Genomic DNA, 114453 nt, shown 5'->3' with positions numbered 1-114453 from the left:
CAATGAAGGGCAGCAGCACGAGCAGGAATATCAATAGTGCCTTGCCGCCGCGTTTGAGTTGCCGCAAGTCTGCACACAGCCCGATCCCGCTGAAGAACATCAGCAGAAAAGTAGGCTTGATGGTTTGGTCGAACGAAATTCTGAAGTCGGCAGTTGCCAGCAGCAGCGATGCGATGATGGCAAAGATCAACCCGCCCGTGATCGGGTCGGGGATATTGTAACGAGATAGAAAACCGATTTTGCGATTGACGACCGTGCCAATCAGCAGCATGCCAATGGCGGCCAGAAGCGATCCAAGCGGGTCAAAACTCATGCTTGTGTGAATTGCTCAAGTTGAAGAATTCAGAAGTGTATGACAGAAGCTAAATCTACGGCAGCGTGGCCAGCGTTTCAAAACGTTCCAGGTGGCCGGTGCCTTCGCTGACGTCACGCCAGCTGTGTGCATCGAAATCTATGACAGCCAGCCCGGCGGTTGGGTACTCACGCTGAAGGCGCGCGGCGGCTTGCGCATCACCGGCGCCGGCGAGATAGCTGGCCAATCGCTCAAAGCCAGGGTTGTGGCCGACCATAAGCAATGTGTGGGTGCTGTCGTTCGTGTCAAAGATGACATCCAGCAGTTGGGAAACCGTAGCCTCATAGATGCGGCCTTCATTCTGGTGCGGAACAGGTGCGCCAAAAGCAGGGAGGGCGAGCGCCCAGGTTTGTTGCGCGCGCCGTGCAGTCGAGACCAGAGCCAGGTCGGGTTTCAGATCGTGGCTTGCCATGTACTTTCCGATGGCTTCGGCCTGTCGGTGTCCACGAGGCGTCAGCGCGCGGTCGTGGTCAGTGATTCCGGGGGGATAGTCGGCTTTGGCGTGGCGAAGCAGGATCAGGCGAAGCATGGGGTAGGGTCCTGGGTCGTGTGTGGGTTGAATGAGATGGACGTGGTCCGATGACCATATGATAGGGCATTACGCCGGCCCCGCCATCGTCACACAGAAGCCAGGGGCCGCCTGGATAACGGCAGCCCCCTGCCACTCAATGCCAGAACAACGCTAAAAGAATGATGATGGGAATAGGAATGCCAAGCAAGTAAAGCAGGATTGATCTCATTTTTGAAAGTCCTTCAGCAGTAGTCAGGTGTTGAGGGGATAAGCGTCATCGATGGCCGCCATATCGCGGCGGCGTCCGCCCCAGATGGCAGCCAGGCTTGCGAAGAATGCACCGCACAGCAACGATACGAACATCCACAACGCGGCGGTGGCGGCCGCCTTGCGCGCTGCGTCGGCCGCTTCTTTGGCCTTGTTTTCCAAAGCTGCAGCTTGCTCTTGCGCCTGTTTGTACAGCGTGTCGATACGCTGCTCTGCGTCTGTCTGGCTGATACCGGTTTGACGCGCGATCAAGCCAGCCAGATAGGTTTTGTCAGACGCGTCAAGTTCACCTTGGCTCAGGCTGCGCAGCAGTATCGTTGACGCTTCCCCGTGGCTGCGTTCTGGATTCACTGTGTCGGGTGCAGGCTGGTCCGAGCGAAACAGCGCATCAACAAAGTAATCCATGGGATTGCTGGTATCTTGTGCTGCGCTGGTTGTGACACCTTGGACGGCGGTTGCAACGGCGCCCGAGGTCGCTTTGCCGGCGATTTGCGCACTCGAGCCGATCAATCCGCTTAGGGCCGAGCCTAGAAATGCCGCGGTCACCAGTGTTGCAACGGCCCAGCTCATCATTCCGTGGGCAGTGTCACGAAAATACACTTCGTCATCGTGAATGGATCTCCATTTGACGCGCAGGCGGCCCGCCAGATAGCCGCCCAACGCCGACGCCAGAATCTGGGTAAACGCTAGCCAGATGGCAGTTGAAATGGTGAATGTCGTGGCGCCGACGCCTTCCTGGCTCCATGGGGAGATAGCCGAAAACCCAAGACCCATCCCGAGCATCAGCAAAATGAGCGATAACGCTGCGGCGGCGGCTGCGCCAGCGAAAATTGCGGCCCAGGATACGCCGCTTGTGAAGCTTGCGTCTGGCCGCAAGTTGCTGTCATAGGCCGGAGGCGTCGCGGCCAGGGTGTCATTTTGAATCATTTTCGCTCCCGATGGTTGGTTGCCGATCTTCCTGAGGCCGGCTGATGTCGGTGAAAGCAAATACCGTTCCCGAGCCGCTATATGGCGTGTTACTGGTCTGTCGCGTCACCTGCTTCCAGGCGCATTCCGATCTTGAGGCCAACTTGCCAATGGGCAACCTTGCCGTCCTTGATATGGCCACGCACCTGCGTGACTTCGAACCACTCCAGATTACGCAAGGTCGCGGACGCACGCAGGATGGCTTGCGAAATGGCATCATCGGTGGAAACAGCGGACGATCCCACCAGTTCAATTTGCTTGTAAACGTGATCGCTTGTCATAGGGATTCTCCTTGTGAATTGAAACAGTGCTGTGAGCAAGTTCCAGGCCTGGCAGCGCACATTGCAGCGAGCCGCGGGGGATATGAAAAAGGGCTGGGCCCGAAACTTGCTAGTTCGTCGGGCACAACAACATCGTCCTATGTCCCCTCTGGAGAGCACTATGTCCAAACAAAAAAATCCCATTTCTGGAAAGCTGGCTGTCGCGCTGGCCGTTGGTGTGGCCAGCCTCGCGTTTTCGGCCTGCACCACTACGTTTCCTCAAGGGCAGCAAACCGTGGCCGAAAGACGGGCTGATGTCGACAGCCGGGCCGATGACGCCCTGAACCGCCTGTATCAGGCCTCGCCCGATGCGCGTTCCGCGGTTTCCAAGGCCAAAGGCGTGCTGATCTTCCCCAGAGTGCTGAGTGGTGGATTTGTCGTCGGTGCTGAACATGGCGATGGTGTGCTCAGGGTGAATGGTCAGAAGCAAGGCTACTATTCCACGTCGAGCGGCTCCATTGGTTTCCAGGCGGGCGCGCAATCCAAGGCAATTGTCATTCTGTTCATGACGCAGGACGCGCTTGATGAGTTCCGGAACAGCAATGGATGGACAGTGGGCGCCAATGCGACGGTCGCTGTTGCGAATATCGGCGCCAACGGCACGATAGATGCAAATACCTTCCGCGAGCCTGTGGTGGCCTTTGTGATGACCAATGCAGGCCTGATGGCTGGCGTGTCGTTGGAAGGCACGAAGATCACCAGGCTCGAGGCAGACCAGTAGTCCTTACTTGTGCGAAAATCGGCTGACCCAGGCGCATAGGCCCTGGGCGCAGGCCTGTGTAGTGGATAGGCAGCGCATTCGCTGCCTATCTTTGCGTGGGTCTGATAGACACTAGCACAAGGAGACTCGGCCGTGAACGAAGGCGCACTGAACATAGACGGGAATAGCGTGGCTAACGGATGGCAGATACCCCCGATCGCTCGGCCAGGCGATCCGCTTTCCGATGTCGACACCCCTGCACTCGTGCTTGATCTCACTGCCTTCGAAGACAACCTAGAAGCGATGCAGGGCTTGGTGGATCGCCATGGCGTTGCGCTGCGGCCGCACGCGAAAGCGCATCGCTGCCCCGAAATTTCCCTGCGCCAGCTCGCTCGGGGAGCCATTGGCGTCTGTTGCCAGAAAGTCAGCGAGATCGTTCCTTTTCTCGCGGCGGGCATACGCGATATCCATCTGAGCAACGAAGTCGTCGGCAACGACAAGCTCGACCTGCTGGCGCGCTTGGCCAGACATGGCAGCATCACCGTATGCGTAGACCATGCGCAAGCGGCCCAGGCATTGTCATCCGCCTTGGTAAAGCATCAGACCAGCATGGGTGTGCTGGTCGAGGTTGATGTGGGCCAGAGCCGCTGCGGTGTGCAGGCCCCAGAAGAACTTATCGCATTGGCGCAACAACTGCAGGCCTTGCCGCAGGTGCACTTTGCGGGGATACAGGCCTATCACGGTGGATTGCAGCATACGCGCGGGCTGGATGAACGTCGCGGCGCATGGAAGGAAGCCGTCGCGCTGATACGCAGGCATCTGGACGCGCTGGCGCATGCCGGCATCGCTTGTCCGGTAGTGACTGGCGGCGGCACCGGTTCTGCAATGCTGGATGTGACCAGCGATGTGTTCACCGAGATTCAGGCGGGCACTTATGCTTTCATGGATGCTGATTACGGTGGCATCGATTGGGAGGCTGCGACCAAGTTTCAACATAGCTTGTTTCTGCTGACAACCGTCATGAGCCGGCCAACCCCCGACCGCGCAGTGCTCGACGTCGGCCTTAAATCCACGACAGCGGAAAGCGGAATGCCGCAGGTCGTGGGGTTTCCAGGCGTGCGCTGTGTTTCAGTAAACGACGAGCACAGTATTCTGGATATTGAAAATGGCGTAGCCGCCCCCGAGCTGGGCGCCAAGATCAGGCTGATTCCCGGCCATTGCGACCCAACATTCAATTTGCACGACTACGTGGTCGGCATACGGAACGGGTATGTCGAGGCGGTGTGGCCGATCAGCGCGCGGGGAATGAGCCGCTGAGCAGGCTTGTGGCGCCGGGCGGGCAGGCATAGCGAGCGACGCATGCCTGGTATAACCGCCCCGGTATTTGTTTGCCCCGTTGTCTATATTCCGGCCACGCTTCCCGAGGCATCTCGCCGCAGCTGAGTTCCTGGCCGCGCGCCAGTATGTTCAGCGTTTTCAACGACCAGAACCCCATTAACCAACACGGTTGTGCGATCCCCCGTGGGATAGCGGTGGGGATCGTCGTATGTCGCCTGATCATCAAAGTCATCTGGATCGAAAAGCGTGATGTCCGCCGCGTAGCCTAGCTTGAGCAGGCCCCGGTCCCTTAGCCGCAGCGCTTGAGCTGTGGCGCCGGTCATTTTGCGGACGGCGGTTTCCAGCGAGAGCGCCTTGCGTTCGCGTACATATCGGGACAGGATACGCGGAAAGGTGCCATAAAAGCGGGGATGCGGCATGCCTTGTCCGGTGACCCCACAGTGCGCAACGCAGTTACCATCTGATCCCACGAGCACTGACGACGTTGCCACAATCTGCTGTATATCGTCTTCAGAAATGGAGATAACCAAGACTCGGGTGGCGCCCTTGTCTTCGATGATGTAGTCGCATATCAGGTCAATCGGATCCAAGCCGCGCTCATCGGCCAGGCTTTGTATAGTGCGCCCCGCAAACTGCGGCAGATGGGGAGATATGGAAATCTGAACGCAATCCCACGACGCGATACGCCCCCAGTTGTTGAGCCCATCACGCGCGATATCCTCTCGGATTGTCTTTCGAGTGGACGGAAGCGCAAGGCGCTCAAGCATGGCATCCACGCCACCCGCTTGCACCCATTGGGGCATCAGGTTCTTGAGAGGATTGCTGCCTGCGGTGTAGGGATGCGAGTCGCAAGTTATCGTTAGACCGCGCGCATTGGCAGCGGCGATCATTTCGAGTGCTGTTCGGGCTTTGCCCCAGTTGTCCATGCCTGAGCATTTGAAGTGCACAATCTCCACCGGAACGTCACAAGCTTCCGCAAACTCAATCGCTTCCTTGACCGCATCCAGGACACCGTTCGATTCATCCCTGATATGCGTGAAGTAAGTTGCGTTATGCTGTTTCAAGACGTGGCCCAATGCGTGCATTTCGGTTGCATCAGCATACGATCCAGGAGAGGTGAACAAACCAGACGACAGCCCGAGCGCGCCGGCTTTCAGTCCTTCCTCGAGCATGGCCTTCATGTGTTGCAGTTCGGCATCGGTTGGTTCACGTTGATCCATGCCCATGGCCATGAGCCGCAAGGTGTTATGACCGACGAGCATGCCCGCATTCACCGACGCGGCGGGAAAGGTCTCAAGGTAGTCTGTGAAAGAGGTTTCTTTATAGGTGATCCAGGGGGCGCTCGGCGAGAGGTAGTCACGCAAAAGGTCTACCTTGCCTTTCAGTACCGGTGCGATGGAAAATCCGCAGTGGCCGATTATTTCCGTCGTTACGCCTTGCCGTACTTTGCTCGTTGCATCCGGATTGATAGGCAGCGTGAAATCCGAATGCGTCTTGATGTCGATAAAGCCAGGCGCAACGACAAGGCCTTTCGCGTCGATCACTTTCTTTGCCTGCGTAGCACTCAAGTTCATACCAATCTCGGCAATTTGCCCTTGGGACACGGCGATATCCGACTTGTAGGCGGCTTCTCCCGTGCCGTCCACGATCAATCCACCCTGTATCAGTACGTCATACGTCATTGCAATCTATCTCCATCCTATTGTGTTGAGCTGCCCCATCTGCGCAAGCGCAGCGTATTGCTGTGGTCAATTCGCGCTGATGCGGGCCTGTTCGACCACGCTCGCCCATTTGGCGATTTCCGCGTTGATATAGGTTTCCGCCTCTTCCGGACTCGTTTCCACAGTTTCCATGCCAAGCGTTGCCATCTTCTCCAGGAAGTCCGGTGATCGCTGGGCTGCCTGTACCGCGGCGTTGAGTGTTTGCACCACCTCACGGGGTACGCCGGCCGGTGCCATCAGGCTGTACCAGCCAAACATCTCATAGCCCGGTACGGTTTCGGAAATAGGACGTAGACCGCCCCACTCATCCATGGGCTTGTCGCCGGTTGTTCCCAGCGCTATCAGCTTGCCTTGCTTGATTTGCTGAAGTACGGTCAAAGGACTCGAAAACAATGCGCTGACGCGTCCTGCGAGCAGGTCCGGCATTAATTCGCCCGTGCCTTTATAAGGCACGTGCAGCAGATCAATATTGGCGGTTGACTTGAACAACTCCCCCGCCAAGTGCAGCGATGTACCGACACCGCCGCTCGCATACTCGAGCTTGCCAGGCTGCGCCTTGGCGGCTGCAATCAAGTCGTCGACTGTCCGGAATCCCAAGGACGGGTGCGCCACAAGTACCAAAGGCCCTCGTACGATCATTGAGATCGGCTGAAAATCTTCAAATTGATAATTCACGTCTTTGAAAATGGAGGGGTTGACTGCGTACGCCATTGCGGGAAGGAGCAGTGTGTATCCATCCGGCTTGGCACGTGACACTGACGCGGTCGCCACGTTGCCGCCTGCACCTGGCAAATTCCTCACGACGACTGACTGGCCAAGGGTTTTGGCCATCTGTTCGCCAAGCATGCGCCCGATCACATCGTTGGGGCCGCCTGGCGGGTAAGGAATGACCAGTTCTATGGGTTTTGAAGGAAATGCAGTGCGGGATTGCGCAACGGCAGTGGACATCACTGCAAACAACAACAAAAAAATCCCGTGTTTGAGATAGGCCATTTTTTAGTCTCCGACAGAAAGCCGGCACTTTTCATATTGAATAGTTGTGCCCGGCAGGAACGGATGGATCAGTATGGTGTGGAGCCGCAGAGCTATATTGGCCTCTGAACGGAAATATGTACAATATATTTTATGTGGTCTACATATATAAATAATATATAAGAAATCATGATCGAATATCGCAAGATGCAGCAATTCATCGCTGTTGCAGAAGAACTGAGCTTTCAGCGTGCTGCCGAGCGGCTGCACATGACACAGCCGCCTCTAAGCATGGCCATACAGGCGCTAGAGGAGCAGGTGGGTGTCACGCTTTTCGACAGAAATCGTCACCGCGTGCGGCTTACGGCTGCGGGTGTCGCATTTCTTCGAGAGAGCCGCCGTGCGTTGGCCCAGGCTGAGGTGGCCGTACGTAGCGCGCGCCAAGCCGCGGTGGGAGAATCGGGAGTGCTGCGGCTATCGTTCGTGCCCAGCGCTGCAACGGAGTTTCTTCCGCCGATTCTGCGTCAGTTTCGCGCGCAGTATCCAACGGTGCGGTTGATTCTGACAAACGATTCAAGCATTCATCAACTGGACGCGCTGCGCCGCCAGCACGTTGACCTGGCGATTGTTGTGCCGCCTCTTCACGATCTCACCGGTATACACACCTCGCGGCTCTGTCAGCAGAAGATGGTGCTTGCGGTGCCCGCTACGCATTCATTGGCTGCTTGCCAACGAGTCCAGTTGTCGGCGCTTGCCAATGAGTCATTTCTTACCTTCAGCACCATAGAGGGACCAGGCTTTGTCGCCGCATTGCTGGATGCATGTCAGAAAGCCGGATTTTTTCCCAGGATCATTCAGGATTCGGGTCAGTTGCACACAATCCTCACCATGGTTGCCTGTGGAATGGGTATCGCTTTGGTACCCCAGTCCACCAGACGTTTTCAAATCGACGGTATTAATTATGTAGAAGTAAGCTCGCCTCAGGCAGAGGCTTGCTACACCTTGTCTTTTGCCATGAGGGCTTCGGAAGACAATCCAGTGGTACGCGCCTTTGTGAAAATGGCAACGGCGCATGTAGACAAGATGGAGAGAGGCGCCCGCAGTGAGGCTCGTGGATAGGGCTTTACGTCTGCGCCGCAGGCCTTTGCTGACAAGTTTCATACCAGCGAGGATTAGGCTGCCCCTGCAAGGCAAACTGTTGCTTACGCCGCGGCGACCGCCAGATGCCGCCAGCGATGCCGGGCTGGGGCTCTACGGCATACCAAAACCACTTGCCGTCATCATCCTGGGCAAGCCAATCCCAGCCGTCGGGCGCATCCGCCCAGTTGGGCGCAGATGCGTTGCTCGAAGAAGTGTTGTCCATACGGACAGTTTACTCGTATCAGTTAACCGAGATGCCTGCTGTCAAGGCCATGTGGGATAGCGTTCGCCGCGCTGCAAGGGCTATTAGCCCGCCAGCGCCCGATCCAGAAACTCCAGGCGGTCCTGCCCCCAGAAGGGCTCTTGATTGTAGATATACCACGGCGCACCGAACACCTGGCGTTCGATTGCATCCTGGGTATAGTGATCGAATTGTTCACGCGCGGCTTCGCGGTCCGCGTATAGCGATGCCCCATCCAGGCCGCATTCCTTGCTCACCGCAATCAGCGTGTCTTTGTCGGCAATATTGCGATCCTGCGCCCAGACAGCCCTCAACATGCCGCCAGTCAGCCGCACACCCGCTTCGTGTCCTTCCCGCATGACGGCCAGGGTAATCATCAGGGACGCCAACGTCTCGTCTACAGGAAAATGCTTGGGATTCACGCGCAGCGGAATACGCAGGTGATTGGACCAGCGCTCCAGCTCGACCAGACGATACTTGACGCGCTGCAGCGCGCGCTGCTTCAGCGGAAGGCCGCCCGATGCCGGAAACACCGCCTGATTCAGGGCGCACGGACGCGGATCAATAACCGCGCCGTGTTTCTCGGCTATGGCCACCAGCCGGTCATGGCCGAAGTATGTCCAAGGTGATTGCGGGGAAAAGAAATAAGTGATTGTTTTCATTTGCGCGAGTTCAGAAACGAATGCAGTCGGGGGCCACGGAGCCTTGTCGGCCATTCAAGTGGCGCTGGCAAGCCATAAGAGTAGCGCAATTCGTATCTCGCAGCGCGCCTCGCCCTCCCGCTGGGTCGCCCCGCCCCGTTTACTTGCCTGCGGCATTGCCGAGTGTGTGCGCCCACAATGCGTATTCGTCCTTGACGACCTTGGCATACTGCTCGCCGCTTTGATAGACCACTGCTTGGCCGAATTTCTGTTCATACTCTTTTCGAACTGCGTCATCGGTGAGTATCGCTTCAAGCGCCTTGCTCAGCTGTGCTTGAACATTCTTATCCAGGCCGGCCGGCGCAGCAAGTGACAAGAATGAATTCTGCGAATAGCTCACAAGGCCTGTTTCGGCCAAGGTCGGCGCATCCGGCAGAGACGCCCAGCGCTTGGGGCCGGTAGAGGCCAGCATCCGTACTTTGCCTGCCGTGACTTGCGGAAGCATCGTGGTGGGGGAAGCGTTGGTGGCTATGATGCGCCCAGCCATCAACTCAACGACAGACTCCGTGTCGCCCTTATAGGGAATATAGTTCCAGCCGAGTTTCAGGTCGTTGCTCAAACGCTCCATCAGCAATTGATTGGTCGTGCCAGGCGCCAACGTGCCATATGAAAACTGGTCGGGATGCTGCCTGACATACTCCACAAGCTCGTTCAGTGTTTTCCATGGCGCGTCTGCCTTGACGAAGATGCCGTAATCGTACGGCCCGACCACCGCAAGATGGGTGAATGCAGTCAGCGGATCGTAGGGCGTGCCCTGGAGATGGGGAATGATCGCGAGCGTGGGGAAGTTAACCGTTCCGATCGTGTAGCCATCTGGTTTGGACGTGGCGATCGTGTTGACGCCGATAACCCCACCCGCGCCAGGCTTGTTCACAACGACCACGGATTGATTCAATTTGTCGGAAAGGCGCGAGGCAAGGTCGCGAGCGACGGCATCAGTGGTAGTGCCGGCAGGAAACTGAACCACCATCTGGATCGGCCGTTCCGGCCAGCTGGCCGCATAAAGCATCTGCGGCGCAATCATGATTGATGCGCATATCAAGATTTTCTTTAACATTCTAGGCTCCGATTGGGTGATGATGCTCGACTTCAACCTCTACAGCAGGGTGTAAGGGGTTCCAGGGGTTTGCTGCGGAGGAACGAACAGACAGTTCGAGCGGCCCTTCTTCCGATTCAAGAACAATCCGTGTTGCGTGCTCCAGGCGTTCAATTGCCTGGATTCTCAAACCTGCCCGACCCTGCAGATGCTGGTGAATGTCGCGTGCTGCACCGCCTGCCTGCCGAGGATTGTGTCGTCGGTCCACCAGTCCCTGTCGCGTGAAATACCCACGATCAACATCCATGAACGTATCCAGGCTGATCGCCATGTCGGGGTATAGTGCCGCGCCGATCGAGGCTTCTGCTACGCGAGCCGCCTGGCTGTGATCGTCGGCATTAAGCACATAGGACTCGTCCGGCGATAGCTTTACGTGGACCATCACTGGAATAGTGTTCGATCGAGAAAACCCGGCTATTTGTTCAAGAGATTCCAGCACCGGTTCCGAGTAGCCGATGCGAACGACAATGCCGGCATGCTGGCCTAACCGAGCCTGCATGCCTTCGTCGTCAAGCAGGCGGCACATATCCGCCATCGTGATTCCGCTTGCCATGGTGTGATCAAACGGGGCCGCAGCGTCGAGCTTGTCCGAAACGCTGAAAATAGGCGCATAAAATACGGGATAAGAAGCCTTGCACAGCATTTCAGGAAGGGGCGCGCCCATCTGTTCGCGCGTGCAGATCAGCTCCAGGCCCTGAACACTATTTCCGAGCGCCTGCAAAGCTTCGAGCAAGGCGTCGGAGGGCGCATTGACATTAAAGATCGTAAAGCGATGGCCTAGTGCGGCTAGAATGCGAACCCGATTTCGCGCAGTGGCTTCCAGTACATCATGCGCTGGAATGCGCACCGTGCGTATCGCGCAGTCCCACAAGTTCAGAATGAAATAATCATTGCGGGCTTCCTTGCGCATAAAGGTATCGAGAGGCGGATTGAAGGGCAGCCGTGTGGACGATGTCCAGTCGTGCGTAAAAGCAACGCCCACGGTAGGTCGGTAGTCGTTGCGTACGTCGGTGCCGACCTGGGCGACGATGCCGTTTACATCGTCAGCGCTTGTGGAACCGTGCGTCCTGACAAAGCGGGCCACATGGCCGCTTTCATGAACATCCACAATAAAAAAACCAAACTTGCCCAAGTCATTCCTGCCAAGCTCCTGGGCGGGTTCGACCTTGAACAGTTCCGCATAATCCTGCCTGAAGTTAGTCGAGGAAGGCAGTGCATAGGACCAGGTTGTTCCGAACCTATTGAGAAAGAACGTGTGCACGTGACCGGCGAACAGCGCTTCGACGTCATGATCCTCCAGCAGCTTGAGCAATCGTGCCCGTGGCGCCGAATCGATATTGTCGTAGTTGTCGGGCTCGGCTGGATCGGTAATGTAAGGAGGGTAGTGCGAGAACACGAACTTTCGCTTGGATTTGTTCTTAGCCAGCATGTCTTCAAGAAACAGCCATTGAACGCGCTCTTGGGGCAGCCCCGAGCCTAGCAGGCAGGCATTCAGGATAATGAAGCAGCAATCGTTATGTTCGAAGGCCTGCCACTGCAGGCCAAACCGCGTTTCGTATTCTTCGCAGGTTTGGTTGCTGATGGAGGCGGCCGGCGTACCCGCCTGCCATTTGTCTCCGATATCGTGATTTCCTGGCGCGATGAAGAACGGCTTGGTCAGGCGACTGTATAGCTGCAGCGCATAAGCGCTGGCGCCCTCGTAGTGAGGTGTGGTTGGCAGAGGATGCACGACGTCACCGACATGGATGGTGAAGGCGGGTTCGAGCTGGTTGATGGCGTCAACGACAACCTCGTTGCGTTGATTGGCCATGTGATTGGTTTGCCATGGAGAGGTATTGGCGGCATCAACAGGATTCAGATGCGAATCAGCAACCAGGGCGAATCGAAACAGAAACTTGCCCTTGTTTTGAGGGGTCATGTGTAGCTTGTCTCCTTGCAATTCCATTATATTGAATAGATGTTAATATAGTTGAATTGATTTATAGGCTAGTCTCTATAGGTTGTCAAGGCTATTAAAAGAAGGTCCCCTTACATGGTTGATCCCATCCGCTATGAATTTGAGTCGCGTTCGTTACTTAACGAGATGCCCCAGTTTGCAACGACCGTCGCCCATGGATTCGATGTCTTGCGCTGCTTCACCGCATCAACACCAGTACTGGGAAACAAGGAAATCGCGGATGCATTGGGGTTTTCCAGGCCGACCGTGTCGCGGCTGACCTTCACCTTGGTTTCACTGGGGTATCTCTCGCGTGATGAGAAGACGCAAAAGTATTGCCTGGGGCCTGCCTTGCTCTCGCTGAGCTATCCGTTCCTTGCCAATCTGTCGATTCGCTGGATGGCTGAGCATGATCTGGTTGAGTTGTCGCAGTTTGCCAGCGGGCCGGTGTCTATCGGGATGAGAGACAGGCTTCAGGTCGTTTACGTCGAAACAGTTCACGACAAAGGCTATAACGGGGCCAAGCCTGATATTGGCTCTACTCGCCCGTTATTGCGAACCGCCATGGGGCATGCTTTGTTGTTCGGCCACAGCGAGGCCGAAAGACACAGATTGTTGGGATTATTGGCAGACGAATCGCCAGAGGAAGTCGAGGCCAGCAAGCGCTCGTTGGATCAGTCGTTCGAGCAAATATCCCGTGCAGGATTCTGCGTCAGCTACGGAAGCTGGCGATCCGATCTGATAGGGATTGCCGCCCCCGTGAATTATCGCGTCGGAGCGAGCCCGCTGGGAATCAACATTACAGTGCCCGCAGCCGGCGCAGACCTTGCCTGGGTCAACGAAACACTCGGCCCGCGTTTGAGTTTTCTTGTCCGCAATCTAGAGCAAAGGCTGGGCGTAGGCGAACCTTAGCGTAGCGGCGAAAACCAAAAAGGCGACAATCGTCGCCTTTTTTACGTGTTCCGTGCGTATCAAGACGCAGGCTACTTCACCGCGCCCTCAATCTTGTTTCCCGCCGCCTGGATCTGATCTCCGGCGCTACTCATCGCCTTGTCGATTTCCTTGCCTGCCTTTTCGGCAGGGCCTTCTTTTTGGCAGCCGACCAGCATCAGCGCCAGCATTCCTGAAACCAATGCAGCAACAACCTTGTTTTTGCGGGCGATCATGTGTTACTCCAAAGTCAAAGCGGGTGTAAAGCATAGCCGTAAACAGCAACAATTTCATTGTTCAAACGTTGCAGTTGTTACGAGATCCAGATCCAGGCCGTCCCTATGCAGCGGCGACGACACGCCGGCAGAGCATCGATGAGCGCGTCAAAGTACACCCTGCATATCCCGCGCAGCCTTGTTCAGGTAGGGCAGCATTTCAATCGCGCGGTCGAGCGACATGCGAGCCGTGGGCGCGTGCATGGCAACAACCGCCCGTACGTCGCCTCGGCTGTCGCGCACCGGTACGGCAACGGCGACCATACCTGCGATGAACTCTTCACGATCGGTAGAGTAATCCTGCTCGCGGATTTGCCGGCATTCGCGCTCCAGTTCCATCACACAGGTAATGGTGCTTGGGGTGCGGGCGTCCAGGCGCAGATAGGGCAGAATACGGCTGGATTCGCTGGCCGGCATATGCGCCAGCAAAAGTTTCCCGCTGGCGGTGCAATGCAGGGGAACATGCGATCCCACATCAAAAATGAGACGTAACGGCCATTGGCCTTCAACGCGGTCAAGGTAAACCACCTGCGTTCCATCCAGTGCGTTGAAGTTGCAGGTTTCGCCCACCTGCTTGACCAGCTCCACCAGTATGTCGTGGCGCAGGCTTTGCACCGAGCGGTGTTTCATGGTGTTGAGCGCGAGGCGCCGCAAAGCCTTGCCAACCGCATAACTGCGGTCGTCCACATCGCGCGCCAGGTAGCCCATGGATACCAGCAGACTGCACAGCCGGTGCGCGGTGCCTTTGGGCAGGGCCAGCGCCTCGGTAATTTCGGCCAGCGTCATGGCGCCGCCATGCGCCGAAACCAGGGCGAGGATACGGAGCGCGCGGGCCGGTGCGCCCCCGTGGGTTTCGGTATTTGCGTGCTCGTCTTCGAAATTCGGAACGGAATTCACGGGAAAGTCCTAGGAAGAAACCAGCGGTTTACGGCTTGTTACCTTGCGTCCTGACCTATACCATATCAGAACAGATTGTTCCATTTTTTTGCACGCTTGTCACGTAGAGGAGAGGCGACCGCATGGCCAAGCGCTTCGATTACATCGTTATTGGTGCAGGGTCCGCTGGATGCGTACTGGCTTCGCGTCTTAGTGAAGATCCCTCCGTGCAGGTGCTGTTGCTCGAGGCGGGGCCGCCCGATACGTCGATCTGGCTGCACTTGCCTATTGGTTATGGCAAAACCATGTGGAGCAAAAAATACAACTGGTGTCTTTACACCGATCCTGATCCCAATATGAATGGGCGCCGCATCTATTGGCCGCGTGGCAAGACATTGGGCGGATCCAGCGCAATCAATGGGCTCATCTACATACGCGGACAGCGACAGGACTACGATCATTGGGCTGCCCTGGGCAATGAGGGCTGGCGCTACGAGGATGTCCTGCCATACTTCATCAAGTCGGAGTCCAACGAACGCGGGGCCTCGCAATATCATGGAGACAAGGGGCCGCTCAAGGTTTCTGACATCGCGCACAAAGATGAGCTTATTGAGGCCTTCCTGGATGGCGCGGAAGAAGTTGGCATCCGTCGCACGCCGGACTTCAATGGTCTGGATCAGGAGGGTGTGGGCTATTACCAGTTGACAACATTCAAAGGCTTGCGCTGCAGTACCGCGACCGGTTATCTGCGCCCCGCGCGGGGGCGCAGCAATCTCACCGTATGCAGCAATGCGCGCGCAACAGGACTGATCCTGGATGGCTGCCGCGCGGTGGGCGTTAACTATCTGCAGAGGGGCCGCAAGCAAAGCGCCTATATCAAGCAGGATGGCGAAGTGCTGGTATCGGCAGGGGCCATCTTCTCGCCTCAGTTGCTGCAGCTGTCGGGCATTGGCTCAGCCAGTCTTTTGCAGGCGCATGGCATACCCGTGGTCGTGGACCTGCCCGGTGTGGGTGAAAATCTTCAGGATCATCTTCAGATTCGTTTGGGGTTCGAATGCTCCAAACCCATTACCACCAATGATGCACTCAATTCAATGCGGGGCAAGGTGTGCATGGGCTTGGAGTGGCTAACACGCCGACAGGGCCCACTTGCCGTAGGCATCAATCAAGGTGGTTGTTTCATGCGGGCCTTGCCGGACGAATCCGACAGGCCCGACATCCAATTCCATGTCGCCACATTGTCGGCGGACATGGCGGGTGGCAAGGTACATCCCTATTCAGGATTCACCCTCTCGGTGTGTCAGCTGCGACCCGAATCGCGTGGCCATGTGCGGATCAAATCCACAAACCCGCTGGCCTTACCGGAAATTCAGTCCAATTACCTGGCTACCGATCTTGATCGCCGCACCACTGTTGCGGCGATCAGGGCGGCCAGACAAATCGCTCGCTCCCAGGCCATGCGACCTTACATCAAAAGAGAGGTCAAGCCTGGGCCCGAAGCAGACACCGATGAAGACTTGCTGGCGTTTTCACGCGACACCGGCGCCACGATTTTTCATCCCAGCGGAACATGCCGCATGGGTCCCGAGGGGGACGCCATGGCAGTACTCGATGCGCAGATGCGAGTACGCGGCGTGCAAGGTCTTCGCGTCATCGACGCTTCGTCGATGCCCACACTGGTTTCCGGCAATACCAACGCACCGGTCATCATGATGGCAGAGAAGGTAGCGGATCTCATACGCGAGGAAAGGCGGCAGTTGCTTACACAGGCTGAACACAGCCGATAATGGAGACAGGAAATGACAACGAAAACACCTTTGGATCGTCGTGGTTTCATACGTATCGCAGGCCGCTATGGCCTGAGCTCTACCATGCTGGCGGCGGTGGGTATGTTTGGCCCGCTTACGCTCGAAGGAGTGGGGCGCGCAGCGGCGCAAACGGCGCAAGACCGGGGCGGCAAGGCAAAATACAACTTCAAGATGGGCGCGGCAGGCTTTAACGAGGAAAACCTCAAGATTCAGGAATCAGGCCAGTTATGGTTCGCGCGCGAACTCGAGAAGCGCAGCGACGGCGCCATTCGCGTTGACTTCATCGGCAGCAACCAGATTTGCAATCAACTTGATTGCGTCAAGAAAACACAGCAAGGCATTGTCGACATGTTCACGGCCAGCACGCAAAACTCTGCGGGTGCGGCGCCATACTACAACGTGCTCGACTTTGCCTACATGTTCCCCAGCCGAGCCTCGCAGCATTATTTCTTCTATCACCCAAAGAGTGAACCCTTGCTGCGCGAACCGCTGCGCCGCTTGCACAATATTCAGTTCCTCTTTACACACTGCGAGCTGCGCGGACTCATGATGGGCTCCAAGTTTGCCAACAAACCGACTGTCTCGAAACTGTCGGAACTGGCCGGCACCAAGAACCGCGTGACGGGTACGCAGTTGGGTCGCATCGCCATGGAGCTCATGGATCTGGGTCCTGTCCCGCTGGCGTGGGAAGAGACCGTCGACGGACTCAAGTCTGGCTTGATCGACGGCGCTGAAACATGGATGGGCGCTGCTGGCTATGGCGGCCTGTCGCCGGTGCTGTCGCAGGCGGTGGATCTGCGGTTTTTCTGCGGCACAGAACACACGGCCATGAATAACAAAACGTTCGAGAAACTTCCGCCGGATCTTCAGGACGTAATCATGGAGACCGCTTACGCGGCGCAACAATACACTCAGCGCGAGAACGAGCGTGCGCTGGTCGAAGTTGTCGGGGGCGTGCCAGATCCAGGCCCGGATACGCTGTTTGGCAAGAACAAGGTGCGCGTGGCAGTGCTGCCTCCGGAAGAAATCAAGAAGGCCGAACAGGCATGCTCGCCAGAGTTTGTGCCCAAGCCTTGGGAACAATGGCGCGAAAGGCTCAACAAGATGCAGGGTGGGGCAGACACCTACAAGGAAATCTATAGCGTTGTGCGCGAGATTCCGGAGGATGCAACGGTAGAAAGTGTCGAGCCCCGCAAGTGGTGGGAGTCCGCCTGATAGCGGGCGACAGGGCACGGGGCAGTTGCCCCGGGGCCTTTAACCTGAGCGACGCGGCGAGCCCTCCGTGGCTCCTGCGCGTTTCTGCAAAGGAATGATCGATGGCGTCTCTGTTTTCTATTCTGCGGTGGCTGGACCGCAATGTCGAACGCACCTTTATCCTGGTGGCTTACTCGACCATGGCCGGGATCATTGTGTTTTCCGTGGCGCAGCGCTACCTGTTCAGCAAGCAAATTCCGTGGAGCGGCTCGGTTCCCATTTATCTTTTTCTATGGGTAACGTGGATTGGCTGCTCGTATAACGTCCGTCGACGCTCGCATCTTTGCTTCAATGAGTTTCGCGTCAGGATGTCATATCGCGCACAGTATGCCTGCATGTGGCTGGACGCCTTGTTGTGGCTGGTGTTTGGCGCGCTCGTCGTGTATTACACACTGGAGCAGACCATGCTTGCCTACAATAATTTTTCCATCGTACAGGGTACCGATAACTTGATGCAGTGGTGGTTTTACTGCGCGACCCCTACCGCTTGGGTACTGTTGATGTTTCGTGCGCTGCAGAATCTTGCCGCGGACATCGGACGATACCGCAGGAAGGAACCTTTTATCGTCGACATTCAAAGTGTCGGCTCGAACGTCGTATAGGGGAACGCCATGGATACCAGCACGATACTTCTTCTTGTCAGCCTGGGCGTGGTTGGTCTGTTCCTGCTCGGCGTGCCTATTTTTCTGGTCCTTGGGTTCTGGGTCGTTGGGGCTTCTCTGGCGATAGATTTCACGCTCGCCAATATCGGGGTAACCCTCTTCGAAGGGCTGAATTTTTTTGGCCTGCTAGCCTTGCCGCTGTTTATTCTCACGGGCGATCTGATTGCCGCTGCCGGCATCGCCAGACGCCTGGCCAATTTTGCCCATGCCTGCCTGAGCTGGATGCATGGCGGACTGGGCCTTGCCACCATAGGGTCTTGCGGGCTGTTTGCCGCCATATCGGGCTCCAATGCCGCAACAACCGCCACCATCGGCAGCATCATGCATCCCTTGCTCGTGAAGGATGGATATAAAACGAATTTTGCGGCGGCCACGGCGGCGGCGGGGGGCACGGTCGGTATCATCATCCCTCCCTCCATTATTTTCATCGTGTACGGTTTCATTATGAACCTGTCTATCTCCGACTTGTTCATTGCCGGCATACTGCCGGGCATACTCATGGTCATTGCCATGATGATTGTTTGCTGGTGGCGCTGCCGACGCGAAAACATGGGGCAAAGAACGCCTCTGGATATGCGCAATGTGATGAGGACCGCGCGCAGAGCTTATCTGGGGTTCTTTGCTGTGTTTATCGTGATATATGGCATCTACTCCGGCATATTTTCGCCTACTGAAGCGGCTGCCATTACCGTGGGGTTCTGCCTGTTTGCGGGGCTTTTCATCACACGCGAAATCAACTGGCGCGAACTCCCGGATATTTTGCTGCGTTCCGGCCAGCTTACCGGCATGTTGGCGCCCATGATCGCGGTGTCTATCGTGATGCAGCAGGTATTTGGCTTGTTGGGCGTCAGCGAGCTCGTGGCCAACTTTATTGGTTTTTTTGGCGACCGGCCGATTGTCGTATTGCTGGTGTGCATGAGCATTGTATTTGCCGCAGGCTGCATTCTGGAAAGCCTTCCCGTCACGGTGATCTTTGCGCCCATTTTGGCTCCGATTGCCGTATCCATGGGCGTGGATCCAGTACATTTCTCCGTCATCTTCCTGGTTGGCGCGGCCATAGGCTTTATTTCCCCGCCGTTCGGCCTTAATCTTTTTGTTGCCAGCGGCATCACCGGTATTCCATACATGCGCATCGTACCTTCGGCAATGCTGTATCTCATAGGGTTGGTCATTGCCTGGATGTTGATTGCATTCGTTCCCTGGTTCTCGCTCGGTCTGATTCCTGTGCGATAAGGCCTATGGTCCCGGACTTGGGGGCGCTCGTCCCATTTGCGCTGGTCGTTCTCGTTGCGGTGTATTTCCACACCGTAACGGGCTTCGGGGTGGCCATGGTCATCATGGGCCTTGCCAGCAGCGCAGGTATTGTGTCGGTCGCCACGCTTGCCAGCGTCGTCAGCATTGTCACACTGATGAACGGCGTCGCGCTGCGTGGCAATCTTCATCATGTTCCATGGAAGATCGTCGGTGTAATGGCTGTTGCGGTCTTGCCAGCCAGCGTGGTGGGAGTGCTGTTACTTGATTATCTGAGCAGCGAAGCAGCGGATGTCATTCAAGTGCTGCTGGGCTTGATTATTGTCCACGGAGGAGTCAGCCTGGCTTGGCGGCCCACCCCCTTGTCTACCGTATCAGGGCAAGGGAGTTTTGCTTACTACGGCTTTCTGGGTGGTTTGATAGGCGGCATGTTTGGCATACCCGGTCCACCGCTGATCTATCACCTCTATCGCCAACCAATGTCGCTGGCGCAGATACGCAGCGCGCTGATTTTTCTGAATGCTTTCATTGCCGGCGCACGTACGTTGTTTGTCATGGTGCAGGGGCAGCTGCACACGCCCGAGATTGTATTGAGTGCGCTTTGCCTGCCACTGGTCGTGGTGGCGACGCTGGCGGGGAAGCGTTTTCCCCCGCCTTGTTCAGCTGCTACCATGCGCCGGATAGCCTTTGTACTGCTTGTCGTGATGGGCCTGACCCTGATTGCGCCGGTGCTCATGAAGTGGCTGGGTTAAGCCATGACGCGTCAGGGGCAGGTATTCACTTGCTTAATGAGAGCCCGGTTTCTTTTACGAATTTGTCCCAGCGCTGGTATTGCTCGACGGCGTACTTATCAACCGCGGGACCGTCTGTCGCCATCACCTCAAATCCCAGCTTGGTCAGCCTGTTTTTCACGTCGCTGTCGTTCAATGCCTCCTGGAAGGCGCTGGTCAGACGGTCGGCGATATCTGTCGGCGTTGCGGCGGGGGCAAAGATGCCAATCCAGGAATAAGCCTCGAACTCGGGATAGCCGGATTCCTGCACCGTGGGAACATCGGGCAAGTCTGGAAGTCGATTTGTGCCGGTGACCGCGAGCGCTTTGATATTGCCCGATGCAATATGGGAGCTCAAGGCGGCATAGCTGAGGAAGGTGATATTGGACACATTGCCCAGCAAGGCTTGGATGACAGGACCGCCGCCGCCGAAGGGAACGTGAAGCACGTTAATACCGGCCTGGCGCTTCAGATCCTCGGCGGCAAGATGGTTGAGCGAGCCCGCTCCGGTGGATGCATAGGTGTACTTGTCCGGATCCTTCTTGGCCGCGGCGATGAATTCCTTCAGGTTGTTGGCGGGTGTTTCTTTCGAGGCGCCGATCACCAGCGGAAAACGCAGAGCAAACGTAATGCCTCTGAAATCCTTGAATGTATCGTAAGGTAGCGGCCGGATGATGGGGTTGATGGAATGGCTGTCAAAGCTGACCAGCAATGTGTTGCCGTCTGGCCTGCTGGTCGCGACATACTGGCTGGCAATTTGCGTGGCGGCGCCGGGCTTGTTCTCGACGATCACGTTGCGATCCAGTATTTCTGCCAGTTTGGGCTGGATTATTCGGGAAGCAATATCGGTGCTGCCTCCGGGCGGGAAGGGCACCACCAGCTTGATAGGTGCTTGATCCGCGGCACTGGCAGCCGATAGCACCGACAATGACAGCAAGCAGGTGCCTGCCATCTTGAGCAGCTTGGCGCGGGAAAACGGTAGTCTGGAATCGCGTTGCATTGTCTCTCTCCTGGTCGTTTTAATTTGCGGTACGGTGCGAAATCATCCCATCCACTGGCTGACCGGCACAGCCGTATCCTGCAGCGGCTGAGAAATGACGTCAATCAGCACTGGCCCATCGAACGCCAGTGCCGCCTTGACGGCTTGATCCAGCTCTGCCGGGTCTTCAACCCGAAATGCTTTGATACCGAAGGCTTCGGCGACCCGGGCATGGTTGGTTTGATCGAAGTCGACTGAAAAGTAGCGCTCACCATATCCCGTTTTCTGGCTGGCCTTGATCCAGCCGAATACGGCATTGGAGAAAACAATCATTTTCAAGGGAATATTACGCCTTCCAATCGTTTCGAGCTCGCCGCAGGTAAATCCGAAGCTGCCGTCGCCCATCACTGACACGACCATGGCATTGGGCCGTCCGACCGCGGCGCCAACGCCGGCGGCCATGGCAAAGCCTAGCGCGCCGTGAGCGCGGTTCGTAATGAAATGGCGACCCGCCTGGGGTGCGTTGAAGTAAGCCGAGAAGTAAGGGCATGGCGTGCCCGGGTCGGCAACCACAATGGCTTCGGCCGGAAGGTATCGGTTGAGCGCATCGACGACGCGTTCTGGTCGAATCGGTACAGCGCTGGAGTTTGCGAGCTCTGCAAACAGGCGATGTTTCTCCGCGCGTGCTTTTTCGACCACTGCATAGCCGTCCATGGCACCGACCGCACGTTGGCCCAGTCGCTGTGCAACGGCCTGATTCAGCGCAGTAAGCGTGAGCAGGGCGTCGCCCACCAGGCCGACATCGGTGCGGTAATTGGTGCCAATCACCATGGGGTCAGCGTCGATATGGATGACCGGCGTCTTGCTGTCGGGGAATTTCCAGTGTTCGGTTGTCGTCGAGCCAGCGCGGCACCCAATAAACAGCACAAGGTCTGCCTGGCTGACCACTTCGCGCGTGGCGAGCACGCCCCCGTTGGTGCCGACCACGCCTGCATTGAGCGGATGATTGTCAGCCAGGCTTCCTTTGCCGCTGACGGTTGTGCACACCGGCGCGCTCAGCGATACCGCCAGCGCTTCGAGTTGCTCGCACGCCGAAGACATGACCACACCGCCACCGCAAATGATGACGGGCGCGCGCGCAGCGACCAGCTTGTCGGCTGCCTGTTCAATATCCGCATTCGCGGCGCAGGAGCGCAAGCTGGGGAACGTGGCGTGCTGCGGCTGCGCCCAGACGTCCTGGGAATCGATCTCATGCTTCTGAATATCGTACGGCAGGCAGATATGTGCCGCACCGGGCTTGCCGGTTGTCATGGCACGGAAAGCGCCGCGGATCGCGCCAGGGATCTGGCTGGCAAGATCAATCGTAGTGTTCCATTTTGTGAGCGGACGATAGAGAGACTGCTGATCCAGCTCAGTGAGCGGATATTTGCCGCGAGACACGACGGAGACATCCGACGTGATTCCCAGCACAGCTACCGACGACTCGTTCGCCTCCACCAGCGCTGGCAAAAGATAGGTGGCGCCACCGCCGCTTGGCCCTTCGCACACGCCCACATTGCCGGTTACCCGTGCATAGCCGTCCGCCATATAGCCTGCGCTGCGCTCATCGCGCGTAAGGATATGGTCCATGCCGTGATCCAGCCGTGCCAGCGCATCATAGAAGGGCAGGCTCGTATCCCCGCAAAGGCCAAAAATATGCTTGACCCCATTCAACTGCAACATTCTTACGACAGCCTCGGCGCCGTTCATCTTGGACATGTGTATTCCTTTTCCCTGTTCAGTATGCAAAATAGTATACTGAATTGCATGCAGAGTAAAAGCGCCACGGAGAAAGTGAGATAATCCGGGTGCCCGTCATTCGGATCACGACTAAATTTATGCAAGCTCGAACCATTTCGTCAGTACGCGGAAAGCGGGGCGAAGACGTCCTTGATCGTCTGCGCTCCATGGCGATTTTCTATGAATTCAAGCCAGGGGAAAGGCTGAACGAAGCTGAGTTGGCCGACGCGCTGGGCGTCAGCAGGACACCTGTTCGCGAAGCCCTGATGGCCCTGGCGCACGAGGGATTTCTGGAGGCATCAAGCCGTGGCTATGTGCGGCGCAGGCTCGATGTCAAGGAAATGAAGGATTTATACGAGTTGCGCCTGGCCATCGAGAAGGAGTGCTGTCGTTACGCCGCGCAGCGCGCGACCGATGAACAGATCGTCGAACTCGGGCAATACCTGGCTCATAGCCGATCCGTGGCGCCATCCACCTCTGTGACGGAACTGGTGGAGCTGGATGAAGGCTTTCACGACAGGCTGGCCAAGATGACTGGCAACGCGGAGCTGGAAAAAATGCTGGTGCTGATCAGCCGCCGGATCAGATTCATGCGCTGGATATCCATGGACAACGCTGTGCGGGAATCGACTCAGGATCAGCACAGCGCACTGCTCAATGCCTTGCAGGAGCGCGATGCCGAAAAAATGCAGGCACTCATGACGGCGCATATCTCATTGCGACAGGATCAAATCGTGGAAGCCGTTACCAGAGGGCTTGCGAAAATATACCTCTAAGGGAATTTACTGTCCGCCGCCCCTACAAATGCGGATCGAATACGCATATCCGTCCATCTTCGTGAAGTATGGATGCCCGGGCAATGCTTGCCGCTGAAAGATTTGGGGTGGACTTCACGACAAGCTGCAGATTGGGCAGGTCGATTACATTGGCGCCATCTTCCCGGATGTGCGGTCTGCCATCTATCACTGCGGCCAGTTGCGTGGAAACAGTCTGGGCGGCTGGCGCCTCCACGATAATCTGGTCAAGCGACTTCGCTCCGTTTTTGTGGTGTATTGCCGCCTCGTTCCAGATAAATTCCGGCGTCAGGTGCTGGCAAAAGTATATACGCAGCCCGGCAACGGGCTGCACCGAGAACCGCACCGTATCAAACCGCGCCAGGCACTCCTTCCCCTGGAACAGCAAAGGGCGCTCCAGGCGCTGCACGGGATTCACCTTGTACCCTGCACGCTGCAATCGCTCGAAGGTTGCCTGTGCATCCTCGGTTCTGAACACCAGCGCATCAAGGCCCAGGGGCTGCTCGGCGATCTCCTTGCGCTGCGGCGGCTTGCCGGCGGGCCATCCCAGCAACTCAATATAGGTAGAGTCCAGCGGAATCAAACGATTGATGGACCCAAGATTATGGACAGCCAGGTCTGTCAGGCGATAGCCATCACGCTCGAACAGCGGTGCGCGATTCATCAGCTCGTCGCGCATCATGAGGACGAGATGATCGAAGTGAGTGGATAGAGGAGTCACGCCGGGGCCTTATCGCAGGAAAGTGTTAAGTGACGTCTTGAAATGCACGATGGTGATTCGCTTGGCTCACGCTGCTTGATGCCAGCGCGTGCGTTAACTGAATTTATCATTTTTCTTTTGCCAGGATGGCGCAGCGCCGGCAAAGGTCATTCGGGTGGCGGTGGCCCCGGATGCTACACTGTTTGCCTTTCCCCGCGCAGTTCCTCGCTTTTTTCCATGATCATCCTCAAGAACGTGACCTTGCGTCGCGGCAGCAAAGTATTGCTGGACCAGACATCCGTCACGCTTAACCCCGGTGAAAAAGTCGGCCTGGTCGGGCGCAACGGCGCTGGCAAGTCCTCCCTGTTTGCCGTGCTCAATGGCACTTTGCACGAAGACGGCGGCGAATTTTCCATGCCCGCGCAATGGCGCATGTCGCAAGTTGCCCAAGACATGCCGGAAACCGGGCAAAGCGCCACCGACTTCGTGGTCGACGGCGATGTCGTGCTCAAGGCCGCGCAAGCCGAAGTGACCGAGGCAGAAAACAGCGACGATGGCATGCGCATGGCGCACGCCTATATGGCGCTGCATGATGCCGGCGCACATGATGCTTCAGCGCGTGCGCAAGCGCTTATCCTGGGGCTGGGGTTCAGCGTGGCCGAGCTGGACCAGCCCGTGAACAGCTTTTCAGGGGGCTGGCGCATGCGCCTTCAGTTGGCGCGTGCCTTGATGTGCCCATCCGACTTGCTCCTGCTCGACGAGCCCACCAATCACCTGGATCTGGACGCCCTGGTCTGGCTCGAGGCCTGGCTCAAGCACTATGCAGGCACGATGGTGGTGATCAGCCATGATCGCGAATTTCTGGATGCGGTCACTAACGTCACTTTGCATATCGATCACGGCAAGCTGGTGCGCTACGGCGGCAATTACAGCAAGTTCGAAGACATGCGTGCCGAACAAATGCTGTTGCAGCAGGCGGCGCACGCCAAGCAACAGGAGAAAGTTGCGCATCTGCAAAAATTCATTGACCGGTTCAAAGCCAAGGCCAGCAAGGCCAAGCAGGCGCAAAGCCGAGTCAAGGCGCTGGAGCGGATGGAAAAGGTCGCGCCTGTGCTGGCCGACGCCGAGTTCCAGTTTCAGTTCAAGGAACCACTCAGCCTGCCCAATCCCATGCTGTCGATGTCGGATGCCAGCTTTGGCTATCCACCGGCTTCTGATGCGCCGGCAGACACATTGCCGACAGTCATTGTGCACAACATCAATCGTTCGGTACTGGCCGGGCAGCGTATCGGCATTCTGGGCGCGAACGGGCAAGGCAAGTCCACCCTGGTCAAAACTATCGCGGGCGCGCTGAAAACCACGGCAGGCGAGATTATCACCGGCAAAGGGCTGAATATCGGCTACTTCTCTCAGCAGGAGCTCGACGTCCTGCGGCCGGCCGACAATCCGCTGGAACACATGATCAGGCTGGCGCGCGATACCCCCGCCGGCGTGCGTCCCAGCGCCATGGACTGCCGTGAACAGGGTTTGCGCAACTTTTTGGGGACCTTTAATTTCAGCGGCGATATGGTCAAGCAGAGCGTGGGCAGTATGAGCGGAGGCGAAAAGGCTCGGCTGGTATTGTGCATGATCGTGTGGCAGCGCCCTAATCTGTTGCTGCTAGACGAGCCCACCAACCATCTGGATTTGGCGACTCGCGAGGCGCTCAGTGTGGCCTTGAACGAGTTCGAAGGCTCTGTCATGCTCGTGAGCCATGACCGCGCCTTGCTTAGGTCGGTATGCGACGAGTTCTGGCTGGTGTCGCGCGGCGGGATGAAAGACTTTGACGGCGACCTGGACGACTACCAGGCCTATTTGCTTGAAGAAGCCAAGCGTCAGCGGGAAGCTGCATCATCCCGCAAGGCTGCGTAACGCCGGCTGGCGATTTCGTTACTACAACACGTTTTCTCTGAAGAATGCAGTTGTCATAGCCATATAAAGTTATGTTATAACATTGCATTTTTGTGTGTAACCAATGAAGCACGCGTGTGCTTCAGGTAAATCGCGCACACCATCATTCAGAGAACAACCATGACCACGCGCATCATCACGCCGGTTTGCCTGGCGGCATTAATGGTCGGCACCAGCACCGTTGGCGCTCAACCCTTCACCCCAAAACAAGAGCGCGCCTCTGCGGTTCAGCAGGGGCGGGTAACCAGCCTCAATCCAGTGGTGGTCACGGCAACAGCCTCCGAGCGCAGTCTTGCAGATGCCCCCGCCAGTGTCACGGTGATCGATGGCGAAGGCTTGCGCCGACGTCCGGTGCTCGATCTTGCCGATGCTGTCCGAGGTACGGTCGGCGTAGGTCTCGAAAACACCGGGCTTGGCCGCCGTGGCATTTCCATTCGCGGCATGGGCGCCGAACACACGCTCATGCTCATCGACGGGCAGCGAATCAACGCGTCCGCATCGGCCATTGCGCATTCCGACTACGAACTCGGATGGGTTCCCACCGCCGCCATCGAGCGGCTCGAAGTGGTGCGCGGCCCCATGTCCTCGTTATACGGATCAGAAGCCCTGGGCGGGGTGGTCAATGTCGTAACGCGCACCGCGACCGACACTTGGCAAGGCTCATTCAGCAGCTATGCCTTGCTGAACGATCACAGCCTGGGCGGCAATCAGTTCAAGAATGGCTTTTATCTTGGTGGTCCGTTGGTTGCCGGGCGTCTTGGCCTGAACGCATGGGGCGAGCTCAGCCATCGCCATGCCTTGCGCGATGCCGGCAATACAACCCTGACAGCATTAGATCAACGCAGCGCCAAAACAGGTCACCTTGGGCTTGCATGGACACCCGATCCGCGCCAGCGCATCGACATGTCCATCGATGCGGGGCATGAAGCCCGCGAAGGTGTACGAGGTGGTTCGCGCGGCATCACTTACAACAGTGAAGACGATGTCCAGCGCCGGCGCTATGCTGTGTCACACACGGCAAACTGGAACTGGGGAGATAGCCAGTTCCGCTTCTATCGGTCCACCCTGGATCGCGTCAATACTCGAAGCGATGGCAACACGACGAGCGGGCCTAATCGCTTTGCAGATACCGTGCTTGATGGCCATCTTGGCTTTTTTCTCGGCTCAGCGCATAAGCTGACACTCGGTGCGGAAGCCCGGCGCGAAACCCTCAAAGATCCAACCCTTAACCAACAAGGCCGGAAATCCCAGGACCACTACGCATTCTTCGCACAGGATGAGATCCGGCTCGATCAACATTGGGAACTGGTGCTGGGTAGCCGCGTAGATCACCACGAGGTATTCGGCTCCGAGATCAGCCCTCGCGCCTATCTGCTGTTCCATCCGGGGGAAACACTCACGTTAAAGGCCGGCGCAGGCCGCGGTTTCAAAGCGCCCACGCTCAAGCAACTGTCGCCGGAATATGAGTCCAGGGCGGCAATGGGTGGGCGTGGCATCATCCGCGGCAATCCAAACCTGCAGCCTGAAACCAACCAATCGTTTGAGCTGGGTGTTGAATTCGACCAGCGTCCGTGGTCCGCCAGCGCCACGCTGTTCCAGAACGATGTCAAGAACCTGATCGAAACCGTCAGGCAGCCTACTTGTTACGAACGCGGCAGGGTCTGCCTGAACTACGAGAACGTGGCCAAGGTGCGGTTGCGCGGGCTGGAGCTGGGCGCGGGTGTCGATCTCCCCAGTCAGTGGCGCCTGGATGCCAATTACACCTATCTGGATGCGCGTGATCGCCTTACTGGCGAACCGCTTGCCGAACGTTCGCGCCACAGGGTTAACGCAACCTTGGGGTGGGCCCCGCTGGCCCAGGTTTCCACCCGTCTGCGTGTGGAATACATAGGCGACCAATATCGCTCGCCTACTCAATCAGATCGTCCGGGCTATGCCTTGCTGCATTGGTATCTGGACTACATCCTGAACAAACAGTTGAGCGTGCATGTCGGGATCGAAAACCTCACAGACAAGCGGTTGAGCAACGACGACGCCAGCATCTACAGCGATGCCGATGAAGGGCGACGTTATTTTGTTGGGCTAACGGCGAGATTCTGATGTCATTGAGCACCTGGACCCGTCGCTGCGCATATGCGCTGGCGTTCACCGTTTCATTCGCAACGGCAAGCGCCATTGCCACGGTGCAACCTTCGCCGTTGCCAAAAGTCTCGTCAGCAACCACCGGCATGGCTGCTCCGGCAACTGCATCCGCGACAACGCTGGCTGGGACACCGGCAGCGGTGGGAGCAACCCCAGAAGCCAGAACTCCGGTTGCGAATCCCCCAATGATGCTGGTTTTGCACAATAGCTTTGTGTCGGCCGAGAAGTTCGGCTTACTGCAGCAATTCGCTGTGCAACACGATGTTCGTCTATACGATCTCAATATAGAAAAGGTCGAGCCCGAAGTATTGCGGCAAGCGCTGGCTAACACCGACCTCGTGCTGCTCGATGCGCCCAGGCCCAATGATCGCGCTATGCTGATGCAGCGGCTGGAGCAGGTAGAACGGCATGAAGAGGCTTCGCAACTGGTCGTCGGCGGTGGCGCTCCCTCCTGGAAAGGGCTTGCGCCACACTATGCGTCTGCATTGGCGGCGCTCTATGCAGCAGGCGGCGAACACAACTTCCAGCGTTTTTTTCAACTCTTTCATGCCATGCAGAGGGGCGGCGCGCCACAGCCGCATCTGATGGCCCCTCCCAGGCTCTTGCCAGCTACCGGCTTTTACCACCCCAAGGCGGATCAGGTATTCGACAGCATCAGTGCGTATCTCGGCTGGTATGCGCAGCATGGCAGTCCCCAGGTATTGGGTCAGGCTGTGAGTACCGACCGCAACACAGGCATTGGCGGTAGAGGCAGCGCGAACGATCTCCCCGCTTCGGCCCGCAGAGGCCGGGTTGCCTTCCTGATTCATCAAGGGGTGATCACCGATATGCTCACCCGCGAGGTCGATCAACTGGTTGCCCGCAGCGAGGCTGCTGGCCTGTTGCCAATCGTGTTCTGGCAGGATGCGTCCGATCCTGCCGGGGTGGCGGGCGCTCTCGCCAAGGCCGGCGTAGATGTGCTGGTCAATCTCACTCATATGCGTAACGGATCCGCTCGTACCAAAGATTTTCTCGCCTTGGATATTCCTGTGATCCAGACCTTGCGCTTTGGTGAAGGAGAAGCGGCTGATTGGCCAACTGCAGTCAGCGGTGTCCCGGCACGCACGGCGGCTGTGTTTCTGGCCGCGCCGGAAGGGTGGGGCATGAGCGACCCGGTGGTGTTGTCTGCCAGGACCAAGGGTGTGGAGGATCTGCTGCCTGAGCAAGCAGATATGTTGATCGCCAAGCTCAAAAGCCTCGTTGCCCTGCGCCATACACCGCCGGCCAGAAAAAAGCTTGCACTTATGTTCTGGAACTATCCCGCGGGCGAAAAAAACATGGCAGCATCCAATCTGAATGTGCCTCGCAGCATTGTGTCCATCCAGGCGGCGCTCAAGCACGATGGCTACCACGTTGGCGATGCACTGACAGAGCAACAGATCATCGCGGCAGGCCAGCGCATGCTGGGTGCCCTGCATGGCAGCGTGTCGCTCGATGAACTTGAAACCGAAGGGTTGGCGGCGCGCTACCCTCTGGCTGATTACAAACGCTGGCTGGCGAGCCTGCCATCACAACGGCGAGCTGAGCTGCAGCACGGGGGCGACCCGGCCCGGCACTGGGCGGTGAGGGAACGAAATGGCGAGCAATATTTCATTATCCCCCGTTGGCAAAGCGGCAATCTGCTGATCATGCCGCAGATGCCGCGTGGGCCAAACCCGCAGGCGCACTATCATGACACTGCTGCAGCGCCCGATCACCTTTATATGGCGGCTTACCTGTATCTGCAGAACAACTACGGCTCGCATGCGCTGATCCATCTTGGCTCCCACGGTACCCAGGAATGGCTGCCGGGCAAGGATAGAGGCCTGGCTGCTATCGACTATCCGTTTCTGGCGGCCGGTAATATCCCGGTGTTTTATCCCTATATTCAGGATAACGTGGGCGAGGCTATACAGGCCAAACGCCGTGGCCGAGCCGTGACAGTCAGCCATCAGACTCCGCCTTTCGCGCCAGCTGGGCTGTACGATCAACTGCGCGATCTGCACCATTTGATTCATGAGTATCAACAAGTGGACGAGGGGATGGTCCGCGAACGCGTTCGGCAGCAGATCACTCACGCCGCCATACAAGCGCATCTGCACGACGATCTGGGCTGGACTGCGCAGCACATCCAACAGGATTTCGACGGCTTTCTGCAGCAATTGCATGATCATCTGCACGAGTTGGCTCGCGTCGCCACGCCATTGGGGCTACACACCTTTGGTGTTCCCGCCAGCCTCGAACACCGAGTCAGCACGATCATGCAGCAGTTGGGCCAGCCCTTTTACGACGCGCTCGGCACCAACAGTGCAGAACTGTTTGCCGACGATTATTCGGAACTTCAGCGTACACCTGCATATCAGGCGGTACAGACAATGCTGGCTACCAAAGCGGCCGTCCATCTGCGCCCGATTGGCACCCCGAGCGATCAGTCCGCGCTAAAGCCTTTTGTTGAACGGGCCAAAAGGCTAGACCACAACTTGCGCAACACACAGGAAAACGACACTCTGCTGGCTGCGCTGGCGGGCCGTTTTGTACCTCCCGGCGCCGGCGGAGATCCTATCCGCAATCCAGACATACAAAGCGGGCGCAACCTGTATGCCTTCGAAGCAGACAAAATCCCGGCGCGCGCGGCCTATGAATCTGGCGCGAAGGCCTATGAGCAACTGCTGCAAGCTTTCCGTAGCGAGCACCACGGCGCATTTCCAAAAAAGCTGGCGTTCAGCCTGTGGTCTTCCGAAGCCATTCGCCATCTGGGGGTAACCGAGGCACAAATTCTGCATGCTCTTGGCCTGCGTCCGGTATGGGATGCAGGCGGTCGAGTCACGGCGCTGGACATCATCCCCGCCACTGAGCTCGGGCGCCCCCGCGTGGACGTGGTCGTGCAGGTTACGGGTGTTTATCGCGATCAGTTCGATAGCTTCATGCGCCTGCTGGCCGATGCGCTGGATCGTCTCTTCAGGCTCAATGAGCCCAACAATCCCATTGCCGATCATAACCGTCGCATAGCCGCAACCTTGCAGGGCAGTGGGCTCTCTCACGAAACCGCGCAGGCCGCTGCAAGCTATCGCATTTTCAGCAATGCGCCGGGCGCCTATGGCACCGGCGTACCCGGCCTTGCCCTGCAGTCCACAAGCTGGGATGATAATGCCGCCCTGGCGCGCCAGTTTCTGTCGAGCAGTCGATACGCGTATGGCAGCAAAGGCTGGGGCGAAACCCTTGTACAAGCTAATCTTCTGGCGGAGCAGCTGCGCGGTGCTCAGGCCGTCATCATGTCGCGCTCGTCGAGCCTGCATGGCGTACTGTCCACCGATCATTCCTTTGAATTCATGGGTGGCTTGTCTACTGCCATTCGCCATCTGGATGGCACCGCGCCACAACTGTTGATCAGCGATCTGCGCAGCAACACCATCAAAACGACAGGCCTTGCCCGATTCCTGGCCGACGAACTGCGTGCCCGCTATTTGAATCCGCACTGGATTGCGGCCATGCAGCAGGAAGGCTATGCCGGCACGCTTCAGGTGCTCAATGTCGCCAACAACCTGTTCGGCTGGCAAGTGGCAGATCCGAATACGGTGCGCGACGATCAATGGCAGGCGCTATTCGATACCTATGTAATGGATACGCGCCAACTGGGAGTGCGTGAATGGTTCGAGCGTCATAATCCCACCGCCCAGGCACAGGTGCTGGAGCGTATGGCGGAAACCATTCGCAAGGGATACTGGAACGCATCCAATGAGACCCGGCGCGCTCTGGCCGAGCGATGGCTGGCGCTGGAAAATCAGTTCGGCGTTAATACGGGGGCAGCAACAACCCGGCAGTACATCGTCGACCTGGCGCAGGGTTTTGGGCTGAGCGCAGCGCCTGCGCCCGCCGCAGAGGTTGTGCCTCACGTCATCGCCGAACCCCAAACGCCACCAAAGCAGGGCAGTCGCAGTCAACAAGAGCGGCCTGCACCGCGTGGCGCTGTAAAGCCAGACGAACCAACCGAGCATGTCCAAGGCCAAGTGCTCGAACCCGTCGCAGCGCAGCAAATGCAGGACTACATCCCCCGATACGTTTTGCTGGTACTGATGTTGCTGCTGTGTGCGAGTGGCGGGGCGTGGCAGGTTTGGCACAACCGACACACAGGCTTGAACGATGCTCGATGACATACCTTGATACTGCGCCGCGGATTGTATTCACAGCGTGCAACGATCGCTGGCAGGCTCGTACCGTGACGCTTATGACTGCCTTTACTCAGAGAACTTGATGATTGCCTTTACCGAAATAGAAACCCTGCTGTACGCCGTCTCGCGTGTGTTCCTTGTCCCCGTAATGCTGCTGATTGCCGCCGCGCTTGCTTATGCGCTTGTGATGCTGGGCATGTTTATTGTCGAAGCCATGCAGCGGCGGCGATGGTCTTATCGACCAGCCCTTTTTGTGTATGCAGGCAGGCAGCCACTTGTCACCAGCGACGATCTTGAGCTATGGATCATGAAACGCCTGGAATGGCTGCGCATTCTCTCGCGCACTGCCCCTATGCTTGGGCTGATCGCCACCATGATACCCATGGGGCCTGCGCTGTTGGCACTGGGCAGCAGCAATGGCGCGGCGGTTGGCAAGAACATGGTGGCGGCCTTCTCTTCGGTCATTCTGGCGCTTACGGCCGCAAGCATCTGTTTCTTTATCCTTTCCATACGGCGTCGCTGGCTTTTACAAGACCTGCGCCAACTCGAGCAGCAGCGGCAACTGAGCCAACAAGGAAATGAATGATGCGTTTTCTGGATGACGACGAAGCCAACGACCCTATGCTTTCGGTCGTCAATCTGATCGATTTGTTCCTGGTCATTATCGGCATGCTGATGGTGGTTATCGCCCAGAATCCACTCAATCCTTTTTCGCAAGACAGGGTGGTGGTGGTCGAAAACCCCGGAGAATCACATATGCGCATCACCATCAAGGATGGGCAGGAACTGAAACGCTATGAATCCAGCGGAAAAGTCGGCGAGGGTGAGGGCTCCCGCGCAGGCGTAACCTACCGTCTGGACGATGGGCGCATGATTTACGTGCCGGAAAAGTGAACAGCCTTACAAAACATTCTGCAGGTAATAGTGTGACAGCATCGCATCGAAATACGTGGCATCGAATCTATCGTAGATAGTGAAGTTATGTCTGAATGCGAAGTGCTTGCCGTCCACGTAGGTAGTGATGGTTTTATTCTGCATAATTTGGTTGGCCACGGGGAGATAATCACTCGGCTTGACCGATTCAGGGATGGCCCGCCAGGAAAAAAGCGTTACCTGTACACACGAGGGCGTTTCCGGGCAGGCTTTCGTGCCAACGAAGAAATTCATGGCCTTGCCTTCAACAGCATGTATCTTCCATGTGTCATCCTGCTTGGTTCCCTTGAGTGTTCCGAACTCTGCCAGATACTTGGGTATCTCGTCTTCGATTGACTGAGATGTGGGCTTGAGAAAAGCAGGAACGGCAGGCAGGGCAACGCCATCAAGTGTTTCGCATCCGGCCACCAAGAGGGCCAGCGGTATCATGAGCAGGATTTTCATAAAAATGTCGGTTTCCGTATTACTGCAGCATGCCCTGGATTTCTGTCAGGAAGCTATCGAGATCGCGAAGAAAATTCTCGGGCGATGACTCGACATTGTTTCGCAGGGTAAAAAGCTCAGCGACGGCATACGGAGCAGGTGCAGCCTTGCCATCTGAAATTTTGTTCGCCAAGCGCAACCGGCCTGTGGCAATGGAACCGTTCTCATTATTGAAGCCTTCCATCAACTTCTGCACGGGCATGCTGAAGCCGAACGGGTAATGGGCTGAATACGAGCGGCAGTAGATGTCCTGGGCGGAATGCTTATTTTGCGACCCAACGGATTCCGCTTCGCAATCATTGCCAGCAATCAGATAGATCGACGGCGCATCGGCGCTGTGCCGCTCATCCTGGACGCGGTAGAGAAATTTGCGGGATTTTGGCTCGCTGTGCAATTCCTGTTTGACTTCGTCGCTGTCGACGCGCTCAACCTTGCCGTTGCGATTGAGCATTTCAGGAAGTTTTCTGGCAAAGGCAATGCTTTTAGTCTCTGCGGCGTTTCTGGCGCCCGCAGGCGCATTCAGTTTAATGCCTTGAACCTTTTCGATAGTGGCGTAAATCTCCGCCAGGATCGTGCGAATCTGGGCATCGGAGAAACTGCTGTCCAGTGGGTAGTGCTTTTCGAATTTGACAAGATTTCCCGAAAAAAGTGTCAAGCCATCGGCAGGGCGCTGCTTGCTTGAATAATTCTCCACCGGAAGCCTGTGCAAATTGAAGGTCGGATCGTAGTTACTGGAAGGAAAAAGAATGCCGGCGTGCAAGGCTTTGCAGGCGGAGTAATTCGTGCACCCTTCGAATTTAAATCTCAGTGCTAACGGTTTTGCTCCGGCATACATCACCACATCTGTGTAGTCATTGTCGATTCGATATCGGGTGGTGGTGCTTGCCATCGACTTTTCGAGGGTGCGTTCGAGCCTGGTTGCATAGGAATTCTGCTTGTGCCGGCTGATGTCTGTCATCGCCTGCCCCAAGGCTCGCCAATACTCGGCGTCCGCGCCAACGGCTGGCTGGCTGACCATACCGCTTGCGCCTAGCAGTGCCATCGCGGAAAGCAAAATTCGTTTGTGGAGGCGCATGGCAACCAGGTCCTGTGAGTGCTGAACGACTGGTCGTCGTCATATTCAGTTAAATGTAAGGACGAAATGTATCATTTTGAGATTCCTTGTAGTACCTAGTGTTTACACTTATTGCGCTCAAGTTTCCCTCAACCTTGCTTGGGCGACACACACAATTTATTTGAGAAAATCCATCTCCCTCATGCGTTTCTCCCCACGGGATTCGTGCTGGTTATTGCACAAGCACGGTCCGATCGAAACAGGTAAAACGCAATTGGGGGTTTGATGGAACCAAAGTACTGGATGGCCTTGACGCAGCCATCTGTAAAAGCAGCCTCTACTGGTGTCAACAATGGGCTTGCGCCAGCAATTTTCAAAAAACGTCATCTCGCCGCATTGATTAGCTCAGCGTTTATCTCAATGGCAGCACTCGCAGATGCGCACGGGCAGCCTTCACAGTCCATCTCCTCCGGGGCTGCAACGGGCCCACTCCCCGGATCCGTCAACCAAGCACCATCGAGCACCACCTCGTCAGGTGGAGCCGTCACAACCCTGGGCACGATTTCTGTAGCTGGGCAGCGCAGTATCGACCCCGCCGATGTGCCCTATACCTCCGCTGGATCTGCTGCATATATATCGGGCGAAGAGATCGAGCGTTTTCGCGGCACCTCGGTCGGCGATTTTCTTTCCGGCATTCCAGGCGTAATGAATGCGGACGCACGCAATTCCGGTGCTGTCGACATCAATATTCGCGGCATGCAGGGGCAGGGCAGAGTTCCAGTCATTGTGGATGGGGCGACGCAAGAAACCACTATCTGGCAGGGTTACGGAGGTGCTACACCCCGCAGCTATATCGACCCTGATTTCATCAGTTCCGTAGCTATCGAAAAAGGCATCAGTTCTGCCGCCGATGCTACAGGTGCGACTGGTGGTGTAGTGCGCGCTTCTACCATCGGGGTACACGACATCCTGCTGCCCGGGCGTAGCTACGGGGTGCGCCTAAAGGGTGGGTTCACCACTAATAGTTCACCAGTGCCTCCGGTGGGTACAACAGGTGGTTGGAAAGGGCCCGTGTGGATGTATGGTGAAAATCCCGAGCTGCCTCCTGAAGATACGCGGTTTTATTCAGAAGGTATGCGTCGACCCTCGCTCCTCAAGCCAACAGGAGGATCTGGTAGCGCTGTGTTTGCAGTCACTACAGATTACGTGGATTTCGTAGCGGGATATGTTCGTAGAAAAAGCGGAAACTTCCATGCAGGCGCGCGGGGAGACAATGGCGCACACTTGGTTCCCATGCGAGATCCTAGAACCGGTGGTCTTGAAGCCAGAAATGCCGGTTTCAGCGCTTACCGGGCGGGCGAAGAGATTCTGAACACATCCACAAACAACACGTCCTGGCTGCTCAAGAGCACTTTGAAACCCGCTTTTGGCCATACGCTAGAGCTGGGCTACCGGCAATATAAGAGCGCTTATGGAACGGCTTTTGGAACGCGTCTTGCGGCGACACCTTATCAGAATCCTTTAAGCGACATCACGCTCGACACCTATACCTCCCGCTATAAATGGCAGCCCGAAAACAATAATCTTATCGATCTGAAAATAGATGCCTTTCAAACAGTCACGGATAATCGCATTAATACAGTTGATCGTGGGGTTCAGGTAGATATCAACGAGCTCGGACAATTCATTTACACGCCAGTAATCAGCCCATGGGTAGAGTGGGTAGGCGCCACGCGGCGCGGCATTACCGCGTCTAACACCTCTCGTTTCACAAATCCGGTGGGGGTGTTCAAGCTTGAATATGGCGGTGCATTTGTGCACGAAAGTGTAGGGCTGCCCGATGGCGTAGACACGGAATGGTTCAGAGAGGTTTATAATACAGGCTACCCGAGAGAGGGCTCGCGCAAAGAGATTAGCGGGTTTACAGCGCTGGAATACAAACCCGTTGATCGTGTGACCCTCAGCGCTAGTACTCGCTATTCGCGCTACAAAACACACGATCATTTTGGCCAAGGCTCTGTTTCATTTACGCGCCGAGACAGCGGCTGGTCTGCCTCCGGTGGAGTGATGGTCGAACCTATAGACGGCCTGAAAATATACACAAAATACGGCAAGGCTACGCGAGCTCCCAGCATATTTGAATCTTTGACAGGCCCCTCTTTTTATTTGCCAGTCGACCAAAATCCCATCAAGCTCGAACGCGCACGGAATCTAGAAATTGGTGTCAATTATCTGAGCCACGAAGCTTTCCTGCCGAAAGACAAACTTCGTCTGCACGCCGCTTATTTTGATAACCGCATTGATGATTATATTACCCGTGTCGGGCTTCGCTTAGAAGGAGAGGGGCTCTTCGGTCAGCGCCTTGTTACTGAAATTCTAGGTCGAACCAACCTTGACTACGCGAGGATGCGAGGCTTCGAGGCATCCGCCAGGTATGATGTCGGGCGCTATTACGGCAGTCTGTCATGGAGCCATTACATGGCAGTCATGTTTTGCGCGCGTAAGGGGATTTTGCTGGATGGCGAGCCCACTTGCCAGGCGGGAGGGCTTCCACATAGTTATTCCTTGCATCAAGTTCCGCCGCGCAACACGGTTACATTGAACCTAGGCATGCGACTGCTCGAAAGAAAACTTGATATAGGCGCGCGGGCAAACTACATTGGCAGCCGCTATGCCCCGGGCTATGGCAGGGCAATCGGCATGAGCGGCGTTGAACCTTCTCGCTGGAGTCCATACACCCAGCTCGATCTTTACGCGGGCTATCAAGTCAGCCAGCGCGTTCTGTTTGACCTCGCCGTCGACAACGTCACAGACCACTACTACATGGATGCGCTTAATGCCGCCCAGATGCCGGCGCCTGGCCGAACGATACGTGGAAACGTGACCATCAAATTCTGATCCGATTCAAATTTTCAAGACCAACGCGGCGCAATGAGTGTAGTCATTAGCTTGAAAGGCAGGCGCAAATCGCATTTTTCTGAACTGGCCGTCAGAATGGGCGGTAGCCTGGCCACCTTGGCCGCGCATGGGGTGGTTGGGCTGTGGCTTATTTACGAATCACCGGCGCCTATGGCCGAGCCGCTGCCGCCCACGGCGATTATGATCGAGTTGGCGGAGTCTCCTGAAGCTATCAATATCGAGCAGAATGAGGTATCCCTGAATCAACAGTCTTCCCAAGAAAGCCTGCCTGCAGAAAAATCCGATACGCAGCTGGAATCTCAGGACGACATCATGCCTGATGAGGTTGCCGAGCCGCAGGAAGACACGCCAACCCCTGTCGTGGAGGAAACTCCTTCTCCCAAAAAGCGAGCACCCGCAAAACGTAAGCCTCCCAAAAAAGAGACGCCCACAGATGAACTCAAGTCGTCTGATTCACAGGCGGCATCGCAACAACTCATCGCCGCGCAGGCTCAAGTTACCGCATCTGATGTCAACGCCGCGCCGCAGTCGGTTTCCAGCAATGTTCCGCCCTCGCGCATGGTGGTTACGTGGCAAAGCCGCCTTATGGCGCATCTTGAACGGCGCAAGAGATATCCTTACGGCGCCCGTTCGCGCGGGGAAACGGGCATTGTGTACGTTCAGTTCAACATCGATGACAGCGGAAATGTGCTCTCCCAAAAGATTGCACGCTCCTCGGGATTCCTTGAGCTGGATAACGAGGTGCTGTCGCTGGTGCGTAGGGCGTCGCCTGTGCCCAAACCTCCTTTGGATGCGCCTCGAACCATCATTGCCCCCGTGGAGTTCACAGTACGAATAAGTTATTGATAATGAGAACCGTTATTAGTTATAATGTGTCGTATCAGAACTCAACTAAGTTTTAATCGCCAGGCGGTCGCGATAGTAGCGATGGCCGAGGTCCTGATGCGTCACTGCTGGGGTTGGCTCATGAAAGATGTGTCCTGTTTTCAAGGTCCTAATAAGGGATTTCATCATGAATCACACACTCAAATTAGCAGTTCTTGCATTTGCCATTGCGGGCATAGGCAGCGTGGCACAAGCTGAAGTCGTTGGCGGCGTGAGCCATTCCGACCCTGGTGGCGTGCGTGTCGGTGCTTCAACTTACCCGTTAAATGATCAGGGCAAGCCTGGCGCTGGCGTTGACGGGCAATTGCGGGGGGCATACGCGTCGACCTCTCACTTTGCAAATCCCGAATACCGAGATGGCAACGGGGTTTATAGCTATAGTGGCCGACTACTCGTCAGTCGTGGTGCACCTGGGCCCGGTCAACGGGGAGATCACAGCAAACTCGGCGTTTGGTCGTTCTCTCAGGTAGGCAGCCATGATATCTGGTTTGGCGAATGGAACGCAGAGTCCCCAACGGGCGCTGTCGGCACCAAGGCGCCGGGTACGCATACGGTTTGGTATGTCGGCGAGAACAGCGACGTTGCCAGCACGCTGCCTACGGGCTCGCCAGTTCGGTACACCATACGATCCATCAACAACTACACCGGCAATGATCTGCCTACCAGCACGCTTACGGCCAATTTTGCCACTGGCGCTGCAAGCTCGCGCGGCGATATCGGTTTCAGCGGGGGCGCTATCAAAACCGTCGATCGTGACGTACGTCTGACAGCTTCTCGGGTAACCGTCGCCAGCAGCGGTGGTACTGGCGGTGATCTGGAAGGCAAGTTCTTTGGAACAGGCGCAGCCGCGGTAGCCGGCGTGGTGAAGTTCGCTGACCGTAATCGCGACACAGCGTTTGGCGGCACAAAAAACCGCTGATTCCGCTACTAACAAAGGCTTTGCTTCTGGGCGCTTAGGGGATCATATCTCGATGTACTGATAGTCCGGCTGCAATTTCCTTGAACAAGGGCTTGTTTCGGCAGGCCCTTGTTTTATTCAGCTTCATCGTGCGTTTGGCTTGGCGGCATGCGTAGCTCCAGGCGACAGGATCTCGTTGTTCCTGGCATTCAACAGGCTCATTTTCCATGGATCGATACTACCTGCTCATTCTTTTGTTTTCTGGGGTCGTACTCACAAACCAGGCTGCCGCGATCGAGCGCGATGACACCCGCCGCTTACAGCAGCAGCGTATCGAACGACAAGCCTTTGAACAGGAGCGTGGGCTATTGCAAGAGGCTGAAGTCGAGGCTTCTGGAAAAACGCCTGGTCTGAGGGCCGATGAACAAACGTATGCCGTTGAGCGGAATGCCAGCGATCTCGGTCAAGCGCTTTATCTTTCGTTGCAGCATCATCAGTGGCCAACGGCACAGTCCTTTTTGGCAGAGTATGTGCAGTTGCCTGATCAAGACCCGCTGCTCGTACATTATGCGCAAGGGGCACTTGCTCGTGCGCACGGCCAATTGGAGCTGGCTGAGGCTGAGTTCAGGGCGCTTTTATACTTGCAGCCGGACTTTCTGCCTGCGCGTTTGGAACTGGCTCGTGTCATGTTTGAAAATGCCAAGGAACGGGAGGCCGAGCAGGCGTTTTCCGAAATATACAGGGCGATTGGCTCGGCCGATATCAACGCAGCAGGCGTTCGAAGAACCATTGCAACCTATCTGGCAGCACTCGAAAAACGTAGGGCATGGACCAGTACGCTATCGGTCGGCTCGCGCTGGTCAGATAACATCAACCGGAGTTCGGCTAGCCGCACTTGTCTTGTGCCGGGCGATTCGGGCGTGTGCTATATAGAACGCGAGCTTCCCAAACAGATCAAGGCGTTCGGTTCAGACGTCGAGGCTAGCCTGCAGCGGCGCTTTCCACTTAAACAGCATCATGGCCTTTATCTGCGCGCGCAGGCAGATGCCACACGGTATCGCCATCACACACAATACAACGAAGCCTCGATATCTGCACAGGCGGGTTATAGCTATCGCGATGCTGGTCAACAGATCTTGGTGGGTCCGGCCGTCACGCATTATCAATGGGGAAAGCGCGCACTCTACGATACCTGGGGCCTGCATGCGGAATGGAGATCAACGCCCAGCGATCGCTCGATGATCAAGATGGAAGGTGACTATCAAATCACGCGTTATCGCCAGAACGCCTACGCACAGTATTTCGATGGCGCCGCCCTCAGCCTCTACGCGACTTACTTCCGGAGCACGGCTTCTGGCGTCACGCTCTTTGCTGGGCTCGATGCTGAAGCTAGCCGCGCCAGGGCTGATGTGCAGCGCTATCAGCAAACAGGAATGCGCGTGGGTTCAGCGTTCCAGGCACAGGGGTATACCGCCACCGCTTTTGCCAGCTATCGATACCGTCGCTACGGTGCATATAACCCGTTGCTTGAGGCGCGCCGCCACGATAACGAACAAGGCTACACCATGGTGCTTACCGCAGAGCGCTGGAAAGTCGCCGGCTTTGTACCAAGCTTGACGCTGCGTCACCATAAAGTAAGAAGCAACGTGGGTTGGCTGTATTCCTATGACCGCAACGAAGTTTCGGTGAAGCTGGAATATGCAACGTAGATAATTAGACGTTGGTCTCGATACAGTGTACGAGTGTTTCTACACTACATTACTCATGATCAGTTCCGCGAGTTTCAGTAGCGGTCGATATAGCCTTTGCTCAACCTTTGCTTGCGATCCTCCACCAGCGACGCTGACATTCAGAACATGGATTGGATGGTTCGCGAATACAAGAGGTGTAGCCAGCGCCACGACTTCGGGCTGCCAAGAGGCGATACAGTAGCCGTGGATGGCCACGCTCTTCACGGCAGTTTCTATATCGACCTCCAATACGTCCCATCCGCTTGAACGACGAGCCCTGAGATGCGCCATAATGGCATGGCGCTCCGCCTCGGACACAACAGCGAGATAGGCGCGGCCAAGCGATGTCAGCTCAATGGGTACACGCAATCCCGCAACGACATTACGTAACGACACCTTGCGGTTGTAGCGTACAGATTCCAGATAAACCATTTCATCGCGGTCTCGGGTTGCCAGGCCGACATTGATCTTGAGCGTTTCGGCAGTTGCACGCATCAACGGTGCCGCAGTTTGCAACAGAGGGGAACCGGCCCGCATCGCCTGCCCGAGGCTAAGCAATGGTGCAGCTAACCGGTAAGCACGTTCGCGATGGTCATAGTCAAGCATGCCGGCGCGCACAAGTGTCTGGGTGAGCCGGCTGACTGTTGCGGGAGAAAGGTGCGTACGATCTGCAAGCTCACTGTTCCCCAATAAACCTGCACCGGGACGGAACGCCCGAAGAATCTCTATCCCGCGCTCCAAAGAGCGATTTTGTGCGGGTAGTGCTAGTCGTTGGAGTTCTTCTTTCCTGGCCATCAGACACTCTCTTGTCGGGGGTTTTAATTCCATACAGTGAAATTAGAGCTGCATCGAGCTGTAGTTTAGCCCCTACACTGAAAAACATCACTTAGCGGTCGGCGGCATGGATATTCAGCCGCGGTGCCATAACTATTCTGAGAGGAGATAAAAGTGAAAAAAAGCTTTTTTTCATCTGCAAGCCGGTTTCTCGCCATGGTCATGGCGACAGCGGCTTGCGTTGGATTTTCGGTACCCGCGTCAGCGGCATTTCCTGAGCGCGCTGTACGCATTATTGTGCCGTTTGCCCCTGGCGGTGGTACTGATCTTATATCTCGGCTTCTTGGCGATGGCATGTCTCGGGAACTTGGCCAACCCGTCATCGTTGAAAACAAGCCGGGGGCGGGTACCACAATAGGTTCGGAAGATGTCGCGCGCAGCAAACCAGATGGTTATACCCTGCTGATGGCAACATTCGCGCACGCCATCAACCCCAGTCTTCGTACGAACATGCCCTATGACACGGATAAGGCTTTCGCGCCGGTCATATTGGTGGGCCATTCTCCCAGCGTACTTGTTGTTCGGCCAGACAGTCCTTTCAAGTCCGTTCAGGATGTTATTGAGGCAGCAAAGAAAGACCCAGGCAAGGTGACGTATGCTTCACAAGGTGTGGGCACTTCAGCGCATCTGGCAGGCGAATTGCTGGAGAAGCTCGGCAAGGTCGATATGTCGCACATTCCGTATCGTGGGGCTGGTCCAGCGCTCAATGATTTGTTGGGTGGGCATGTCGACATGATGTTTGGTACTGCTGCTGCCGTAGGCTCATCGCTTCAGGCTGGCACTTTGCGTGCATTGGCCGTAACGACGGCGGAACGCTCTCCTGCTCTGCCTGATCTTCCTACTATTGCTGAAGAAGGTCTTGACGCTTATGTGCTGGATAGTTGGTATGGATTGTATGTACCTGCTGGCACACCCCCCGAGGTGATCGCCCGTCTGAATAAGGCAGCAACCGCCGCTGCGCAATCCGATGCGTTCACCAGTAAGGTTCAACATGAAGGCCTGATGGTTACGCCGGGCACTCCAGAAGACCTGGATAAGTATGTGACGCAGGAACAGAGTCGCTGGGCCGACGTGGTTGCGTCAAGCAACATTACCCTGAATTGACGCAGTCAATAGTCAGAATTTTAGGATTTTCCATGATCAATGAACTCATCAAACTGGATATACAGTCTGGCATTGCGACCATTTATTTGAACCGACCAGAAAAGCGCAACGCGTTCAGTGATGAGATGCGCAGCGAATATCTGGCCGTTTTGCAGGAGGTAGCGTCTAACCGGGATGTTCGCGCCGTAGTGCTCACGGGTACCGGAAAGGGTTTCTGCGCCGGAGGCGACGTAGAAGGCATGGAAGCACGCATGCAGGCGGAGCCTGGCCAAGTTGGCTTCAACGGATGGACACGGCAGCAGCGCGTTCATCAATGTGTATCGCTATTGCACTCCATGCCCAAGCCCACCATTGCGGCAGTCAATGGTGCAGCGTCCGGGCTGGGCGCGGATACGGCGATCAGTTGTGATTTTGTGCTTGCCAGTGAGGCGGCGACATTCGCTTGGTCTTATATCAATCGTGGCCTGATTCCTGATGGTGGGGGGCTCTACTTGTTGCCGCGCCGGGTTGGTTTGCCTACGGCGAAAGATCTGATCTTTAGTGGCCGTCGTCTGGACGCACGTGAAGCCCTGCAACTGGGTATCGCAGATCGCGTTGTTGAATCTGAAGCACTTCTGCCTGCCGCGTGGCGTTGGGCAGAGGAAGTGAGCGGGGGCTCCGCTACCGCCCTGGCATTGGGTAAGGCGATTTTGAACCAGACCTTTGAGCTGAGTGCCAGCCAGGTTTTGGCACAGGGCAGTCAGGCACAGGCTGTTTGCTATACCTCGCACGAGCATCGTGAGTCGGTGCGGGCGTTTTTGAAACAAAGAGATGAACGCCGTGCTGTTGCAACGACGGGAAAGGTTTGAACGATATGGATGCGATTTCCCGCTTGGTTAATCCTCGTAGCGTTGCCATCATCGGGGCTTCGGCCGATCCGACCAAGACTTCGGGAAGGCCTGTTGCCTATTTGCGCAAGCATGGTTTTGATGGCGCAGTCTATCCAGTCAATCCAAAAGTTGATGAAATAGACGGCCTCAAATGCTACCCGGATATTGCCTCACTGCCCGAAACACCGGATGTTGGTATTGTGCTGCTGGGCGCGCAACGTGCGCATCTCGCTGTCCACGAACTTTCTATGCGTGGCACCGCTGCCGCCATTGTGCTGGCAAGCGGCTACGCGGAAGCTGGTGCGACAGGGGCACAGCGTCAGGAGGAGTTGTTGAAGGCGGCAGGCCCGATGCGTATTCTTGGCCCGAACACAATAGGGCTAGTGAATCTCACAAGAAATATTCCTTTGTCTGCCAGTAGTGCATTGGAGATGGATTTTTTTCCCGTCGGTTCAATCGGAGTCGTGTCACAAAGTGGCGGGATCGTGGGTTCTTTGCTGTCGCGTGCTGCGGCACGCGGCATAGGACTGTCCACGCTGATCTCGACAAGCAATGAAGTCGACCTGGATCTGTCGGATTTCGTTAGCTATTTGGCTGAAGACGCTACTACAAAAGTTATCGCACTATATATTGAAACGATCCGCCATCCGGCTAGGTTCCAGGAAGCTGTCATAAAAGCCGCCCGCGCGGGAAAGCCGGTCGTTGCATTCAAGGTAGGGCGATCGGAGTCGGGCGCTCGCGCTGCGGTGTCTCATACTGGTGCCATGGCCGGAGCTGACAATGTATACGAAGCCTTGTTCAAACAGACGGGCATCATCCGCGCAGAAAGATTCAGTGATTTGCTGGATATTCCCGCGGCGCTCTCGGCGGGCCGAGTGCTTCAAAGTCGCCGCATCGCTATTCTGACTTCGACGGGCGGAGCTGGGACGTTGGTGTCGGATGCGCTCGGGCTCAATGGATTCGAGACACCACCGCCCGATCCAGACACGGCGGCCCGGCTACGGGCGCTGCAGACCGGCGACCATGCAGCACTGGACCGAAATCCCATTGATGTCACACTCGCGGGCTTGCGGCCGGATTTACTGCGCGGTGCGATTCGTGCGGTACTGGAGAGTGACGGTTACGGCGCCATTGGTATTATTGTGGGCTCGTCAAGCCTTGCCGTTCCTGATTTGATGGCCAGCGCGATTCGTGATTGCTTGCAGGACAGCACCAAGCCGGTGATTGCTTATGTGAGCCCATATGCACCGCACATCACAGCGTTGCTCAATCAGCGGGGAGTGCCCGCCTTTACCGAGCCAGAAAGCTGTGCTGCCGCGCTGGAAGCGATGTGGAAAGTGGCGCATCAGAATGATTCAATTCCGGTGCCCATAATGACCGATCATATAACCATGCCGAAGTTCGAAGATGGGCCGCTGGACGAAGCGCAAGCCAAGCAGCTGTTTTCTTGTTTCGGGATTTCGTCAGTTCGAGAGACTGTCGTCGACGATGTCGAAACGGCACAGACTGCAGCAGAGGCGCTAGGTCCTCACGTCGTACTCAAACTTCTGTCTCGCGACATTGCGCACAAGAGCGAAGTGGGTGGCGTTGTAGTAGGCGTGACTGCGCAGCAGATGCCTGAGCAACTGCAGGCCATGAGGGAAAAGGTTCTAGCACATACCGGCAAAGCGCCGGAGCGCTATTTGGTGCAGGAGATGGTGAGCGGCGGCGTAGAACTGATTCTTGGCTTTCATCGAGATCCGGTGGGGGATGCCATCCTGCTCGGCATGGGCGGCGTGACGGCTGAACTTTTTAAGGACACGACAATGCGCTTGCTCCCGGCGCAGGGAGGATTGGATCGTCAGGATGCTTTCAGTATGATGCGCGAACTGAAAACCTGGCCTCTGTTAGATGGCTATCGTGGTCGCCCTAAAGCTGACGTGCAAGCTCTTGCTGACGCCATCGTTGCCTTTTCCTGCATGGTTGTCCAGATGGGAGTGCATCTGGTTGAGGCGGAAATCAACCCGTTGTTTATCCTGCCACAAGGGCAGGGGGTGAAGGCGGCAGATGGAATCGCCGTCCTCCAGATGTCCCAACCGGTCAAATGCGAGAATTCGTATGTATGCGGTTGAGACACTGGCTCAGGAGGCGCTTGCGCTATTGCGCAAACCGATTCCCGACGCAGTCGTACATCATGCCAAGCGGGCGGTCATCGATTGGTACGCTTCCGCGCTTCCGGGGACGCAGACAAAAATTGTGCGATTGTTGGAACAGTCCGTTGCGGACGACTTGGATCGCGGCCATTCCTACCTCGTTCTGGGTCGACGCGCGACTACGCGAACAGCGGCGTTGTTAAATGGCGCGGCGGCGCATGCGGCAGAGTTGGATGATAGTTTTCGCGATGCTATGTATCACCCCGGCGCTGCCACCATTGCTGCCGCGCTTGCCACAGCACAAGAGACTGGCATATCTGGGGTGGACTTTCTGCATAGCGTGATCATTGGGTATGAAGTGTCCACGCGGATAGGGATAGTGATGGGACGCGCGCATTATCACTACTGGCATAACACCGGCACAATAGGAGCCTTTGGTGCGACAGCAGCGGCCGCCGCCACTTACCGATTAGATGCTGTTTCATTTGCCCATGCATTGGCGACTGTCGCAACTTTCTCTGCAGGACTTCAACAGGCGTTTCGCAGGGATTCGATGTCCAAGCCTCTGCACCCCGGGCGAGCCGCAGAGGCGGGGGTTTTGGCCGCGCAGCTTGCCCGCCAAGGCATCACGGGGTCGTTGGATATCCTGGAAGGCGAAGCGGGATTGGGGCAAGCGATGAGCGATGGGCCGTCTTGGTCAGGCGTTGCTGATACCTTTGGCAAGGATTTCCACATCACAAGGCTTACCGTGAAAAACCACGTGGGTTGCGGGCACGTGTTTCCAGCGATTGATGGCGTCTTGGCGTTGAAACGCCTGTACGGTGTCGATCCGGACGATATCCGTCATATACACATCGATACCTACCAGCCCGCGCTGGACATTGCTTGTCACGAGGATCCCACCACAGCAGGTGAAGCTCGATTCAGCGTGAAGTACATGGTGGCGACTGCGCTCATCTATGGCGATGTACGATTGAATGCTTATTCTGCCGAGCGTATCGCATGCACCGCGACGCGCGAGCTGATGAGTCGAATTACAACGGCGGTAGATACGGAGATAGACCGTAAATTTCCTCGAGACCGTGCGGCCAGGATAGCGTTTGAACTCAACAATGGGCAGTGTCTGGTCTATTTTCAGCCTGTACGTAAAGGTGACCCTGAGTCACCGCTGACTGATCGCGAATTGGATCAAAAATTCGCCGAGCTTGCGGGTTCAGTCATTGGCAGCGAGGGAGCGATGCAGCTTTTGGCTCGCCTTTGGAATGTGCAGGAAGGCAACACACACAAAGATCACAACCAGATATGCAACGGCTGGCCACCCCATTTTGGCGACCGCCCAGCCGGTTAAAGTGGGGCCGATCAGCAAACCGATGTTGTTGCCTTGCATGATAAAACCCATTGTGGCACCCACGAGTGCTGGGCGAGGGGCGGAGTGGGGCGCACTTGCGAGAAGCACAACTGGAATCACGCCTCCGGCAAGAGAAAAAAGCCCGCACAGCACGATGATCAGTATTGCGGGCGTCGCGGCATTGAATATGCCAATGGCGCATATGGCCATTATGCTGAATCCTGCGTATAGCAGCTGTGTCGGGCGATAACCGCGGGCACGCAGTAGTCCTCCGGCGATATTGCCTGCGGCGCTCACTGCGATTGCCACGGCGCTAAGCATGCTGGCGGTCGCGGCGCTGACCGTCAGACGTTCCGAGAGATAGGCGGGCAGAAAACCGAATACCGCGAAGTAGGCTGCCGCAAATGCGGCGAACAAACCGCCAAGCAGCCATGGCCCCGATGCGCGCATTGTTTCTCCGACATCGTTCAAAATGGGCCGCTGTTGCACGGTGCGTACAGCTTGGCTTTTGACAACATAGCCAAAAAGCACCGTATATGCGGCCAGCAAGAGCGCATTGAGCGCCCAGAAGCCTCGCCACGAGAGTAGGTTCAGTATCGGTGCGGCCAGCATGACGAGCGTCAGGCCTACTGGCATGAACGTGGCCCATATGGCCATAGCTCGTGCGGTGTGATGGGCAGGCGTAAACAGGGCAATCAGGGTTGGGGCGGCAACGACTACGCCAAGAAAACCGACACCTTCCACAATGCGGGCCACAACCAGGCTGGATGCACCGCCTGAAAAGGTGCCCATACCCGAACCCACTGCCAGAATTACAAGCCCCACCAATGCCATTCGCTTGGGGCCGATCCGATCCGCAGCAAATCCAGTAATGATGCCTGCTGCTGCACCAACCACTGCAAAAGCTGAAATCAACCATGAAACGGTGGGCAGGTCCAGGCCAAGGTCCTGCTGCACCTGTGATAGCGCCATGGGCACTTTGCCTACCTGACAGGCAGCGAGGATGCCAGCGCCCACAATCACGAGAATGGTTGGCCATGGTGAATGGTCGGACGTCTGGCGGGTATGGCTCATCTGGGAACTCCGGGTTCAAGGCAGGCAACCATGATGACAGCCAAAGTTGATTTATATAATTGATAAAATATTGCTCAACTTGATCTAAAGGATCGATCATGCTCGATGCGCTGACGCTTGATCAGATGCGTATGTTCATCGCTGTTGCAGAGACGGGCAGCTTCCGTGCGGCAGCGGCAAGATTGATGCGTGTGCAGTCGGCGGTCAGCCATGCAATAGCCGGACTGGAGGCGCAACTCGGTGTGCTCTTGTTTGATCGTTCGGGGCACCGGCCCGTACTGACGCCAGAGGGACGTCTATTGCTTTCCGACGTCCGGGGCATTGTTCTGAAAGTCGACAAGATGCGGGCCAGGGCGCGTGGTCTTGGGGAAGGTGTCGAGCTCGGGTTTACTGTGGCGCTCGATCCACAGTTTCCGCTTGAACTGGCCAGCCAAGCGTTGAAAGATGTTCATGACACTTACCCGTCTGTGATGATACGGGTACAAACAGCCTCGCTCGGCGAAGCCGTGCTCGCGTTGCGCGAGCGCCGGGCGGCATTGGCAATCAGCAGCATTGAACTTCCTGATCCCGCGATCGAGCGGCAGGCCCTTTTGTATGTGCGTCGCGTCGCAGTCGTAGCCGCCGGCCATCCTATGGCGATGCTCGCTTCAAATCAGGAGCAGATCACAACGGAGCAGCTTGCGGATCATATCCAGATCGTCGGCGAGGATCCTTCGTCCCTCACAGAAGGGCGTGATTTTGCGGTGCTGTCGCCTGGTACATGGCGTGTCAGCGACAACGCCACCAAGCACGCGCTGATTCGCATGGGCATAGGTTGGGGCAACCTGCCCCTGTGGATGGTCAACGAAGATTTAGCCAACGGGCGTCTTGTACGCTTATCAATCGCGGAGTTCGGCGCCGAGGGAGAAACCAAGGGCAGGGCCTATCTCATGCATCGAACCGACAGTCCTTTCGGGCCGGCAGTTCGAACCTTTGTCGATGCCTTGCTGCGGCGTACGCACGGGGATCCGGCGCAGCAAACCTGAAACCATAGGCCGGCAGCCCCGAGCGTCGCGCGTGAACGAAATGGACAATACCGCCGAGGCATTAGAACCTGTATCGCAGATTGGCCGATATCCTGCGCGGCTCGCCAAACGGGGAGTAGTACAGACTGTCCACTGTTGCGTAGTATCGTCGATCAAACAGATTGTCCACCACAAGAGTGACCTCTGCTTGCGAGCTGATCTGGTATTTGGCCGTTAGCCCAACCAGCGCCATTCCGCCCCGGTGAATACCGTAGTCGGAACCCATGTTATCCAGCTCGCTGAACACACGGAGGTTGCCACCGATAGTCCAGCGTGTGTCAGGCAGTTTGTAGCTGCTTGCCAGACGTAGGCTGTGCCGCGGAAGCGAGCGCATGTAATGCTCGCCTTTATTGGTGCCAGAGGCATACTTGCTGGACACGTAGGTGTAGCCCGCCGCAACGTTCCATCCGGAGAGAATTTCTCCATTCACGCTCACATCAGCGCCTTGGCTCACAATCTTATCGGCGGCAATATAGCAGGATCCACCGCAGGCATTGCCTGGATCCGGAGGCACGGAGTCATCCAGTCTGGCCAGATTGGTCTGCTCCAGGCGGAATAGCGCCACAGCGGCATTCAGCGCACCATCGAACAATTCTCCTTTCAACCCTATCTCGTAGTTGGCGCCAACCACGGGTTCGAGGGTATCGCCGTCCGCGCTTTTTTGACTCTGCGGCTTGAAGATATCGGAATAGCTGGCATAAGCAGAGAGCTGCTTGTTGATATCGTAGACCAGCCCTGCGTAAGGCGAGACAACGCCGTTCTCTTTCTGGTTTGTTTCGTCGGTAAGCAGGTTTCGCTGCTCATATGAGCTAACGCGAGCACCGGCGATCAGCTTGAGTGAATCAGATAAATTGAATCGGCCAACGGCAAAGGCACCATATTGTTGAGTCTTGCCTTCGGAGGGAGACGGTGTGCCCAGAACTGGCTCAGGTAACGCGTGGGGATCAAAGTGGTACACATTGATCGGTGTCGGGACGTTTCCGGTGTTCAGGCTGTCATCTTTCATCGTTGACCCGTTGAACCCAAACGCAAGCTCATGCTGACGCCCCAGCAGCGTAACAGGCCCGGATGCATAAACGTCGAATGAATCCGAGTTGAAGTTTCTGCGCAGAGACTTGTATTGGTTCAGCGATAGACCGTCGCCCATGGCGACGTCCAGATTGCCCCAGGCCCAGCTTCCTTTGGTATTGTTTACGTCGGTTTCATTGCGACTGTATGTGGCTTTCATTAACCAGTCTGCCGGGAGTCTTTGCTCCAGGCTCAAGGTGTAGAGCTTGTATTCCTTGATACTTTGGGCGTCGGGGTTGCCAAAATAAATCGAGCGGCGCCAGCCCAGGTCGCTGCCATCTGGCCCAAGCGGTACGCCCGAGTGCATGCGGCCTTTGTCCCGCTGATACTGGAAGCTGGTCGTCAACGTGGTGGTGGGGGTGAGATCGGCTTCGAGTATGCCGTAGACGCCGCGGCGGTTGTTATAAACATAATCGATGAATGAATCGTTATTGTCCACGACTGCGACCAGGCGGCCTCGGACATGGCCTGATTCTGTGAGCGGTCCGGATACGTCGCCAACAAGACGCTTTTGGTCCCATGAGCCGAGTTGCACTTCGGCTTGTGCCTGAAATGTATCGGTGGGGCGCTTGCGAATCAGGTTGACCGTACCGCCAGGATCACCCGCTCCGCTCAGTAAGCCAGAGGGGCCTTGCAGTACCTCCACGCGATCAAGAAAGGCGTTGTCGATGGGTGGAACGCGGTTGAATTCGCTGATGCCGATCGGGTTCGGTACGCCGTCATACTGGGATTGCAAGCTGAAACCCCGGCTGTAGTAGGCGCTTCCGTTGTTGCTCCGGTTATAGACAAACACGCCGCTGGTTGCTTCCAGTGCATCGTCCACCGAGGTCATCGCGAAGTCGTCCATTTGCTGCCGCGTCACCACCGTGACGGTTTGCGGCGTTTCGCGCGGCGACAATGCCAGCTTCGTAGCTGTGTTGGTGCGCGTTGCCGCATAGGACCCAGTGCCCTCGGTGGTGCCGCTTAAATCCACATGGCCCGCGACCCGTACCGCTGCCAGCGACGTAACCTCCGCGCTATTGCTGGCGACCGGTGTTTCCCTGAGTGAATAGCTGCCATCCCCGCGTGCGACGAGCTCCAGGCCGCTGCCGGCCAATAATCTTGTCGCTGCCTGCCGGGCGGTCAGATTACCCGATACGCCCGGGCTTTGCCGCCCATTAGTGAGCGCTGGTTCGAAAGAAAGCGCAATTTTCTCTTCCAGAGCAAAACGGGATAATGTCTGACCAAGTGGTCCAGCAGGGATATCGAAATGCTTTTGCTGCACAGCGTCCAGGACGGCGGATTGGGCTGAGAAAGCGTGGGTGCCATGGGCAAGGCCCGCCATCAGGAAGGCGGTCATAACGGAGGCCCGAACGGCCCGGTTGAGCGGATGCTCGCGATATGGTGGTGCAGACATGAGGTATCGGTCCTTCGCTGGTCAAATTGAGGGTTTCATTCTCTTTGCCAGCTGAGATCGAAAAAAGTATCACCCTTGCTCCAATGTCACCCAGTAACCGCGCAACCGCCTGCGGACAGTGACGGGATAGGTCGCAGCGAGCATGGCAAGCGCCATGTCGGTATCGTCCATTGGAAAGGTTCCGGATATTCGGATGTCGGCGACAGCGGGGTCGCATCGAACGAGGCCGCCTCGATATCGCGCAAGCTCGGCGATGAAGTCTCGCAGGCGCATGCGATCGACCATCAACATCCCGTGAATCCAGGCGCCCGATCCGATGGCTAGACTCGTTACGTTATTGGCTCGCTTGTTGGTGAAGCTGACAGTGTGTCCGGTATCCAGGGTAAGGTAGGCAGAAGTCGATCCTTGACTGGGTTCTATGCGCACCGCATGTTCGAATACGGCCACCTCAGTCAGCGCCTCATGCTGGCGTACGCTGAACCGGGTACCTAAAGCTTCGATCAGCCCTTGCGCCGTCCGAACACGAAAGGGTCGGTTCGCCGCGGCGGTATCTGGCGCGGTTTGGACCAGGATTTCACCGTGACGCAGTAAAACCGTTCGTTCAGTGGGGCTGAACTGCACATCGATAGAGGTCGCGGTATTGAGCTGAATGGACGAACCATCAGCCAACTGAACGCTGCGGCGGACACCTGTACCGGTGTGGTAATCAGCCATCCACCCTTTGTCGTCTGCGAACTGCAACCCCAGCCAACCTGTCGGCAGCAGCGCCAGCACGCTGGCTAGCTTGAGCATTGCGGCTCGGCGGTCCGCACAATGCGGCCTGTCCAGAGCAGGCATCGCCAGCCTGGGCGGCACGCTGTCCAGCTTGTTCATCAACAACTCAGCCCGAGCCCAGGCGAGCGCATGCTCTGGGGCCGCACGGCGCCAGCGCTCGCAGGCAAGATGATCCTGATCGGAGACTGTGCTGGAATTGAGTCTGACCAGCCATTCAGCCGCTTGTTCCAGAACGCCGGGTGAAATGGTGGGTGCCGAGCGCATGGCAATTGTCAATCCAGCAGCGCCAGGCATTGCAGGAAGGCCTGTTTCATATAGCGCTTGACAGAAATGAGCGAGCAGCCAAGCTTCGAAGCGATTTGCTCATAACGCAGCCCTTCAATCTGAGACATCAGGAACGCGCGCCGCACACGCGTCGGCAGCGTGTCCAGCATGGTGTCGATCTGGTGAAGCGTTTCGAGTATCAGTTGCCGATGCTCCGGCGACGGCGTTTCGGGCTCGGGAAGCAATGCCAAAGCCTCGAGGTAAGCCCGCTCAAGCGCCTTGCGTTCGTACCAGTTGACGAGAATGCCGCGTGCCACAGTGGTCAGGTAGGCGCGAGGCTCCTTGATATTGTCAATGCGACGGCCCGAGAGAATACGTACAAAGGTATCATGTGCAAGGTCTGCTGCATCGAAAGAGTCGCCGAGTCGACGACGCAGCCATCCCTGCAGCCACCTATGATGGTCGCAATATAGGGTTTCGATATCTGGCGAAGAGGGCTGGTTTGGCAGGGCGGCGATATCCATGTGCCCGGAAATTTGCGATTATAAATATTAATAAGAATTAATCGCAATTATGATACGGGGACGATAATTTCGCAACTTGTTGTGCGTGCGCAGTGATCAGGGCGCATATTTACCGTGCCAATAGATCCAGTTCAAGCTCAACGAATTTCGGTGGAAATTCGAGCCGGGCGTAATAAATAATGATCCCGTCGGCGCAGGCGGTGCGTCGCACCTCCGCAACGCTATCCCCGGGATTCAACTGCAGCGCATTGGCCGACTGGAAACCAGTCTGAATGATCGTCAGTTTTTGCCGGGATTCGGTGATCTCGAGTCCATCAATGCGGGCAATAACTGAGGCGGCGGCCCCGGCTTTGAATTTTTTCTTGTATTTTCGAAACAGCGTGTTCTCGATATAGACCTCGCTGTAGCAGAAGGGCTGGCCATCTGTGCTGTGTACCCGGCAAAGGTACTGATACTGGGCTGCTGGCTTGGCCTTGCTTTGCATCCCCGAATCGGGAAGGTGATGAATGATGCGCTCGGATTCCACGATGCTGCGCGTTCCCAGAATATCGCTCAGCGCGACGGCCTCTTGCCAGGATGTGGGAATTGCCAACGCGGCATGGCTGCTTCGGCGTGGCTCGACGAAGGTTCCTTTGCCCCGCGCTCTGCGAATAATTCCTTCGCTTTCCAGTACGCTCAGCGCCTGGCGTAAAGTCATGCGCGAAACTTTGTAGGATTCCATGAGCGTCTCGAGGGATGGGAGACGCTCCTCTGAAGGCCATGTGCCGGAATCGATACAGCTCCGGAACTCCGCAGCCAGTTGAAGATACAGAGGCATCCGGCTGCGGTTCATTACGGCGTTGTTCAGTTCGACTTTGGACATCTTCATGCTTCCTGAGGTGGCGGCGCTTAATCGTAGTGGCAAGCGTGGCGTGCCTCATCTGTTGACCTATTCATCCGGGCAGGCCTGCCCAAGGAGCGCAAGCGCCATTTTCTGGAGCTCACTCCGCTGGATTTTATTCGAGTTGGCGCTTTCAACAACGGGAAAGGCGGCTATGACTGCCGCGCGAACCGGAACTTTGAATTGGGCCAGGCTCGTCCTGCACTGACCGATGATAAGCTGTTCTGTCAGCGTTGCGTTTGTTTCGGCGATAACGAATGCTACGGGTACTGTTTTGCCTTCATGGACAACGCCGACGACCTGGCAGGCGGCCACACCCGTCAAAGTCTCGATAAACTGTTCCATTTCAACCGGGTTTACAAGAAAACCACTCAAGCGCAGAAAATCCCCCTTGCGGGCATGGAAGATGAAAGATTGCTCATCGACGGTATGCCCGAGGTCGCCCGTCCGGAAGTATCCTTCTGCATCGATCGCCTCGCGTGTCGCGTCCTCGTTGTGCAGATACCCTTTCATCAGGCTCGGCGCTTTGATTTCTATTTCGCCAACTTCACCGTGAGGAAGGATGATGCCAGAGTGTGTGTCGCGCGCGCGTACCCGTGCTTCTGGGGCGGCCAGCTTTCCCCCTGCAAGCTGTCGTTCGTTCAATGGCGCATCGTGCGGTTGTGCCGCCACCAGTGCTTGCAATTCACTGGACCCATATAGCCCCACCAGCGTGATTCCGGTTTTCTCCGCACGCGCTGGCAAGTCGCCCAGCGAAGGCGCGAAACTGGCAAACCCGGCTATCCGCAGCAATGGAAACGGATTGGGCTCATCGTTCACCGCATGGAGGATGCGATCCAGCAATTCGTTATTGGCAAAGGTGTGGGTGGCCCGGTAACGCTTGATCTGTCGTGCGCATTCCTTGGGATCCAGAACTGGCGCAGAGATGAGCGCGGCACCTGCTGCCAGGCCGGCGAGTGCGGACGAGAAGCCGAAGGCGCCGCAGAAGGGTGCGCCCATGAGAATGGCGTCACCGGGAACGACACCGTGAACCTGCGCCACATTCGCACCGTGTGCGACCAACGTTTCCTGATCATGGACGACCAGTTTGGGCTGCGATGTTGTGCCGGAGGTTGTATAGACCAAAGCGTGGCAGCCTCCCGCAGCTTCGGGCACGGTGTCGGGCAGTGGGGACGCGGGCACGCTGTCATAGTCGAACATGGCAGTGCCCACCACTGGTTCCGTGCAGGGCTTTTCCCCGACTACCAATACGCCCTGAAGTGCGCTCAGCAACGAAGCGTCCACATGCCGGAGAATCTGTGCGAACGGCAGCCCCTTGAAAGCCGGCCACATGGCAAGCCAACGGCACTCTCCTCGAGAGATCAGATCACCTACTTCTTGACTGCGGAATCGGGTGTTCATCGATACCACAGTGATGCCCAAGCGGGCGCAGGCGAGGAATATGGCCAGCCACGCGGTGCAGTTGGGCAGCCATAGCGCTAGCCTGTCTCCAGGCCGTGCACCTCTTTCGTGCAGCAGCGCGGCAATACGCAGGGTTTCACGTTGGAGTTCGGCATAGCTGACAGCTTGGTCAATGTCGTACAGGGCGATCGCGTCAGGCCGCTCGGATGCATGCCGTGTTAGCAGCGCGGAAAAATTCATGAATCCACCTTACACCGTTGCAATGGGCGTTACGGGAGAGCCGACGGCACCTGGAAGTCGAAGCGGCGGTGCTGTCAGCAGGAAGCGATTGCGCTGGTTGTCCTCCAGCCATTGCGCCAGATCGCGCAAGTACCAAAGCTCTGCCAGTGGCAACCCTAGCTTGAACAGGCAGTGGTGATGCAAGGGCAGCAGCGATTTTCTGTCCCCTTGGCTGAGCGCGGGGTAAGCTTCGACTGCATAGTTGTCGGCGCAGATAGCGACGATCCCGCTTTGCGTAATCCAGTCGAGCAGTTTCGCATCGGCACCATTCAGAACAGCCCCCGCCTGATGCAAAGCTTCTGCATCAGGCTTGCCGTCCATTTCCACCACAGTTTCCGCAAATCCGGTGCGCAGCACCAGCATATCGCCCGGCTCCACCTGCACGCCGTCAGCCGCCATTACGTCGGCGAGTTCCTTGTAGCCAATCAAGGTTCGGCCGTGACCAAAGTGGCGGACGAAATCCACCAGAACGCCACGGCCCTGCATTCCTTTCATGGCGAAGTTTTCTATGCCCAGTTTCTTTGCGCCGAAGCCGTGCCCGCCGCCGCAGTGACCATCCTGGTGAGGGTGTCCTGATCCGTCGAGCACATCTTCTCCGGCACGGTAGCCGTTGTAATAGACTTTGCGCTCCTGGCCGTTGCCGTCCACATCGAAATGGGCGCCTATGTGCGCCAGCGCGTCCCACTGTGTGGAGTATTGCAATGACAGCGTCACCTGGTCGTCGCTGAGCACATCGATGGAGGTCGCATCAAGGTTTGCCATGGGAAAGTTCATATACGGGATGCCATCGCGCTCGGTAGCAGACAACTGAGGCGGTTTGCGACGAGGGTTCAGCGCCATCCCGCCCGGCAGATCGAGTGGCAACGAAAGACAGAATACCTTTCCTTCCCGAACCTCGCGGATTCCCTTGAGCACCTGTTCATGCGTGAGCAGGTTGACACGGCCGAGTTGATCATCGGCACCGAAATCCCCCCAGTTTGCGCCCTCCGGGCGATGTGTCCAGCGTTTCACTATGTCTCCTGAGCAGTGTTCGTACATGTGTTCATGCACGTATATGGATGGGTCCGGATGCGAATCTGTGGCGAGCGGCGTGGGCTGGCGCTCAGGCCGCGCCGATCGTGATGCCGCCACAGACGTAATGCGTCTGTCCGGTTACAAAACCGCAGCGTGGATCGATGAAGTAGGCTGCGGCATGTGCAACATCCTGCGGCTGGCCGATCCGCCCCACGGGAATGCCTTGCAGCAGTTTTTGCGTGCTGGCGCTCTGTGCATCGTTGACTTCCTGGAAGAATTCCGTGGCAATAGGGCCGGGTGCGATTACATTGACGGTAATCCCATGCTCGGCCAGCTCAAGCGCCCATGTCCGAGTCATGCCGATAAGGCCCGCTTTGGCCATGCTATACAGCGTGCGGCCTTGTTTTCCCAGCGCTGCGCGAGAGCTGATGTTGATGATGCGCCCCATGCCGAGCGCCTTCATGCCCGGCAACAGGGCCTGGGCGCACAGAATGCTTACTTCAATGTTAAGTGCCACGGCGCGTTGCAGGTCGTGCATGTCAACCTGTTCCAGCGTGCCCGTCGGAACGAAGCCCACATTGTTGACCAAACCGTAGCAGGGTCCGGTGTCAGTAACGCGCGCCAACACCTTTTTGATGGCGTCGGGGTTGGATAGGTCGGCGCTATGGAAGGCGAGCTGTTCGGGCCAGTCATCTGGCCGGGTTCTGGCGATGCCGATCACTTCGTAGTGATCAGCAGCGAGCCGTTCGCATATGCCGCGACCAATGCCTCGGCTGGCGCCGGTGACGAGCACTTTCAGTTTTTCTTGCATGATGGGCACTCTTTATGGAAAGGAAAACAGAGGCGAACTAAGCAAAACGCTATCGATCTCGCGCGATATGCGTACGTCTTGATGACGGAGAACGAAATCTAACGCATAATAGTCTATAAAGCTAGACGTTTGACCATTAACTATAACCGCAATATCAGCGGAAAAGGAGACATAGCTATGAAAGCACGTTACGTCGGTCAGGTGGGTAAACTGCGGGTGACTGTGGCAGCGCTGGGTTTGGCGCTAACATGCGGCGGCGCCTATGCAGCTGAATATCCCGCGCAACCCATACAATTGGTGGTGGGCTACGGTGCAGGAGGGGGTACCGATATGTGTTTTCGGGCGCTTGCCGTCACAGCCAGCAAAAAGCTGGGTCAAAGCATTGTTGTCGAAAACAAGCCCGGCGCAGGCTCGTCGCTTTCGATTGGATACATCGTGCGCCAGAAGCCCGATGGCTATAGCATCGCAGCGTTGTCCACTGGCGCCGTGCTGAACCCCTATCTTGTGCCCAATATCGATTACGACGTTCAGAAGGACCTGACGCCTATCGCCATGGTTGCGCAGTATCAGGTTGGCCTGCTGGTGAGGCAGGACTCCACCCTCAAGTCACTGAGCGACATTATCGAAGTTGCGAAGAAGGAACCCGGGAAAATCGCTTTTAGTACCGCAGGCGTGGGAACGCCCCAGCATCTGACCATGGAAAAGCTCGGCGAGGAGGTCGGTGCAAAGTGGACGCACGTTCCTTACAAGAGCGGTATCGAGGCATCCACTGCCTTGATCAGAGGCGATGTGGAAGTCATGGCGCAGACGGCGGAGTGGGTGCCTTATGTGCGTGATGGCCGACTGCGACTCCTGAATGTATTCACCGAGGATCGTATGGCAGGATTTGAAGACGCGCCAACCCTGGTTGAAGAGGGGTATCAGTTGGTTGCGCCGAGTATTCTCGGGCTGGTCGGCCCAAAGGGCATGGATCCCGCAGTTGTCGCGAAAATAGATGACGCCTTCAAGGATGCTATTGATAGCGAGGCGTTCCAGCAGTGCACCGATCAGTTTGGTCTGAAGGTGGATTACAAGAACGCCAGCGAGTTCACCCAATACATACAAGGCACCATTGATACGTGGGCGCCTGTCATTAAGAGTCTCGATACGAACTGAGCTTGGGGACCGCCAAGCTCGACCGCTAGAACGTAACCTTCACCGATGGCGCGCTGCGCACGGCCTCGCCATGGTAGACCGCTTCGATATTGTTGCCGTCGGGATCCAGCACAAAGGCGCCGTAGTAGCCTGGGTGGTAGTCACGGAATCCGGGCGCGCCATTGTCCTGGCCGCCGTTGGCCAGAGCCGTCTTGTGGAAGGCATCGACCATGGCTGGGTCTTTGGCCTGGAAGGCCAGGTGATGGCGGCCTGTCAGTTCGCCAGCGGAGGCTGCGCTGTCCGGGCTTGATACAAAAAGCTCGTCCGCCCAAAAGTAGCCTTCGCCACTTCCCCCCATGGGTATATGCAGGGTATCGAAGATGGCTTCATAGAATGCCCGGCTGGCTTCTAGGTCTTGAACGACAAGTTGTATATGGTCGATTAAACGACCGCGATGCAGTTCCAGGGTTTCCATGCTGGCTCCGAATTCGTTGATGTTATTGATGCAATGCTGTATCTGAGTGGCGTCGCCTCAATTGCCGCTGCATCTGGAACCAAGGCCGGCTTAGTGTAAGGCCGTGCACGATGCCGTTCAATATGGGGCAAGCGGTCGATTCGTAAGCAGGGTTTACACGTCGTTGCGCGTATCGCAGTTGGCATGTCCAAATTCGGTTACACCACAACCTCCTCAGGATCGTCCATGAGTCTCACCAGGCGGCGAAGCGCGTCTTCCATATCGTAGCGATTCGGCGGCGCCATGATGCTCAGGCGCACTCCGCTAGACTTTGCACTGCCAATCGAACACGCATCTGGTGGAGTGATTCGAATACCTTGTTCGCCTGCCCGTCTGGCGAGTTTCTCAGCCGCCATAGCCTTCATGGGCAGCCATAGATGCGGCGAACCGGCAGGCATGGGCACGCTGGGAAGTCGCAGAATTTCCAGCGCCATCCTGGTCCTGATTTTCGCTTCTTTTGTCAGGTCGTCCGCAGCCTGGCGGTGAGCGCCCATCTCAATCAGCGCGCAAGCCAGTTCCGATGCGACAGGTGCCGCGCCAAATGCCTGCGCCCGCAACGCACTGCACAGGCTGCCGAGGCGATCAGCCGGCGGCGCAAGCAGGCCCGCGCGCAAGAGCGGTGTCAGGCATTTGGACAGGCTGGTCAGGTAGTAGACCCGCGAGGGAGCTAGCGCTTTATAGGTTGGACTTTTCTTGGCAGCATAAATACCGTAGATGTCGTCTTCGACAATATAGGCATCGTGCTTCTCCGCGACCTTGAGGATATCCTGGCGCCTTTCCAGGCCGACTTCGAGTCCGAGCGGATTCTGGCACACGGGTACAGCGTAGATTGTCTTGCATCCGGACTTTGCCAGCGCATGATCCAGGTTGTCGGGCAGCATGCCTTCTTCGTCGTGGTCGACGGGCAGCCATTCCATTCCCAGGTTCGCGGCGGCCGCGATAGCGCCGGAAAAAGTCGCGCCTTCGCAGGCGATGAGGTTGGAGCGCGCTTTCAAATCTCCAAAGCATAGGTAGATGGCTTGTTGTGCGCCTACGCACAAGGTTATCTCGTCAGGGTCCAGGCTCACGCGGTTTTCGGCCAACCACCGGGTGAATATCTCGCGCTGAACTCGCGTCCCCCTAAGATCATAAAGTCCTCCGCTAAGTATGCCGAGAACGCTTCTTGCCGCGCGTGCGCTCGCCGCGCTCATCGTGCTCTCGGTGACGACAGGGGGCGGGATGTTCAAAGACAGATCAACGATGTCCGCGCGAGCAGAGGAGGGCGATTTCATCACAAATGTGCCGCGTCCCACTTCCCCGCGGACGATTCCCCTCACGCTCAGCAGATCGATCGCCTTGGTGACGGTGCCGATGGATACCGACGCCAGGCGAGACAATTCGCGGTGCGTCGGCAATCGCTCATCCCTTCCAAGTTGCCCGTCTTCTATTGCTGTCGCGATAGTCTGGGCAAGCCGCTCATGCAACGGCCCTTCGACATCGGCGAGTTTGAGTGTATGCAAAGTGCTGGCCACAACGTCCCCCAGTTAAGCAAAGAAGCTTATCAATTATCTCATTCGCAAATTCAATTGGTGCAGATACGGTTGTGATAATTAAAAAATACAATCCTAATAATTGTATTCTTAGTTATATATTATTGTATCGAATATATTTTAATAAGATAATACAAATGTCTTCGCCACCTTGTCTTTCCGGGTGGCACCCAAACCTGCGCTGGAGCAGACATGGAATTACGACAGACTGCTGCGCTTCGCCGTTGGACCATCGTGATTGCGGCAGGCCTCATCATGGGTGCCACCCTCGGCGTTCGCCATACGCAGGGGCTTTTCATGCAACCTGTGCTGAACGATCAGCACTGGACGCGCGAAGCCTTTGGCTTCGCGATCGCCATACAGAATCTGATCTGGGGACTTTCCCAGCCATTCACAGGAATGCTTGCCGATCGCTACGGATCAGCAAAAGTGATCTTTGCCGGGTTGTTGCTCTACGCACTGGGACTATTCTTGATGTCCGATGCCGCCAGCGAAGCTGGCTTTGCGCTGACCAATGGCGTGTTGATTGGGCTTGCCTTGTCCGGGACAGCGTTTGGCACGGTCTATGGCGCGTTGAGCCGAATTTTCCGCCCTGCAGAGCGAGGCTGGGCGCTGGCCGTCGCCGGCGCGATTGGCGGATTGGGTCAGTTCTGCATGGTGCCGGCAGTGCAGGCCTTGCTGGATGACATGCAGTGGTTCACCGTCAGCGCCATATTGTGTATCGCCATGGTGGTGCTGTCTCCATTGGCCATCTTTCTGCGCGAGAAAGTGACGCACTGCGACGATTGTACCCAGGAACAGGCGAGCCTCTGGATGGCGCTACGCGCTGCGTTTGCACACAAAGGGTTCTGGCTGCTGAACACAGGTTTCTTTGCCTGCGGCTTTCAGCTCGCCTTTATCGGCACCCATATGCCTGCCTATCTGCTGGACCAGGGATTGTCTGTTCATGAAGCCGCCACCGCGCTGGCCTGCATCGCACTGGCCAATGTTTTTGGCATGTATTGCGCGGGCATATCTGTTGGCATGTATCGCATCAAATACGTGTTGGCCAATGCTTATTTGATACGTGCCGTTGCCATGTTGGTATTTATTTCATTTCCCGTGACGGCAGCAGGAACTTATGTGTTCGCGGGGCTGATGGGGTTTCTGTGGTTGGGAACGGCGCCACTTACGAATAGCCTGGTGGCACGTATTTTTGGCGTTCGTTATATCGCTACCCTCTTTGGTTTTGTGTTCTTTGGGCATCAGCTTGGCAGCTTTCTCGGTGTCTGGCTGGGCGGTTACGTCTATGACACTTATGGTTCTTACGACCTGTTGTGGCAATGCTCGATTGCTGTGGGGCTGGTCGCCGCGTTATTGCACATTGGCGTCAACGACGCACCCAGGCAAGAAAGCGCAACCGCATTGAGGCATGCAGCATGAAACCCAAGAATGTTTTTGTTCAAGTATGCCTGCTCGGCGCCATGGCGCTCGCTGCTGCGTATCTTCTGCATCGCTGGCAACAGCCTTCAATGGCCTTGCCACTGCTAAGCGGCAGCATGCTTTGCGGCTGAGTTCTCTTTATTCCGGATCAGCACAATCTATTCAGTAACGTCAATATTGGAGCCCGATGTGTCAATCGCTCAACTCGCTTTTATTACCATGGATGTATTCACAGACCGGCGGTTTGGCGGCAACCCGCTGGCGATCTTTCCCAATGCTGCTGCGCTCTCGACCGAAGCCATGCAGCAGATCGCCATGGAAATGAATCTGAGCGAGTCTGTCTTCATCATCAGTCGTGGCGACACGCCCATACCTTTGATACGCATTTTCACGCCCAAAGTCGAACTGCCATTTGCCGGCCACCCGACTGTAGGCACAGCGCTATTTCTGGCGGCGCAGCCTGACGCCAACGGATTATCCACGCTCATTCTTGAAACCAAGTCTGGACTTGTTCAGGCTGAGATCTTTACCTCCGCCGAAGGTCTTCAGCACGCGCGTATCACGGCCCCTCAACCCCCGCGCAAAGGCTCGGCACCCTCCGCTGATGTATGCAGTGCTTTCCTTTCCTTGCCCAGCAGCGCATTGGCGTTTGATCCTATTGCGTACAGCGCTGGCGTGCCTTACGTCTTGGTTCCGCTCAAGTCGCGCGCCCATCTTGCCCAAGCCGCTCCAGACCTATCCATCTGGACAGCGCAGTTAAAGCAGTGCTGGGCATCGGCTGTTTACGCGCTTTGGATGGATGATTGGGAGTCCGGTAGGGTGGTGCATGCTCGCATGTTTGGCCCGGGCGTGGGGATTCTCGAGGATCCCGCCACTGGCAGCGCTGCTGTCGCCTTGGCGGGGTGGTTGGCGGAGAAACAGGGTTTGATTGACGGCGAGAGAGAGTGGTTGATTCACCAGGGCGACGACATGGGGCGCCCCAGCCGGTTAACTATCCGCGCGGTGGTGGCATCAGGCGAATGCGTTTCCGTTCACGTGAGCGGCACAGCAGTCACGCTTACTACCGGAACGATGCAACTCAATTAGCTCAGACGGAGCCCGTATCATGGATACGACGACGACATGCTTTAACAATCTACGCACTGCCTCACTGGTCAGTGCTGGCATAAACGCGGATCGCATCGCGTTCCAAACCGCCGATGGCGTGACGCTGCACGGCCATTATTGGATTTCTCATCGCCGTCCTATTGCCGCCGTCATTATCAATGCAGCCACGGGGGTGCTGGCCCGCTACTATCATCGTTACGCGCAATTTCTGGCTCAGCAGGGCTTTAATGTGCTGACCTACGATTATCGGGGAATAGGCGAGTCCCGGCCCGAACACCTCAAACGCTGCACATATCGGTGGCGCGAGTGGGGAGAGTTCGATTTCAGCGCCGCATTGCGTGTTCTTCAGGATCGGAACGATTTACCCATCCATGTTGTGGGGCACAGTATAGGCGGCATCCTGCCTGGCTTGGCCTCCAATGCGGCGGGAATAGACCGCATGCTAACGATAGGCGCGCAATACGCATGGTGGCGGGATTATGCTTCGGCTCATCGTCGGCGCTTGTTCTGGAAATGGCATATCGTCATGCCATTGCTGACCTCGGTGATAGGGTACTTTCCTGGGAAGCGGCTAGGCTGGCTGGAAGACTTGCCCAAAGGTGTTGCCAACGAATGGAGCTTTCGCGGTCCACGGCTTGAACGCAGCTTTCCCGCTTGGCAGCGCGAAACGGTGCTGGAGCATTTCAGGGCTGTGCGTTCGAACATCCTGGCAATAGTGGTAGCGGATGACGAGTACGCACCGCGCCCCGCGGTCTACCGTGGTTTGTCATACTTCGAAAACAGCGCGCGAACCGTCGTCGAGCTTCGGCCTGAAGACGAGGGCGTGGATCGCATCGGGCACTTTGAACTGTTTCATTCCAGACATCGGGACTGCTTTTGGCGTGCTACCGCGGACTGGCTCGCAACAGGTGTCAACCCATGGCCGCGCAGGGCCGTTCTCAGGGCGGATGCCAGCGATGCTTACGCTCGGGGTCGTGCGCTGTCCTCTTTGCCGGTTGCCGCCACCGGCCTGGTGTCGGGGCGACGCGTAGAAAAAAAGCAATTGCGATATCTGGTGGAGCTGGATGACCACTTGCTCTCGGACGTGGGATTAACGCGAGATCAGGTCCGGTGTCATATGCGAGACCGGGGCATAGCGTCAGCTGCAGGAACTAGCGGCCTGTCATCAGCCTGGCCTCGCGATAGCTTTTGGTAGGATGCTTAATGAACATCTTCATTTATTGCCTCAGCGTTTGGAGCGTTGGAATGGTATTCTCAGCCTCAGTCTTTTGGTACGCTTTCAGGCAGAAGAATTCGCTGGCCGCTATGAAGGCTTCGCGAGCGAGTGTTTGCCGATCATCGCCTTGGCGTAATATATAAACGCCTGCACTTCGTCCGTGCGGCCCGCCAGATCGTCTCTGCCGCTGCCTAGATAAGCCTCCCGGGCTGTGTGCACGACGGGGGCATACACATCTGGCAGCCGCTCAAGCACCCACGCGGCGGCCGCATCCTTGGATGTGATTTCTCCTGAGGCAGCGCTAAACCAAATGCGGGCAAGCGCAAGCACGATATTTCGCTCATCGCCTTGCCAGTCAGACGTGCTGTTCCACTGCGCAACGGTGTCGAATAACGCTTTGGCCAAATCTTCCTTGGGTACTGGATCAAACAAATCCCGTGCCGGCATGCCCACCAGGTTGATACTGTGTTGTCTTGCCTTGGTCAATAAGATCGCGAGATCGTGGTCGACAGTTGCGCCTTCGACACAGCCATGCTGCAGGGGCTCGCGAAGCCATTCGCCAAACTGAAGTTCGCGCAACGGGGGGTACCGCCACGGCACGACCTCGTGCCGGACAATAACGGTTACTTCGAGCGCGCGATGGGTTTCGTTGGTTCCAGGCGCTGCCGATATCGACAGCAGGTCCATCATCAATGCGTATCGGACCGGATCAGGCAGCGGGGCATTGACGGTTACGAGCAAGTCAATGTCGCTGTATGGTTTGAGTCCGCCATCGATGGCGGAACCAAACAAATGAATGGCTTGCAGCGTGCCTGCAAGATTGCGCTCAAGTGCCGCACGCGCATGTGTCAGTTGGCGTACAATGCCAGATTGCCATGCTTTCATGGGTTCCCTAACCCCATCCATCAAAAAGGTACATCATGACATCCATATCTGTCGCGCAATCGCGCGGTTCATTTTACCTTGCTCTGCTGGTTGCCTTTCACGTCTTAATCATCATTGCCAGTAATTATCTGGTGCAGCTGCCTATCGACCTGTTTGGCTTTCACAGCACTTGGGGCGCATTCAGCTTCCCCTTTATTTTCCTGGCAACTGACCTGACCGTGCGCCTGATCGGCAAGTCTGAAGCACGTCGCGTGATTATGCGCGCCATGATTCCGGCGCTAATCGTCTCTTATATCGTATCCGTGCTCTTTCATGAAGGGCGCTTCAACGGCGTGAGCGCACTGGTAGAGTTCAATACATTTGTGTTCCGTATTGCGTTCGCCAGCTTTGCTGCCTATGTGTTGGGGCAATTGCTGGACGTACAAGTATTCGACCGCATGCGCCGAGGGTACGTGCAATGGTGGATCGCACCCGCGGCTTCGTCCGTGTTTGGGCAGGCGCTGGACACTGCCGCTTTCTTCAGCATAGCCTTTTGGCAAAGCAGCAACCCTTTCATGGCCGAACATTGGGGCGAAATTGCCGTGGTGGACTATGTCATCAAACTGGCCGTCAGCCTATTGCTGTTCGTGCCTATGTACGGTGTTGCCCTAAGTGCGTTTATCCGGGCAATGAAACGGCGTGATGCTCTGTCTGCAGTAGCCTGACTACTGCAGATAACGAACGATGAGTCGTGTAGCTTCGTCGGCCAACGCTTCCTATTGCACTTTTCCTATATCCTGCACCGCTTTTCGCAATACAGCGTCGTCCGCATCCCAATAAGCCTGGAACTCATCGGCATCCAGGTAATCGATGGGGCTGCCGGCGGCCAGGACCTTTGCCTGCACGTCCGGGTCGTTGGCCACAGCTTTGGCTGCGGTGCGCAAACGTTCGATTATTTCGGCGGGCACATCCTTTGGTACAAAAATACCAGACCACTGAACGAACTTCACGTCGTAGCCTGCCTGTGTCAGGCTGGGTACGTTCGGAAGCGTATCAAGTGGCTTGTCGCCCCAATGCGCCAGGGGCCGTACCGTGCCAGCTTTGATATGTTGAAGGATGCTGGACGGGCCGGTGGAAATTGCATCAACCTGGCCGCCCAACAATGCGGCGACCGCCGGACCCGCACCCGTGTATGGGACATGTGTCATCTGAATATTCGCATTTTTCTCGAGCATGGCCATGGGTACATGCATTGAGCCGTAGATACCCGAGCTACCGTAGTCCAGATCGCCTGGCGCCTGGCGAGCCGCCTCGACAAACTCATCGACTGTTTTCCAGGGTGATTTCGCAGGGACGACCAACACTGTGGGGTCTGCGGTAATTCGCGCAATAGGCTTGAAATCCGTTGTGTCGTACGCCGCCTTGCGCCCAAGTATTTTGTCTGCTTCAGGCAAAATGGAAATGGAAGAAAGCATCAACATAATGGTGTAGCCATCCGGTTTGGCGCGCGCAGCTTCGCCTGTACCGATGGCGCCGCCCGCTCCCGCTTTGTTCTCGACCACTACGGACTGCCCCAGCTCTTTGCCGAGCGCGTCTGCGATGGGCCGCGCTACCGTATCGGTCACGCCGCCCGGGGGAAATGGAACAATCATTGTGATGGGGCGTTCCGGGTATTGCGCCCACGCCATGCCGGAAGCCACCATAGTCAGGCCAGCCGCAAATATTTTCAGTATTGTTGCTTTCATTGATGTCTCCTTCACTGAGTGTTATGCCAGTAGTCGGCTTTTTTGTATGTTGCTACGTGAAGCGCCTATCGAAAGGCGTTTTCAAGGGTGCCAAGGCCGTCGATTTCGATGCGAACGCGATCACCGGATTTCAAATAGCGGGGCGGGTTGAAACCCATTCCGACGCCGGCGGGCGTTCCTGTCGCAATGATGTCCCCGGGGTAAAGGGAGATGCCGCGCGAGCAGGTTTCTATCAGCGTGGGCAGGTCAAAAATCAAGTCGCGTGTTTTACCGTCCTGCCTAAGCTCGTCGTTGACCCAGCACCGTACTCGCGTATCCGTGGCATTGAACGCATCGGCGGTGATTAGCCAAGGCCCCATTGGGCAGAATGTGTCGAAGGATTTGCCTAAATCCCATTGCTGGTGCCTGATCTGCACATCGCGTGCCGTTACGTCGTTAACAATGGTGTAACCCCACACGTGGTTCATGGCCTCAGCTTTGCTGATGTTCTTCCCGCCTTTGCCGATCACGACGGCGAGTTCTGCCTCGTAATCAATCTGCTCGCTGATGTCGATCGGTAGAACGACATCTTCGCCATGGGCGATGACGGTTTCGGGTACCTTGGTGAATACGATGGGCCAAGCGGCCGGATTCGCGTTGTTGGCTTTGAATACTGACTCGGACAGCTCCTGAGCATGTGCATGATAGTTGCGACCAACGCAAAAGATGTTGCGTCGAGGACGTGGAATAGGTGCGAGCAATTTCACGGTATCCAGCGGTGTGGGTGCGCCGCGGGCAAGTTCAGCCAGGCGTGCTTGGTCTTCGTGGGTGCGAATCAGGCCGAGCATGCCTTGTTTGGCGGTTTCTGGGGCAACGTCCAATGCCTGTACTGTCAGCCCGTCGTCGCTGACGACGCCTACATATTGCTGCTGCGCCTTCATGTAAGTTGCGATCCGCATACTCTTCCTTCAATGATGGGACGATAGTGAGTCTGCGTACGAGTAGTACCGCTTTTGTACCACTATCGTTAAATTGGTCTGAAGTCGAAAGTATATGGCGCAGGTATATGCAACGCAACCGCTATTATTTAAGGGTTTATGAATGGCTAAGTAAAAATCACCATTTTGACCAATTGGTACAGGAATGATATTCTGCCAGCACTGTTCTTATCGTGCAGATTCAGCAAATCATGACATCCGACGTAATTGAATTGGGCTTGCGCAGTCCTGGAGCGCAAGCCTTGGCAAATTATCTATATACAGAAATTAGCTCTGGCCGGATACCGGTTGGTGTAAAGCTACCCGCCGAACGGGAGTTGAGCCAACGCTTCAACACCTCCAGAGGTTCTGTGCGGCGCGTCCTGGCGGCCTTGCGCGATTCAGGCTGGATCACTCAGTCAGTTGGCAGCGGCACATTTGCCGCGCGTCCTGCACACGAGGTATCTGCAGATGCGGGCGGCCACGGCCTTTTTCTGGATCAAACCAGCCCGGCTGAACTCATGGAAGCTCGCCTGTTGATCGAGCCACTGATGCCGGCATTGATTGTGCGCCACGCAACCCGCAGCGATTTTGCCCGCATGCACGAATGCCTGGTAAACGGGGAGCAAGCGCAAACGGTCGAAGACTTCGAGTTTTGGGATGGCGAGCTTCATCAGGCGCTCGCGAAAGCGACGCACAACCACTTTTTCCTGCAAGTACTGGCGCTGAGCAATCGCGTCCGACAACAAGGTGACTGGGGCCGGCTCAAGCGCAACTCACTCACGCCAGAACGTCGCACCGAATATGAACATCAGCATCGCGCCATTGTGACCGCGCTGGAGGATAGGGATGCCGAATCGGCGCGAACGGCCCTGGTTGGACATTTAGCGCAAATTCAGCGGAATTTGTTTGAGCCGCCTGCGACTGAGTGAATTGAGGTCTTCATGACGAAGCAGGGGGCGGCGCAGCGCCTGTGCATAGCTGCGCAGCTTCACGCAAGCATTCCTTAAAGAGGGCGACCGCAGCAGCGGGCTCTCGCGCTGCATCGGTGAAGCATCCAATGTCGCCAAACACTGGCAGATCCGTTAAGGGCAGGATAGTCAGGATTCTGGCGTCCGCAAATTGCTGGGCTGCCGATCGGGGCATGAGGCCGATTGTCTTGTTATCCAGCATCAGGGCAACGTTCGTGAGCACGGAAAGAGATTCAACAATGTTTGTTGGAGCGGCCAGCCCTGCGTCAAAGAAAAGCCTGTCGGCCGTCTGGCGAAGCGATGAATCGCGCGTAGGGAGTATCCATGGGAAGGGCAGGGCCTGCGCCAGTGAAATCTTTGGAACCGATGAAAGAGGATGCCGGATCCCGCCGACAACACAGAGCTGATCAGTATAGAGCGCTTCGGCCTCAATTTGTGGAGATTTAACTTGCCAGCGAACATCGGTGGGAATGCGTGCGACAACAAGATCCAGGTCGCCGACGCTCAGTGCAGGAAGGAGCTGATCCATCTGGGCAACCCGCAGCGTGACCACGACTTCTGAGGCCCTTGCCTTGAGCAGTTGTATCGCGCGTGGCAGCAGGTCGGCAGCGGCCGATATCAACGTGCCTACCAGCACTTGCCCCGCCATGCCTTCGTTAAAAGCGTTGACCTCGTCTGTCATGTGGCGCATTTCCGCAAGCAGCGATTTGGCGCGGCGACCGACAATCTTGCCTAGATCGGTGGGATAGACGCCCCGATTGCTGCGCACCAGCAAGAGGCCTCCGAAATGTCCTTCGAGTTCATGGATGATCTTGGTGACGGCGGGTTGAGTCAGATTGAGTTTCTGGGATGCGTGCAGGATGGAACCGCTGCGCAGTACTTGCTCAAACACAAGGATTTGTCCGAATCGCAGCTTTCGGCTTAATGCGCTGCTATGCGTAGGAGACATTTCGCCCTCTGACAATCGGTGAAAACGCCGCACCCGCACGAGGCTACGCAGTGATCCTGAACGCAGCAGGTGAAAGGGTGAGAATCAGATATTCTACTTGGGAATACAAGGGGCGAGATATTTCATTATTCAGGAATAGTGAAAATCCCTACACTGCATTCAATATCATCGTTCCTGGAGATCGCAGTGTCTTCCCTCCACAAGCTATATCGAAATTACGTCGATGGCCAGTTTGAACAGACTGACAAGACTTTCCCCAATATCTCGCCGGTAAATGGCCAGGAGCTTGGCCAGATCTGCGAGGCGAACGCCGAGCTTGTGGACCGTGCAGTGCGCGCCGCTCGCGCCGCCTTGCATGGCCCCTGGGGGCAGACCAGCCAAGCAGAGCGTGCTCGCATCCTGCATGCCGTTGCCGATGGCATCGAAAAAAGGTTTGAAGCATTTGTCGATGCGGAGGTTGCCGATACGGGCAGATCTCGGCAACAGGCGCGCAAGCTGGATATTCGGCGAGGCGTTCAGAACTTTCGCACCTTTGCCGATCTGGGTGGCCTTGCGGGCGGTGAATGCTTCGAGATGCGGACAGACGAAGGCGATGTGTTCAGTTACACCGTTCGCAAGCCTCATGGCGTGGTGGCCATCATATCGCCATGGAATCTGCCGATGCTGCTGATGACATGGAAAGTGGCGCCTGCCCTGGCCTGTGGCAACACGGTGGTCGTCAAACCTTCCGAAGAAACACCTGGAACCGCAACCTTGCTGGCGGAGGTCATGCATGAGGCGGGCGTCCCGCCAGGCGTGTTCAATCTTGTGCATGGATTTGGCGGAGGCTCAGCAGGCGAAGCGCTGTCGCGTCATCCGGATATCGACGCGATTACGTTTACAGGCGAATCGCGCACTGGCAGCACCATCATGAAGGCGGTTGCGGACGGCGTCAAAGAAGTGTCGTTCGAACTGGGTGGCAAGAATGCCGCTGTAGTCTTTGCGGATTGCGATTTCGACAAGGCAGTGGCGGGCGTGGTGCGTTCAAGCTTCACCAACACTGGGCAAGTGTGCCTGTGTTCGGAGCGTGTTTATGTACAGCGCCCCATTTTTGACCGCTTTGTCGCGGCGATGAAGCAGCGTGCTGATGCCTTGGAAATAGGATCTCCTGATGTCGACGGGCTGGAGATTGGGTCGTTGATTTCTCACACGCACCGCGACAAGGTTCTGTCATATTTCGAGCTGGCACGGGAAGAAGGTGCAACAGTCGTTGCTGGCGGAGAGGTGCCTCATTTTGGTGACGAGCGGGATAACGGTGCGTATGTCCGGCCAACGATCTGGACAGGCTTGCCCGAAACGGCACGATGCGTAAAAGAAGAGATCTTCGGGCCGGTTTGTCATATCGCGCCATTTGATACAGAGGCCGAAGTCATTGCGATGGTCAATGATTCGCGTTATGGGCTCGCCGCTTCAGTATGGACACGCGACATCGCCCGCGCGCATCAGGTGACGCGGCAGTTCGACGTGGGCATCGTTTGGGTCAATACCTGGTTCCTGCGCGACTTGCGTACCCCCTTTGGCGGTACGGGGCTGTCTGGCATCGGGCGTGAAGGCGGTCGCCACTCGCTGGACTTTTACTCATCTGTTTCCACCATTTGTATCAATCCTTAAAGAGGCTGTACGAGGCTACGCATGATCTCCAGTGAACTTATTACCGCCGCAGATCAGCTTAGGCTGGCTGCAAAGCGTGGGCAACCATGCCCTCCGGTGCGCGACATCATAGAACGGGCATCGGCCCAGGACGGCAATCTCATTGAAATGGCTTACGCCGTACAGAAGCACAACACGGAGCAGGCAATCGAAAGCGGACGTCGGCTAGTGGGCCGCAAGATTGGACTGACGTCGTCTCAGGTACAGCGCCAGCTAGGCGTGGATCAACCCGATTTCGGCATGTTGTTTGCCGATATGGCGCGGCAAGATGGCGAGGACATTGCATATGGCGATGTCCTGCAACCCAAGGTCGAAGCAGAGATCGCGCTTGTGCTGGACAGAGATCTTTCTCATGCCGAGCATACGGTGGTGGATATCATACGCGCGACTGCGTTTGTGTTGCCAGCCATTGAGATTGTAGGCAGCCGTATTGCCAACTGGGATATTCGCCTGGCCGATACGATTGCCGACAATGCGTCGTCGGGGCTGTTTGTCCTGGGGACGCGGCCCGTATCGCTTTCTGGATTGGATCTGATCAACTGCGGAATGAGCATGGAGCGGCGAGGCGAGCCCGTTTCGGTTGGCGCAGGTGCGGCGTGCCTGGGAAATCCTTTGAATGCGGCAGTCTGGCTTGCCAATGTCATGGCATCGTTTGATGCGCCGCTCAAGGCCGGCGACATCATTCTTACCGGTGCGTTGGGGCCCATGGTGCCAGCTCACCAAGGTGATGTGTTTACCGCGCATATCGAAGGGTTGGGCTCGGTCACGGCGGCATTCGGTACCGATCAAGCTCAAGGAACACACTGATATGAAGCCTTGCAACGTTGCGATAATTGGATCAGGCAACATCGGAACAGACCTGATGATCAAAGTGCTGCGGTACGGAAAGCAAGTGGCGATGGGCGCTATGGTGGGCATTGATCCATCGTCAGAGGGGCTGGCGCGTGCTGCCCGGATGGGCGTTCCGATCACGGCAGAGGGCATAGACGGCTTGGTAGCCATGCCTGAGTTTGCTGATATCCGTATTGTGTTCGACGCCACCAGCGCTGGCGCGCATGCGCGCCACAATGCGGTGCTGGAGCGGCATGGCATCCGCGTTATCGATCTGACGCCGGCGGCGATAGGCCCGTATGTTGTGCCTAGTGTCAACCTGGACCAGTACGAGGGGCTTCAGAATCTGAACATGGTGACTTGCGGGGGCCAGGCCACCATTCCCATGGTCGCAGCGGTTGCCAGTGTGGCGCCTGTACATTATGCGGAAATTGTGGCCTCGATATCCAGCAAGTCTGCTGGCCCTGGGACACGCGCCAATATTGATGAATTCACCGAGACGACATCACGTGCCATCGAGACGGTAGGCGGCGCGGCCAGGGGCAAGGCCATTATTGTTCTGAACCCTGCTGAACCTCCGCTCATCATGCGCGATACCGTGTATTGCCTGAGCGACATGGCAGACACCGCAGAGATTGAGACGGCTGTCCATCAAATGGTGGAGCGTGTGCAGGCTTATGTACCAGGGTATCGGCTAAAGCAACGTGTGCAATTCGATCATATCGATACGGCGGTTCGCGTTCCCGGTGTCGGCCTGAAAGCCGGACTGAAAACGACGATATTCCTGGAGGTCGAAGGGGCGGCGCATTACCTGCCGTCCTATGCCGGTAATCTCGACATCATGACGAGTGCTGCATTGGTTTGCGCCGAGCATGTGGCCAGAACGCAACTGAACAGTGGTGCGATGGCGCCCACAGCTTGAGGAAGTAAAGGTGATGAGTAAGAAGCTCTATATATCCGACGTGACCCTGCGTGATGGAAATCACGCAGTTCGCCATCAATACTCCATAGACCAGGCTTGCATGATTGCTGCAGCATTGGATCAAGCCGGCGTGGACTCCATCGAAGTTGCCCACGGAGACGGGCTGGCCGGTTCAAGCTTTACCTATGGCTTTGGGGCACATGATGACATCGAGTGGATCGCGGCGGTAGCGCAAACTGTAAGCAAGGCCAAGGTTGCGACGCTGTTGCTTCCAGGCATTGGGACGGTGCATCATCTCAGGGAAGCCTATGCGGCTGGCGCTCGCATCGTGAGGGTGGCAACGCATTGTACCGAAGCCGATACGGCACGCCAGCATATCGAAACAGCGCGATCTATGGGCATGAATGTGGCGGGCTTCCTCATGATGAGTCATATGGTGGCGCCGGCTCAACTGGCCGAACAGGCATTGAAAATGGAAAGCTATGGTGCGCATTGCATCTACGTTGTGGATTCTGGCGGCGCGCTGACCATGGAAGGTGTGCGCGACCGTTTCAGAGCACTCAAGCAGGTGCTTTCACCCGATACCGAAACAGGCATCCACGCACACCATAACCTGAGTCTTGGCGTGGCAAACAGTATTGTGGCGGTCGAAGAAGGATGTGATCGCGTGGATGCAAGCCTGGCCGGCATGGGTGCGGGCGCGGGCAATGCACCGCTCGAGGTTTTTATCGCGGCGGCAGAAAGAATGGGCTGGCGACATGGCTGCGATCTGTATCGGCTGATGGACGCAGCCGACGATATCGTACGGCCTTTGCAGGACAGGCCAGTTCGCGTCGATCGGGAAACGTTGGCGCTGGGTTATGCGGGGGTGTACTCGAGTTTTCTGCGGCATGCGGAAGCGGCCGCCACAAAGTATGGGCTCAAGACCGTGGATATTCTGGTTGAACTAGGCCAGCGCAGAATGGTGGGAGGACAGGAAGACATGATAGTCGATGTCGCGCTCGATCTGCTGCAGCGGCAGAACGCTGAAACGGAGGTTACAGCATGAGTACCCTGCACGCATCCATCGCCGCGACGCTGGACCAAGCCGCTCGCACGGCCCTAGCAGTGCCACAGCTTAGTTTGGACACGCCGTTTTCTGTTGAGCAAGCCTATGACATCCAGGCAAGATCGATAGACTTGCGCCGCGAGCGTGGTGAAAAGCCTGTGGGCATCAAGCTGGGTTTTACAAGCCGCGCGAAAATGACGCAGATGGGCGTGGATAGTTTGATCTGGGGCTGGCTGACCGACACAATGCTACAGGAGGAGGGCGGCACCGTATTGCTTGATCAATTCATACATCCGCGTGCCGAGCCGGAAGTCTGTTTTCTGACGCGTCGTGATATTGATCGCCCTCTTAACTTGCTCGAGGCAGAATCTTATATCGAGGCAGTCGCACCCGCGATAGAAATTATCGATTCCCGATACCGCGCCTTTACATTCACGCTCGAGGATGTCATCGCGGATAACTGTTCATCCGCAGGTTTGGTGGTGGGGCCCTGGTCGCGCAATATAAACGCGCTTGCCAACCTCGGCGTTATCTTGCGTGTTAACGGGCGCGTCAAGCAATCGGGATCGACTGCCGCCATACTGGGGCACCCCTTGCGCAGCCTGGTGCAGGCCTCGCGGGTGCTGTCGGCAGCTTCACAGACATTGCCCGCGGGCAGCCTGATTATGGCGGGCGCGGCGACCGCAGCCGAGGCGTTGAACGCCGGGAGCCATGTATCTGCTACGGTCAGCGGCCTCGGTACTGCATCATTTCTCACACGATGAAGGCGGGCAGAGAAGCCGTCGATCGCCATTGAATCAACAAGAAGGAGACCTCATGATCAAGCATTGTTACCGTTTTGCCTTGGCAACATTGATTGGATTGGCTGGATTTGTTCATTCCGCCCAGGCAGCATCTTATCCGGACAGGCCGGTAGAACTGGTGGTTCCAGGGCCAGCGGGAGGCACCCCTGACGTCGTGGCGAGAATGATCGGCGAACAATTAAGCGATGCCCTGGGACAGCAAATCGTCGTGAGCAATCGTTCAGGTGCCAGCGGCTTTATCGGCGTGCAGGCGGTTCAACGTGCCAAGCCTGATGGGTACACCTTGTTGATGGGTTTTGCGCAGACGATGGCGGTGAACCCCGTTACCTTCAAGAGCATTCCCTATGATCCGATCCATGACTTCGAGCCCATCGCGCGCTTGGCCGATTTTGAGCTTGTACTTGCCGTGCCGGCCTCGCTGCCGGTTCAAACCTTGGCTGAGTTAGTGACCTGGCTGAAGGCGCACAAGGGCGAGGCAGCATTCGGGTCGTTCGGACCAGGCTCGCCGTCTCAGTTTGCAGGAGAAACATTCGGCCGACTCAGCGGCACGGACGCCTTGCACATTCCTTATAAAGGGTCGGCACCGCTGGTGACCGATCTGGTTGGCGGGCAGGTGCAGTATGGCTTCGTTGTCCTGCAGGTTGCCCAGCAATTGGCACGTTCCGGCAAACTCAAATTGCTTGCCGTCACTGGAAAGACTCGGCAACCATCCGAGCCCGATGTCCCCACCATGGCAGAGGCGGGTTATGGAGAAGTGGAAGCGACGGGCTGGTACGGCTTGTACGCGCCCAAAGGTACGCCAGAACCCGTGTTGGCTAAGCTTGAAAAAGACGTTGACCGGGTGATGAACGATCCTGACTTGCAGGCGCGCTTGCTTCGCCAGGGCGTTCGTCCTGCATTCGCAGGCAGGGCTGAGTTTGGTGCCTACACGGGCGACGAAATCGAACGGTGGCGTGCCATTGCAGCCAAAACAGGTTTCACCGCACAGGAGTAGTGGTCGATATGTCTTCGCTCAAGAAACCTGTCTCTCCAGGCAATACTTCTGTTGCCGCCAAACCCAATCTTGTCTTTATCATGGCAGATGACTTGGGTTTTGCCGACCTGGGCTGTTATGGCGGCCGTGCGCCGGTTTCCCCCAACCTTGACGCGCTGGCGGCCCAGGGCGTGCGGTTCACAGACGCCTATGCCAATTCCCCGGTGTGTTCGCCCAGCCGGTTCGCACTGATGACGGGGCGCTATCAATATCGTTTGCGCGGCGGGGCCGAGGAGCCCATGACGGGCAGAGCCCGTGGCCAATCTCATCTGGGGCTGCCACCGGAACATCCAACCTTGCCATCTCTGTTGCGTGATCAGGGATACCGGACCGCGCTGATTGGTAAATGGCACTTGGGGTTTCTACCGCATTTTGGCCCCCTGAAGAGTGGATACGAGGCGTTCTATGGCCCTTATGGCGGGGGCGTGGATTATTTTACGCATTGCGATCGACGTGGCACGCATGATCTCTATGACAACGAAAGTGAGATCCACGACAACGGTTACTTGACTGACTTGATCAGCGAGCGCGCCGTGCAATGGCTGGCCGACACGCAGCAAGATGTTCCCTTCATGCTGAGCGTGCATTACACGGCGCCTCACTGGCCCTGGGAAACGCGGGATGATCGGGAGGAATCGGAACGCATCCGGGATGCTATCCAGCATACTGACGGAGGTTCTGTCGAAATCTACCAGACCATGATTCGCCACATGGATGAGGGTATCGGGCGCATCATGAACACGCTTGCCGCCAGGGGATTGGACGAAAACACATTGATCGTATTCACCAGCGACAACGGCGGCGAACGCTTTTCTGATACTTGGCCATTGTCTGGGAAAAAAATGGATTTGCTGGAGGGCGGTCTGCGCGTTCCCTTGATCGTCCGCTGGCCAGCCAGAGTACCGGCCGGCACCACCACAGCGCAGGTCGCGATGACGATGGATTGGTGTCCCACGATGCTCCAGGCCGCAGGCGTGTCGCCAGACGCCGAGTATCCGCTGGATGGGATATCGCTTCTGCCCTGTCTGACGCATCCCGACCACGCCTTGTCCAGAACGGTATTCTGGCGCATGAAGCATCGCGCGCAGCGCGCCATACGCCATGGCAACTGGAAATACCTGTCAGTTGATGGACATGACTATTTGTTCGATCTGTCCAGAGACGCGCGCGAGCGTGCAAACATGCTTCGGCGCGAGCCCGGAATTCTGGAAGATCTGCGCCGACGCTATGCCGATTGGGCGCAGAGCATGCCGGACATTCCACCCGAAGCGGGCGTGGAACTGGTGTACACACAAGAAGATATGCCTTGAAAGAAGACAAGTCCCAGGAGATTCTATTAATGACTACAGCATCTACATCATCAGTCGTGACGGGTAAGGCTACGCCGCGCGGCACGTTTCCTCATGTTCGCCGCGCTGGTGATTTTCTCTTTGTTTCAGGCACCAGCTCTAGGCGGCCAGATAACTCCTTCGACGGCGTGGCGGTGGACGAGATGGGTACGACGTCGCTGGACATTCGTGCGCAGACCCGCGCGGTCATCAACAATATCGGCGATATTTTGCGCAGTGTAGGCGCAGATCTCAAGGACGTTGTGGAAGTCACTGCTTTCCTTGTGGATATGAACGATTTCGGCGGCTACAACGCCGTTTACGCAGAGTATTTTGATTACGAAGGGCCAACGCGAACCACAGTGGCTGTTCACCAACTGCCACATCCGCATTTGCGTGTCGAGATCAAAGCCGTCGCCTATCGGCCGACGCAGGAGTAAATTGCCATGGACAGCACTTCCCTCAAGTACGGACTGCCTTTCAATTTTCTGCAGTGGATCTCGGAGCATGAACATCTGCTCAAGCCGCCCGTCGGAAACCAGCAGGTCTGGAAGGATGCGGATTTCATCATTACCGTGGTCGGTGGACCGAACCGTCGAACCGATTATCACGATGATCCTCTCGAAGAGTTCTTTTACCAGATGCGCGGGGATGCGTACCTGTATCTGTGGATAGACGGCCGCAGAGAACGCGTGGATCTGAAAGAGGGGGATATCTTTCTGCTGCCTCCGCATGTGCGCCATTCCCCGCAACGGCCGCAGGCAGGCAGCGTTTGCCTGGTCATCGAGCGACAGCGCCCAGAAGGCATGCTGGATGGTTTCGAGTGGTATTGCGATGGCGAAGGTGGCTGCGGTCAGCTTGTGCATCGCGTCGAAGTGCAGTTGCGTAGCATCGTGCAGGACCTGCCTCCGCTGTTCGATGCCTTTTACCGCAGCGAAGACAGCAGGCGTTGCGCCAATTGCGGAAAAATCCATCCCGGCAAGAGTGCCTGAGTCTCAACGATACGGATTTGTGATGACAAAGAAAATTGATATGCACGCCCATTTCTTCCCGCGCATTACGCAGGACAGCGCAGCAGCGCTTGATGCTGAGGGTGCTCCCTGGCTAGCGATCGAAGCGGACGGGCTGCGCGGCCATATTATGGTGGGCGACAAAAAGTTTCGCCCCGTCTACAGTGCGTTGTGGAATCCGGCGCATCGGCTCGAAGAGATGGATCAACAAGGGCTGGATATGCAGATTGTTTGCGCCACGCCTATTATGTTCGGCTATCGCTACGCGGCGCAGAAGGCTTACGAATGGTCGCAGCGCATGAACGATTCGGCGATTGAGCACTGTGCCTTCAATACAAGCCGGTTGAAGGCGCTGGCGCAGGTTCCGCTTCAGGATCTTGAACTTGCCTGCCGTGAGGCATCTCGTGCGAAGGAAACGGGCCACGTTGGTGTGCAGATTGGCAATCACCTGGGCGAGCGTGATCTCGACGATGCTCATTTGGTGGATTTTCTGGTGCATTGCGCGAACAATGACATCCCGGTGCTCGTCCATCCCTGGGATATGATGACTGACGGGCGCATGAAGAAATGGATGTTGCCCTGGCTGGTATCCATGCCCGCAGAAACCCAGCTTGGCATTCTGTCCCTGATTCTGTCGGGTGCATTTGAACGTATTCCTGCAAGCCTGAAGCTTTGCTTTGCTCACGGCGGCGGCGGATTTGCCTTCTTGCTGGGCCGTGCCGAAAACGCCTGGCACTGCAGGGATATCGTCCGGCAGGATTGTCCGCATCCCCCGTCGCATTACTTGAAGCGTTTTTTTGTGGATAGTGCCGTATTCGATGATCGCGCGCTGCGGCTGCTTGTCGACGTTATGGGGGCAGAACGTGTGATGCTCGGGTCTGATTATCCATTTCCCCTGGGTGAGCAGGAAATCGGCAAGCTTGTCTCGGATGCTACCTGGCTGGCGCGGCGCGATTGCGACCGTATTCTTGCCGGGAACGCGGAGACGTTTTTTGCACTGACTTGAGGCAAAACATACAGTCTTCAGTCTTTTTGAATTCTTTTTGCAGTGTGATGGGGGCGCGGCGGACTAGCGAAAGGCGACAGCAGTGATCGGGTGAGCGCCGATATGGCAGAATCGAATCTGGCGCCCTTGACTGCGCGTCAGATGACGGCATCGTCTCGCGTCGCAACCACCAGCACCTCTGCGTCGTCCGGGCTGATTGTGCGCAGTTTGTGCGGAAGCTCTGAATCGAAGTAGATCGAGTCGCCTGTTTCCAAGTCAAAAGTCCGACCGCCCACGGTAATCGATACGCTGCCTTTCAGCACCAGCATGAACTCTTCGCCCGAGTGCGGAAAGGAGTCGGGCGCAGCCTGATTTTCGCGCGGAGGGTGGATGATGAAAGGGTTCATGGATTTGACCAGCCGCTTGCCGGCGACCGCTTCATAACGATAGCTAGCGTCTCGGTCGGGACGGTCAAGCGGGGTGCGTTCATGTCTGCGAACTACGCTGACACTGTCTCCGCCTTCTTCTCCGATTCCCATGAGTTCGGAAATGCCTATGCCATAGGCCTCGGCAAGCTTGAGCACTGTTGAAATAGAAGGCTCGCTGACGCCGCGCTCCAGCTTGGAAAGATAGCTCTTGGTCAGGCCGCTGCGCTGGGCCAGCTGATCCAGAGACAGGCGCTGTTGTCTACGCAATGCTTTAAGTCGATAGGGAAGGTTTTGCATGTATGGGTGGGATAAGCATGACTCCATGTACCAAAGTATGCCTGAAATTCATGCTTTCCCACAAAAGGCGACGTCTGAAGAGAAAAGCACAGCTGTAACCGGTGTTCCTGCATTCCGGACAGCAGGCTCGCATGAGCAACAGCCTATCTCAGAACGTCGGGATGCTGGGCCAGCGCTTTGCGCGCGTAGTATTCAAAACCGATTTGCGAGCGGCGCGGCTTGAGTATCCAGTCGTGCGCTTCGCGCCCGAGCTCCGGCTTGATCGGTTTGATGTCGCCGGCAGCCATCGCGAGTAGCTGCATCCGGGCTGTGCGTTCGAATTGCAGAGATAGCACACAAGCTTCTTCGATTGAGGTTGCCGCCACCAGCATGCCGTGATGGGCAAGCAAGATGGCCCGCTTGTCGCCCAAGGCGCGAGAAATGATGTCGCCTTCTTCATTGCCTACAGGCACGCCCGGCCATTCTTGCAGAAATGCACAATCGTCATAGAGCGTGCAGTTGTCCATATGAGAGACGACCAGAGGAGTTTCCAGCATGGAGAGTGAAGCAACATAGAGCGGATGGGTATGCACGATGCATTGAACATCTGACCTGGCACGGTATACCCAAGAATGGAAACGGTTGGCGGGATTAGGCATCCCGTGCCCCTCGAGCACTTCCAGATCTTCGTTGACCAACAGAATATTGGAAGCGCTGATTTCATCAAAACCCAGGCCGAGGCGTTGTGTGTAATACGTGCCCGGCTCAGGGCCGCGCGCGGTGATTTGACCAGCCAGACCTGAGTCGTGGCCGCCGTCATACAACACGCGACTTGTAATGGCCAGCTTTTCGCGTACGCTGCGCTCAGGGATCGAAAACTTGCTCTGCATCTGTGCCTGAGCGTTCGCCACAAGCTCCTGCTTGGGCGTGTCCATTGTGTTTGCCATGTTGTTACCTATTCAGGGTGTATGAGTAAAGCGTGTTCGTCGTTGGCGTCGGAAGGGTGGTTAGGCGCTCGCCGGGTCATTCTCCAGCAGCGGCACATGGCCGGGCAGCGCGCGCATTCGTGCCAGCCACTTTGAGATATGTGCAAAGCGGGTCAACTCGTAGCCACCCTGGTCCGCCATGCGTATATAAGGGTAGAGCGCTACATCAGCGATTGTCGGTTGAGCTTGCGCCACAAAAGCATGCTGGCTGAGTTGCGTCTCCAGCACATCCAGCGCTTGATAGCCGCGCTCGCGCCAGCGTTGCGCGCGAGGGTCGTTACGATCCATGGTTTGGCGCAAGGTGATCCGCAGCCGAGGCTGGGCAAGATTCCACATAAGCTTGGTCTGCTCGAACATCAGCCATTGCAAAACCCTGGCCCGCTCGGATGCCTCGTTTGGCAGGAAGGAGGTGCCTTCGCCCAGGTACCAGAGAATCGCCGAAGATTCGGCCAGCCATGCGCCTTCCCGTGTTTTGAGTACCGGAACCTGGCGCAGGGGACTGATGGCCGCAAACGATTCGGCCTCTAAATCGCCATCGAGAATGGACAGGGAGCGTCGCTGTAACGGTATGTCGCAATATCCTGCCAGCAGCCTGACTTTCCAGCCATTGCCAGACAGAATGGTATCGATGAGTTCCAGCGGCTGCCCAGAATTGTGCGGTGTGTTGTTCATGGAATTTTGATGTCCGCTTCTTTGACAATCGTATTCCATTTGTTCTTTTCTGCCGTGATGAATTCCTGGTATTCGGCCATGGTTCCCGTGTAGGGCTGGCTGCCTTGTGCTTCCAGCGTTTGCTTGAACTCGGCGCTGCTCAATGTCTTGCGCAAGGCGGCATTGAGCGTATCGACAACCTCTTGGGGTGTTCCCGCAGGTGCGAATAACGCGTTCCAGGAGCTTATCTTGAGCTCGGCGTTGCCCGCTTCAGCGCTGGTAGGTACGCCAGGTGCAGCCTGTGAAGGTTGATCCGAGGCCAGTGCCAATGCTTTCAGCTTGCCTGCCTTGACGTGGGGAATGATGACAGGTATGGCATCCATGACCAGGTCGACCTGATCACCGAGCACGGCGTTGACTGCTTCGCCGCCGCTTTTGAAGGGTACGTGAACCATGTCTATCTTGCTGGTGTATTTCAACAGCTCGACGCCGAGTTGCGGCGAGCTGCCAACGCCCGCTGAACCAAAGTTCAGCTTGCCAGGATTGGCTTTGGCGTAATCGACCAGTTCCTGCAGCGTGTTTACCTCCAGCCCCTTGCGGGTGGCCAGCACATATGGCGACCCCGATACCATTCCCAAAGGCACGAGTTTGTCCGGATCGTAATTGATGGATTTCATGATCAAGGGGTTTACCACTTGGGTGCCTACCGTCCCCATGAATATGGTGTATCCATCCGGAGCGGCATTGTAGACCGCCATGGCTCCTATGGTTCCCCCCGCGCCTGCCTTGTTCTCGATCACTACGCTCTGGCCGAGCGCTGACGCAAGCGACTTGCCCAGATGACGCGCAATGATATCGGTAATGCCGCCCGCGCCAAACGGCACGATCAGGCGTACTGCGGTATCGGGGTAGGCCGCCGAGACTGGCGCCGCCACTGCGGCGAGCATCGCCGCTGAGCATGCCGATGCAGCCCATTTTCTGATTGATGTCATGACTCCTCCTATTGTGGACAATATGTACTCTGTAGGACACAGTGTGTCCTCAAAATTGATTCAGGTCAAGAAGAGAATGAAATTTTGTCCCGGGCTGGGTTGCCAGGCCAGGCGGGCTTGTGACCGTATTCATGCGCGGGATTGCACGGATTCTTCGCACTAAAGTACGGTAAAACTATGCGGGATATTATTTGGCATAAGGCTGGTTGCGCCAAATATTCTGTTGCTAGGCGCTCGCTGATCGTGCATATATAGCGTTGAAAATGCCCATAATGATTTGCAAGTAGCACACGCCCCTACAAAAACAAATCATTTGGAGACATGCATGAAAGCGAAGTTCAAGTTAAGGGTTGTACGTGCCGCCTCTATGGCGGTTATGCTGACTGGAAGTATGCTCACCCTGGGCCTGGCACAGGCTCAAACACAGGGCGGTACGCTGGTGGCCGTGGTACAGCCTGAGCCTCCGCTGCTGATGTCAGGGATTAACCAGCAAGGCCCTACGCTTTACGTTGCCGGAAAAATCTACCAAGGCTTGCTGACCTATACCGCCGATCTGCAACCTCAGCCCAGTCTGGCCAAATCATGGACTATTTCCGACGACGGTCTGGTCTACACCTTCAAGCTGCAGGAAGGGGTCAAGTGGCATGATGGCAAGCCATTCTCGGCGGCTGACGTTGTTTTTACCGTAGATGAATTCCTGCGCGAGACGCAGCCGCGTATCCGAACACTGATAAGCAAGTATATCGACACGGTTACTGCGCTTGACGAATCCACGGTTGAGTTCAAGCTGAAATCGCCGTTTGCGCCGTTCATTTACGCTTTCGAGGCCGGTTCCATCCCCATCTTGCCCAAGCATCTGTATGCCGGGACCAACTTCAAGACCAACCCGGCCAATCAGACGCCTATTGGTACCGGGCCATTCAAGTTCAAGGAATGGAAACGTGGCTCGTACATCAAGCTGGAGCGAAATCCGGACTACTGGAAGCCTGATCTTCCATACCTGGACGAGGTGATTTTCCGAGTGGTCCCTGACGCGGCGTCGCGGGCGGTGGCGTTTGAGAAGGGCGATGTCCAGGTACTGCGCGGCGGGGATGTCGATAACGTGGACGTTGAGCGTTTGCGTGCGCTTCCTGACACGGAATACTCTCTGAAGGGATGGGAAATGTATTCCCCGCACGCGTATATGATCATGAACATGCGCAACCCGCCGTTTGATAACGTAAAGATCCGGCAGGCTGTCATGTACGCGCTTGATCGTCAGTTCATCGTCGACAACATTCTGTTCGGCTTGGGTAAAGTAGCGACGGGCCCTATTGCGTCCACGACCTTGCTCTATGACGCGGATGTGCCCAAGTACGAACACAATCTGAAAAAAGCCAAGGCGCTGATCAAGGAGTCAGGCGTGGACCTGTCCAAGACGCCCGTCAAGATGCTGCCATTGCCTTATGGCACAAGCTGGGATCGCATCGCCGAATACACCAAGCAAAGTCTTGAGCAGGTGGGTTTTCGCGTTACCACTGAACCGGTCTCCGATGCGGGCAGTTGGTTCACCCGGGTATCCAACTGGGATTTTGACCTGAGCTTCAACTATGCCTTCCAGTATGGCGATCCAGGGCTGGGTGTTTCCCGCCTATACCTATCGAGCAATATTGTGAAAGGCACGCATACCGCCAACGTGCAGAACTACGTCAACCCCAAGGCGGACGAGTTGATGACAGCAGGTGACGCAGCAGTGGCCCTGGAAGACCGTCAGAAGTATTACTCTGAAGCGCAAAAGCTGCTGGTCGAAGAAGTGGCTAACGGCTACTTGTTCGAGATTGAAAATCCGACGCTGTATCACTCCTCCGTCCATAACCTTATCGATAGTGCTGTCGGCGTCAGTGACTCGTTCGACAACGTATACATAGAGAAGTAAGCACGATTTCCATGAAATCACCGGAGCTCAGGCATAAGCCTGAGCCCTCGGCGTGGCCAAGTGCTGGTTCATTGCAATCGTTGCAAGGATGCGTGTAGTGAAATTGTTCTCCTTTTTGATTTCTCGCCTGGGCAAGGCCGTGCTGGTGGTGCTCGGCGTAGTCGTTATCAATTTTCTTCTGATCCATTTGGCGCCAGGCGATCCGGCCGCTGTCATGGCAGGAGAGGCGGGCGCTACAGACCCGAAATATATCGAAGAGTTGCGGCAGCAGTTCGGACTGGACAAGCCGGTGCTGCATCAGCTTTGGATATACATGGAAGGTATTCTGAGGCTGGATTTTGGCTATTCCTACCGAAACGGCCTGCCCGTGCTGGATCTGATCCTGGATCGCTTGCCCGCTACCTTGCTGCTGATGGTTTGCGCCTTCGTGTTCTCCCTCATTACTGGTGTGACGCTGGGTGTGCTGGCCGCCAAAAGCCGGTTCTCCAATCGTCGTAAGTGGATAGACAACGTGATCATGGTGGGCGCGCTGATCATATACGCCGCGCCGCTGTTCTGGTTGGCATTGCTGGCGATTGTTCTGTTTTCCGTCATGCTGGACTGGTTGCCCGCTTTCGGCATGGAGAGCATAGGCGCAAACCTGACCGGGATGGCGCGCGTGTGGGACATTGCCACGCATCTTGTGCTGCCAACCGTCACGTTGGGATGTTTCTTCATGGCGGTCTATGCGCGCCTGACACGTGCATCGATGCTGGAAGTGATTGGCATGGATTTCGTCAATACGGCGCGTGCCAAAGGGGTTCCCAGCAGCCAGATCATTCGCCGCCACGTGCTGCGAAATGCCCTGCTTCCGGTGGTGACGTTTGCAGGAATACAGCTGGGCCAGATGGCGGGGGGCGCGGTTTTGACAGAAACCGTGTTCAGTTGGCCAGGCATAGGGCGCTTGATGTTCGATGCCCTGATGCAGCGCGATTATCAGCTTCTGCTGGGTGTGTTCCTGATGACTTCCGTCATTGTGGTGCTGTTCAACCTGCTGACCGACTTGTTCTACCAAATCATCGACCCGCGCATTGAGTTGGGAGCGTGACATGAATCAATTCTTACAGCGGTTTTTTGCGAACAAAGGTGCCATTGTGGGCACAGTGATCTTCGCCGTCGTGATTGCCGTCGCCATCTTTGCATCGGTCTGGTACGAGAACTCTCCCTGGATGATGATGGGCAAGCCTCTGGTCAAGCCATTCCAGGATCCGAAATTCTGGTTCGGCACTGATATGTTGGGTCGAGATATAGGCGCCGGGTTGGCGCATGGAGCCAGGGTTTCCTTGATGATCAGCGTATCGTCAACGGTTGTGGCAGTGTTCTTTGGCATTCTGATAGGAGCCATGGCAGGCTATTACGGGGGCTGGATTGATGATGTGCTGATGCGCATTACCGAGTTCTTCCAGACTATTCCTCAACTGGCGATGGCCATTGTTGTGGTCGCGATTTTCACGCCGTCTATTTATTCGATTGTCTGCGCCATTGTGATTGTGTCCTGGCCCCCTGTGGCGCGCCTGGTGCGCAGCGAGTTCATGTCGCTGAAGCAGCGCGAGTTCGTACATGCGGCGATTGGGCTGGGTCAAAAGCCTCGTCAGATTATTTTCAGCCAGATTCTGCCCAATGCCCTGTCGCCCATTATTGTGATGGCCTCGCTGATGGTCGCGACGGCCCTGCTGACCGAAGCGGCCTTGTCGTTTCTCGGACTGGGCGACCGCAATCTGATGAGCTGGGGTTACATGATCGGTGCCGCACGCACCATGTTGCGCGAAGCGCCCTGGATGAGCGTCATGCCTGGGCTGGCAATTCTGCTCTGTGTCCTGGCGATCAACCTGATCGGTGAGGGCCTGAATGATGCACTCAACCCACAACTGCGCAAACGGGGTGCCGCATGAACGAAGCACTTTTGGAAGTACGCGACTTGTGCGTGGCGCTGCCCAGCGGAGCTGACCGACCCTTCGCCGTGAAAAACGTGTCATTCTCTTTGGCGCCTGGCGAGATTCTTTGCATCGTAGGTGAATCAGGCTCAGGAAAATCTGTCAGCGCCAACGCCATCATGGGGCTGCTGCCCGATGCCATGAAGCCCAAGGCAGGAAGCATCCTGTTCAAGGGGAGCGAGCTGTTAAAGCAGACCGAAGAGCAGCGTTTGTCGTGGCGCGGCAAAGATATTGGCATGATTTTTCAGGAGCCCATGTCGGCCCTGAACCCGATTATGCAGGTGGGTGAGCAAATTGCAGAGGTGATGGCTGTTCATGGAACCCACTCCGATAAGGCGCGCCATGCCCGAGTGCTGGAGTTGCTGGCCTTCGTCGGCTTGCCTGATCCGGAACGATTGCGCCACAGCTATCCTTTTCGCTTGTCAGGCGGGCAGCGACAGCGTGTGATGATTGCCATGGCGTTGGCGCTGGAGCCGGCAATTGTGATTGCCGACGAACCTACCACCGCGTTAGATGTCACCACACAGGCGCAGATATTGGCCTTGATCAAAAGCATCCAGCGCGCCATGGGAATGGGGGTTATTTTCATTACCCACGACTTCGGTGTCGTGGCCGAGATTGCCGACCGTGTGGCGGTCATGGAAAAAGGAATACTGGTCGAGCAGGGGCAAGCGCAGCAGGTGTTGAACCAGCCGCAGCATCCCTATACCCGGCGCTTGATCGCTGCAGTTCCTCATTTGCGTGCGGAAGAGCGAAGGTCTGATCAGGATGTTCCATTGCTTCAAGTAAAAAATCTGCAAAAGACCTATACCCTGGCCAGCGGATTGTTCGTCAAGAAGCGCACACTGCAAGCCGTCAACAATGTCAGCTTTGATGTGCATCGTGGAGAAACATTTGGCATTGTTGGTGAGTCAGGTTCCGGCAAGTCCACGCTGGGCAAGTGCCTGGTGCGTTTAACGGCAGTGGAGGGTGGCAGCCTGCTGTTCAACGGCGAAGATATCGCCCAGCTGCACGAAAATCAGTTCAGGCCCTACCGAAAGAAGATTCAGATGATCTTTCAGGATCCTTTTGCTTCGCTGAACCCAAGGCACAAAACTGGTCGCATCATCATGGATGGGCCACTTGCCAATGGCGTAAGCGCTGCCAAGGCGGAAAAAAAGGCTCGGGAGCTGCTGGAACTGGTGGGCCTGCAGTCGGCGGCGTTTGACCGCTATCCCAACGAGTTTTCGGGCGGGCAGCGTCAGCGGATTGGTATCGCTCGCGCACTGGCCATGGAGCCTGAACTTCTGGTGGCGGACGAGTCGGTTTCGGCGCTTGATGTATCAGTGCAGGCGCAGGTGTTGGCGCTTTTAGCGGATCTGCAGCGGCAGTTCAATCTGGCCATCGTGTTCATTACCCATGATTTGCGCGTGGCGGCGCAGATCTGTCATCGACTGGCGGTAATGCATCAGGGCGCCATTGTTGAACAAGGCGCGCCTGCGCAGATCTTCGATGCGCCGCAGCATCCCTATACCCAGCAATTAATTGATGCTGTTCCTGGAAAAGCCTGGGACAGTTCAGCCGTGGTGCTGTCGTAAGCCGGCGACTCAGTCACGAACAGAGATTAAGGTGTCTTTCATGTCAAAAGAAGTACGCACTCGCAATGGTGGGCAGATCGTTATTGACCATTTGCGTCTTTATGGGGTCAAGCGCGTGTTCATGGTGGCGGGTGAAAGCTATCTGCCCTGCATAGACGCCCTCTATGATCATCAGGACGCCATTCAGGCGATAGCGTGTCGCCAGGAGGCGGGCGCCGCCTACATGGCGGAGGCACACGGCAAGCTGACGGGCAAACCTGGCGTCTGCTTTGTCACCCGCGGTCCTGGTGCGACGAATGCCAGTATTGGCGTGCATACCGCATATCAGGATTCCACCCCGATGATACTGTTTGTGGGGCAGGTTGACGCGGAAACCGAAGACCGGGATGCGTTCCAGGAAATTGATTACCGTCGCATGTTTGGTGCCGTCGCAAAATGGGTGGCACAAGTGGACTGCACAGAACGTCTGCCTGAATACCTGGCTCGCGCCTTTGCTGTTGCGGTGCAAGGCCGGCCCGGACCGGTGGTGCTGGCGTTGCCCGAGCAGGTATTGTGGGGTAAAGCCGCTGTGGAGGATGTGTTGCCCATGCAGGCGGCGCATCCCAGCCCCATGGTTGCGGAACTGAATCAGATGCAAGCGCTGCTGGACGCGGCCAAGCGCCCATTCTTGCTGCTGGGAGGAAATGGCTGGAGGCCGGAAGCGCGTCAGACGGTGGAAGCTTTTGCCGAGCGTTTTCAGCTTCCGGTAGGGGTAGGCTGGCGGCGTCAGGAATGCTTTGACAATCGGCACCCCAACTACGCCGGACATGTAGGTTATGGTCTGACACCCGAGCTGGCGCAGCGAATCACGACCGCCGACCTGGTGATTGCGCTGGGTTCACGTTTGAATCAACCTACGACCGTGGACTACACCCTGCTGGAGTGCCCGCAACCTAAGCAAAAGCTGATTCATATTTATCCAGATGGCAATGAGTTGGGCCGTGTATATCGACCAACGCTGCCCATTCTGGCTGATGTACACGGTTTTGCCGCCGCCGTTTCCGAACTTCAACCCTTGAACCCTCCCGATCGTGTCCAACACGTACGCGACGCGCATGCCCATTATCTGAATAGCCTGGAGCCTTTGTCCATGCCTGGCCCCATGAATTTGAACGAGGCTGCATCAATTGTGGCCAAGCGTTTGCCGAAGGATGCCTGTGTGACTGCCGGCGCCGGAAATTTTGCTTTGTTTCCTCATCGCTATATCCAGTTTTCTTCGCCAGGCATCCAACTGTCACCTATCCTGGGTGCAATGGGATATGGCCTGCCAGCCGCTATCGCTGCCAAGCTTGAACACCCCGAAAAAGTGGTGGTCTGCTATGCCGGCGATGGCTGTTTCCAGATGAATATGCAGGAGTTGGGCACAGCCATGCAACAACGGTTGGGCATTGTGGTGCTGCTGTTCAACAACAGCACATGGGGCACCATACGCATGCACCAGGAAAGAGAGTTTCCAGGACGCACCATAGGCTTAGGTCTTTCCAATCCTGATTTTGCCGCAATTGTTCGTGCGTACGGTGGGCACGGTGAAACCGTTACGCACACCGAGGATTTTTCCGATGCGTTTGATCGTTGCATTGCCTTTGCCGAAAAAGAGCGCCTGCCTGCATTGATTGAAATTCAATACGACGTAGAAGGCATTACGCCGGAAACAACCCTGAGCGCCATACGCGATACGGCGATTGCCTTACAGAACGTTCAATAATCCGGAGCACCTAATGCATGCATTTTTTTCACCCGATCAGATGTTGCACGATCCCCGCCAGTTCATGCGGGTGGGGCGGATATGCGAAGGCAAGGATCTACCCCAGCGTACGCAAGTGCTCTTGGATGCGCTGAGCCAGTTGAACATACCTTTGTCCGAACCCAAGGATTACGGACTGGCGCCGTTAGAGGCGGTTCATGCTCCGCACTATCTGCGATTCCTGAAGGAGGTCTACACGCGTTGGCGTGCCATTGAAAATGCCGGCCCCGAGGTGTTGCCGAACGTGGGCTATTACCTGAATGGCCGGGTGGAAGATGATGCGCGTCCCCCATGTCGCTCTACGTCGGTCGTTGCGCAGGCTGCGTATTATCTGGGCGATCTTGCCTGCCCGGTCGGGCCGGAAACATATGTCTCGGCAGTGAGATCAGCGCATTCCGCTGTGGCCGCCTGCGAGGCAGTCATGCATGGCGAAAGCGCGGCCTACGCCCTGTGCCGGCCGTCGGGCCATCACGCCCACAGCGATCGCGCGGCAGGGTTCTGCTATGTGAACAACGCGGCGGTTGCTGCCCAGCATTTGCGTTCCAGATTCAACAAAGTCGCGACACTGGACGTTGATACGCACCATGGCGACGGCACTCAGCAGATCTTCTACAGGCGGCAGGATGTGCTCACCATCTCTGTGCACGCCGATCCCATTGAGTATTACCCCTATCAAACCGGATATGCCGATGAAACCGGCCATGGGCAAGGCGAGGGTTGCAACCTGAATCTGCCGTTGGCGCACGGCACCGGCAATGATGCATTGCTGGAAGCGGTAGATACCGCAGCGGCTGCCATTCGAAACTTCGGCGCAGACGTCTTGGTGCTTTCATTGGGGTTTGATGCGCATCGGCTTGATCCGTTAAGCGTGCTGGAAGTGAATACCGATAGCTTTTACGACTTGGGGCAACGCGTGCGTGCACTGAATTTGCCTACGGTTGTCGTCCAGGAGGGAGGATATGCCATCGCCGAGATCGGCGGCTGTCTGCACGCCTTTCTGCGTGGCTTTCTTGCTCGTTGATGCTCTGACTTTAAGGAATGACTATGACTCTGCACGATACTTCTTACTGGAAAAACAAGGCTACCCAACTGTCCTTGCAAGATAAAGCCTATATCGACGGCAAGTTTGTGCCCGCGCAAGACGGCGGTGTGTTGGCGGTGATTGATCCATCCACAGGGGCCACGCTGGCGCAAGTGGCTGATTGCCAGCAGGCAGATGTTGACCTGGCGGTTGCCGCAGCGCGCCGCGCTTATGAATCCGGGGTCTGGTCTGGACTGCATCCGCGTGAGCGGGGTCAGCGCCTGCTGGCATTGTCTGCCCTGATCCAGCGCGACATTGAAGAATTTGCGCTCTTGGAAACCTTGAACGTCGGCAAACCGATTACCGAAAGTCTGATGTTTGATTTGCCTGAAGCCATCAAAACCTATGCGTGGTATGGCGAAGCCATCGACAAGATCTATGACGAAATTGCACCCACTGGATCTAATGCGCTGGCGACCGTGACTCGCGAACCGCTGGGCGTGATCGCAGCGGTGGTGCCGTGGAATTACCCGTTGCTGATGGCATCCTGGAAGATAGCGCCCGCGCTGGTATCGGGCAATTGCGTCGTGGTCAAACCTTCCGAGTTGACACCACTGTCGCTGCTTAAGCTAAGTTCTTTGATGGACGAGGCGGGCATACCCGCAGGGGTGTTCAACGTGGTGCCTGGCACGGGGCCGGTTGCGGGCCAGGCATTGGGCCTGCATAACGATGTGGATTGCCTGACGTTTACCGGGTCTACGGCCACGGGAAAACGGTTCATGGAATATTCCGGTCAGTCAAATCTCAAGCGTGTCTGGCTGGAGTGTGGCGGAAAGTCTCCGCACATCGTGTTCGACGACTGTCCCGACCTTGACAAGGCTGCCATGGCAGCTGCGGTGGGAATTACCTCGAATCAGGGCGAAGTCTGCATTGCCGGCTCACGGCTGTACGTCCAGGAAGGCATTTACGATGATTTCATGAAACGTGTCAGTCGGTGCGTTCAGAACATTCGACCGGGCGACCCGCTGGATCCGAACACGGTGATGGGGGCCATTGTGGATGAGCGCCAGATGAACAAGGTGCTGAGCTACATAGAGAGCGGGAAAAATGAAGGGGCCACCTTGCGGCTGGGCGGCCAGCGAGTACGCGCCGAGACGGGTGGGTACTACATCGAACCTACCATCTTCGACTGCCCAAGCGACCAGTTGTCTATCGTCAACGAAGAGATCTTCGGCCCGGTATTGTCCGCCCGGCGATTCAATACCGAGGAAGAAGTCATTGCCTGCGCCAATGATTCCATCTATGGACTCGGCGCAGGGCTGTGGACGGCTAACCTGGGGCGCGCCCATCGCGTGTCTCGCAAGCTGCGCGCGGGCCTGGTTTGGGTCAACTGTTTCTTTGACAGCGATATCACCGTCCCCTTTGGCGGCGTTAAGCAGTCGGGCTCGGGTCGCGACAAATCGTTGCACGCCCTGGACAAATACACCGACCTGAAAACCAGCTGGTTCAATCTCGACGCCTCAAATTAATCCTATCTGTTAGAGAAGGGCTATGGAACAGAAAACCTTGGTGCTTACCGGCGCCAGCCGGGGTATAGGCCATGCCACGGTAAAGCGGTTCAGTGCTGCGGGTTGGCGTGTGATTACCTTGTCGCGCCAGGCGTTCACCGACGACTGCCCCTGGAGCGCAGGACCCGAGAACCATTTGCAGCTTGACCTGGGCAGCGTCGATGATATGGAGCGCGGCCTGGATGAGCTTCGCCGCCGGATACCGGACGGCAAAGTGCATGCGTTGGTCAATAACGCAGGCATTTCCCCGAAGAAGCCCGGAGGCGGTCGCATTGGCGTGCTCGGCAGCGATTATCAGACTTGGCTGAGCGTCTTTAATGTGAACCTGTTTGGCGCTGCCTTGATGGCTCGGGGCTTGTTCCCCCAGTTGAAGGAGGGGGCGGGAACGATTATCAACGTGACATCTATCGCAGGAGGACGCGTGCATCCGTTTGCAGGCTCTGCCTATGCGACATCGAAAGCGGCGCTGCTGGGCCTGACGCGCGAGATGGCGCATGAATTCGGGCCGCACGGCATTCGCGTTAACGCGATTTCTCCAGGGGAAATCGATACGGCGATTTTGTCGGAAGGCACGGTAGATATCATCAAGAACAGCGTGCCGTTGATGCGGTTGGGTACGCCGGAAGAGGTGGCCGCTGTGATTCTTTTTCTGTGCTCTCCCAATGCGCTTTACGTCAATGGGGCAGAGATACATATCAATGGCGGACAGCATGTGTAGCGGTGACCAGCCACATATTTCGGGGAGCAACTTGTGACTGATACGATGCTATCCGGCATTATCGAGCCGTTAAAGACCTCGCCGCCAGACTTCAGCGTCGGGCAGGCGGTGGCGTTGGTGCAGCGTCACTATGGTATGCAAGCGCAAGCGACGCAATTGACCAGTGAGCGCGACCAGAACTTTCGCATGCGAACGGCTGATGGACAATTATTTGTATTAAAGATTGCCAATACAGCCGAGTGCCATGAGGTCGCCACGTTTCAGACGGCGGCATTGAATCATGTGGCGCAGGTGGACCCCGGCTTGCCTGTGCCGCGCGTGATCAGAACGATGGACGGGCAGCACAATTTTCTCATTCCTGTCGGCAGTCAGCAGGCGGTGGTGAGAATGCTTTCCTATCTGGAAGGGGAGCCTTTGTACAAGGCGCCCAAGAGCCGGCAGCAGCGTTTCAACATTGGGCAACTGTCAGCCCGCCTGTCGCTGGCCCTGCGTGATTTTCAGCATCGGGCCGCGAGCCATGAGATTCTGTGGGATATCGAAAATGCAAGTCATTTGCGCCAACTGCTGGTGCATATTCCCGATGAAAACAATCGCGCTCTGGCCGAGCGGTTCTTGCGCCGCTTCGACGCCAATGTAATGCCGGTACTGCCGCTGCTTCGCACGCAAGTGGTACATAACGACCTTAACCCCCACAACTTATTGGTGGATCCTGAGAACAGGGATCGCGTGGCAGGCATTCTGGATTTCGGCGACATGGTGCGCACTGCGCTGATCAACGATGTGGCTATTACTGCTTCGTACTTGCTGTCCACCGAAGGCAATCCGTTGGCCCCAGTGGTGGATATGCTGCAGGGCTATCAGTCTGTCAGCCGACTTGAGTGGACTGAGATCAGCCTGCTGGTTGATCTGATTGCTACACGCTACGTGATGAACGTGGCCATTACCGGCTGGCGTGCAGCGCGCTATCCGGAAAACAAGGCCTATATCTTGCGCAACAACGAGGCGGCATGGGCTGGCCTGCGCTGCCTGGACGCGTGTTCGCTCAGTGATCTACAACATTATCTACGCACTGAATGCTACGCAGTGACTACCAGGAGCCCGCAATGGGAAGTGAAGAGACCTTGATGCAGCGCCGTGATCGCCTGCTGGGGCCGGCGTATCGTCTGTTCTATGATGAGCCGGTGCATCTGGTGCGCGGCGAAGGCGTGACGCTGTACGACGCGCAAGGAAACGCTTATCTGGATGCCTACAACAACGTGCCCGTCGTTGGCCATTGCCACCCGGCGGTGGTCCAGGCAATGGCCCGGCAGGCTGCGGTGCTAAACACGCATACCCGTTACCTGCACGAAACCGTGCTGGACTACGCAGAGGCGCTGCTGGATACTTTTCCCGCAGAACTGGGCCAGGTGATGTTCACCTGTACCGGTAGTGAGTCCAATGACCTCGCACTGCGTTTGGCCCGCAACGCGACCGGTGCGACCGGCGTAATCGTGACGCGTCACGCCTACCATGGCGTGACCATGGCCACGGCGGACTTGTCCCCGTCTCTCGGGGCTGCGTATCGCCAACCCGATGGCGTTGAACTGGTCATTGCACCCAACCCTTATCGTCATGGGGTCGACACGACAGCGTTGTTTGTTGCACAGGTTAAGCAAGCGATTGAACGCCTCGCCGCGCGCGGCCTCAAGCCTGCCGCCATCCTGGTCGATACCATTCTATCCAGCGATGGCGTGTTGTCGGATGTGAGTGAGGCATTGCGCCAGGGCGTCGACTGTGTGCGCGCTGCGGGCGGGCTGTTCATAGCGGACGAGGTGCAGGCCGGTTTCGGACGGACCGGAGGGCAGATGTGGGGCTTTCAGCGCCACGAATTGCTGCCGGATATCGTTACCTTGGGTAAGCCTATGGGTAATGGACATCCCATGGCAGGCGTCGTGGCCAAGCCGCATCTATTGGAAACCTTTGGGCGAACGTGTCGCTATTTCAACACCTTTGGTGGCAACCCGGTGTCATCGGCCGTAGGTCTAGCGGTGCTGCGTGTGATTCAGGAAGAGGGATTGGTTCAGCATGCCCGAGAAGTCGGAGAAGTGATGAACACTGCACTATGGGAGCTGGCGGACCGGCATGCTTTGATTGGCGATGTGCGCGGCGCGGGCTTGTTTGTCGGTGTGGAACTGGTCACGAACAGGCAGGATCGAGCGCCGGCCGCGGCGCAGACGGCGCATGTCGTGAATCGTATGCGTCAAAAGGGCGTACTGATCAGTGGCGCCGGCCCGCTGGGCAATGTCCTGAAAATACGGCCGCCGCTTCCATTTTCCGTGAACAACGCGCATCAATTCATTCAAGCCCTGGATGAAACGCTTGGTGAACTCGATTAATCTTGATTAGCCCTTAAAGAACAAAATGTCAGAAAATCTGCGAGTAAACGAAGCGCGCTTCTGGAGCACGCTGGAAGTATCAAATGGCATCGGCGCCAATCGAGGCACGGGAGTGAAGCGGCTGGCTTTTACGCCAGAAGACAAAGCCATGCGCGATGTTTTCGTGCAATGGTGTAGGGAGGCTGGTTGCGAGATCACCATTGATCGGGTCGGAAACATATTTGCCCGTCGAGCGGGCACTCATCCCGATCTGAATCCCGTCGCCATGGGAAGCCATCTGGACACCCAGGTGAACGGCGGTCGTTACGATGGCATTCTTGGCGTGCTGGGTGGGCTAGAAGTGATTCGCACGCTGAACGACAACGGGATGACTACTCTGCGGCCTGTTGAAGTGATTGTGTGGAGCAACGAAGAGGGCGCCCGTTTTGTACCTACCATGGGTGGTTCCGCCGCATTCTGCGGTAACTGGGATCTGGACTTTATTCTGCAGGCTCGCGATGACGAAGGCACCAGTTTTGAGCAGGCATTGCAATCCGTAGGCTATAACGGTGATGCGCCTTTGCCTAGCCGGGAGCTGGATACCTATTTGGAGTTGCATATTGAGCAGGGCCCTGTTCTGGATGCCGAGAAAAAGCAGGTAGGTGTTGTGACCGGAGGTTATGCGGTGCGCAGTCTTGTCCTGGAGATTGTTGGCGAAACGGCGCATGTAGGCCCCACGCCTATGGATAAGCGCCACAATGCCATAGTGGGCGCCGCCTATGTGATTACGGCACTCAATGAAATCGGCTGGAAATATCACGACGACGATGCCAAAACGACAACGTCGCGGATTGTGGCCAGCCCGAACAAGCAGGGCATCATCTCTGAGCATGCCGAGCTGATGGTAGACTTGCGCCACCCAAGCACCGAAGGCGCTGAGCAGATGCTGGCCGAACTGATGCAAGCCATACGGCATGCCGAGCAGCGGGCGCAAGTATGCATACGGGTTGTCAAGCAACTTCAGTATGGTCTGGATAGTTTTGATCCAGATGTTATCGAGGTGGTGCGCAGGAACACCGAGCAGCTCGGGTACAGCGCCATGGAAATAAAAAGTCAGGCGGGGCACGATGCTTATCAGGTCGCATTGGTCGCGCCCACGGCCATGATCTTTACGCCTTGCGATTTGGGCTATTCCCATAACGAGAAAGAAGATGCCACGGCGGAACAACTGAGGCCCGGCCTTAATGTGTTGTTGCACAGTGTGCTGGAAAGGGCCTGCCGACCACAGTAAATTAGCGTTCTGACAAAGCGGAATTGGACGAAGGAGACACCGTAGTGCTGAACATCAAGCTGGACCGCATTGACCTTAAGATTTTGCTGCTCATGCAGAAGGATGCCCGCATCACGAACGCCGCGCTGGCGGAGAAAGTGGGGCTTTCCTCCAGCCCTTGCCTGGAGCGGGTTCGTAAGCTGGAGAAGGCCAAGCTGATCAACCAGTACAGGGCGGTGCTCAATGCGGATCGGCTGATTCAGCATGTGCATGTGTTCATGGAAATCACACTGGAAAAGCATTTTGCCCAGGATTTCGTACTGTTTGAGAAGTATGTTTGCGCGATGCCAGAAGTACTGTCCTGTTCGTTGATCAGCGGCGATTTTGACTATCTTCTGCGAGTGATCGCTGTTGACGTCGTGCATCTGCATTCCATTTCGCAACGCATGTTTGCCGCGGAAATCGGGATCGCCAAGCACTTTACTTATATTTCGCTGAAGAACGTGAAAGACACCACAGAAATCCCGCTGGAGGAGTTGCTGGAGGCCAGGCAGCAAACCGTACTGACGGAGTTCATGACACCAGGGGACAGCACGGCTTGATATAGGTATCGAAACAATGCCGCATCAGCCCGCAGGTAATCAAGGCATCGGCGGTTGATAGCGCCTTGAACGCTTAGAAGACCATTGGCGCCTGAGCTGATCGGCGCTGTCTGAGATGATAGCGCCTGCCGAATAACCTTCCGGTAGTGTCACTGCCTGCTAGACAGGAAGAGAAGCGGCGCTATCATCAAGCAGCATTTGGTTGGCAGCATCTCGTCGCCACGTCATGCGATACTCAAAACGCTCTGGGGGATAGAGGATCTCCGCGTAGTTGACTGGGCGATCTTCGTCACTCACAAATATCCGGCGCAGCTTCAATACCGGGCTGCCTACCTTTGTTTCCAAAAGATCTGCGGAACGTTCATCAGCAAGCGTGCAGGTGATAGCTTGTTCCACTCTGTCAATCTTGACCCCCGTTCGATGCAAGAGATCAATCAATGGGTGCGCTTCAAGATCCTTCCGCGTGAACGTTTTACCGATTTCCTTTGGTACGTAGCTGATTGAATGTGAGTATGGCTTTGCTCGCAGCATCCGTACCCGTTCGGCATGCTGAATCACTGTGCCTGGCGTTATCTGTAATTGCTCAGCAATGTACGGTGCGGCCGGCTGATACTCCATGCTTATTACCCTGACGGTGGTGCCCTGGCCTACCGTCGACAAACTCATGAGCAGCCCGTTGATGCTGGCTGAGATCGGACTCTCGACGCGCGAGGCCGCGCTATTGTCGCTCACGGTTGTTCCGCGTCCGCGCGAGCGGGTCAGCAAACCCTCGGCGGCGAGCGTGTTAAGCGCGCGTTGAACCGTAACGCGGCTCACGCCGAACAAGGCCATGAGATCGGCTTCGGCGGGTAGGAGATGCCCCGGAGGGTACATTCCGGTCATGATCTGTTCTCGCAACAGAAGATACAGCTGATGATACAGAGGAAGCGGCGACGCTTCGTCCAGCAACTTTCTCTCGGCCCCGGTAGCGTGCGTGCGCTTGTTTTTTCTCATATAGGCACCTTAATACCAATCTCTTTACAAGTTGGCAATCGTTCTGTTTCATTTCAGGCCTAATGATATGACATTATCTTGCTAAAGAGGTGGCTGGCGGACTAAATACGGCCGTAATGCCATATCTGAAGATTGCTCGCTTGGCTCTAGGGTTTCTACCAGCTATCATTTATAGACCCAATGACCTAGCATTAGGTCATTAATAAACGGCGACTTCAAGAGGCAATGTTATGGAAACCAGCAGCAAGACTGCTCGCGAGCTCTACGAACACATCAAATCGAACCCTACACGCCCTCGTTTTGGTTTTGGACGCAAGCCCATGTTGATCAATATTGATCTTCAAAATGCGTACACAAGGGTAGGGGAGTATGCCACCGCGTATGAGTCCGACCCCCGGCAGATCGAATATGTAAATCAACTCGTAAGCTTATTCAGGGCGCGTCAATTGCCGATCGTCTGGACTTATGTTGCGTACATGGAGTCTGGCGAGGATTGCGGGTTATGGGGTACACGGACCAACACGCCCGACTCACTTCAAAATATCAAAGTCGGTTCTGCCCGCTCTGAACTGGATAGCCGGCTCGACGTCGACAGGCAGCTCGATATCATTATCAATAAACGCATGGCTTCGGCCTTCTTTGAGACTAACCTGCGCTCTTTGATGACCTGGCACGGCTGCGACACAATTATTCTCACTGGCGGCTCAACTTCTGGGTGTATCAGAGCGACGGTGGTGGATGGGCTCTCCAACGGCTATCGCGTCATCGTGCCTGAGCAGTGCGTTGCGGACAAACACGAAAGTCCGCACTTTGCCAATTTATACGATATCGCGATCAAGTACGGCGATGTGGTATCGGTCGAAGAGGTGGTCAAGCAACTTGAAGCGCACAGGGGCAATACATGAGCCACGAGCAAGTAAGCGATCTGCACCTTTACGACTACTTGCCCTATTTCAATCGCCCGGTGATCAAATGGCCAGGCGATGCGCAAATTGCCGTATGGGTTGCTCCCAATATCGAGTTCTATGAATTCGATCCGCCAATGAATCCGTTGCGGTCGCCTTGGCCTCGCCCCAGTCCGGACGTCCTGGGATACTCACACCGCGACTATGGTAACCGGGCGGGTTGGCGGCGGATGATGAGCGCGATGGACGACTACGGCTTCCGTGGATCCGTCTCATTGAACGTAGCGATGTGCGATCACCATCCAGAGATCATTACAGCATGCGCCGATCGGGGGTGGGAGTTCTTTTCCCACGGCATTTACAACACCCGATACGTATACGGGCTCGACAAAGAGCAGGAGCGCGAGATCGTGATTGACGCGCGCAAGACCATCCACAGGACAACCGGTCAGACGCTCGATGGATGGCTTTCTCCGGCGCTGTCGAACAACCCCTGGAGTCTGGATGTCCTGGCGGAGGAGGGGGTCCTATACACCTGTGATCTTTTCCACGATGACCAACCCACGCCCATCAATGTCGCGTCAGGGCGTCTCATCAGCATTCCCTATTCGCTGGAGATGAACGACACCATTTCCTACAACGTGAACAAGCACACGCCTGAACACTATGGAGAAATCATCAAGCGCCAGTTCGATCAGTTGTACAAGGAGGGCGAGACCTCTGGGACGGTAATGTGTATTCCCTTGCATCCCTACCTGGTCGGACGACCGCATCGGATAGATGCCTTTGCGGAAGCTTTGGCTTATATCTCTGGCCATAAGAAGGTATGGCTGGCAACGGGGCGCGAGATCGCGCAGCACTATCTTGATCATTATTATGGCCCGTTCGCAGAATCCATCGCTGCAACAAATCGCTGAGAGCACGACACATGACACTGACTGACGAATACCTGAGCTATCCCGCTCGCCGTTATGGCATGGATCACTCGCTCTATCCGTGGAGTGACCTGCTCGAGCGCTCGGTGGTGAAATGGCCCAATGACGCTCGTGTAGCCCTTTGGGTGACTCCAATACTCCAGTGGTTTCCGCTCAATGCGCCAGCAAAGCCTTTTCGCCCTACGGGTGGCCTGACTATGCCTTATCCGGACTTTCGCCATTATTCAGGACGGGACTATGGCAACCGGGTGGGCATTTTTCGCATTCTCGAAGTGCTTAAAGAACTGAACATCCCCGCATCGGTCGCATTGAATTCCGCCATCGCGCGGCGTTATCCCGCTCTGATGGAACATCTGCAATCGCATAACGTAGCGTACATCGCCCATGGTGTCGATATGGGGCATCTTCACTACACCGGCCTCTCTGCAGCGGACGAGTCCGCGCAGATCGTGGAATCGCTTCAGACGTTGCGCGAGGCTACAGGCCAGCCCGTCAAAGGGTGGCTTTCTCCGGGTCGCAGCCAATCTTTCAATACGCCCTCTCTGCTGGCAAGGCATGGTATTGAATACTGTTGCGACTGGGTAAATGATGATATGCCTTACGCCATGCAGACTGACGAAGGCGTTCTGTACTCAATGCCGCTTGAACACGAGTCAAGCGATCTTTCGCTCACTTTTGATTTTTTCCAGGACGAAGAGGAATGGCTGCGGCAGACAAAGGCCAGATTTGATGTCTTGTATCGTGAGTCTCTACAGTACGGCGGACGAGTCGTCAGTGTCCCATTGCATGCCTGGATCAGCGGCGTGCCTTACCGTATTGGCAAGGTTCGCGAAGCATTGTCATATATGTTGGCGCACGAGGGCGTTTGGGCGGCAACGGCTGGCGAGATTCTGACTGCGTTCAGACCTGCCGGGGAGCTTCCGGATGCCTGAAACAGCGCCCTTGATGCGGGCTCGCACCATGTTCGACAAGATATGGGACAGCCATGAAATCATTGCTGGCTGCGAATCCCCATCACTCTTGTATATCGATAGAGACATTATTCATGAGGGGTCATTTCACGCCTTCGCGGAATTGCGCCGGCGCGGACTGAGCGTCAGATATCCGCAGCATGTGTTTGGCATGGCGGATCATTATGTGCCAACGCATTCGCGCGATGCCAGCGCTGCCGCCTCGCCCGAAATCGCTCACATGATACACACCTTCGACGACAATCTGAGGTGGGCTGGCATTACGAACTTCTCATTGGCTCACCCTCGCCAGGGCATCGTGCATGTTGCAGGCCCTGAGATGGGTATTACGCTTCCGGGGCAAGTGGTTGTGTGCAGTGATAGCCACACCTCAACGCATGGCGCATTGGGCGCCATCGCGTTCGGTATCGGCCAATCCGAGAACGCGCATGTGCTCGCGACACAAGCGCTCTGGCAGCGTCGCCCCAAAACGATGCGTATCACCATTTCCGGAAAGCGTTCACCGGAGGTGAGTGCAAAGGATGTGATTTTGTCGATTATTTCAAGAATCGGCTCTTCCGGCGCAACAGGCTACGCCATTGAATACGCAGGCACTGTGATTGACGAGATGTCGATTGAAGAGCGCCTGACAATCTGCAATATGTCTATCGAAGCGGGTGCCCGTTGCGGCATGGTGGCGCCTGACGACAAGACTTTCTCTTATCTGAGGGCACTTCCTTACTCGCCAGTGGGCAAGGACTGGGACACAGCAGTCGCTTACTGGAAGACGCTGCCTACGGATGAGGGGGCAGGCTTCGATCATGAAATAGAGCTGGACGGTACACAGATGGAGCCTACGGTGACGTGGGGTACCAGCCCTGAGGATGCGCTACCTATCAGTGGCCGCGTCCCGGACCCCGGTTCGGTCAAAGACGCGGCGAGGCGCGCGGCCATGGAGGCTGCACAGGCTTATATGGGTCTGCGTCCTGGCCAGCGGCTCGATCAGATTCGGATCGATCAGGTTTTTATTGGGTCGTGCACCAATGGACGCATCGAAGATCTTCGTGCCGTCGCCCAGGTGATGAAGGGCCGAAAGGCGGCTGTGCCTGCCATCGTGGTGCCCGGGTCGACGGCCGTAAAACGCGCGGCGGAAGCAGAAGGGCTGGATAGAATTTTTAAGGACGCGGGGCTGCTATGGCTTGAGTCGGGTTGTTCAATGTGTGCCGCGATGAATGGCGATGTCGTCGCGCCAGGAAAGCGCTGTGCCTCGACATCCAATCGAAATTTCGTCGGGCGCCAGGGGCCTGGGTCTCGCACACATCTCATGAGCCCTGCCATGGCCGCAGCCGCTGCGGTGACCGGAAAGTTGACCGATGTGCGTACTTTACTCGAAGCCTGACAATGCAACCTTTTACTCAATTAACCGGTACAGCGGCGCCCCTTGCGGGCCGCAATATTGATACCGATCAGATCATCCCGGGTCGTTTTCTGAAGACCGACCGCTCGACAGGATACAAGCGCATTCTCTTTCACGATCTGCGGTTCGATGCCGATGGGCGCGAGCGACCGGATTTTGTTTTGAACCTTCCTGCTTTTCGTGAAGCAACACTACTGATCACAGACGTGAACTTTGGATGTGGGTCCTCTCGCGAGGCTGCCGTGTATGCGTTAGCCGACTATGGATTTCGGGCAATCATCGGACCTAGCTTCGGAGATATTTTCTATAACAACTGCCTGAAGAACGGCATTCTCCCCATCAGGCTGAGCGAAAGCACCGTTGCTGGGGTTCGCGCCCATATTCTCGCTGGCAAAGGAAATCAGGTGACGGTGGATCTGCAAGAGCAGACCGTTGTGCTGCCCGACGGCGATACCGCAACGTTCTCGATTGACGCATTCTGGCGCGACTGCCTTCTGAAGGGAGTGGATGAGATCGAGCTCACCTTGAGCTATCGAGATCGCATAGACAGCTTCGAAGAAGCCTACTTTAGGGCGAGGCCCTGGGCGCGCATTCAACATGATGCTCACCAGAAGATGAAAGATTGTGGATAGCGTTTCGCTTGAACAGCCACTTACGACCAAGGAATAAATGTATGTCTGTCAAAGCCCTGCTCAGCCTGGACAAGGCCATCGTCGCTCCAGGCGTATATGACGCGCTGACTGCGCGCATCGCAGCCAGATATGACTTTCCGGCGCTGTACCTGTCCGGCGCTGCCATCGCACATGCACGTTTGGGTTATCCGGATATCGGGTTGACCACCATGAGCGAAGTCTATGAAACGCTCGCATTGATCCACGACAGTGTCGATGTGCCTCTGATCGTGGACGCAGACACTGGGTACGGTAATGCCTTGAATGTGCAGCGCACGGTTCGCATGTTTGAAAAGGCGGGCGCAAGCGCCATCCAGCTTGAGGATCAAAGCTTTCCCAAGCGTTGTGGGCACTTGCGTGGCAAGTCGTTGGTTTCCTGCGATGAGATGGTAGGCAAGATACAGGCAGCGGTCGATGCGCGTCGCGATGAAGACACCGTCATCATCGCTCGCACGGATGCTATCGCGGCAGAAGGGTTTGGCGCGGCGATGGAGCGCGCGGAGCGGTATGTGGAAGCTGGCGCGGATGCCTTATTCATTGAAGCCCCTCGCACGCATCTGGAGATTCAGGAGGTATGTACTTCTTTTTCCAGGCGCATTCCATTGCTTGCCAACGTGGTGGAAGGCGGGGACACGCCTCCGCTGGGCGCAGATGACCTCGAACGCTTGGGCTTCCGGATCATTATTTTTCCAGGAGGCATTGCCCGCGCAGTGTCGCGCACAGCGGTCGACTATTACTCGTCACTGAAAACGCATAGGTCCAACCTGCCATTCAAAGACAGGATGTACGACTTTCAAGGGCTTAACGACCTGATCGGCACCAGAGCATTGCTCGAGCTGGGAGAGGCCTACGCTGCAGAGACCCATGCCAAATCACAGTTGTCTTCTGGAGACTGAATGCGTAATCCGTAAGCCAAACGTTCGAGCACTTCCCTTCAATGCCATGAGAAATGACACCATGTATATCGTAGACTTCCGCTGCCGTCCGCCCACGCCCGAGTTCAATGCGTATTTTCAGAAAGACTTCGTTTCGAGCCTTCAGGCGCGTAGCGGGGCACAAGCGTCTTCGGCCTTCATGAACGACTCCGTTGACGAGTTCATCTCAGAGATGGATGAGGCGGGTATTTCCGTGGGCGTTGCCATGGGCAGAAACAGCCCTGCCATCGACATGGGAACGCTCAAGTTCCCGGCAGGAATTCTCGCGAATGATCACATCGTGTCCTTGCAGAACAAATACAGGAATCGAATTGTGGGTTTCGCGGGCATCGATGTATCCAACATCTTGCATGATGCCATCGCGGAAATTGACGAGTATGTAGGCAGGGAAGGGTTGAAGGGCATATTCATCGAGCCCTGCCGAGCGATCAACGCGGCTGCGGATGACGAAAGACTGAACCACATTTATGAGCGCTGCATCTATCACGACTGCCCGGTCGCGATCATGTCAGGACCACTGGCCGGACCAGACATAGGCTTTGCGGATCCGATTGCCATTGATCGTGTCGCCACACGATTTCCAGACTTGAAGATAATCATTGTTCATGGCGCATGGCCGGAAGTGCTCAAGGCAGTTGCTGTATCGATGAAGCACAGAAATGTGTATGTGTCTCCCGACTCGTTCCAGTTTCGCCCGGGAACACAACCCTACGTGGAAGCCGCCAATTCGTTCATGGCCGATCAGTACCTTTTTGGCACCGCTTACCCCCTGCGCAACCTGAAAGCCACGGTTGATGAGTTCATCCAACTACCGTTCAGTCCCGAATCGCTGGAAAAAGCCATCGGGCTCAACGCCAAGCGTTTGCTCAACTTGTGAGGCAACAACATGACACGTGTAATTGATTTTCGGCTTCGTCCACCACTGCACAGTTATCTCAAGACTGCAATATGGGAGAAGGCCGGCTTTACCAGGTTCAATCGGTTGCAGGGGGTGGAACCTGCTCCTTCCGTAGTGGCCCAGTCCGTGGATCTGATGTTTCGGGAGATGGACGAGGCGAATATCGAGATCGGGGTGATGAACGGGCGTCAGTGCACCGATTTTCGAGGGGAGGTGACCAATGCCGATTTGGCTGAAATCTGCAATCTTTATCCTGGCCGCTTTTACGCTCAGGCGGGAGTAAATCCGTTTCGCGGCAAGCAAAGTGAAAAAGAGGCTGATTCGTTCATTCGGGACTACGGGTTCAAGGGCATTGCGATTGATCCGGGCGGCTACGAAGAACATATGCATGCAGACGACGAGCGGCTGTTCGGATTCTATGAAGTGTGCTTGAAGCATGATTATCCTGCCGTACTGACGCTGGGGCCCATGGGCGGGAACGGGATTCATTTTGGAGGGGCGTTGCAGGTGGATCGCCTGGCTGCCCGCTTTCCCGACCTCAAGATTGTCGTTTCACATGGCTGTTGGCCTTATGCACTGGAGCTATGCGGTGTCGTTGCCAGGCGGCCGAATGTTTATCTGATGCCGGATATGTATCACGTTGGGCTGCCTGGCGAGGAGCACTATACCCGCGCTATCAGCACCGTGGCCCAGGAGCGGTTCGTTTTTGCTTCTGCTTACCCCAGCCGTCCCCTGGGCGTGGCTGTGGACGGCTATAAATCGCTTGGATTGTCAGAGAATCATCTGGCCGATGTGTTATGGAATACGGCAGCCAGGCTGTTGAAGCTGAACAGTGATTGAGCTAATACAACGCACAAAGGAAATCACAATGAAACGATTGTTCATGTCGATTGTCGTGGCAGCGACCTTTGCAGGCTTTGTCTCGGGAGCCTGCGCCACTGAGGTGAACTCATTTCCGACTAAACCTGTGACGATAGTAGTTCCGTTCTCGCCGGGTGGTGTTACTGATATTGTCGCTCGCCTGGTGGCCGACCAGCTTTCCAGGCAATGGGATAAGCCTGTCGTCATCGAGAACAGAGCCGGAGCAGGTGGAAATATCGGCGCGGCCTATGTCGCCAGATCGGGGTCGGACGGATATACGCTGCTTTTTGCTGGTACGTCTATCGTCATTAACGCGGTAATGGATGATGCCGCCCCTTATACCTTGAAGAAAGACTTGGTACCGGTGGCGCTGGTTGCTGATCTTCCGCATGTCATCGTTACGACCAAGTCGCTGGGCGTAAGTTCATTTCCGGAACTTGTGGCATATTCAAAACAGCATCCCGACCAGCTGAACTTTGGTTCAGGCGGCATCGGAACCTCGTCTCATGTGGCAGGCGAGCTGCTAAAGCAAGTCACGGGAATGAGCATGACTCATGTTCCGTTCAAAGGGGCGGCGGGCGCAACCAGCGAGCTGATTGCCGGACGGATACAAGTCATGAGCGACTCTGCGCAAGGTCTGTTGCCGCACATTGAACAGGGTGCTATCACTGCGCTGGCAACGCCAAGCGCCAAACGCATCCCGTTCCTCCCCAACGTACCAACTGTCAGCGAATCCAGCGCCTATGAGATGCAGGTCAGTTCCTGGCTATCTGTCTGGGCGCCGGGAGGCACGCCGCCCGAGCTTATCGCGCATATCAACCAAGCCCTTGCGGAAGCTGTCCGTCAGCCCAATGTTCGCACGGCGCTTGAAAAACAGTTGGTTCTGCCTGTTGGCAGCCCTGTTTCAGCGTTCGGCGATTTTGTCGACGAAGAGATAAGTAAATGGCGAGAAGTGGTCCAGAAAGCAGGCGTAAAGCGCGAGTAGAACGTGCGATCAATTTACTTCTGTGCTCATGAATTCCAATCGAGGCGTTAATGATGAAAAAAATTCTCAGCGTAGTGATTACCGCGTGTGCGTTGGTCACACTGCCGTTTACCTCAGCGCTGGCCGCTTCCGGGGCCTATCCCTCGCGGCCTATCGTTCTGGTGGTGCCGTTTGCGCCCGGAGGAACGACTGACCTGCTTGGACGGCTCGTGGCCAAGGGTCTCTCAGAAAACCTTGGCGTTAGTGTCGTTGTAGAGAACCGTCCAGGCGCGGGTGGGAACATCGGTTCAAACTCGGTCGTCAAGGCGACGCCCGACGGATACACCCTGCTATTGGGCGGGGCAGGGCATTTGGTCATTTTGCCCAGCATCATGCCGGGCTTCCCTTTCGATCCCTATAAGTCGTTGGAGCCGGTGGCGCTGGTAGGAACGGCAATGAATGTACTGATTGCCAATCCCAAGTCGCCGTTTCAGCATGTTAAAGACGTGGCCGATTACGCCAGGGAGAATCCCAAGAGCCTGAACTATGCATCTGGAGGCAATGGGGGCGTTATTCATTTGGCGGCGGAACTCTTTGCCCACCAGGCGAACGTCGAACTGACGCATATCCCCTATAAAGGCAGTTCCGCCGCCTATGGCGATCTGGTTTCTGGCCGCGTCCAGATCATGTTCGATAACTTGCCTTCGGCGCTCCCTTATATCCGCTCTGGCCAGATGCGGGCGATAGCGGTCACCGGCGAGGAGCGCAGCCCCGAGCTTCCGGATGTGCCGACAATGCAACAGGAAGGAATGCCTGATTACGTCGCCACATCCTGGTGGGGAATCCTGGCACCGGCTGGAACGCCACCAGATATCGTCAACCAACTCAACAAGGCGTTAGCCCAGGTGGTGGAGCGCGAGAAGGAGGCCATGGTCAGGCTGGGTGCAACACCTGTGCATAGCACTGAAGCGACGTTTCGACGTGTGATGGTGGAAGACGGAAAAAAATGGGAGGCCATCATCAAGAGCGCGGGGATTGAAGGGCTTTGATCCCACCGGGCCACGTATTTCCTCTTTGTGAACGCTGTAATAGCAGAGAGGGAAATCACGTGGTCCGAGCTGGAGTGTCTGGGCCTATCAGAGCGCAGATGGCATTTTCAACCCTACCTCCTGGCGCCGCCTGAAGGATTGCGTTGACTTTTTTGATCCTGGCCAGCGCCGATTTGGGTGGTATGCCCATCTTTCTTGGTGCGATTTTGCTGATCGCCGTGGCTCTTTTGGTCTTCGCGCTTGGTGTCGTCGCTTTGCAGGTCTTCTTCTTTAGGTACAGGTTTGTCGTTGTCCATGAAATGAATTCCTTTGCGTAGTGTGCCGTCCGTGGTTGGATTCGCACTGTTTGAGAAAGCCGCCTTGCGATCGCTGTGCACTCGATAGTGGCAGCTTAGTGTTGCTCTATCCTTCTCATGTCGTTCACAGCAAGAAACGTTCCGGCCTACCTGTACCCGATGGGAAGCTGTCGAATGGCTTGGAGAGTAAAGTCATGTGTCATCTGAATGTGCTGCTCCGAAAGCCTGCCAGCCTCTTCCGCATTTCTGGACAGCGCTGCAGTAACGATCTTTTCATGTTCGTTTTCTCTATGCTTGATGATTCGATTTATGGCCAGGTTTCGGTATCTTTCCCATTGATAGAAAAGTCTTCTCTCCGCTTCTTGTAACCATGCAGAGTTGACGCCCGACGTAAGTGCGAGATGGAAATCGAGATGCAACGAATCGTAACAGGGGTTGGGTGTAAGCGGATCGAGCGTTAGATAACGCTGAGACTTTCCGAAATGGTGCCACGCCAGTATTACGCGCTCCTCCCAACTGGCCTCGCCGGTTTCGACAGATCGGCGCACTGCCGCGCCGACGAGGACTATCCGTGCTCGAGTCAGATCTTCCAGATCCGCTTCGCTGATCGGGATCACCGAGAATCCGCGCTGCTCAGAATGAACCACCAATGCTTCGCCTGTTAACCTCTTCAAAGCCTCACGCGTTGGGTTCATTCCACTTTTATAGCGGTTCATTAACTCGATCACCCGGAGCTTCGCTCCCGGAAGCAGCTTTCCTTCGATGATGTCGCGTCTCAACGCTTCATAGACGCCGATACTGCCATCAATGCCATCATTAGCAGCGCTCTTTGTCGAGTCGCGCTCTAATTTCAAGACTTTTTTCAAGCCACTCCTCCCATCGTGTTACCTATACTTTTAACACTTAAATGTATAAAGTTGACACTGACTAAATTTTATATATAATTTGCACTAAATAAGAAAAATATGTATAAAAATTATTTAAGATCGAAATTGCATATATTACGAGAAGGCTCTGCTATCTATTGGCTCATTTTTGCCTGACCAGCCTTTTCCCTAGCTGTTAAACCTTCACCTTACGAGAGTCATCAATGACCAAAATACAACTCACTTCTCCTCAGTTGCCAAAACCCACCGGCCAATTCTCACAGGCAACGGCCATTCAAGCGTCCGGAACATTTGTTTTTGTATCTGGAATGACGCCACGTGCCTTGGATGGCGGAATCGTAGCCGTCGGCGATGTGGAGGGCCAAACCCATCAAGTGTGCGAGAACATCCGAGCTGCTATGGAAGCGGCTGGTGGTTCTCTTGATGATGTTTGCCGTCTTGATGTCTATGTTCGAAATATGGAGCACTTTCCTGTGATCCACAAAGTTCGAGGCGAGTATTTCAAAGCTCCTCTGCCCTCATCAACAATGGTCGAGGTCTCGAAGTTCGTACATCCCGACATATTGATTGAGATCACGGCAGTCGGTGTTGTGCCTCCCAGGTAACTCGATTACCTATCAGGAAAGCTGTCGTGAAGTGCTCATAGCGTGGATTACTTTCATAAATTAATTAGAACAATCCGGAGCCAAACAATGAAACTGCTTCTTATAGCCGTGGTACTACTAACTTTCGGGCTGTATAAACCATCGCTGGCGCAAACATATCCTTCCAAGCCAGTAAAAATTCTTGTTGGTTTTTCGCCAGGTGGCACTGTCGATGCGGTGGGGAGGGCCATGGCCGCTTCCCTCAGTAAAAGTTTAGGGCAGAGCTTTGTTGTAGAGAATAAGGCAGGTGCCGGTGGGATGATAGCGCTGGTCGAGGCGGCTAACTCCGCGCCGGATGGGTATGTTCTTGCGGTAGGGTCATCGGGGCCGCTCACCGTTGCCCCTCATATTTATAGAGAAAAGAACTTCAATTCTTTAGAAAAATTCGACCCTATCATTTGGTTTGTCAGCACGCCAGGCGTAATCGTGACCAAGAATGAGCTTCCGGTGGCAAGTGTGGATGAGCTGGTGGCATTCTCTAAGTCACGGCCAGGAGAAATCACGATGGGTAGTGCAGGGGTTGGAAGTATGCCCCATATGATGGGGGAGTTCTTTCAGATTAGTGAAGGGTTAAAGTGGAATCATGTCCCTTATCGCGGCAGTCCGCCCGCGCTTACTGACCTTGCTGCTGGCCGGGTAGACGTGATGATCGACGTAATGCCCGCACCAGTCAGCTTTCTAACCGGCAACAAGATGAAAGCGCTTGCGGTGACCAGTAAACACCGTTCCAACCTTCTTCCAGATGTTCCTACGCTGGGAGAGCTCGGTCATACGGGTTATGACATGGGCTCATGGATGGGGTTAGTGGCTCCGAAGGGAACGCCGCGCGAGATCATCGATAAGCTCAACACAGCACTTAATAGTGCACTCAATACGGAAGAGGTCATGGAGTCGTTGCTGATGATCGGCGATCCGGCGGGCGGTACGCCTGAGGACTTCACGAAGCACATCGCGAGCGAAAGCAAAAGATGGTCTGAGATCATCACTGCACAAAACATAACTGCTAATTGATGTTTACGATGTCCCGACCACGGTGACGACAGTGTCGGGACAACCAGCGTTCAAACGAAGAACGTTCGCTTCTTAACTTGACAGCTTTCAGGATCCAGTATGAAACTTATCTCGTTTCTTAAACACGGTCGAAGTTGCATTGGTGCAGTGCATCCGGTGCACGCGACGCAGTTCTTAGAAGTTTTTTCATGCGCCCAGGATGACCAGTGCATCATCAAATTTGTCACTGAGATCCAGCTAGTTCAAGAGGCGCAGTCCAAATTTCAACAAGCCCTCGAAAATAGTACGTCAGCTTGGCAGAATATTGACGAGATAGTTATTCAGCCTGTTATTCCCCGGCCCGGCAAGATAATCTGCGTAGGCTTGAACTACGCAGATCACGCGAAAGAAGGCGGAAACGCCAAGCCTGAATACCCCAGCTTTTTTCTTCGCGGCCATTCTTCGCTGGTGGCGCATAGCGAGCCCATGATCTTGTCGCGCGTCTCCGATATGTTCGACTTTGAGGCGGAGTTGGCTGTTGTGATCGGAAAACGCATTCGCCACGCAACCAGTTCAACAGCACTCGATGCGGTCGCCGGTTATACCTGTTTCAATGACGGAACGTTTCGCGATTACCAGAAGCGTACTGCGCAGTGGACGATCGGCAAGAATTTTGACGGAACGGGCGCATTGGGGCCTTTTTTGGTAACCCCTGACGAGGTTCCGATGGGTGCGATTGGTCTCGACATCCTTTCGCGACTTAATGGCGAGGTTATGCAGCACAGCAATACGCGCGATATGATTTGGACCGTCTCTGATCTGATCCAAATATTGTCGGAATGCCTCACCCTGGAACCTGGCGATGTGATTGCTACTGGCACTCCTTCGGGTGTCGGCTATGCCAGAAAACCGCAGGTTTTTATGCGTGATGGCGACACAATTGAAGTTGTAATTGAGGGTATAGGCACGCTTAGTAATCCCGTTCGAAGCGAGGCTGTGGCAAGTATCTGTTGAGGATTATCTGGTGTTATTGCGGCAGCCGGTGCACCGTAAGGCTTAGCATCCCTCAGCGCTTGCTACCTGACACAAACGACGCCACGCCGTCGCGGAAAGCCTGGCTGCCGTATACGCTTTCGATGATATCGTCGTCGTCCAATCGTTGTTCGACGACGATCCGTCGCAGCGTTTCCTTGACGGCGCCCTGTGTGACGGGCGACAGCGCTGTAAGTTGCTGCGCAAGCGCGTGCGCCGCGTGCTGGATATCTTCCTGCACGCACACTTGATGGACGTAGCCGCAGGACAGCGCTTCATCCGCCGAGACATACTCGGCAAGCAGCAGCATTTTTTTAACACGCGGCACGCCAAACGCTGCCGTGAGGCGAGCAATATTGCGCGATGACAGTGTATTGGATAGTGTTTTTGCAATGGGGGCCCCGAACCGGGAAGAATGACTGCAAACCCGGAAATCACACGCCGTGGCCAATGCCAGGCCGCCGCCGACCGCCCAGCCGTCGATGATGGCGATGGTTGGCACTGGAATGCGTTCTACCGCGTCGATCACGCGCTCCACGAATGCCTCGTAGTCCAGACCCTGCTTTCCGTCGGTAAAGTCCTTGAAGTAGGCGATATCCGTACCCGAAACAAACGATTTTCCGCCAGCACCGCGAAACAGTACACATTGAACCGCTGCGTTGTTTGTGCATTGCTCAATCAGGCTCACCATGCCTTCGTACATGGCTAGCGTCATGGCGTTATGCCGATCGGCTCTGTCGATGAGAATCTCGGCGATTCCCCCTTCATGATGAATCAGTTTTACCAGTTGCGTCATGATTTGGCTTCCCTTGCTCGGTTTAATGTGTGGCGCTGGGCGCCGGCTGACTGGGTATGTTTGATTGATCACGGTTTAAGGCTGCAGTGATAAAGCCAGGTGCCCAATACCTTCGGCGGTAGCTTTGCCTGATATCTAAGCCTTCTTCAGGAAGGCGGCTTTGAGCTTGAAGCTCACGCCGTCAACCTTGCAGTCGATCTCATGATCACCGGATATCAGTCGTATCCCTTTTATTTTGGTGCCTTTCTTCAAGATCGTTGACGAACCTTTGACCTTCAGATCCTTAATAACGAATACGGCATCACCGTTAGTCAGCGGGCTGCCATGGGCATCCTGGACCACGCGCTCATCATTGTCATTGTCCGCAACCTCGTCCATTTCCCATTCATGGGTGCAGTCGGGACAGATGTAAAGGTTCTCATCCTGGTACGTGTGCTCCATTGCGCAAACAGGACAGGCGGGGATAGGCATGACAGTTTCCTCAATGTAAATGCCCGGCCCGTTAAGGGTCTAAGCATAGGCTTGGCAAGACGTAGCGGCCGGGGAGTCTTGCCTGATGATCCTAACATGGGTTCACGCTCCGAGTGCCAGGTTTGTGTTGGCAGGCTATAGTTCCATGGTCCTGCTATTTCTTTTTTGATGTGAATGACCGAAGAACAGAACCTCGCCATCATGATGCAGCACGTCTTGAACTCAGCGACGCC

107 protein-coding genes and 1 pseudogene (2 of these 108 running past the window's edge) are annotated in these 114453 nt (G+C 56.2%); 67 read left to right on the top strand and 41 right to left on the bottom strand.

From position 1 onward, the window contains the following. From gltS to ERE07_RS05700, 4 genes are all read right to left on the bottom strand, one after another. A protein-coding gene (gltS, locus tag ERE07_RS05715) for a sodium/glutamate symporter (protein ID WP_130007857.1) crosses the window boundary here: on the bottom strand, positions 1–313 show its start. It extends 878 nt beyond the left edge of the window; 313 of the gene's 1191 nt are visible here — the first part of the coding sequence; it begins with the start codon at positions 311–313; the stop codon falls past the left edge of the window. 55 nt (positions 314–368) lie between these two features. Further along, entirely contained in the window at positions 369–881 is a 513-nt protein-coding gene (locus tag ERE07_RS05710) for a SixA phosphatase family protein (RefSeq protein ID WP_130007856.1), read from the bottom strand. A gap of 234 nt (positions 882–1115) precedes the next feature. After that, positions 1116–2057 (bottom strand): hypothetical protein, encoded by a 942-nt coding sequence (locus ERE07_RS05705; protein ID WP_130007855.1) that lies wholly within the window; start codon positions 2055–2057, stop codon positions 1116–1118. 89 nt (positions 2058–2146) lie between these two features. Then, the gene (locus tag ERE07_RS05700) at positions 2147–2377 is read right to left on the bottom strand and encodes a dodecin (RefSeq protein WP_130007854.1); all 231 of its coding nucleotides are present in this window, start codon (positions 2375–2377) and stop codon (positions 2147–2149) included. Between the two features lie 160 nt (positions 2378–2537). On the opposite strand from ERE07_RS05700, the gene ERE07_RS05695 reads away from it, so the two are divergent. Both ERE07_RS05695 and ERE07_RS05690 read left to right on the top strand, forming a co-directional pair. Further along, positions 2538–3137, top strand: coding sequence for a BPSL1445 family SYLF domain-containing lipoprotein (locus ERE07_RS05695; protein ID WP_130007853.1), 600 nt, complete (start codon positions 2538–2540; stop codon positions 3135–3137). Between the two features lie 132 nt (positions 3138–3269). Beyond that, complete coding sequence (locus ERE07_RS05690; RefSeq protein WP_280634361.1) at positions 3270–4433, top strand: DSD1 family PLP-dependent enzyme; 1164 nt, start codon at positions 3270–3272, stop codon at positions 4431–4433. A gap of 83 nt (positions 4434–4516) precedes the next feature. Here ERE07_RS05690 and ERE07_RS05685 read toward each other — a convergent pair whose 3' ends face one another. Continuing rightward, the gene (locus ERE07_RS05685; RefSeq protein WP_130007852.1) at positions 4517–6136 is read right to left on the bottom strand and encodes an N-acyl-D-amino-acid deacylase family protein; all 1620 of its coding nucleotides are present in this window, start codon (positions 6134–6136) and stop codon (positions 4517–4519) included. Between the two features lie 66 nt (positions 6137–6202). After that, positions 6203–7168: a tripartite tricarboxylate transporter substrate binding protein gene (locus ERE07_RS05680; RefSeq protein ID WP_130007851.1), complete on the bottom strand. Its 966-nt coding sequence runs from the start codon at positions 7166–7168 to the stop codon at positions 6203–6205. Between the two features lie 168 nt (positions 7169–7336). On the opposite strand from ERE07_RS05680, the gene ERE07_RS05675 reads away from it, so the two are divergent. Next, on the top strand, positions 7337–8266 hold the full coding sequence (locus tag ERE07_RS05675) for a LysR family transcriptional regulator (protein WP_130007850.1): 930 nt from the start codon (positions 7337–7339) through the stop codon (positions 8264–8266). A gap of 4 nt (positions 8267–8270) precedes the next feature. Here ERE07_RS05675 and ERE07_RS05670 read toward each other — a convergent pair whose 3' ends face one another. From ERE07_RS05670 to ERE07_RS05655, 4 genes are all read right to left on the bottom strand, one after another. Further along, positions 8271–8510, bottom strand: a complete 240-nt coding sequence (locus tag ERE07_RS05670) for a hypothetical protein (protein ID WP_130007849.1) — start codon at positions 8508–8510, stop codon at positions 8271–8273. A gap of 83 nt (positions 8511–8593) precedes the next feature. Next, positions 8594–9190: a 2-hydroxychromene-2-carboxylate isomerase gene (locus ERE07_RS05665; RefSeq protein WP_130007848.1), complete on the bottom strand. Its 597-nt coding sequence runs from the start codon at positions 9188–9190 to the stop codon at positions 8594–8596. A 139-nt stretch (positions 9191–9329) separates the two neighbouring features. After that, on the bottom strand, positions 9330–10286 hold the full coding sequence (locus tag ERE07_RS05660; RefSeq protein WP_130007847.1) for a tripartite tricarboxylate transporter substrate binding protein: 957 nt from the start codon (positions 10284–10286) through the stop codon (positions 9330–9332). Position 10287: 1 nt separating this feature from the next. Next, positions 10288–12243 (bottom strand): metallophosphoesterase family protein, encoded by a 1956-nt coding sequence (locus ERE07_RS05655; protein WP_167670743.1) that lies wholly within the window; start codon positions 12241–12243, stop codon positions 10288–10290. A 114-nt stretch (positions 12244–12357) separates the two neighbouring features. Here ERE07_RS05655 and ERE07_RS05650 point away from each other — a divergent pair, with 114 nt between their 5' ends. Beyond that, the gene (locus ERE07_RS05650) at positions 12358–13173 is read left to right on the top strand and encodes an IclR family transcriptional regulator (RefSeq protein ID WP_130007845.1); all 816 of its coding nucleotides are present in this window, start codon (positions 12358–12360) and stop codon (positions 13171–13173) included. A 71-nt stretch (positions 13174–13244) separates the two neighbouring features. Here the strand turns inward: ERE07_RS05650 and ERE07_RS05645 are convergent, their stop codons facing one another. Together ERE07_RS05645 and ERE07_RS05640 are read right to left on the bottom strand one after the other, a co-directional pair. Next, a complete protein-coding gene (locus ERE07_RS05645) occupies positions 13245–13427 on the bottom strand; it encodes a hypothetical protein (RefSeq protein WP_130007844.1) in 183 nt (60 codons plus the stop codon). Between the two features lie 147 nt (positions 13428–13574). Next, the gene (locus tag ERE07_RS05640; protein ID WP_245153482.1) at positions 13575–14363 is read right to left on the bottom strand and encodes an IclR family transcriptional regulator; all 789 of its coding nucleotides are present in this window, start codon (positions 14361–14363) and stop codon (positions 13575–13577) included. A gap of 122 nt (positions 14364–14485) precedes the next feature. Here ERE07_RS05640 and ERE07_RS05635 point away from each other — a divergent pair, with 122 nt between their 5' ends. The 5 genes from ERE07_RS05635 to ERE07_RS05615 all read left to right on the top strand — a co-directional run bounded on the left by ERE07_RS05635 (position 14486) and on the right by ERE07_RS05615 (position 20069). Next, positions 14486–16129, top strand: coding sequence for a GMC family oxidoreductase (locus tag ERE07_RS05635; RefSeq protein ID WP_130007843.1), 1644 nt, complete (start codon positions 14486–14488; stop codon positions 16127–16129). A gap of 12 nt (positions 16130–16141) precedes the next feature. Next, complete coding sequence (locus tag ERE07_RS05630) at positions 16142–17365, top strand: TRAP transporter substrate-binding protein (protein ID WP_130007842.1); 1224 nt, start codon at positions 16142–16144, stop codon at positions 17363–17365. Between the two features lie 101 nt (positions 17366–17466). Next, a complete protein-coding gene (locus ERE07_RS05625; RefSeq protein ID WP_130007841.1) occupies positions 17467–18006 on the top strand; it encodes a TRAP transporter small permease in 540 nt (179 codons plus the stop codon). 9 nt (positions 18007–18015) lie between these two features. Continuing rightward, positions 18016–19299, top strand: a complete 1284-nt coding sequence (locus ERE07_RS05620; RefSeq protein WP_130007840.1) for a TRAP transporter large permease — start codon at positions 18016–18018, stop codon at positions 19297–19299. Between the two features lie 5 nt (positions 19300–19304). Further along, positions 19305–20069, top strand: a complete 765-nt coding sequence (locus tag ERE07_RS05615) for a sulfite exporter TauE/SafE family protein (protein ID WP_130007839.1) — start codon at positions 19305–19307, stop codon at positions 20067–20069. A 25-nt stretch (positions 20070–20094) separates the two neighbouring features. Here the strand turns inward: ERE07_RS05615 and ERE07_RS05610 are convergent, their stop codons facing one another. After that, entirely contained in the window at positions 20095–21087 is a 993-nt protein-coding gene (locus ERE07_RS05610) for a Bug family tripartite tricarboxylate transporter substrate binding protein (protein WP_130007838.1), read from the bottom strand. Positions 21088–21129: 42 nt separating this feature from the next. Next, entirely contained in the window at positions 21130–22824 is a 1695-nt protein-coding gene (locus ERE07_RS05605) for a thiamine pyrophosphate-binding protein (protein ID WP_130007837.1), read from the bottom strand. Between the two features lie 119 nt (positions 22825–22943). Between ERE07_RS05605 and ERE07_RS05600 the strand changes: the two genes are divergently transcribed. Further along, positions 22944–23621, top strand: a complete 678-nt coding sequence (locus ERE07_RS05600; protein ID WP_130007836.1) for a GntR family transcriptional regulator — start codon at positions 22944–22946, stop codon at positions 23619–23621. 22 nt (positions 23622–23643) lie between these two features. On the opposite strand, the gene ERE07_RS05595 is transcribed toward ERE07_RS05600, so the two are convergent. Next, positions 23644–24360 (bottom strand): VOC family protein, encoded by a 717-nt coding sequence (locus tag ERE07_RS05595; protein WP_245153480.1) that lies wholly within the window; start codon positions 24358–24360, stop codon positions 23644–23646. A gap of 216 nt (positions 24361–24576) precedes the next feature. On the opposite strand from ERE07_RS05595, the gene ERE07_RS05590 reads away from it, so the two are divergent. The 5 genes from ERE07_RS05590 to ERE07_RS05570 all read left to right on the top strand — a co-directional run bounded on the left by ERE07_RS05590 (position 24577) and on the right by ERE07_RS05570 (position 33512). Then, on the top strand, positions 24577–26250 hold the full coding sequence (locus tag ERE07_RS05590; RefSeq protein WP_130007835.1) for an ABC-F family ATP-binding cassette domain-containing protein: 1674 nt from the start codon (positions 24577–24579) through the stop codon (positions 26248–26250). 159 nt (positions 26251–26409) lie between these two features. Beyond that, complete coding sequence (locus ERE07_RS05585; protein WP_130007834.1) at positions 26410–28389, top strand: TonB-dependent receptor domain-containing protein; 1980 nt, start codon at positions 26410–26412, stop codon at positions 28387–28389. After that, positions 28389–32600 (top strand): cobaltochelatase subunit CobN, encoded by a 4212-nt coding sequence (cobN, locus tag ERE07_RS05580; protein WP_245153478.1) that lies wholly within the window; start codon positions 28389–28391, stop codon positions 32598–32600. The genes ERE07_RS05585 and cobN overlap by 1 nt, the downstream gene beginning before the upstream one ends. Positions 32601–32700: 100 nt before the next feature. Continuing rightward, positions 32701–33204: a MotA/TolQ/ExbB proton channel family protein gene (locus tag ERE07_RS05575; RefSeq protein WP_130007833.1), complete on the top strand. Its 504-nt coding sequence runs from the start codon at positions 32701–32703 to the stop codon at positions 33202–33204. Next, positions 33204–33512: a DUF2149 domain-containing protein gene (locus tag ERE07_RS05570; protein WP_130008289.1), complete on the top strand. Its 309-nt coding sequence runs from the start codon at positions 33204–33206 to the stop codon at positions 33510–33512. Before ERE07_RS05575 ends, ERE07_RS05570 begins: the two co-directional genes overlap by 1 nt. Positions 33513–33518: 6 nt before the next feature. Here ERE07_RS05570 and ERE07_RS05565 read toward each other — a convergent pair whose 3' ends face one another. After that, positions 33519–33995 carry a hypothetical protein gene (locus tag ERE07_RS05565; RefSeq protein ID WP_130007832.1) on the bottom strand — a complete coding sequence of 159 codons (477 nt, stop codon included), beginning with the start codon at positions 33993–33995 and terminating at the stop codon, positions 33519–33521. A gap of 19 nt (positions 33996–34014) precedes the next feature. Further along, complete coding sequence (locus ERE07_RS05560; RefSeq protein WP_130007831.1) at positions 34015–35052, bottom strand: hypothetical protein; 1038 nt, start codon at positions 35050–35052, stop codon at positions 34015–34017. A 321-nt stretch (positions 35053–35373) separates the two neighbouring features. Here ERE07_RS05560 and ERE07_RS05555 point away from each other — a divergent pair, with 321 nt between their 5' ends. The 4 genes from ERE07_RS05555 to ERE07_RS05540 all read left to right on the top strand — a co-directional run bounded on the left by ERE07_RS05555 (position 35374) and on the right by ERE07_RS05540 (position 41499). Next, a complete protein-coding gene (locus ERE07_RS05555) occupies positions 35374–37986 on the top strand; it encodes a TonB-dependent receptor domain-containing protein (protein WP_130007830.1) in 2613 nt (870 codons plus the stop codon). 33 nt (positions 37987–38019) lie between these two features. Beyond that, on the top strand, positions 38020–38853 hold the full coding sequence (tolA, locus tag ERE07_RS05550) for a cell envelope integrity protein TolA (RefSeq protein WP_130007829.1): 834 nt from the start codon (positions 38020–38022) through the stop codon (positions 38851–38853). Between the two features lie 166 nt (positions 38854–39019). Beyond that, positions 39020–39811, top strand: coding sequence for a Slam-dependent surface lipoprotein (locus ERE07_RS05545; RefSeq protein ID WP_130007828.1), 792 nt, complete (start codon positions 39020–39022; stop codon positions 39809–39811). A gap of 206 nt (positions 39812–40017) precedes the next feature. Then, the gene (locus ERE07_RS05540; RefSeq protein WP_130007827.1) at positions 40018–41499 is read left to right on the top strand and encodes a surface lipoprotein assembly modifier; all 1482 of its coding nucleotides are present in this window, start codon (positions 40018–40020) and stop codon (positions 41497–41499) included. A gap of 39 nt (positions 41500–41538) precedes the next feature. Here the strand turns inward: ERE07_RS05540 and ERE07_RS05535 are convergent, their stop codons facing one another. After that, positions 41539–42315, bottom strand: a complete 777-nt coding sequence (locus ERE07_RS05535; protein ID WP_130007826.1) for an IclR family transcriptional regulator — start codon at positions 42313–42315, stop codon at positions 41539–41541. Between the two features lie 195 nt (positions 42316–42510). Between ERE07_RS05535 and ERE07_RS05530 the strand changes: the two genes are divergently transcribed. From ERE07_RS05530 to ERE07_RS05515, 4 genes are read left to right on the top strand one after another with little or no spacing between them, the layout of a single operon-like run. Then, positions 42511–43458: a Bug family tripartite tricarboxylate transporter substrate binding protein gene (locus ERE07_RS05530; RefSeq protein WP_130008288.1), complete on the top strand. Its 948-nt coding sequence runs from the start codon at positions 42511–42513 to the stop codon at positions 43456–43458. Positions 43459–43490: 32 nt separating this feature from the next. Continuing rightward, the gene (locus ERE07_RS05525; protein WP_130007825.1) at positions 43491–44306 is read left to right on the top strand and encodes an enoyl-CoA hydratase/isomerase family protein; all 816 of its coding nucleotides are present in this window, start codon (positions 43491–43493) and stop codon (positions 44304–44306) included. Positions 44307–44311: 5 nt separating this feature from the next. Then, positions 44312–46438 carry an acetate--CoA ligase family protein gene (locus ERE07_RS05520; protein WP_209021098.1) on the top strand — a complete coding sequence of 709 codons (2127 nt, stop codon included), beginning with the start codon at positions 44312–44314 and terminating at the stop codon, positions 46436–46438. Further along, positions 46425–47807: an MmgE/PrpD family protein gene (locus tag ERE07_RS05515; RefSeq protein WP_245153476.1), complete on the top strand. Its 1383-nt coding sequence runs from the start codon at positions 46425–46427 to the stop codon at positions 47805–47807. Before ERE07_RS05520 ends, ERE07_RS05515 begins: the two co-directional genes overlap by 14 nt. Here ERE07_RS05515 and ERE07_RS05510 read toward each other — a convergent pair. Next, positions 47787–48881: pseudogene (locus ERE07_RS05510) on the bottom strand (MFS transporter); the annotation flags it as partial. The gene ERE07_RS05515 and the pseudogene ERE07_RS05510 sit on opposite strands and share 21 nt — an antisense overlap. A 98-nt stretch (positions 48882–48979) precedes the next feature. Between ERE07_RS05510 and ERE07_RS05505 the strand changes: the two are divergent. After that, positions 48980–49906 carry a LysR family transcriptional regulator gene (locus ERE07_RS05505; RefSeq protein ID WP_130007822.1) on the top strand — a complete coding sequence of 309 codons (927 nt, stop codon included), beginning with the start codon at positions 48980–48982 and terminating at the stop codon, positions 49904–49906. 61 nt (positions 49907–49967) lie between these two features. On the opposite strand, the gene ERE07_RS05500 is transcribed toward ERE07_RS05505, so the two are convergent. From ERE07_RS05500 to ERE07_RS05470, 7 genes are all read right to left on the bottom strand, one after another. After that, positions 49968–52409, bottom strand: a complete 2442-nt coding sequence (locus ERE07_RS05500; RefSeq protein ID WP_130007821.1) for a TonB-dependent siderophore receptor — start codon at positions 52407–52409, stop codon at positions 49968–49970. A gap of 69 nt (positions 52410–52478) precedes the next feature. After that, positions 52479–53447, bottom strand: coding sequence for a FecR domain-containing protein (locus ERE07_RS05495; RefSeq protein ID WP_209021097.1), 969 nt, complete (start codon positions 53445–53447; stop codon positions 52479–52481). 8 nt (positions 53448–53455) lie between these two features. Then, positions 53456–53971 (bottom strand): sigma-70 family RNA polymerase sigma factor, encoded by a 516-nt coding sequence (locus tag ERE07_RS05490; protein ID WP_130007819.1) that lies wholly within the window; start codon positions 53969–53971, stop codon positions 53456–53458. Positions 53972–54080: 109 nt separating this feature from the next. Continuing rightward, a complete protein-coding gene (locus ERE07_RS05485) occupies positions 54081–54833 on the bottom strand; it encodes a GntR family transcriptional regulator (RefSeq protein ID WP_130007818.1) in 753 nt (250 codons plus the stop codon). A gap of 66 nt (positions 54834–54899) precedes the next feature. Further along, a complete protein-coding gene (locus tag ERE07_RS05480; protein WP_130007817.1) occupies positions 54900–56492 on the bottom strand; it encodes an AMP-binding protein in 1593 nt (530 codons plus the stop codon). A gap of 9 nt (positions 56493–56501) precedes the next feature. Beyond that, positions 56502–57542: a cyclase family protein gene (locus ERE07_RS05475; RefSeq protein WP_130007816.1), complete on the bottom strand. Its 1041-nt coding sequence runs from the start codon at positions 57540–57542 to the stop codon at positions 56502–56504. A gap of 91 nt (positions 57543–57633) precedes the next feature. Beyond that, the gene (locus ERE07_RS05470; protein ID WP_130007815.1) at positions 57634–58356 is read right to left on the bottom strand and encodes an SDR family oxidoreductase; all 723 of its coding nucleotides are present in this window, start codon (positions 58354–58356) and stop codon (positions 57634–57636) included. Positions 58357–58533: 177 nt separating this feature from the next. Here ERE07_RS05470 and ERE07_RS05465 point away from each other — a divergent pair, with 177 nt between their 5' ends. Then, complete coding sequence (locus ERE07_RS05465) at positions 58534–59511, top strand: Bug family tripartite tricarboxylate transporter substrate binding protein (RefSeq protein WP_130007814.1); 978 nt, start codon at positions 58534–58536, stop codon at positions 59509–59511. A 25-nt stretch (positions 59512–59536) separates the two neighbouring features. Here the strand turns inward: ERE07_RS05465 and ERE07_RS05460 are convergent, their stop codons facing one another. After that, complete coding sequence (locus ERE07_RS05460; protein ID WP_130007813.1) at positions 59537–59965, bottom strand: VOC family protein; 429 nt, start codon at positions 59963–59965, stop codon at positions 59537–59539. Positions 59966–60162: 197 nt separating this feature from the next. Then, positions 60163–61515, bottom strand: coding sequence for an aminotransferase-like domain-containing protein (locus ERE07_RS05455; protein ID WP_130007812.1), 1353 nt, complete (start codon positions 61513–61515; stop codon positions 60163–60165). 210 nt (positions 61516–61725) lie between these two features. Here ERE07_RS05455 and ERE07_RS05450 point away from each other — a divergent pair, with 210 nt between their 5' ends. From ERE07_RS05450 to ERE07_RS05440, 4 genes are read left to right on the top strand one after another with little or no spacing between them, the layout of a single operon-like run. After that, entirely contained in the window at positions 61726–62955 is a 1230-nt protein-coding gene (locus tag ERE07_RS05450) for an MFS transporter (RefSeq protein ID WP_130007811.1), read from the top strand. Further along, on the top strand, positions 62952–63086 hold the full coding sequence (locus tag ERE07_RS22170; protein WP_280634360.1) for a hypothetical protein: 135 nt from the start codon (positions 62952–62954) through the stop codon (positions 63084–63086). Before ERE07_RS05450 ends, ERE07_RS22170 begins: the two co-directional genes overlap by 4 nt. 58 nt (positions 63087–63144) lie before the next feature. Continuing rightward, positions 63145–64041: a PhzF family phenazine biosynthesis protein gene (locus ERE07_RS05445; protein WP_130007810.1), complete on the top strand. Its 897-nt coding sequence runs from the start codon at positions 63145–63147 to the stop codon at positions 64039–64041. A gap of 19 nt (positions 64042–64060) precedes the next feature. Continuing rightward, positions 64061–65257 (top strand): alpha/beta hydrolase family protein, encoded by a 1197-nt coding sequence (locus tag ERE07_RS05440; protein ID WP_130007809.1) that lies wholly within the window; start codon positions 64061–64063, stop codon positions 65255–65257. Positions 65258–65365: 108 nt separating this feature from the next. Here ERE07_RS05440 and ERE07_RS05435 read toward each other — a convergent pair whose 3' ends face one another. After that, complete coding sequence (locus ERE07_RS05435) at positions 65366–66163, bottom strand: AadA family aminoglycoside 3''-O-nucleotidyltransferase (RefSeq protein ID WP_130007808.1); 798 nt, start codon at positions 66161–66163, stop codon at positions 65366–65368. A gap of 35 nt (positions 66164–66198) precedes the next feature. On the opposite strand from ERE07_RS05435, the gene ERE07_RS05430 reads away from it, so the two are divergent. Continuing rightward, on the top strand, positions 66199–66867 hold the full coding sequence (locus ERE07_RS05430; protein WP_130007807.1) for a 7-cyano-7-deazaguanine/7-aminomethyl-7-deazaguanine transporter: 669 nt from the start codon (positions 66199–66201) through the stop codon (positions 66865–66867). Between the two features lie 51 nt (positions 66868–66918). Here the strand turns inward: ERE07_RS05430 and ERE07_RS05425 are convergent, their stop codons facing one another. Both ERE07_RS05425 and ERE07_RS05420 read right to left on the bottom strand, forming a co-directional pair. Further along, positions 66919–67887, bottom strand: a complete 969-nt coding sequence (locus ERE07_RS05425; RefSeq protein WP_130007806.1) for a Bug family tripartite tricarboxylate transporter substrate binding protein — start codon at positions 67885–67887, stop codon at positions 66919–66921. Between the two features lie 65 nt (positions 67888–67952). Continuing rightward, positions 67953–68825: a fumarylacetoacetate hydrolase family protein gene (locus ERE07_RS05420; protein WP_130007805.1), complete on the bottom strand. Its 873-nt coding sequence runs from the start codon at positions 68823–68825 to the stop codon at positions 67953–67955. A 230-nt stretch (positions 68826–69055) separates the two neighbouring features. On the opposite strand from ERE07_RS05420, the gene ERE07_RS05415 reads away from it, so the two are divergent. Continuing rightward, positions 69056–69775, top strand: coding sequence for a FadR/GntR family transcriptional regulator (locus ERE07_RS05415; protein ID WP_130007804.1), 720 nt, complete (start codon positions 69056–69058; stop codon positions 69773–69775). A gap of 10 nt (positions 69776–69785) precedes the next feature. Here ERE07_RS05415 and ERE07_RS05410 read toward each other — a convergent pair whose 3' ends face one another. Next, entirely contained in the window at positions 69786–70763 is a 978-nt protein-coding gene (locus ERE07_RS05410) for a LysR substrate-binding domain-containing protein (protein ID WP_130007803.1), read from the bottom strand. Between the two features lie 186 nt (positions 70764–70949). Here ERE07_RS05410 and ERE07_RS05405 point away from each other — a divergent pair, with 186 nt between their 5' ends. The 10 genes from ERE07_RS05405 to ERE07_RS05360 are packed head-to-tail and all read left to right on the top strand — an operon-like array spanning position 70950 to position 80433. Next, positions 70950–72413, top strand: coding sequence for a 2-hydroxymuconic semialdehyde dehydrogenase (locus tag ERE07_RS05405; RefSeq protein ID WP_130007802.1), 1464 nt, complete (start codon positions 70950–70952; stop codon positions 72411–72413). A gap of 21 nt (positions 72414–72434) precedes the next feature. After that, positions 72435–73259, top strand: a complete 825-nt coding sequence (mhpD, locus tag ERE07_RS05400; RefSeq protein WP_130007801.1) for a 2-keto-4-pentenoate hydratase — start codon at positions 72435–72437, stop codon at positions 73257–73259. A gap of 1 nt (position 73260) precedes the next feature. Then, entirely contained in the window at positions 73261–74205 is a 945-nt protein-coding gene (locus ERE07_RS05395; RefSeq protein ID WP_130007800.1) for an acetaldehyde dehydrogenase (acetylating), read from the top strand. 13 nt (positions 74206–74218) lie between these two features. After that, the gene (gene dmpG, locus ERE07_RS05390) at positions 74219–75253 is read left to right on the top strand and encodes a 4-hydroxy-2-oxovalerate aldolase (RefSeq protein ID WP_130007799.1); all 1035 of its coding nucleotides are present in this window, start codon (positions 74219–74221) and stop codon (positions 75251–75253) included. Further along, positions 75250–76017, top strand: a complete 768-nt coding sequence (locus ERE07_RS05385; protein ID WP_130007798.1) for a 2-keto-4-pentenoate hydratase — start codon at positions 75250–75252, stop codon at positions 76015–76017. The genes dmpG and ERE07_RS05385 overlap by 4 nt, the downstream gene beginning before the upstream one ends. 52 nt (positions 76018–76069) lie before the next feature. Further along, positions 76070–77050: a Bug family tripartite tricarboxylate transporter substrate binding protein gene (locus tag ERE07_RS05380; protein WP_167670741.1), complete on the top strand. Its 981-nt coding sequence runs from the start codon at positions 76070–76072 to the stop codon at positions 77048–77050. Positions 77051–77058: 8 nt separating this feature from the next. Further along, the gene (locus tag ERE07_RS05375; protein WP_130007796.1) at positions 77059–78399 is read left to right on the top strand and encodes a sulfatase family protein; all 1341 of its coding nucleotides are present in this window, start codon (positions 77059–77061) and stop codon (positions 78397–78399) included. A 29-nt stretch (positions 78400–78428) separates the two neighbouring features. Further along, positions 78429–78857 (top strand): RidA family protein, encoded by a 429-nt coding sequence (locus tag ERE07_RS05370; RefSeq protein WP_130007795.1) that lies wholly within the window; start codon positions 78429–78431, stop codon positions 78855–78857. 6 nt (positions 78858–78863) lie between these two features. Beyond that, positions 78864–79409: a 3-hydroxyanthranilate 3,4-dioxygenase gene (locus ERE07_RS05365; protein WP_130007794.1), complete on the top strand. Its 546-nt coding sequence runs from the start codon at positions 78864–78866 to the stop codon at positions 79407–79409. A gap of 22 nt (positions 79410–79431) precedes the next feature. Continuing rightward, complete coding sequence (locus tag ERE07_RS05360; RefSeq protein ID WP_130007793.1) at positions 79432–80433, top strand: amidohydrolase family protein; 1002 nt, start codon at positions 79432–79434, stop codon at positions 80431–80433. A 137-nt stretch (positions 80434–80570) separates the two neighbouring features. On the opposite strand, the gene ERE07_RS05355 is transcribed toward ERE07_RS05360, so the two are convergent. The 4 genes from ERE07_RS05355 to ERE07_RS05340 all read right to left on the bottom strand — a co-directional run bounded on the left by ERE07_RS05355 (position 80571) and on the right by ERE07_RS05340 (position 83745). Continuing rightward, positions 80571–81137, bottom strand: coding sequence for a helix-turn-helix domain-containing protein (locus ERE07_RS05355; RefSeq protein WP_130007792.1), 567 nt, complete (start codon positions 81135–81137; stop codon positions 80571–80573). A 143-nt stretch (positions 81138–81280) separates the two neighbouring features. Continuing rightward, positions 81281–82063 carry an aldolase gene (locus ERE07_RS05350; RefSeq protein ID WP_130007791.1) on the bottom strand — a complete coding sequence of 261 codons (783 nt, stop codon included), beginning with the start codon at positions 82061–82063 and terminating at the stop codon, positions 81281–81283. 60 nt (positions 82064–82123) lie between these two features. Beyond that, positions 82124–82774 (bottom strand): glutathione S-transferase family protein, encoded by a 651-nt coding sequence (locus ERE07_RS05345; RefSeq protein WP_130007790.1) that lies wholly within the window; start codon positions 82772–82774, stop codon positions 82124–82126. Continuing rightward, complete coding sequence (locus tag ERE07_RS05340; protein ID WP_245153475.1) at positions 82771–83745, bottom strand: Bug family tripartite tricarboxylate transporter substrate binding protein; 975 nt, start codon at positions 83743–83745, stop codon at positions 82771–82773. The genes ERE07_RS05345 and ERE07_RS05340 overlap by 4 nt, the downstream gene beginning before the upstream one ends. A 325-nt stretch (positions 83746–84070) precedes the next feature. Here ERE07_RS05340 and ERE07_RS05335 point away from each other — a divergent pair, with 325 nt between their 5' ends. The 12 genes from ERE07_RS05335 to ERE07_RS05280 all read left to right on the top strand — a co-directional run bounded on the left by ERE07_RS05335 (position 84071) and on the right by ERE07_RS05280 (position 98526). After that, positions 84071–85660: an ABC transporter substrate-binding protein gene (locus ERE07_RS05335; RefSeq protein WP_130007789.1), complete on the top strand. Its 1590-nt coding sequence runs from the start codon at positions 84071–84073 to the stop codon at positions 85658–85660. A gap of 88 nt (positions 85661–85748) precedes the next feature. Further along, positions 85749–86747, top strand: a complete 999-nt coding sequence (locus ERE07_RS05330; RefSeq protein ID WP_130007788.1) for an ABC transporter permease — start codon at positions 85749–85751, stop codon at positions 86745–86747. A gap of 1 nt (position 86748) precedes the next feature. Beyond that, positions 86749–87591, top strand: coding sequence for an ABC transporter permease (locus ERE07_RS05325; RefSeq protein ID WP_130007787.1), 843 nt, complete (start codon positions 86749–86751; stop codon positions 87589–87591). Then, positions 87588–89210 (top strand): ABC transporter ATP-binding protein, encoded by a 1623-nt coding sequence (locus tag ERE07_RS05320; RefSeq protein WP_130007786.1) that lies wholly within the window; start codon positions 87588–87590, stop codon positions 89208–89210. The genes ERE07_RS05325 and ERE07_RS05320 overlap by 4 nt, the downstream gene beginning before the upstream one ends. Before the next feature lie 40 nt (positions 89211–89250). Continuing rightward, positions 89251–90954, top strand: a complete 1704-nt coding sequence (locus ERE07_RS05315) for a thiamine pyrophosphate-binding protein (RefSeq protein ID WP_130007785.1) — start codon at positions 89251–89253, stop codon at positions 90952–90954. Positions 90955–90967: 13 nt separating this feature from the next. Further along, the gene (locus ERE07_RS05310) at positions 90968–92014 is read left to right on the top strand and encodes a histone deacetylase family protein (RefSeq protein WP_130007784.1); all 1047 of its coding nucleotides are present in this window, start codon (positions 90968–90970) and stop codon (positions 92012–92014) included. Between the two features lie 23 nt (positions 92015–92037). After that, positions 92038–93543: an aldehyde dehydrogenase gene (locus ERE07_RS05305; RefSeq protein ID WP_130007783.1), complete on the top strand. Its 1506-nt coding sequence runs from the start codon at positions 92038–92040 to the stop codon at positions 93541–93543. Between the two features lie 22 nt (positions 93544–93565). Continuing rightward, positions 93566–94300, top strand: a complete 735-nt coding sequence (locus ERE07_RS05300) for an SDR family NAD(P)-dependent oxidoreductase (protein WP_130007782.1) — start codon at positions 93566–93568, stop codon at positions 94298–94300. Positions 94301–94333: 33 nt separating this feature from the next. Further along, positions 94334–95425 (top strand): phosphotransferase, encoded by a 1092-nt coding sequence (locus ERE07_RS05295; RefSeq protein WP_130007781.1) that lies wholly within the window; start codon positions 94334–94336, stop codon positions 95423–95425. Continuing rightward, entirely contained in the window at positions 95404–96675 is a 1272-nt protein-coding gene (locus ERE07_RS05290) for an aspartate aminotransferase family protein (protein WP_245153472.1), read from the top strand. Before ERE07_RS05295 ends, ERE07_RS05290 begins: the two co-directional genes overlap by 22 nt. A gap of 25 nt (positions 96676–96700) precedes the next feature. Further along, positions 96701–97945 carry a Zn-dependent hydrolase gene (locus ERE07_RS05285; protein ID WP_130007780.1) on the top strand — a complete coding sequence of 415 codons (1245 nt, stop codon included), beginning with the start codon at positions 96701–96703 and terminating at the stop codon, positions 97943–97945. Positions 97946–97989: 44 nt separating this feature from the next. Beyond that, positions 97990–98526, top strand: a complete 537-nt coding sequence (locus ERE07_RS05280; RefSeq protein WP_209021096.1) for an Lrp/AsnC family transcriptional regulator — start codon at positions 97990–97992, stop codon at positions 98524–98526. A 159-nt stretch (positions 98527–98685) separates the two neighbouring features. Here the strand turns inward: ERE07_RS05280 and ERE07_RS05275 are convergent, their stop codons facing one another. Beyond that, a complete protein-coding gene (locus ERE07_RS05275) occupies positions 98686–99474 on the bottom strand; it encodes a GntR family transcriptional regulator (protein WP_167670738.1) in 789 nt (262 codons plus the stop codon). 275 nt (positions 99475–99749) lie between these two features. Between ERE07_RS05275 and ERE07_RS05270 the strand changes: the two genes are divergently transcribed. The 10 genes from ERE07_RS05270 (at position 99750) to ERE07_RS05225 (ending at position 109104) form a co-directional block, all read left to right on the top strand. Continuing rightward, positions 99750–100424 carry an isochorismatase family protein gene (locus ERE07_RS05270; protein WP_130007778.1) on the top strand — a complete coding sequence of 225 codons (675 nt, stop codon included), beginning with the start codon at positions 99750–99752 and terminating at the stop codon, positions 100422–100424. Continuing rightward, positions 100421–101341, top strand: a complete 921-nt coding sequence (locus tag ERE07_RS05265) for a polysaccharide deacetylase family protein (RefSeq protein WP_130007777.1) — start codon at positions 100421–100423, stop codon at positions 101339–101341. The genes ERE07_RS05270 and ERE07_RS05265 overlap by 4 nt, the downstream gene beginning before the upstream one ends. 11 nt (positions 101342–101352) lie before the next feature. Beyond that, complete coding sequence (locus tag ERE07_RS05260) at positions 101353–102291, top strand: polysaccharide deacetylase family protein (protein ID WP_130007776.1); 939 nt, start codon at positions 101353–101355, stop codon at positions 102289–102291. Further along, positions 102284–103708 carry a 3-isopropylmalate dehydratase large subunit gene (gene leuC, locus ERE07_RS05255; protein WP_130007775.1) on the top strand — a complete coding sequence of 475 codons (1425 nt, stop codon included), beginning with the start codon at positions 102284–102286 and terminating at the stop codon, positions 103706–103708. Before ERE07_RS05260 ends, leuC begins: the two co-directional genes overlap by 8 nt. A 2-nt stretch (positions 103709–103710) precedes the next feature. After that, positions 103711–104358: a 3-isopropylmalate dehydratase small subunit gene (gene leuD / locus ERE07_RS05250; protein WP_130007774.1), complete on the top strand. Its 648-nt coding sequence runs from the start codon at positions 103711–103713 to the stop codon at positions 104356–104358. A 41-nt stretch (positions 104359–104399) separates the two neighbouring features. Beyond that, entirely contained in the window at positions 104400–105293 is an 894-nt protein-coding gene (locus ERE07_RS05245; RefSeq protein ID WP_130007773.1) for an isocitrate lyase/PEP mutase family protein, read from the top strand. A gap of 61 nt (positions 105294–105354) precedes the next feature. After that, a complete protein-coding gene (locus ERE07_RS05240; RefSeq protein WP_167670737.1) occupies positions 105355–106209 on the top strand; it encodes an amidohydrolase family protein in 855 nt (284 codons plus the stop codon). A gap of 9 nt (positions 106210–106218) precedes the next feature. Beyond that, positions 106219–107070 (top strand): amidohydrolase family protein, encoded by an 852-nt coding sequence (locus tag ERE07_RS05235; protein ID WP_130007771.1) that lies wholly within the window; start codon positions 106219–106221, stop codon positions 107068–107070. 28 nt (positions 107071–107098) lie between these two features. Then, positions 107099–108076 carry a Bug family tripartite tricarboxylate transporter substrate binding protein gene (locus ERE07_RS05230; protein ID WP_130007770.1) on the top strand — a complete coding sequence of 326 codons (978 nt, stop codon included), beginning with the start codon at positions 107099–107101 and terminating at the stop codon, positions 108074–108076. A 50-nt stretch (positions 108077–108126) separates the two neighbouring features. Then, positions 108127–109104, top strand: coding sequence for a Bug family tripartite tricarboxylate transporter substrate binding protein (locus tag ERE07_RS05225; protein ID WP_245153471.1), 978 nt, complete (start codon positions 108127–108129; stop codon positions 109102–109104). 113 nt (positions 109105–109217) lie between these two features. Here the strand turns inward: ERE07_RS05225 and ERE07_RS05220 are convergent, their stop codons facing one another. Further along, positions 109218–109400, bottom strand: a complete 183-nt coding sequence (locus ERE07_RS05220; protein WP_130007769.1) for a hypothetical protein — start codon at positions 109398–109400, stop codon at positions 109218–109220. 146 nt (positions 109401–109546) lie between these two features. Beyond that, on the bottom strand, positions 109547–110266 hold the full coding sequence (locus ERE07_RS05215; protein WP_130007768.1) for a GntR family transcriptional regulator: 720 nt from the start codon (positions 110264–110266) through the stop codon (positions 109547–109549). 224 nt (positions 110267–110490) lie between these two features. On the opposite strand from ERE07_RS05215, the gene ERE07_RS05210 reads away from it, so the two are divergent. The 3 genes from ERE07_RS05210 (at position 110491) to ERE07_RS05200 (ending at position 112935) form a co-directional block, all read left to right on the top strand. Further along, on the top strand, positions 110491–110892 hold the full coding sequence (locus ERE07_RS05210; RefSeq protein WP_130007767.1) for a RidA family protein: 402 nt from the start codon (positions 110491–110493) through the stop codon (positions 110890–110892). 87 nt (positions 110893–110979) lie between these two features. Then, positions 110980–111942 carry a Bug family tripartite tricarboxylate transporter substrate binding protein gene (locus ERE07_RS05205; RefSeq protein ID WP_130007766.1) on the top strand — a complete coding sequence of 321 codons (963 nt, stop codon included), beginning with the start codon at positions 110980–110982 and terminating at the stop codon, positions 111940–111942. 99 nt (positions 111943–112041) lie between these two features. Further along, a complete protein-coding gene (locus ERE07_RS05200) occupies positions 112042–112935 on the top strand; it encodes a fumarylacetoacetate hydrolase family protein (protein WP_130007765.1) in 894 nt (297 codons plus the stop codon). A gap of 52 nt (positions 112936–112987) precedes the next feature. Here the strand turns inward: ERE07_RS05200 and ERE07_RS05195 are convergent, their stop codons facing one another. Both ERE07_RS05195 and ERE07_RS05190 read right to left on the bottom strand, forming a co-directional pair. After that, entirely contained in the window at positions 112988–113749 is a 762-nt protein-coding gene (locus tag ERE07_RS05195; protein WP_130007764.1) for an enoyl-CoA hydratase, read from the bottom strand. A gap of 135 nt (positions 113750–113884) precedes the next feature. Further along, positions 113885–114220, bottom strand: coding sequence for a zinc ribbon domain-containing protein YjdM (locus tag ERE07_RS05190; protein ID WP_130007763.1), 336 nt, complete (start codon positions 114218–114220; stop codon positions 113885–113887). Positions 114221–114394: 174 nt separating this feature from the next. Here ERE07_RS05190 and ERE07_RS05185 point away from each other — a divergent pair, with 174 nt between their 5' ends. Next, a protein-coding gene (locus tag ERE07_RS05185) for a fused MFS/spermidine synthase (protein ID WP_245153469.1) crosses the window boundary here: on the top strand, positions 114395–114453 show its beginning. Its footprint extends 748 nt past the window's final position; 59 of the gene's 807 nt are visible here — the first part of the coding sequence; it begins with the start codon at positions 114395–114397; the stop codon falls past the right edge of the window.

It is taken from the genome of Allopusillimonas ginsengisoli, from assembly GCF_004153455.1.
Lineage (GTDB): Bacteria > Pseudomonadota > Gammaproteobacteria > Burkholderiales > Burkholderiaceae_B > Allopusillimonas > Allopusillimonas ginsengisoli.
Note: the sequence above shows the minus strand (reverse complement) of the source record. Positions and strands in the feature narration are given on the sequence as shown.

What these genes read in the sequence shown, in the direction of transcription:
- ERE07_RS05205 (WP_130007766.1), top strand. Translation starts at nt 110,980, where the DNA reads ATGAAACTGCTTCTTATAGCCGTGGTACTACTAACTTTCGGGCTGTAT.
- ERE07_RS05210 (WP_130007767.1), top strand. Translation starts at nt 110,491, where the DNA reads ATGACCAAAATACAACTCACTTCTCCTCAGTTGCCAAAACCCACCGGC.
- ERE07_RS05330 (WP_130007788.1), top strand. Translation starts at nt 85,749, where the DNA reads ATGCGTGTAGTGAAATTGTTCTCCTTTTTGATTTCTCGCCTGGGCAAG.
- cobN (WP_245153478.1), top strand. Translation starts at nt 28,389, where the DNA reads ATGTCATTGAGCACCTGGACCCGTCGCTGCGCATATGCGCTGGCGTTC.
- ERE07_RS22170 (WP_280634360.1), top strand. Translation starts at nt 62,952, where the DNA reads ATGAAACCCAAGAATGTTTTTGTTCAAGTATGCCTGCTCGGCGCCATG.
- ERE07_RS05650 (WP_130007845.1), top strand. Translation starts at nt 12,358, where the DNA reads ATGGTTGATCCCATCCGCTATGAATTTGAGTCGCGTTCGTTACTTAAC.
- ERE07_RS05320 (WP_130007786.1), top strand. Translation starts at nt 87,588, where the DNA reads ATGAACGAAGCACTTTTGGAAGTACGCGACTTGTGCGTGGCGCTGCCC.
- ERE07_RS05305 (WP_130007783.1), top strand. Translation starts at nt 92,038, where the DNA reads ATGACTCTGCACGATACTTCTTACTGGAAAAACAAGGCTACCCAACTG.
- ERE07_RS05465 (WP_130007814.1), top strand. Translation starts at nt 58,534, where the DNA reads ATGAAAGCACGTTACGTCGGTCAGGTGGGTAAACTGCGGGTGACTGTG.
- ERE07_RS05240 (WP_167670737.1), top strand. Translation starts at nt 105,355, where the DNA reads ATGTATATCGTAGACTTCCGCTGCCGTCCGCCCACGCCCGAGTTCAAT.
- ERE07_RS05610 (WP_130007838.1), bottom strand. Translation starts at nt 21,087, where the DNA reads ATGCAACGCGATTCCAGACTACCGTTTTCCCGCGCCAAGCTGCTCAAG.
- ERE07_RS05270 (WP_130007778.1), top strand. Translation starts at nt 99,750, where the DNA reads ATGGAAACCAGCAGCAAGACTGCTCGCGAGCTCTACGAACACATCAAA.
- ERE07_RS05680 (WP_130007851.1), bottom strand. Translation starts at nt 7,168, where the DNA reads ATGGCCTATCTCAAACACGGGATTTTTTTGTTGTTGTTTGCAGTGATG.
- ERE07_RS05430 (WP_130007807.1), top strand. Translation starts at nt 66,199, where the DNA reads ATGACATCCATATCTGTCGCGCAATCGCGCGGTTCATTTTACCTTGCT.
- ERE07_RS05490 (WP_130007819.1), bottom strand. Translation starts at nt 53,971, where the DNA reads ATGGATATCGCCGCCCTGCCAAACCAGCCCTCTTCGCCAGATATCGAA.
- ERE07_RS05600 (WP_130007836.1), top strand. Translation starts at nt 22,944, where the DNA reads ATGCAAGCTCGAACCATTTCGTCAGTACGCGGAAAGCGGGGCGAAGAC.
- ERE07_RS05420 (WP_130007805.1), bottom strand. Translation starts at nt 68,825, where the DNA reads ATGCGGATCGCAACTTACATGAAGGCGCAGCAGCAATATGTAGGCGTC.
- ERE07_RS05495 (WP_209021097.1), bottom strand. Translation starts at nt 53,447, where the DNA reads ATGCGCTCGGCACCCACCATTTCACCCGGCGTTCTGGAACAAGCGGCT.
- ERE07_RS05500 (WP_130007821.1), bottom strand. Translation starts at nt 52,409, where the DNA reads ATGTCTGCACCACCATATCGCGAGCATCCGCTCAACCGGGCCGTTCGG.
- ERE07_RS05515 (WP_245153476.1), top strand. Translation starts at nt 46,425, where the DNA reads ATGTATGCGGTTGAGACACTGGCTCAGGAGGCGCTTGCGCTATTGCGC.
- leuC (WP_130007775.1), top strand. Translation starts at nt 102,284, where the DNA reads ATGCCTGAAACAGCGCCCTTGATGCGGGCTCGCACCATGTTCGACAAG.
- ERE07_RS05260 (WP_130007776.1), top strand. Translation starts at nt 101,353, where the DNA reads ATGACACTGACTGACGAATACCTGAGCTATCCCGCTCGCCGTTATGGC.
- ERE07_RS05485 (WP_130007818.1), bottom strand. Translation starts at nt 54,833, where the DNA reads ATGTCCAAAGTCGAACTGAACAACGCCGTAATGAACCGCAGCCGGATG.
- ERE07_RS05590 (WP_130007835.1), top strand. Translation starts at nt 24,577, where the DNA reads ATGATCATCCTCAAGAACGTGACCTTGCGTCGCGGCAGCAAAGTATTG.
- ERE07_RS05480 (WP_130007817.1), bottom strand. Translation starts at nt 56,492, where the DNA reads ATGAATTTTTCCGCGCTGCTAACACGGCATGCATCCGAGCGGCCTGAC.
- ERE07_RS05530 (WP_130008288.1), top strand. Translation starts at nt 42,511, where the DNA reads ATGGTCATGGCGACAGCGGCTTGCGTTGGATTTTCGGTACCCGCGTCA.
- ERE07_RS05695 (WP_130007853.1), top strand. Translation starts at nt 2,538, where the DNA reads ATGTCCAAACAAAAAAATCCCATTTCTGGAAAGCTGGCTGTCGCGCTG.
- ERE07_RS05310 (WP_130007784.1), top strand. Translation starts at nt 90,968, where the DNA reads ATGCATGCATTTTTTTCACCCGATCAGATGTTGCACGATCCCCGCCAG.
- ERE07_RS05655 (WP_167670743.1), bottom strand. Translation starts at nt 12,243, where the DNA reads ATGACCCCTCAAAACAAGGGCAAGTTTCTGTTTCGATTCGCCCTGGTT.
- ERE07_RS05605 (WP_130007837.1), bottom strand. Translation starts at nt 22,824, where the DNA reads ATGTCCAAGATGAACGGCGCCGAGGCTGTCGTAAGAATGTTGCAGTTG.
- mhpD (WP_130007801.1), top strand. Translation starts at nt 72,435, where the DNA reads ATGATCTCCAGTGAACTTATTACCGCCGCAGATCAGCTTAGGCTGGCT.
- ERE07_RS05245 (WP_130007773.1), top strand. Translation starts at nt 104,400, where the DNA reads ATGTCTGTCAAAGCCCTGCTCAGCCTGGACAAGGCCATCGTCGCTCCA.
- ERE07_RS05540 (WP_130007827.1), top strand. Translation starts at nt 40,018, where the DNA reads ATGGATCGATACTACCTGCTCATTCTTTTGTTTTCTGGGGTCGTACTC.
- ERE07_RS05365 (WP_130007794.1), top strand. Translation starts at nt 78,864, where the DNA reads ATGGACAGCACTTCCCTCAAGTACGGACTGCCTTTCAATTTTCTGCAG.
- ERE07_RS05335 (WP_130007789.1), top strand. Translation starts at nt 84,071, where the DNA reads ATGAAAGCGAAGTTCAAGTTAAGGGTTGTACGTGCCGCCTCTATGGCG.
- ERE07_RS05315 (WP_130007785.1), top strand. Translation starts at nt 89,251, where the DNA reads ATGTCAAAAGAAGTACGCACTCGCAATGGTGGGCAGATCGTTATTGAC.
- ERE07_RS05520 (WP_209021098.1), top strand. Translation starts at nt 44,312, where the DNA reads ATGGATGCGATTTCCCGCTTGGTTAATCCTCGTAGCGTTGCCATCATC.
- ERE07_RS05625 (WP_130007841.1), top strand. Translation starts at nt 17,467, where the DNA reads ATGGCGTCTCTGTTTTCTATTCTGCGGTGGCTGGACCGCAATGTCGAA.
- ERE07_RS05220 (WP_130007769.1), bottom strand. Translation starts at nt 109,400, where the DNA reads ATGGACAACGACAAACCTGTACCTAAAGAAGAAGACCTGCAAAGCGAC.
- dmpG (WP_130007799.1), top strand. Translation starts at nt 74,219, where the DNA reads ATGAGTAAGAAGCTCTATATATCCGACGTGACCCTGCGTGATGGAAAT.
- ERE07_RS05360 (WP_130007793.1), top strand. Translation starts at nt 79,432, where the DNA reads ATGACAAAGAAAATTGATATGCACGCCCATTTCTTCCCGCGCATTACG.
- ERE07_RS05235 (WP_130007771.1), top strand. Translation starts at nt 106,219, where the DNA reads ATGACACGTGTAATTGATTTTCGGCTTCGTCCACCACTGCACAGTTAT.
- ERE07_RS05395 (WP_130007800.1), top strand. Translation starts at nt 73,261, where the DNA reads ATGAAGCCTTGCAACGTTGCGATAATTGGATCAGGCAACATCGGAACA.
- ERE07_RS05470 (WP_130007815.1), bottom strand. Translation starts at nt 58,356, where the DNA reads ATGCAAGAAAAACTGAAAGTGCTCGTCACCGGCGCCAGCCGAGGCATT.
- ERE07_RS05460 (WP_130007813.1), bottom strand. Translation starts at nt 59,965, where the DNA reads ATGGAAACCCTGGAACTGCATCGCGGTCGTTTAATCGACCATATACAA.
- ERE07_RS05565 (WP_130007832.1), bottom strand. Translation starts at nt 33,995, where the DNA reads ATGAAAATCCTGCTCATGATACCGCTGGCCCTCTTGGTGGCCGGATGC.
- ERE07_RS05535 (WP_130007826.1), bottom strand. Translation starts at nt 42,315, where the DNA reads ATGGCCAGGAAAGAAGAACTCCAACGACTAGCACTACCCGCACAAAAT.
- ERE07_RS05325 (WP_130007787.1), top strand. Translation starts at nt 86,749, where the DNA reads ATGAATCAATTCTTACAGCGGTTTTTTGCGAACAAAGGTGCCATTGTG.
- ERE07_RS05585 (WP_130007834.1), top strand. Translation starts at nt 26,410, where the DNA reads ATGACCACGCGCATCATCACGCCGGTTTGCCTGGCGGCATTAATGGTC.
- ERE07_RS05195 (WP_130007764.1), bottom strand. Translation starts at nt 113,749, where the DNA reads ATGACGCAACTGGTAAAACTGATTCATCATGAAGGGGGAATCGCCGAG.
- ERE07_RS05570 (WP_130008289.1), top strand. Translation starts at nt 33,204, where the DNA reads ATGCGTTTTCTGGATGACGACGAAGCCAACGACCCTATGCTTTCGGTC.
- ERE07_RS05505 (WP_130007822.1), top strand. Translation starts at nt 48,980, where the DNA reads ATGCTCGATGCGCTGACGCTTGATCAGATGCGTATGTTCATCGCTGTT.
- leuD (WP_130007774.1), top strand. Translation starts at nt 103,711, where the DNA reads ATGCAACCTTTTACTCAATTAACCGGTACAGCGGCGCCCCTTGCGGGC.
- ERE07_RS05380 (WP_167670741.1), top strand. Translation starts at nt 76,070, where the DNA reads ATGATCAAGCATTGTTACCGTTTTGCCTTGGCAACATTGATTGGATTG.
- ERE07_RS05410 (WP_130007803.1), bottom strand. Translation starts at nt 70,763, where the DNA reads ATGTCTCCTACGCATAGCAGCGCATTAAGCCGAAAGCTGCGATTCGGA.
- ERE07_RS05525 (WP_130007825.1), top strand. Translation starts at nt 43,491, where the DNA reads ATGATCAATGAACTCATCAAACTGGATATACAGTCTGGCATTGCGACC.
- ERE07_RS05340 (WP_245153475.1), bottom strand. Translation starts at nt 83,745, where the DNA reads ATGACATCAATCAGAAAATGGGCTGCATCGGCATGCTCAGCGGCGATG.
- ERE07_RS05415 (WP_130007804.1), top strand. Translation starts at nt 69,056, where the DNA reads ATGACATCCGACGTAATTGAATTGGGCTTGCGCAGTCCTGGAGCGCAA.
- ERE07_RS05670 (WP_130007849.1), bottom strand. Translation starts at nt 8,510, where the DNA reads ATGGACAACACTTCTTCGAGCAACGCATCTGCGCCCAACTGGGCGGAT.
- ERE07_RS05545 (WP_130007828.1), top strand. Translation starts at nt 39,020, where the DNA reads ATGAATCACACACTCAAATTAGCAGTTCTTGCATTTGCCATTGCGGGC.
- ERE07_RS05440 (WP_130007809.1), top strand. Translation starts at nt 64,061, where the DNA reads ATGGATACGACGACGACATGCTTTAACAATCTACGCACTGCCTCACTG.
- ERE07_RS05560 (WP_130007831.1), bottom strand. Translation starts at nt 35,052, where the DNA reads ATGGTCAGCCAGCCAGCCGTTGGCGCGGACGCCGAGTATTGGCGAGCC.
- ERE07_RS05450 (WP_130007811.1), top strand. Translation starts at nt 61,726, where the DNA reads ATGGAATTACGACAGACTGCTGCGCTTCGCCGTTGGACCATCGTGATT.
- ERE07_RS05375 (WP_130007796.1), top strand. Translation starts at nt 77,059, where the DNA reads ATGTCTTCGCTCAAGAAACCTGTCTCTCCAGGCAATACTTCTGTTGCC.
- ERE07_RS05200 (WP_130007765.1), top strand. Translation starts at nt 112,042, where the DNA reads ATGAAACTTATCTCGTTTCTTAAACACGGTCGAAGTTGCATTGGTGCA.
- ERE07_RS05370 (WP_130007795.1), top strand. Translation starts at nt 78,429, where the DNA reads ATGACTACAGCATCTACATCATCAGTCGTGACGGGTAAGGCTACGCCG.
- ERE07_RS05685 (WP_130007852.1), bottom strand. Translation starts at nt 6,136, where the DNA reads ATGACGTATGACGTACTGATACAGGGTGGATTGATCGTGGACGGCACG.
- tolA (WP_130007829.1), top strand. Translation starts at nt 38,020, where the DNA reads ATGAGTGTAGTCATTAGCTTGAAAGGCAGGCGCAAATCGCATTTTTCT.
- ERE07_RS05675 (WP_130007850.1), top strand. Translation starts at nt 7,337, where the DNA reads ATGATCGAATATCGCAAGATGCAGCAATTCATCGCTGTTGCAGAAGAA.
- ERE07_RS05265 (WP_130007777.1), top strand. Translation starts at nt 100,421, where the DNA reads ATGAGCCACGAGCAAGTAAGCGATCTGCACCTTTACGACTACTTGCCC.
- ERE07_RS05300 (WP_130007782.1), top strand. Translation starts at nt 93,566, where the DNA reads ATGGAACAGAAAACCTTGGTGCTTACCGGCGCCAGCCGGGGTATAGGC.
- ERE07_RS05630 (WP_130007842.1), top strand. Translation starts at nt 16,142, where the DNA reads ATGACAACGAAAACACCTTTGGATCGTCGTGGTTTCATACGTATCGCA.
- ERE07_RS05700 (WP_130007854.1), bottom strand. Translation starts at nt 2,377, where the DNA reads ATGACAAGCGATCACGTTTACAAGCAAATTGAACTGGTGGGATCGTCC.
- ERE07_RS05385 (WP_130007798.1), top strand. Translation starts at nt 75,250, where the DNA reads ATGAGTACCCTGCACGCATCCATCGCCGCGACGCTGGACCAAGCCGCT.
- ERE07_RS05225 (WP_245153471.1), top strand. Translation starts at nt 108,127, where the DNA reads ATGATGAAAAAAATTCTCAGCGTAGTGATTACCGCGTGTGCGTTGGTC.
- ERE07_RS05660 (WP_130007847.1), bottom strand. Translation starts at nt 10,286, where the DNA reads ATGTTAAAGAAAATCTTGATATGCGCATCAATCATGATTGCGCCGCAG.
- ERE07_RS05615 (WP_130007839.1), top strand. Translation starts at nt 19,305, where the DNA reads ATGGTCCCGGACTTGGGGGCGCTCGTCCCATTTGCGCTGGTCGTTCTC.
- ERE07_RS05635 (WP_130007843.1), top strand. Translation starts at nt 14,486, where the DNA reads ATGGCCAAGCGCTTCGATTACATCGTTATTGGTGCAGGGTCCGCTGGA.
- ERE07_RS05705 (WP_130007855.1), bottom strand. Translation starts at nt 2,057, where the DNA reads ATGATTCAAAATGACACCCTGGCCGCGACGCCTCCGGCCTATGACAGC.
- ERE07_RS05230 (WP_130007770.1), top strand. Translation starts at nt 107,099, where the DNA reads ATGAAACGATTGTTCATGTCGATTGTCGTGGCAGCGACCTTTGCAGGC.
- ERE07_RS05665 (WP_130007848.1), bottom strand. Translation starts at nt 9,190, where the DNA reads ATGAAAACAATCACTTATTTCTTTTCCCCGCAATCACCTTGGACATAC.
- ERE07_RS05575 (WP_130007833.1), top strand. Translation starts at nt 32,701, where the DNA reads ATGATTGCCTTTACCGAAATAGAAACCCTGCTGTACGCCGTCTCGCGT.
- ERE07_RS05190 (WP_130007763.1), bottom strand. Translation starts at nt 114,220, where the DNA reads ATGCCTATCCCCGCCTGTCCTGTTTGCGCAATGGAGCACACGTACCAG.
- ERE07_RS05345 (WP_130007790.1), bottom strand. Translation starts at nt 82,774, where the DNA reads ATGAACAACACACCGCACAATTCTGGGCAGCCGCTGGAACTCATCGAT.
- ERE07_RS05290 (WP_245153472.1), top strand. Translation starts at nt 95,404, where the DNA reads ATGGGAAGTGAAGAGACCTTGATGCAGCGCCGTGATCGCCTGCTGGGG.
- ERE07_RS05285 (WP_130007780.1), top strand. Translation starts at nt 96,701, where the DNA reads ATGTCAGAAAATCTGCGAGTAAACGAAGCGCGCTTCTGGAGCACGCTG.
- ERE07_RS05435 (WP_130007808.1), bottom strand. Translation starts at nt 66,163, where the DNA reads ATGAAAGCATGGCAATCTGGCATTGTACGCCAACTGACACATGCGCGT.
- ERE07_RS05555 (WP_130007830.1), top strand. Translation starts at nt 35,374, where the DNA reads ATGGAACCAAAGTACTGGATGGCCTTGACGCAGCCATCTGTAAAAGCA.
- ERE07_RS05355 (WP_130007792.1), bottom strand. Translation starts at nt 81,137, where the DNA reads ATGCAAAACCTTCCCTATCGACTTAAAGCATTGCGTAGACAACAGCGC.
- ERE07_RS05350 (WP_130007791.1), bottom strand. Translation starts at nt 82,063, where the DNA reads ATGGCAAACACAATGGACACGCCCAAGCAGGAGCTTGTGGCGAACGCT.
- ERE07_RS05645 (WP_130007844.1), bottom strand. Translation starts at nt 13,427, where the DNA reads ATGATCGCCCGCAAAAACAAGGTTGTTGCTGCATTGGTTTCAGGAATG.
- ERE07_RS05425 (WP_130007806.1), bottom strand. Translation starts at nt 67,887, where the DNA reads ATGAAAGCAACAATACTGAAAATATTTGCGGCTGGCCTGACTATGGTG.
- ERE07_RS05710 (WP_130007856.1), bottom strand. Translation starts at nt 881, where the DNA reads ATGCTTCGCCTGATCCTGCTTCGCCACGCCAAAGCCGACTATCCCCCC.
- ERE07_RS05620 (WP_130007840.1), top strand. Translation starts at nt 18,016, where the DNA reads ATGGATACCAGCACGATACTTCTTCTTGTCAGCCTGGGCGTGGTTGGT.